Source organism: Pseudomonas fluorescens (genome assembly GCF_001902145.1).
GTDB lineage: Bacteria > Pseudomonadota > Gammaproteobacteria > Pseudomonadales > Pseudomonadaceae > Aquipseudomonas > Aquipseudomonas fluorescens_BV.
The window spans coordinates 679,970-765,301 of record NZ_MRST01000026.1 but is presented as its reverse complement, the minus strand read 5'-3'; the positions used below and the strand labels follow the sequence as shown (position 1 = coordinate 765,301).

At 60.0% G+C, this 85,332-nt stretch carries 83 protein-coding genes and 1 pseudogene (1 of these 84 running past the window's edge); 42 read left to right on the top strand and 42 right to left on the bottom strand.

Annotated elements, in window-relative coordinates:
* Positions 1–271, top strand: a 271-nt coding sequence (locus BUE92_RS28605; RefSeq protein WP_218599131.1) for a hypothetical protein, incomplete at its 5' end; no start/stop codon positions are given.
* 116 nt (positions 272–387) lie between these two features.
* Here the strand turns inward: BUE92_RS28605 and BUE92_RS23050 are convergent.
* Complete coding sequence (locus tag BUE92_RS23050; protein ID WP_073526453.1) at positions 388–1,608, bottom strand: CaiB/BaiF CoA transferase family protein; 1,221 nt, start codon at positions 1,606–1,608, stop codon at positions 388–390.
* A 13-nt stretch (positions 1,609–1,621) separates the two neighbouring features.
* Positions 1,622–2,803 (bottom strand): acyl-CoA dehydrogenase, encoded by a 1,182-nt coding sequence (locus BUE92_RS23045; protein WP_073526451.1) that lies wholly within the window; start codon positions 2,801–2,803, stop codon positions 1,622–1,624.
* Between the two features lie 157 nt (positions 2,804–2,960).
* On the opposite strand from BUE92_RS23045, the gene BUE92_RS23040 reads away from it, so the two are divergent.
* From BUE92_RS23040 to BUE92_RS22950, 19 genes are all read left to right on the top strand, one after another.
* Complete coding sequence (locus BUE92_RS23040) at positions 2,961–3,860, top strand: LysR family transcriptional regulator (protein WP_073526450.1); 900 nt, start codon at positions 2,961–2,963, stop codon at positions 3,858–3,860.
* Positions 3,861–4,312: 452 nt separating this feature from the next.
* A complete protein-coding gene (locus BUE92_RS23035) occupies positions 4,313–5,434 on the top strand; it encodes a Re/Si-specific NAD(P)(+) transhydrogenase subunit alpha (RefSeq protein ID WP_034129252.1) in 1,122 nt (373 codons plus the stop codon).
* 15 nt (positions 5,435–5,449) lie between these two features.
* Positions 5,450–5,770 (top strand): NAD(P) transhydrogenase subunit alpha, encoded by a 321-nt coding sequence (locus tag BUE92_RS23030; protein ID WP_003187417.1) that lies wholly within the window; start codon positions 5,450–5,452, stop codon positions 5,768–5,770.
* Positions 5,770–7,206 (top strand): NAD(P)(+) transhydrogenase (Re/Si-specific) subunit beta, encoded by a 1,437-nt coding sequence (locus BUE92_RS23025; protein ID WP_014716357.1) that lies wholly within the window; start codon positions 5,770–5,772, stop codon positions 7,204–7,206. Before BUE92_RS23030 ends, BUE92_RS23025 begins: the two co-directional genes overlap by 1 nt.
* A gap of 236 nt (positions 7,207–7,442) precedes the next feature.
* Entirely contained in the window at positions 7,443–8,936 is a 1,494-nt protein-coding gene (locus BUE92_RS23020) for an acetyl-CoA hydrolase/transferase family protein (protein WP_073526448.1), read from the top strand.
* A 318-nt stretch (positions 8,937–9,254) separates the two neighbouring features.
* Positions 9,255–9,470: a DUF1127 domain-containing protein gene (locus BUE92_RS23015; RefSeq protein ID WP_003187413.1), complete on the top strand. Its 216-nt coding sequence runs from the start codon at positions 9,255–9,257 to the stop codon at positions 9,468–9,470.
* A gap of 331 nt (positions 9,471–9,801) precedes the next feature.
* A complete protein-coding gene (locus tag BUE92_RS23010) occupies positions 9,802–10,122 on the top strand; it encodes a DUF2388 domain-containing protein (RefSeq protein WP_034136006.1) in 321 nt (106 codons plus the stop codon).
* A gap of 106 nt (positions 10,123–10,228) precedes the next feature.
* Positions 10,229–10,537, top strand: a complete 309-nt coding sequence (locus BUE92_RS23005) for a DUF2388 domain-containing protein (protein ID WP_073526446.1) — start codon at positions 10,229–10,231, stop codon at positions 10,535–10,537.
* Between the two features lie 39 nt (positions 10,538–10,576).
* Positions 10,577–10,897 carry a DUF2388 domain-containing protein gene (locus tag BUE92_RS23000; RefSeq protein WP_003187408.1) on the top strand — a complete coding sequence of 107 codons (321 nt, stop codon included), beginning with the start codon at positions 10,577–10,579 and terminating at the stop codon, positions 10,895–10,897.
* The gene (locus BUE92_RS22995) at positions 10,894–12,855 is read left to right on the top strand and encodes a DUF7844 domain-containing protein (protein ID WP_073526444.1); all 1,962 of its coding nucleotides are present in this window, start codon (positions 10,894–10,896) and stop codon (positions 12,853–12,855) included. Before BUE92_RS23000 ends, BUE92_RS22995 begins: the two co-directional genes overlap by 4 nt.
* Positions 12,856–13,247: 392 nt before the next feature.
* Complete coding sequence (locus tag BUE92_RS22990; protein WP_003187405.1) at positions 13,248–14,555, top strand: CitMHS family transporter; 1,308 nt, start codon at positions 13,248–13,250, stop codon at positions 14,553–14,555.
* Positions 14,556–14,622: 67 nt separating this feature from the next.
* A complete protein-coding gene (locus BUE92_RS22985; protein WP_073526443.1) occupies positions 14,623–15,390 on the top strand; it encodes a TerC family protein in 768 nt (255 codons plus the stop codon).
* Between the two features lie 212 nt (positions 15,391–15,602).
* A complete protein-coding gene (locus BUE92_RS22980; RefSeq protein ID WP_073526441.1) occupies positions 15,603–17,261 on the top strand; it encodes a Na/Pi cotransporter family protein in 1,659 nt (552 codons plus the stop codon).
* Positions 17,262–17,319: 58 nt separating this feature from the next.
* Positions 17,320–18,702, top strand: a complete 1,383-nt coding sequence (locus BUE92_RS22975) for a M16 family metallopeptidase (RefSeq protein WP_073526439.1) — start codon at positions 17,320–17,322, stop codon at positions 18,700–18,702.
* Between the two features lie 68 nt (positions 18,703–18,770).
* Positions 18,771–19,802 (top strand): DUF5924 family protein, encoded by a 1,032-nt coding sequence (locus tag BUE92_RS22970; RefSeq protein WP_003187399.1) that lies wholly within the window; start codon positions 18,771–18,773, stop codon positions 19,800–19,802.
* 54 nt (positions 19,803–19,856) lie between these two features.
* Positions 19,857–21,005, top strand: coding sequence for an ABC transporter permease (locus tag BUE92_RS22965; protein ID WP_073526436.1), 1,149 nt, complete (start codon positions 19,857–19,859; stop codon positions 21,003–21,005).
* Entirely contained in the window at positions 21,002–21,805 is an 804-nt protein-coding gene (locus tag BUE92_RS22960) for an ABC transporter ATP-binding protein (protein WP_073526434.1), read from the top strand. Before BUE92_RS22965 ends, BUE92_RS22960 begins: the two co-directional genes overlap by 4 nt.
* Before the next feature lies 1 nt (position 21,806).
* Complete coding sequence (locus BUE92_RS22955) at positions 21,807–22,745, top strand: MlaD family protein (protein WP_003187394.1); 939 nt, start codon at positions 21,807–21,809, stop codon at positions 22,743–22,745.
* Complete coding sequence (locus BUE92_RS22950; protein WP_073526432.1) at positions 22,742–23,353, top strand: ABC-type transport auxiliary lipoprotein family protein; 612 nt, start codon at positions 22,742–22,744, stop codon at positions 23,351–23,353. The genes BUE92_RS22955 and BUE92_RS22950 overlap by 4 nt, the downstream gene beginning before the upstream one ends.
* 126 nt (positions 23,354–23,479) lie before the next feature.
* Here BUE92_RS22950 and BUE92_RS22945 read toward each other — a convergent pair whose 3' ends face one another.
* The 5 genes from BUE92_RS22945 to BUE92_RS22925 all read right to left on the bottom strand — a co-directional run bounded on the left by BUE92_RS22945 (position 23,480) and on the right by BUE92_RS22925 (position 27,848).
* Complete coding sequence (locus tag BUE92_RS22945) at positions 23,480–24,709, bottom strand: nucleoside recognition domain-containing protein (RefSeq protein WP_073526430.1); 1,230 nt, start codon at positions 24,707–24,709, stop codon at positions 23,480–23,482.
* A gap of 98 nt (positions 24,710–24,807) precedes the next feature.
* Positions 24,808–26,139: a glutamate/aspartate:proton symporter GltP gene (gltP, locus tag BUE92_RS22940; RefSeq protein ID WP_073526428.1), complete on the bottom strand. Its 1,332-nt coding sequence runs from the start codon at positions 26,137–26,139 to the stop codon at positions 24,808–24,810.
* A 712-nt stretch (positions 26,140–26,851) separates the two neighbouring features.
* Positions 26,852–27,319 carry an inhibitor of vertebrate lysozyme family protein gene (locus BUE92_RS22935; RefSeq protein WP_014716348.1) on the bottom strand — a complete coding sequence of 156 codons (468 nt, stop codon included), beginning with the start codon at positions 27,317–27,319 and terminating at the stop codon, positions 26,852–26,854.
* 2 nt (positions 27,320–27,321) lie between these two features.
* Positions 27,322–27,486, bottom strand: coding sequence for a DUF1328 domain-containing protein (locus BUE92_RS22930; RefSeq protein WP_003187386.1), 165 nt, complete (start codon positions 27,484–27,486; stop codon positions 27,322–27,324).
* A gap of 77 nt (positions 27,487–27,563) precedes the next feature.
* On the bottom strand, positions 27,564–27,848 hold the full coding sequence (locus BUE92_RS22925) for a hypothetical protein (RefSeq protein WP_020301400.1): 285 nt from the start codon (positions 27,846–27,848) through the stop codon (positions 27,564–27,566).
* A 388-nt stretch (positions 27,849–28,236) separates the two neighbouring features.
* Here BUE92_RS22925 and algB point away from each other — a divergent pair, with 388 nt between their 5' ends.
* Both algB and BUE92_RS22915 read left to right on the top strand, forming a co-directional pair.
* The gene (algB, locus tag BUE92_RS22920; RefSeq protein ID WP_014716346.1) at positions 28,237–29,583 is read left to right on the top strand and encodes a sigma-54-dependent response regulator transcription factor AlgB; all 1,347 of its coding nucleotides are present in this window, start codon (positions 28,237–28,239) and stop codon (positions 29,581–29,583) included.
* A gap of 10 nt (positions 29,584–29,593) precedes the next feature.
* Positions 29,594–31,381 carry an ATP-binding protein gene (locus tag BUE92_RS22915; RefSeq protein WP_073526426.1) on the top strand — a complete coding sequence of 596 codons (1,788 nt, stop codon included), beginning with the start codon at positions 29,594–29,596 and terminating at the stop codon, positions 31,379–31,381.
* 107 nt (positions 31,382–31,488) lie between these two features.
* On the opposite strand, the gene BUE92_RS22910 is transcribed toward BUE92_RS22915, so the two are convergent.
* The 6 genes and pseudogenes from BUE92_RS22910 to BUE92_RS29065 form a co-directional block, all read right to left on the bottom strand.
* Positions 31,489–32,265: an N-acetylmuramoyl-L-alanine amidase gene (locus BUE92_RS22910; RefSeq protein WP_014716344.1), complete on the bottom strand. Its 777-nt coding sequence runs from the start codon at positions 32,263–32,265 to the stop codon at positions 31,489–31,491.
* A gap of 89 nt (positions 32,266–32,354) precedes the next feature.
* Positions 32,355–34,415 (bottom strand): diguanylate cyclase, encoded by a 2,061-nt coding sequence (locus BUE92_RS22905; RefSeq protein WP_073526424.1) that lies wholly within the window; start codon positions 34,413–34,415, stop codon positions 32,355–32,357.
* Positions 34,412–35,290 (bottom strand): endonuclease/exonuclease/phosphatase family protein, encoded by an 879-nt coding sequence (locus BUE92_RS22900; protein ID WP_003187377.1) that lies wholly within the window; start codon positions 35,288–35,290, stop codon positions 34,412–34,414. The genes BUE92_RS22905 and BUE92_RS22900 overlap by 4 nt, the downstream gene beginning before the upstream one ends.
* A 10-nt stretch (positions 35,291–35,300) precedes the next feature.
* Positions 35,301–35,936, bottom strand: a complete 636-nt coding sequence (dsbA, locus tag BUE92_RS22895) for a thiol:disulfide interchange protein DsbA (RefSeq protein ID WP_073526422.1) — start codon at positions 35,934–35,936, stop codon at positions 35,301–35,303.
* Between the two features lie 167 nt (positions 35,937–36,103).
* Entirely contained in the window at positions 36,104–36,730 is a 627-nt protein-coding gene (locus tag BUE92_RS22890) for a c-type cytochrome (RefSeq protein ID WP_073526421.1), read from the bottom strand.
* 33 nt (positions 36,731–36,763) lie between these two features.
* A pseudogene (locus BUE92_RS29065) lies at positions 36,764–36,971 on the bottom strand (cytochrome).
* A 192-nt stretch (positions 36,972–37,163) separates the two neighbouring features.
* Here BUE92_RS29065 and yihA point away from each other — a divergent pair.
* Positions 37,164–37,805 carry a ribosome biogenesis GTP-binding protein YihA/YsxC gene (gene yihA, locus BUE92_RS22880; protein WP_073526417.1) on the top strand — a complete coding sequence of 214 codons (642 nt, stop codon included), beginning with the start codon at positions 37,164–37,166 and terminating at the stop codon, positions 37,803–37,805.
* A gap of 271 nt (positions 37,806–38,076) precedes the next feature.
* Here yihA and polA read toward each other — a convergent pair whose 3' ends face one another.
* Positions 38,077–40,872, bottom strand: coding sequence for a DNA polymerase I (polA, locus tag BUE92_RS22875; RefSeq protein ID WP_073526415.1), 2,796 nt, complete (start codon positions 40,870–40,872; stop codon positions 38,077–38,079).
* Between the two features lie 74 nt (positions 40,873–40,946).
* Between polA and BUE92_RS22870 the strand changes: the two genes are divergently transcribed.
* Positions 40,947–41,237 carry a DUF2782 domain-containing protein gene (locus tag BUE92_RS22870; protein ID WP_016978788.1) on the top strand — a complete coding sequence of 97 codons (291 nt, stop codon included), beginning with the start codon at positions 40,947–40,949 and terminating at the stop codon, positions 41,235–41,237.
* A gap of 56 nt (positions 41,238–41,293) precedes the next feature.
* Positions 41,294–42,247 carry a homoserine kinase gene (locus tag BUE92_RS22865; protein WP_073526413.1) on the top strand — a complete coding sequence of 318 codons (954 nt, stop codon included), beginning with the start codon at positions 41,294–41,296 and terminating at the stop codon, positions 42,245–42,247.
* Between the two features lie 274 nt (positions 42,248–42,521).
* Here BUE92_RS22865 and BUE92_RS22860 read toward each other — a convergent pair whose 3' ends face one another.
* On the bottom strand, positions 42,522–43,451 hold the full coding sequence (locus tag BUE92_RS22860; protein WP_073526411.1) for a zinc ABC transporter substrate-binding protein: 930 nt from the start codon (positions 43,449–43,451) through the stop codon (positions 42,522–42,524).
* Between the two features lie 58 nt (positions 43,452–43,509).
* On the opposite strand from BUE92_RS22860, the gene zur reads away from it, so the two are divergent.
* From zur to BUE92_RS22840, 4 genes are read left to right on the top strand one after another with little or no spacing between them, the layout of a single operon-like run.
* Entirely contained in the window at positions 43,510–43,992 is a 483-nt protein-coding gene (zur, locus tag BUE92_RS22855) for a zinc uptake transcriptional repressor Zur (protein WP_014716336.1), read from the top strand.
* The gene (gene znuC / locus BUE92_RS22850) at positions 43,992–44,762 is read left to right on the top strand and encodes a zinc ABC transporter ATP-binding protein ZnuC (RefSeq protein ID WP_003187361.1); all 771 of its coding nucleotides are present in this window, start codon (positions 43,992–43,994) and stop codon (positions 44,760–44,762) included. The genes zur and znuC overlap by 1 nt, the downstream gene beginning before the upstream one ends.
* Positions 44,755–45,543, top strand: a complete 789-nt coding sequence (gene znuB, locus BUE92_RS22845) for a zinc ABC transporter permease subunit ZnuB (protein WP_073526409.1) — start codon at positions 44,755–44,757, stop codon at positions 45,541–45,543. Before znuC ends, znuB begins: the two co-directional genes overlap by 8 nt.
* 37 nt (positions 45,544–45,580) lie before the next feature.
* Positions 45,581–46,300, top strand: coding sequence for a PA5502 family lipoprotein (locus BUE92_RS22840; protein ID WP_014716334.1), 720 nt, complete (start codon positions 45,581–45,583; stop codon positions 46,298–46,300).
* Between the two features lie 85 nt (positions 46,301–46,385).
* Here BUE92_RS22840 and katE read toward each other — a convergent pair whose 3' ends face one another.
* The gene (gene katE, locus BUE92_RS22835; RefSeq protein ID WP_073526408.1) at positions 46,386–48,527 is read right to left on the bottom strand and encodes a catalase HPII; all 2,142 of its coding nucleotides are present in this window, start codon (positions 48,525–48,527) and stop codon (positions 46,386–46,388) included.
* Between the two features lie 265 nt (positions 48,528–48,792).
* Here katE and BUE92_RS22830 point away from each other — a divergent pair, with 265 nt between their 5' ends.
* The 3 genes from BUE92_RS22830 to BUE92_RS22820 are packed head-to-tail and all read left to right on the top strand — an operon-like array spanning position 48,793 to position 51,296.
* On the top strand, positions 48,793–49,800 hold the full coding sequence (locus BUE92_RS22830) for a methionine ABC transporter ATP-binding protein (RefSeq protein ID WP_034129230.1): 1,008 nt from the start codon (positions 48,793–48,795) through the stop codon (positions 49,798–49,800).
* On the top strand, positions 49,800–50,474 hold the full coding sequence (locus BUE92_RS22825; RefSeq protein ID WP_003187354.1) for a methionine ABC transporter permease: 675 nt from the start codon (positions 49,800–49,802) through the stop codon (positions 50,472–50,474). The genes BUE92_RS22830 and BUE92_RS22825 overlap by 1 nt, the downstream gene beginning before the upstream one ends.
* Positions 50,475–50,525: 51 nt before the next feature.
* Positions 50,526–51,296: a MetQ/NlpA family ABC transporter substrate-binding protein gene (locus BUE92_RS22820; protein WP_073526406.1), complete on the top strand. Its 771-nt coding sequence runs from the start codon at positions 50,526–50,528 to the stop codon at positions 51,294–51,296.
* Positions 51,297–51,436: 140 nt separating this feature from the next.
* Here BUE92_RS22820 and BUE92_RS22815 read toward each other — a convergent pair whose 3' ends face one another.
* From BUE92_RS22815 to BUE92_RS22795, 5 genes are read right to left on the bottom strand one after another with little or no spacing between them, the layout of a single operon-like run.
* A complete protein-coding gene (locus BUE92_RS22815) occupies positions 51,437–52,072 on the bottom strand; it encodes an SCO family protein (RefSeq protein WP_073526404.1) in 636 nt (211 codons plus the stop codon).
* Positions 52,069–52,968 carry a heme o synthase gene (gene cyoE / locus BUE92_RS22810; protein ID WP_073526402.1) on the bottom strand — a complete coding sequence of 300 codons (900 nt, stop codon included), beginning with the start codon at positions 52,966–52,968 and terminating at the stop codon, positions 52,069–52,071. Before cyoE ends, BUE92_RS22815 begins: the two co-directional genes overlap by 4 nt.
* On the bottom strand, positions 52,956–54,035 hold the full coding sequence (locus BUE92_RS22805; RefSeq protein ID WP_073526400.1) for a COX15/CtaA family protein: 1,080 nt from the start codon (positions 54,033–54,035) through the stop codon (positions 52,956–52,958). The genes cyoE and BUE92_RS22805 overlap by 13 nt, the downstream gene beginning before the upstream one ends.
* A 10-nt stretch (positions 54,036–54,045) precedes the next feature.
* Positions 54,046–54,630: a hypothetical protein gene (locus BUE92_RS22800; protein WP_073526398.1), complete on the bottom strand. Its 585-nt coding sequence runs from the start codon at positions 54,628–54,630 to the stop codon at positions 54,046–54,048.
* Positions 54,596–55,360 carry an SURF1 family protein gene (locus BUE92_RS22795; RefSeq protein WP_073526396.1) on the bottom strand — a complete coding sequence of 255 codons (765 nt, stop codon included), beginning with the start codon at positions 55,358–55,360 and terminating at the stop codon, positions 54,596–54,598. Before BUE92_RS22795 ends, BUE92_RS22800 begins: the two co-directional genes overlap by 35 nt.
* Positions 55,361–55,392: 32 nt before the next feature.
* On the opposite strand from BUE92_RS22795, the gene BUE92_RS22790 reads away from it, so the two are divergent.
* Complete coding sequence (locus BUE92_RS22790; protein ID WP_003187345.1) at positions 55,393–55,596, top strand: twin transmembrane helix small protein; 204 nt, start codon at positions 55,393–55,395, stop codon at positions 55,594–55,596.
* Between the two features lie 6 nt (positions 55,597–55,602).
* Here BUE92_RS22790 and BUE92_RS22785 read toward each other — a convergent pair whose 3' ends face one another.
* The 4 genes from BUE92_RS22785 to coxB form a co-directional block, all read right to left on the bottom strand.
* Positions 55,603–56,490, bottom strand: coding sequence for a cytochrome c oxidase subunit 3 (locus BUE92_RS22785; protein ID WP_003187344.1), 888 nt, complete (start codon positions 56,488–56,490; stop codon positions 55,603–55,605).
* A gap of 35 nt (positions 56,491–56,525) precedes the next feature.
* Positions 56,526–57,077, bottom strand: a complete 552-nt coding sequence (locus tag BUE92_RS22780; RefSeq protein ID WP_003187340.1) for a cytochrome c oxidase assembly protein — start codon at positions 57,075–57,077, stop codon at positions 56,526–56,528.
* 138 nt (positions 57,078–57,215) lie between these two features.
* Entirely contained in the window at positions 57,216–58,799 is a 1,584-nt protein-coding gene (ctaD, locus tag BUE92_RS22775; protein ID WP_073526395.1) for a cytochrome c oxidase subunit I, read from the bottom strand.
* A 58-nt stretch (positions 58,800–58,857) separates the two neighbouring features.
* Positions 58,858–59,985: a cytochrome c oxidase subunit II gene (gene coxB / locus BUE92_RS22770; protein ID WP_073526393.1), complete on the bottom strand. Its 1,128-nt coding sequence runs from the start codon at positions 59,983–59,985 to the stop codon at positions 58,858–58,860.
* 369 nt (positions 59,986–60,354) lie between these two features.
* On the opposite strand from coxB, the gene BUE92_RS22765 reads away from it, so the two are divergent.
* A complete protein-coding gene (locus BUE92_RS22765) occupies positions 60,355–61,002 on the top strand; it encodes a hypothetical protein (protein ID WP_073526391.1) in 648 nt (215 codons plus the stop codon).
* A gap of 168 nt (positions 61,003–61,170) precedes the next feature.
* Here the strand turns inward: BUE92_RS22765 and BUE92_RS22760 are convergent, their stop codons facing one another.
* From BUE92_RS22760 to prlC, 8 genes are all read right to left on the bottom strand, one after another.
* Positions 61,171–62,712 carry a SulP family inorganic anion transporter gene (locus tag BUE92_RS22760; protein WP_073526389.1) on the bottom strand — a complete coding sequence of 514 codons (1,542 nt, stop codon included), beginning with the start codon at positions 62,710–62,712 and terminating at the stop codon, positions 61,171–61,173.
* A gap of 85 nt (positions 62,713–62,797) precedes the next feature.
* Complete coding sequence (locus tag BUE92_RS22755) at positions 62,798–63,529, bottom strand: carbonic anhydrase (RefSeq protein ID WP_073526388.1); 732 nt, start codon at positions 63,527–63,529, stop codon at positions 62,798–62,800.
* Between the two features lie 228 nt (positions 63,530–63,757).
* Positions 63,758–64,816 carry a PA0069 family radical SAM protein gene (locus BUE92_RS22750; RefSeq protein WP_073526386.1) on the bottom strand — a complete coding sequence of 353 codons (1,059 nt, stop codon included), beginning with the start codon at positions 64,814–64,816 and terminating at the stop codon, positions 63,758–63,760.
* A gap of 82 nt (positions 64,817–64,898) precedes the next feature.
* A complete protein-coding gene (locus BUE92_RS22745; protein ID WP_073526385.1) occupies positions 64,899–66,197 on the bottom strand; it encodes a cytochrome c in 1,299 nt (432 codons plus the stop codon).
* 12 nt (positions 66,198–66,209) lie between these two features.
* Entirely contained in the window at positions 66,210–67,994 is a 1,785-nt protein-coding gene (locus BUE92_RS22740) for a GMC family oxidoreductase (protein WP_073526383.1), read from the bottom strand.
* Between the two features lie 2 nt (positions 67,995–67,996).
* Positions 67,997–68,749, bottom strand: coding sequence for a gluconate 2-dehydrogenase subunit 3 family protein (locus BUE92_RS22735; RefSeq protein ID WP_073526382.1), 753 nt, complete (start codon positions 68,747–68,749; stop codon positions 67,997–67,999).
* 302 nt (positions 68,750–69,051) lie between these two features.
* On the bottom strand, positions 69,052–69,327 hold the full coding sequence (locus BUE92_RS22730) for a YheV family putative zinc ribbon protein (RefSeq protein WP_073526380.1): 276 nt from the start codon (positions 69,325–69,327) through the stop codon (positions 69,052–69,054).
* Entirely contained in the window at positions 69,324–71,375 is a 2,052-nt protein-coding gene (prlC, locus tag BUE92_RS22725; protein ID WP_073526378.1) for an oligopeptidase A, read from the bottom strand. The genes BUE92_RS22730 and prlC overlap by 4 nt, the downstream gene beginning before the upstream one ends.
* Positions 71,376–71,476: 101 nt before the next feature.
* Here prlC and BUE92_RS22720 point away from each other — a divergent pair, with 101 nt between their 5' ends.
* On the top strand, positions 71,477–72,019 hold the full coding sequence (locus BUE92_RS22720) for a gamma carbonic anhydrase family protein (protein WP_003187318.1): 543 nt from the start codon (positions 71,477–71,479) through the stop codon (positions 72,017–72,019).
* A complete protein-coding gene (locus tag BUE92_RS22715) occupies positions 72,016–72,675 on the top strand; it encodes an HAD family hydrolase (protein WP_073526376.1) in 660 nt (219 codons plus the stop codon). The genes BUE92_RS22720 and BUE92_RS22715 overlap by 4 nt, the downstream gene beginning before the upstream one ends.
* A 95-nt stretch (positions 72,676–72,770) precedes the next feature.
* Here BUE92_RS22715 and BUE92_RS22710 read toward each other — a convergent pair whose 3' ends face one another.
* Positions 72,771–73,814: an aminopeptidase gene (locus BUE92_RS22710; protein ID WP_073526374.1), complete on the bottom strand. Its 1,044-nt coding sequence runs from the start codon at positions 73,812–73,814 to the stop codon at positions 72,771–72,773.
* Between the two features lie 110 nt (positions 73,815–73,924).
* On the opposite strand from BUE92_RS22710, the gene BUE92_RS22705 reads away from it, so the two are divergent.
* Complete coding sequence (locus BUE92_RS22705) at positions 73,925–74,347, top strand: PA0061/PA0062 family lipoprotein (RefSeq protein WP_073526372.1); 423 nt, start codon at positions 73,925–73,927, stop codon at positions 74,345–74,347.
* 1 nt (position 74,348) lies between these two features.
* Here the strand turns inward: BUE92_RS22705 and BUE92_RS22700 are convergent, their stop codons facing one another.
* Together BUE92_RS22700 and BUE92_RS22695 are read right to left on the bottom strand one after the other, a co-directional pair.
* Positions 74,349–74,588: a DUF1161 domain-containing protein gene (locus BUE92_RS22700; protein ID WP_016969660.1), complete on the bottom strand. Its 240-nt coding sequence runs from the start codon at positions 74,586–74,588 to the stop codon at positions 74,349–74,351.
* A gap of 212 nt (positions 74,589–74,800) precedes the next feature.
* Complete coding sequence (locus tag BUE92_RS22695; protein WP_073526370.1) at positions 74,801–75,232, bottom strand: OsmC family protein; 432 nt, start codon at positions 75,230–75,232, stop codon at positions 74,801–74,803.
* 216 nt (positions 75,233–75,448) lie between these two features.
* Here BUE92_RS22695 and BUE92_RS22690 point away from each other — a divergent pair, with 216 nt between their 5' ends.
* The gene (locus BUE92_RS22690) at positions 75,449–76,450 is read left to right on the top strand and encodes an LLM class flavin-dependent oxidoreductase (protein WP_073526369.1); all 1,002 of its coding nucleotides are present in this window, start codon (positions 75,449–75,451) and stop codon (positions 76,448–76,450) included.
* Between the two features lie 57 nt (positions 76,451–76,507).
* Here the strand turns inward: BUE92_RS22690 and BUE92_RS22685 are convergent, their stop codons facing one another.
* Positions 76,508–76,735: a DUF1161 domain-containing protein gene (locus tag BUE92_RS22685; protein WP_014716308.1), complete on the bottom strand. Its 228-nt coding sequence runs from the start codon at positions 76,733–76,735 to the stop codon at positions 76,508–76,510.
* Between the two features lie 116 nt (positions 76,736–76,851).
* Positions 76,852–77,067, bottom strand: coding sequence for a dodecin (locus BUE92_RS22680; RefSeq protein WP_005783406.1), 216 nt, complete (start codon positions 77,065–77,067; stop codon positions 76,852–76,854).
* Between the two features lie 157 nt (positions 77,068–77,224).
* On the opposite strand from BUE92_RS22680, the gene BUE92_RS22675 reads away from it, so the two are divergent.
* On the top strand, positions 77,225–77,551 hold the full coding sequence (locus tag BUE92_RS22675) for a DUF883 family protein (RefSeq protein ID WP_003187304.1): 327 nt from the start codon (positions 77,225–77,227) through the stop codon (positions 77,549–77,551).
* Positions 77,552–77,559: 8 nt separating this feature from the next.
* On the opposite strand, the gene BUE92_RS22670 is transcribed toward BUE92_RS22675, so the two are convergent.
* Entirely contained in the window at positions 77,560–78,456 is an 897-nt protein-coding gene (locus BUE92_RS22670) for a LysR family transcriptional regulator (protein WP_073526368.1), read from the bottom strand.
* A gap of 108 nt (positions 78,457–78,564) precedes the next feature.
* Between BUE92_RS22670 and trpB the strand changes: the two genes are divergently transcribed.
* The 3 genes from trpB to BUE92_RS22655 all read left to right on the top strand — a co-directional run bounded on the left by trpB (position 78,565) and on the right by BUE92_RS22655 (position 82,428).
* The gene (gene trpB, locus BUE92_RS22665; protein ID WP_073526366.1) at positions 78,565–79,791 is read left to right on the top strand and encodes a tryptophan synthase subunit beta; all 1,227 of its coding nucleotides are present in this window, start codon (positions 78,565–78,567) and stop codon (positions 79,789–79,791) included.
* The gene (trpA, locus tag BUE92_RS22660; RefSeq protein WP_073526363.1) at positions 79,792–80,601 is read left to right on the top strand and encodes a tryptophan synthase subunit alpha; all 810 of its coding nucleotides are present in this window, start codon (positions 79,792–79,794) and stop codon (positions 80,599–80,601) included.
* A 168-nt stretch (positions 80,602–80,769) separates the two neighbouring features.
* Positions 80,770–82,428 (top strand): FAD-dependent oxidoreductase, encoded by a 1,659-nt coding sequence (locus BUE92_RS22655; protein WP_073526361.1) that lies wholly within the window; start codon positions 80,770–80,772, stop codon positions 82,426–82,428.
* Positions 82,429–82,461: 33 nt separating this feature from the next.
* Here the strand turns inward: BUE92_RS22655 and BUE92_RS22650 are convergent, their stop codons facing one another.
* The 3 genes from BUE92_RS22650 to BUE92_RS22640 form a co-directional block, all read right to left on the bottom strand.
* Complete coding sequence (locus BUE92_RS22650; RefSeq protein ID WP_073526359.1) at positions 82,462–83,766, bottom strand: MFS transporter; 1,305 nt, start codon at positions 83,764–83,766, stop codon at positions 82,462–82,464.
* 182 nt (positions 83,767–83,948) lie between these two features.
* The gene (gene dgoD, locus BUE92_RS22645; RefSeq protein WP_003187297.1) at positions 83,949–85,097 is read right to left on the bottom strand and encodes a galactonate dehydratase; all 1,149 of its coding nucleotides are present in this window, start codon (positions 85,095–85,097) and stop codon (positions 83,949–83,951) included.
* A 48-nt stretch (positions 85,098–85,145) separates the two neighbouring features.
* Positions 85,146–85,332 carry the 3' portion of a 2-dehydro-3-deoxy-6-phosphogalactonate aldolase gene (locus BUE92_RS22640; RefSeq protein ID WP_057975191.1) on the bottom strand. The gene runs 434 nt beyond the window's last position, so 187 of the gene's 621 nt are visible here — the last part of the coding sequence; its start codon lies beyond the right edge, outside the window; it ends in the stop codon at positions 85,146–85,148.

The following is an 85,332-nucleotide window of genomic DNA, read 5'->3' as shown; positions in this document are numbered from 1 at the left end:
CATCGCGCATTCTACAGCAGCCTCATTTGCTGTCAAGTGGTTATTTTCAGAAGTTTTCGAAGATTTCTTCAACAACTTCAACCACTTGCGCTTGCGATCTCTCGTAAGCGGGAGGCGAATTCTACAGCGTTACACGCTGCTGTCAACACCTCTTTTTCAACTTCCTTTTGGCTTCGATGAACTGAAGCAACTTGCTGCCGAAAACTTCTTAACTCATTGTTTACCAAGGAGTTTTCCGTTTCGACTGCGCCGGAAGTGGGGCGAATTATAGACAGATATAATTCGCCGTCAACTCTTAATTCTGCTTTTCTATCAATAAGTTAGCTTCGGTTAAAAAACAACCAGCTCTCCACTGGGCTTCTATCTATCTATAACAGAAGGAAAAGCTTAAATAACACCTGCTTCCTTCAATGCAGCCACATGAGCAGCTCCCAGCCCCAGAACTCCTTGCAGTACCTGAAGCGTATGCTCGCCCAGTAGAGGAGGCGCACTCCGGTACTCTACAGGCGTCTTGGATAAGCGTATCGGGCTCGCAACCTGAGGCACCATCCCCGCCAATGCATGAGGCAACTCCACCGCCAAGCCACGCGCCTTGACCTGAGGATCGGAAAACACCTGCGCCAGATCATTGATCGGCCCACACGGCACGCCCACTCGCTCCAGCTGCGACACCCACTCAGCGGTAGTCTTGAAGACCGTCGCCTGGCGAATCAAGGGAATCAGCTCCGCGCGATTAGCCACCCGTACGCGATTGGTGGCGAAACGCACATCATCCGCCCATTGTGGCTGCCCAGCGACTTCAGCGAATTTACGGAACTGCCCGTCATTGCCTACGGTGAGAATGAAATCTCCATCGGCAGTAGGGAAATCCTGATAGGGCACAATATTAGGGTGAGCGTTGCCCAGGCGCTTCGGCGGCGTCCCGGTGGTCAGGTAATTCATCGCCTGATTCGCCAGGCAAGCCACCTGCACATCCAGCAACGCCATGTCGATATGCTGCCCACCACCATCGTGATCGCGATGAGCTAGCGCAGCCAAAATCGCCACGGTCGAATAGAGCCCGGTCAAGATATCGGTCAAGGCTACGCCAACCTTTACCGGCCCGGCGCCTTCATCCCCTTCAGGCCGCCCCGTCAGGCTCATGAGCCCACCCAAACCCTGGATCATGAAGTCGTAACCGGCGCGCATCGCATAGGGGCCCGTCTGGCCAAACCCCGTGATGGAGCAGTAAATCAGCTCCGGGTTAACCTCTTTGAGGGACTCGTAGTCCAGCCCATACGCCGCAAGGCCGCCCACCTTGAAGTTTTCGATCAGGATGTCCGACTTGGCAGCCAGGTCGCGTACCAGTTTCTGGCCTTCCGGTCGCGTAAAGTCGATGGTCACCGACTCTTTATTACGATTGGCCGACAGGTAGTACGCCGCCTCACTGGTGTTCTCGCCATCCGCATCCTTAAGGAAGGGAGGGCCCCAAGCGCGCGTGTCATCGCCGCTGCCCGGCCTTTCGACCTTGATCACCTCGGCCCCAAGGTCTGCAAGAATCTGCCCGGACCAAGGGCCCGCGAGTACTCGCGACAAATCCAGCACTCGCAGATGCGAAAGCGCGCCCATGCCCATGCTCCTATTAATAGAACGCTTGAAGACCGGTTTGCGCGCGCCCCAGGATCAAGGCATGCACGTCATGGGTCCCTTCATAGGTGTTGACCACTTCCAGGTTGACCAGGTGGCGTGCCACCCCGAACTCGTCAGAGATGCCGTTACCGCCCAGCATGTCTCGGGCCATGCGCGCGATGTCCAGTGACTTGCCACACGAGTTACGCTTCATGATCGAAGTGATCTCCACCGCCGCCGTACCCTCATCCTTCATCCGCCCCAGGCGCAGGCAACCTTGCAGGGCCAAGGTAATCTCGGTCTGCATGTCTGCCAGCTTCTTCTGGATCAGCTGAGTGGCAGCCAATGGGCGACCAAACTGCTGGCGATCGAGTGTGTACTGGCGCGCGGTATGCCAGCAGAACTCTGCAGCCCCCAGCGCCCCCCAGGAAATCCCGTACCGCGCCGAGTTGAGGCAGGTAAAAGGACCTTTCAAGCCACGTATATCCGGGAAGATATTTTCTTCCGGCACAAATACGTTATCCATGACGATTTCACCGGTAATGGAGGCCCGCAACCCCACCTTGCCGTGGATAGCCGGAGCGCTCAGACCCTTCCAGCCTTTTTCCAGGACAAAGCCACGGATATCTCCCGCATCGTCTTTGCCCCACACCACAAACACATCCGCAATCGGACTGTTGGTGATCCACATCTTCGCGCCGGTCAGGCTGTAGCCGCCATCCACTTTGCGTGCACGGGTAATCATCGCGCCCGGATCGGAACCATGGTTGGGCTCGGTCAGCCCGAAGCAACCGATCCATTCACCAGAGGCCAGTTTGGGCAAGTACTTCTGTTTTTGCGCCTCGGTACCAAACTCATTGATCGGCACCATGACCAGGGAAGACTGCACACTCATCATCGAGCGATAGCCGGAGTCGACACGCTCGACCTCACGAGCAATCAAACCGTAGCTGACGTAGTTCAACCCACTGCCGCCGTATTGCTCGGGGATCATCGCCCCCAGCAAGCCCGTCTCGCCCATCTCACGGAAAATAGCGGGGTCTGTCTTTTCATGACGAAAGGCTTCGAGCACACGAGGAGCCAGCTTGTCCTGAGCAAATTGCTCGGCGCTGTCACGCACCATGCGCTCTTCTTCGGTGAGCTGCTGGTCCAGCAGTAGTGGATCGATCCAGTTGAAGCTTGCCTTGCCAGCCATGAATAAGTCCTCGCGGAAAAAATCAGAAGTCGTGGATCCAGACTAGGCGCGGTCAGCGCAGAGGGCAAACGAGGTTTTTGCATAGGCTTGTGCTAATTTCTCACTTCGTAACACTCAAAAAGCCCAAAAAAGCGCTTTATCTGTGAGGGCAACGTACATGCGCAGAAAAATCCCCAGTACCACCGCACTCATCAGCTTTGAGGCAGCAGCCCGCCACGAGAGCTTCACCAAGGCAGCACTGGAGCTTTCCATCACCCAAGGCGCGATTTGCCGCCAAATCGCCAGTCTTGAGGAGTTTTTGAGTGTCGAGCTGTTTCGCCGCTCACGCCGCGGCGTGAAGCTGACGGAGGCAGGGCTGTCTTATAGCCGTAGGGTTGCAACACAGCTGGACGCCGTGGAGCGCGACACCTTGTCGGTAATGGGCCAGCAGGGCGCCAATGTGATCGAACTGGCGGTGGTGCCCACCTTCGGCACACAGTGGCTGATCCCACGCCTGAAGGAATTTCAACATCAGCACCCGGAAGTCACGGTGAACCTGACGAACCGCACACGCCCCTTCCTATTCGCCGATACCGAGTTCGATGCGGCGATCTACTTCGGAGATGCCGATTGGTCGGGTACGCAGTCCCACAGGTTAATGGGCGAAAACCCGGTACCGGTATGCAGCCCGCGCTTACTCGGCGACCGCACGCACTTCACCCCTCAACAGATCGCCGAGCTGCCTCTGCTGCAGCAGACCACGCGCCCCTATGCCTGGCGCCAATGGTTCAACGCCCAACAACTAAACATCCCACGCGACATGACAGGCCCTCGATACGAGCTATTCTCGATGCTGTCCCAAGCAGCCATGCATGATATGGGCATCGCACTGATTCCTCCTTTCCTCATCCAGCGGGAGTTGAAGGAGCAACAACTGGTAATCGCCAGCACCGAAGCACTGACCAGCGAAAAGGCTTATTACCTGATGATTCCTGACAAAAAGGTCGAATCCGCCTCTCTGCATGCATTCAGGGACTGGCTGCTCGACCAATCAAGACGCTACAACCCAAGTAAATGAAGGGCAAAACGCAATTGCTGACTTTGTAGTCAGATAAGTTAAGAGCCTACAGATATACGTATATGTCGCATTTAAACAGACTGTACTTGTCAACCAAAAATAAGGCTAAAAGCCATGTATTTCATGGCTCTTAGCGACTCTTACCGGCCAATGCACGACTATTCACACGGACAATGAAAAAACGGACCGAAAACGCCTGAACGCCTTTAAAGACCTGTATTTAAAGAGGTTATTTCAGCTTGTTGCGACAATCAGTCACAGGGTGACTTGTAGTTAATTTTTCGTCACCCGTCATAATCCCTTGATGGCCGTAAAGTTCGCCTGCAAAATGCCGCGCCCCGCTGTCATTTCAGCGGGATCGTGCTGATCGGCCGCCCCAGTTGCGCCACTCGCGGTGCACTGGCCTTTTTACAAAAAGATCAAAAGCAAAAAGATCATGCAGGAGATTTGACGTGCACATTGGTGTTCCTCTCGAAACCCAGACCGGTGAAACGCGGGTGGCTGCCACCCCGGAAACCATCAAGAAGCTGATCGGCCAGGGCCATAAGGTCACTGTACAAAGCGGCGCAGGCATCAATGCCAGCATCGTCGACAGTGCCTATGAAACGGCAGGCGCCACCATTGGCAGCGCCAACGACGCGTTTGGCGCCGAGCTGATTCTCAAAGTGGTTGCCCCCAGCGACAGCGAACTTGCGCTGATCAAAAGTGGCACCGTGTTGGTGGGCATGCTCAATCCGTTCAGCAACGAAACCATCGCCAAGCTCGCCGAGCGCGGCATCACCGCCTTCGCCCTGGAAGCCGCGCCGCGCACTTCACGCGCTCAAAGCCTTGATGTGCTGTCTTCGCAGGCCAACATCGCCGGTTACAAGGCCGTGTTACTGGCCGCTCATCACTACCCGCGCTTCATGCCGATGCTGATGACTGCTGCCGGCACTGTAAAAGCCGCACGCGTACTGATCCTCGGCGCCGGTGTGGCGGGCCTGCAAGCCATCGCCACGGCCAAGCGCCTGGGCGCGGTGATCGAAGCATCCGACGTACGCCCGGCGGTAAAGGAGCAGATCGAATCCCTGGGCGCCAAGTTTGTCGACGTCCCCTACGAGACCGATGAAGAGCGTGAATGCGCCGTCGGTGTCGGTGGCTACGCACGCCCGATGCCCACCAGTTGGATGCAACGCCAGGCCCTGGCCGTGCACGAACGCGCCAAACAGGCCGATATCGTCATTACCACCGCATTGATCCCGGGCCGCAAGGCTCCGACCCTGCTTAGCGCCGATACCGTGGCGCAGATGAAGCCCGGCTCGGTGGTCATCGACCTCGCCGCAGCCCAGGGTGGCAACTGCCCGCTGACCGTCGCCGACCAGGTAGTGGTGGAAAACGGCGTGATCATCTGCGGCCCGACCAACCTGGCGGGCGCTGTCGCCGCCGATGCGTCGGCCTTGTATGCGCGCAACCTGCTGGACTTCCTGAAGCTGGTCTTCACCAAGGAAGGGCAGTTTGAAATCAACCTCGAAGACGACATCGTCGCCGCGTGCCTGATGTGCCGCGACGGCCAAGTCATCCGCAAAAACGCCTAAGCAGGGATTCAGACGATGGAAGAGCTTATCTCCCCCGGTATCTACAACCTGATCATCTTTGTGCTGGCGATTTATGTCGGTTATCACGTGGTCTGGAACGTAACACCCGCGCTGCACACGCCGCTGATGGCCGTGACCAACGCCATTTCCGCGATTGTCATCGTCGGCGCCATGCTGGCTGCCGCGCTGACCGTCACCCCGTTGGGCAAGACTATGGGCACACTGGCCGTGGCCCTGGCGGCGGTGAATGTCTTCGGTGGCTTCCTGGTCACCCGCCGGATGCTTGAAATGTTCAAGAAGAAAGCCCCGAAAGTAAAAGAAGAGGCGCCCAAGTAATGAGCATGAATCTCGTGACGACGCTCTACCTGATCGCGTCGATCTGTTTCATCCAGGCCCTCAAAGGCCTCTCGCACCCGACCACTTCGCGGCGCGGCAACCTGTTCGGCATGCTCGGCATGGCGCTGGCGGTACTCACTACCGTCGGCCTCATCTATAAGCTGGGGGCTGAACTGGCGACTGCCGGTATCGGCTACGTCATCGTTGGCCTATTGGTTGGTGGTACCGCCGGCTCGATCATGGCCAAGCGTGTTGAAATGACCAAGATGCCCGAGCTGGTCGCCTTCATGCACAGCATGATCGGCCTGGCAGCGGTGTTCATCGCCATTGCCGCGGTGGTCGAGCCGCAGTCCCTGGGCATCGTCAAGCACTTGGGCGATTCGATACCGGCCGGTAACCGCCTGGAACTGTTCCTCGGTGCCGCTATCGGTGCAATCACCTTCTCCGGCTCGGTGATCGCATTCGGCAAGCTGTCGGGCAAGTACAAGTTCCGCCTGTTCCAGGGCGCACCGGTACAGTTCGGCGGCCAACACAAACTGAACCTGGTGCTCGGTCTCGCAACCCTGGGCCTGGGCCTGGCGTTCATGTTCACCGGCAATCTCAGCGCATTTGCACTGATGCTGGCCCTGGCCTTCGTGTTGGGTGTGCTGATCATCATCCCGATTGGCGGCGCCGACATGCCCGTGGTGGTGTCGATGCTCAACAGCTATTCCGGCTGGGCAGCCGCGGGCATCGGTTTCTCGCTGAACAACTCGATGCTGATCATCGCCGGTTCCCTGGTGGGCTCCAGCGGCGCGATCCTGTCGTACATCATGTGCAAGGCGATGAACCGATCCTTCTTTAATGTGCTGTTGGGCGGTTTCGGCAATGCGCCGGATGCTGGCGCTGCGGCGGGCTCCAAAGAAGCACGCCCGGTGAAGTCAGGCTCCGCTGATGACGCTACCTTCCTGCTGACCAACGCCGACACCGTGATTATCGTCCCAGGCTACGGCCTTGCGGTCGCACGGGCACAACACGCGCTCAAGGAATTGACCGAGAAACTGACCCATCACGGCGTCACCGTAAAGTACGCGATCCACCCGGTGGCGGGTCGCATGCCGGGGCACATGAACGTATTGCTGGCCGAGGCCGAGGTGCCTTACGACCAGGTGTTCGAGATGGAAGACATCAACTCCGAGTTCGGCCAGGCCGACGTGGTGCTGGTGCTGGGCGCCAACGACGTGGTCAACCCGGCCGCCAAGAACGACCCGAACTCACCCATCGCCGGCATGCCGATTCTCGAGGCGTTCAAGGCCAAGACCATCATCGTCAACAAGCGCTCGATGGCCAGCGGCTATGCGGGCCTGGACAACGAGTTGTTCTATCTGGACAAGACCATGATGGTGTTCGGTGATGCCAAGAAGGTCATCGAAGACATGGTCAAGGCCGTCGAATAACACTGCGCCAGCGCAATACCCGAAACCCTGGCCTCACGTAGGCTGGGGTTTTTTTATGGTTCCCACGCTCTGCGTGGGAACGCATCCAGGGATGCTCTGCGCCCCGCTTTGCACACACATGAAACCCGACCAAAGGCTCTAAATCGCTATCTGGCATTCGACCATGGTAGCGGGCCGAAACTTTTTGAAATCACTACACTGCCCACCTTGCTTTCCGTAGCCAGAGATAACAATTCATGTACCGTGATCGTATCCGCTTGCCTTCGTTGTTGAACAAGGTCATGAGCGCGGCAGACGCCGCTGCACTGATCGAGGACGGCATGACCGTCGGCATGAGCGGCTTCACCCGTGCCGGTGAAGCCAAGGCCGTCCCCCACGCCCTGGCCGAACGCGCCAAGACTTCGCCGCTCAAAATTACGCTGATGACCGGCGCCAGCCTGGGCAATGACCTGGACAAGCAGTTGACCGAAGCCGGCGTACTGTCACGACGCATGCCCTTTCAAGTCGACAGCACCCTGCGCAAGGCGGTCAATGCCGGCGAGGTGATGTTTATCGACCAGCACCTGTCGGAAACCGTCGAGCAACTGCGCAACAATCAGCTCAAATTGCCAGACATCGCCGTGATCGAAGCCGTCGCGATCACTGAGCAAGGGCATATAGTGCCCACCACCTCCGTAGGCAACTCGGCCAGCTTCGCGATTTTTGCCAAACAGGTGATCGTCGAGATCAACCTGGCGCACAACCCGAACCTGGAAGGGCTGCACGACATCTACATCCCGACCTATCGGCCGACGCGCACGCCGATCCCGCTGGTGAAAGTCGACGACCGTATTGGCAGCACTGCGATTCCGATCCCGCCCGAGAAAATCGTCGCCATCGTCATCACCAACCAGGCAGACTCCGCCTCCACGGTAACGCCGCCTGACAGCGACACCCAAGGCATAGCCAATCACCTGATCAACTTCCTCAAGCAAGAAGTCGATGCCGGGCGCATGACCAACAAACTCGGCCCGCTGCAAGCCGGCATCGGCAATATTGCCAACGCGGTGATGTGCGGATTGATCGAGTCGCCGTTCGAAGACCTGACCATGTACTCGGAAGTGCTGCAGGATTCGACCTTTGACCTGATCGACGCCGGCAAGCTGAGCTTCGCCTCCGGCAGTTCGATTACCTTGTCGGAGCGGCGTAATGCCGATGTGTTCGGCAACCTGGAGCACTACAAAGACAAATTGGTGCTGCGCCCGCAGGAAATTTCCAACCACCCTGAAGTGGTACGCCGCCTGGGCATCATCGGCATCAATACCGCGCTGGAGTTCGATATCTACGGCAACGTCAACTCCACCCACGTCTGCGGCACGCGGATGATGAACGGCATCGGCGGCTCCGGGGATTTCGCCCGCAATGCGCACCTGGCGATCTTCGTCACCAAGTCCATTGCCAAGGGCGGCGCGATTTCCAGCGTGGTACCGATGGTCAGCCATGTGGACCACACCGAACATGACGTGGACATTCTCGTCACCGAAGTAGGCCTTGCCGATCTGCGGGGCCTGGCGCCACGGGAGCGCGCCCGAGTCATCATCGATAACTGCGTGCATCCAGCCTACCGAGATGCCCTCAACACTTACTTCGATGCCGCCTGCGCCATCGGTGGGCATACCCCGCACATCCTGCGCGAAGCACTGAGTTGGCACATCAACCTGGAAGAAACCGGGCACATGCTCAAGGCTTGATGAATACAGATCCGGGCTGATGCAAAGACAGTTTCATCAGCTCGGTGGACTCACCCGCACTTCTGGAAAAAACTGTACTGCTGTACCGGTCATTTCCTACCGAAATATCCCACGCGTCAACCCAAAAATGCCAATTTCGCACCTTTTAAGTGCGCACAGGTACAGTTGCCCCAATTTCGTACCGTACAGCCTCGTTAAACAGTTAACTGGCCTCTCACAATACAGGTGAACTGTATCTAGAGAGTCTTGCTTCGGAAGAGGATCATTGGCATCAGTTAAACCACTACCTAATCCCGCCACAAGCGGAAGGATGTCATCATGGAACGTACACTCAGTTCCGAACTGTTCTTCGAAGAAAAAGCTGTAAACACTCAGGCTTCCCTGCCTTTGCGCGTTCTCGCCAACCTGATGTTGTGGCAGCGCCGCATCTCCAGCCGCCACCAGTTGGCTCGCCTGGATTCGCGTCTGCTGGCTGACGCCGGTATCAGCGAAGCTCAACGCTACGAAGAGCTGAGCAAGCCGTTCTGGCGCTAAGTGGCGCCCGCTGGCCCTGACCTGACGGGTCCACTGCCAGCACCCTGATTTGTCAAAGCAAAGCCCGCCCCGGGTAACCGGAGGCGGGCTTTGTTGTATCTGTGATTGCGCATTGAAATGGCTCAATCCAAGCATACAGATACAGTTTAAAATTATTAAAACATGATAGGTACAGTTTAATTACAGGCTTCCGAATAACCCGGCACACGCCTAATATCCGCTCACCACGTGGCGAACCCTGTAGAGCGTGCGTCTGATGCTCGACAGTCCCAGTCCGTTTCGCTGTGGCCGTTTCGCGCCACCTTATTTATTCGTCTACAGGAGTTACCCCATGTCCCGTCTTCGCCTGCTGTGCACTGCCGCTGTGCTGACCCTGGCTGCCAATGCCAACGCGAGCAGCCTCATCATGACTACCGACTCGATCGTCGGCGCCCTGAAGGCAACCTCCGATGCCACGTCCGATGCCACTTCATCCCTGCGCGACAACAAGGTCGTACAAGCCGCCCGTGACGACGCCGCCAGCTTTGTCGCCAGCGAAGGCGCCATCCGTGGCGTGAAACTGGAAAGCGCCCTGGCCCAGATCCGCCAACAAGCGCCGCAATTGAATACCGCTACCGATGCACAGCTGGCACAGGCCATTCTGGCTATCTGATCCACGGCAACCAGACGGGAGCGCCCGCCGCTCCCGGATGGCTCGGCGCTGGCTCTCACCCGGCCGTTGCGCTAGCCTTGGCGCTCGCTTTCAGTTGTCGAGTCCCATGGCTTTTTCATACCGTTTATTGATTGTTCCTGTACTGTTTTGCGCCTGCTGGTCACCCATGGCTTCAGCGTTGGATGTGTCCACCCAGAGCACTGTTGTCAGCGTGTATGCCACCAGCAAAGTGACCTCTGCGCCGTTCGACGATAAGTTGGTCATGGCCGCTCGGGATGATGCTGCCGCTTTCATTGCCACTGACGGCCAATGGCGGGGCGCACGCCTGGAGTCCGCGCTGGACTATCTACGCCGTACCCAGCCAAAACTTCATGCAAGCGACCTTGAACTGGCGCAGGCAATTCTCGTCCAATAATCATCGTTGTATTTCTATCTTTGTCATTGGAGTCACCCCATGCGTAGCCCGCTGATCGTCGCCGCCCTCGGCCTGCTGTTTTTGGCCGATGTCGCCCAGGCGCAAACCTTGAAGGCCACCAGTAACATCGTCGTGCGAGCCTCGGCGCGCACCATTGATTTCACCTCGGACACTACCACCTCCATCCGCGACTCCAAGATCGTGCGCGAAGCCCACGATGACGCCGCCAGTTTCGTCGCCACGAATGGCGAGATCCGTGGCGCCCAGCTGGAAGCCGCATTCGACACCCTTCGCACCCGCGTGCCAGAAGCCCGTGATGCCAGCGACCAGACCCTCGCCGAAGCTATCCTCGCTCTGTGAGGCGCATCAAAACCTGGCTCCTGGCCGGGGCCGTGCTGCTGTGCGCAACGACAGCCCAGGCCAGCCTGCAACTGCGGCTCAAGACTGAAGGTTTGAGCCCGGCCGAACAGCAGGCCAGCCAGGCATTGCTCGATGAAGCGCTGCGCTCCTTGCCGCCGCGCTTTGTCGAGCAGTTGGATCGACGTATTGATGTCGGCTGGACCGACAAGATGCCTGACAACGCCTACGGCCAGGCATCCCTGGTATCGGAACTGGACCTCAACCAGAATTTGCTCGCCAGCCTCACCGACGGCAGTGCCGCCACCCAGAAAACCAATCGCCCCCACGGTACTGTGCGCCGGGAATTGCTCGCCACGGTGCTGCATGAACTGACCCACATCTATGACCGTGCGCGCCTATGGTCCAAAGACGAGCGCACGCTCATCCAGCGCTGCAGCCGCCAGAACAACATCACCGGTTTGATCGGCTTGCCCGACCAGTGCCGCGGCCAGAACGACCGCCGCTTTACCCTCAGTGACGACCCGCGCCTGCTGGACCTCGCCGGCTGGCCACAATATGTCGGGCGCCGCGGCGAGCGTGAGCAGCACAACCATCAGGTGGTGCGCAGCCCGGACATCTACGAAACCACCAGCCCGCTGGAATTCGTAGCGGTCAACATGGAGTACTTCCTCCTGGACCCCAGCTATGCCTGTCGCCGTCCCGCGCTGTTTCGTTATTACAAGGACCACTTCGGCTGGGCGCCGCCCGCACAGGATACCTGTGCCAGCACCTACGCCTTCCTGAACGCAGGCAACGATTTCGCCAAGACACCTCTGGGCCAGATCGACCCGGAACGCGTGTATGAAATCGACTATCTGCTTGCCGAAGCCAACCAAAACCTGGTGAGCCGTTGGGGCCATAGCATGTTGCGCCTGGTGATTTGCGCCCCAGGCCGCCCGCGTGGCCCGGATTGCCGGCTGGACCTGGACCGGCATCTGGTGCTGTCTTACCGCGCCTTCGTCGGTGACGTCCAGCTGTCGAGCTGGGATGGCTTGGTGGGCAAATACCCGTCGCGGCTGTTCGTGCTACCGCTGGCCCAAGTCATTGATGAATACACCAAGACCGAATTGCGTGGCTTGGCGTCGGTGCCGCTGAAACTCAGCCGCCAGGAAATCAACGACACCGTCGAGCATGCGGCTGAGATGCACTGGAGCTATGACGGCAACTACTTCTTCATTTCCAACAACTGTGCGGTCGAAAGCCTGAAACTGCTGCGCAGCGGCAGCGCCAACCCGCAATTGACCGGCCTGGACAACATCACCCCCAACGGGTTGCTTGAGGTCCTCAGCGCCCGCGGCCTGGCCGATACCAGCGTATTGAACGACAAGCGCGAGGCACTGCGGCTGGGGTATCACTTCGACTCGTTCCGCGAGCGCTACCAGGCCATGTTCGATGTGTTGCGCAAACAGCTGCCGATCAAGCAGACCCAGGTCGAAGACTGGCTGTCCCTGGATGCGCAAGCGCGTCGCCAATGGTTCAACCAGGCCGACCTGCGTACCAGCGCCGCGCTGTTGTTGCTGGAGCAGGCCAGCTATCGCAAGCAATTGATGCTCGCCCAGGATGAGGTCAAACAACGCTACCTCAATGCCCGCGAGCTGAAAAACGGCGGTATGGAGAAAGCCAACAACACGCTGCAGCAAATTCTCGCCAACAGCGGCTTCCTCAGTCGCCCGGCCGAGTTGCTGGACAGTGGGGGTTATGGCCTGCCGCAACCTTCGGAAGCCAAGCGCCTTGAGTCAGAAAGCGCCGAACGCCAGAAGCAGTTGCAGTCGTTGACCGGCGAGCTGGATAAAGAGGTGAGGGCGCTGCTCGATCCATCCCGCGCAGCCGAGATTGCCGCGTGTGAAGCCAATCTCAAGCAGGTGGGTGAGCATCTACGAGCGCTGCATAAAGCCGCCGGTGGCCTCGAGCTGCCCTGAACACCACTGCCCCAATGTGTAGGCTGGCTTGCCCTTGTAGGAGCGAGCTTGCTCGCGAAAAACTCACAGGCGCCGCGTTTATTCAGAAAGCGCGCGTTATCGTTGACGTTTTTCGCGAGCAAGCTCGCTCCTACAAAAGCGAGAACCTGAAGAGTGGTGCCTGCCCTTCATCAGCTCTTTTCTCAGCGAAAGCTGGCTGAAAGCTTCCCCGTCTAGGATCGCCTCCACTGCCGGCAACAGACCGGCTGTTAACAACAACAATGGTGATTCCCGATGTCCGCTCGTACCCGCCTGTTCGCTCCAACTCCCCCCGTACGCCTCGTGCCTTTCGTTCTGCGCTGACCCCCACTCGGTCCGCCATTCCCTAGCCGCGCTACGCCTGGAGTATTCCTATGCTGACTTTCCTTGGCTTTGCCATGGTCATCACGTTCATGTTCCTGATCATGACCAAGCGCCTGTCTGCGCTGATCGCCTTGATCATCGTGCCGATCCTGTTCGCGCTGTTCGGCGGTTTCGCACCGAAGATCGGCCCGATGATGCTCGAAGGCATCACCAAGCTTGCGCCGACCGGCGTGATGCTGATGTTCGCCATCCTCTATTTTGCCTTGATGATCGACTCCGGCCTGTTCGACCCGGCCGTGCGCAAGATCCTCAAGATGGTCAAGGGCGACCCGCTCAAGGTGTCGGTCGGCACCGCCGTACTGGCCCTGGTGGTATCTCTGGACGGTGACGGTGCCACCACCTACATGATCTGCGTCGCGGCCATGCTGCCGCTGTACCAGCGCATCGGCATGAGCCCAAGGATCATGGCCGGCCTGATCATTCTCGCCGGTGGCGTCATGAACATGACCCCCTGGGGCGGCCCGACGGCGCGCGCCGCCAGTGCGCTGCATGTAGACCCGTCGGACATCTTCGTACCGATGATCCCAGCCATGGCCGCCGGTGTGGTGGCGATCCTGGTGATTGCCTACATGTACGGCAAGCGCGAACGTGCGCGCCTGGGTGAATTGCACCTGCAGGGCGACGAGATCGACCACAGCGAAATCAGCGTGTCGCAATTCCCCGACGCCCGTCGTCCAAAACTGATCTGGTTCAACGGCGCCCTGACCCTGGCGTTGATGTGCACCCTGATTGCCGGCCTGTTGCCGCTGCCGGTGCTGTTCATGGTGGCATTCAGTATCGCAATGATCGTCAACTACCCGTGCCTGCAGCAGCAGAAGGACCGCGTCGCGGCTCACGCCGGTAGCGTATTGGCGGTGGTGGGCTTGATCTTCGCCGCCGGTATCTTCACCGGCATCCTGTCGGGCACTGGCATGGTCGACGCCATGTCCAAGAGCTTGTTGGCGGTCATCCCCGAAGCGATGGGCCCTTACCTGGCGGTGATCACCGCGCTGGTGAGCATGCCGTTCACCTTCTTCATGTCCAACGATGCGTTCTACTACGGTGTACTGCCGGTACTGGCCGAAGCTGCCAGCCATTACGGCATCACCGCTGTGGAAATGGCGCGGGCGTCGATCGTCGGGCAACCCGTGCATTTGCTCAGCCCGCTGGTACCCTCGACTTACTTGCTGGTCGCCTTGGCGGGTATCGAGTTTGGCGACCACCAGCGCTTCACCTTGAAGTGGGCAGTGCTGGTGTGCCTGTGCATAATGTTCGCCGCATTGCTGATGGGGATTTTTCCGCTGTTCAGCACTCTATAATCGTACCGACTCATTTACCGCGCGGCGCTACAGCTTGCGCGGTTAACACTTGCTCAAAGGAATACACATGGAATGGCTGACCAATCCGGAAATCTGGATTGCCTTCTTCACCCTGACGGCCCTTGAGATCGTCCTGGGCATCGATAACATCATCATGATTTCGATCCTGGTCAGCCGCATGCCCAAGCATATGCAGGCACGCACTCGGATCTTCGGCCTGGCGTTGGCCATGGTCACGCGCATCCTGTTGCTGCTGTCGATCACCTGGGTCATGCAACTGACCGCCGACCTGTTCGTGGTGTTTGGCCAGGGAATCTCCGGACGCGACCTGATCCTGTTCTTCGGTGGCCTGTTCCTGCTGTGGAAAAGCTCCCAGGAGATGTACCACGCGCTGGAAGGTGAAGATGAAACCCACGACGAGCCCAAAGGCGCCGGTGGCAAGTTCATCTACACCATTATTCAGATCGCCATCATCGACATCGTATTCTCCCTGGACTCGGTGATTACCGCCGTCGGCATGGTTTCCCACGTGCCGGTGATGGTTGCCGCCATTATCGTTGCTGTCCTGGTGATGATGCTGGCCGCCGGCACTATCAGCGAATTCATCGACAAGCACCCGTCGCTGAAAATGCTGGCGCTGTCGTTCCTGCTGGTAGTGGGTACCGTGCTGATCGCTGAGTCCTTCGACGTACACGTGCCAAAAGGCTACGTCTACTTCGCCATGGCGTTCTCGTTGGCGGTGGAAGCGGTGAACATCAAGATGCGTACCGCCATCGCGAAAAAGAAGAAACAGCAGGATCCAGTGAAACTGCGCAAGGATTTTCCGGGTCAGTAACTTTGACCCGCTGTGGAAAAGGGGGCTTTCGAGCCCCTTTTTTTCATCCGCAAAAAATTGATTTCATGACAGTTTTGTTTCAATCCCGAGTTTAGCTATGCGATGCTGGCGCAGAGCCCATTCGCCAACTACAGCTTAGGTACAAGACGTAGAGCGGCACGCGGTAACTTTCCTTCGCTCCTGCTGGAGTGCACCCACACGGGGGGCCGAGCATGCTGACCTTGCTCAATCTGCTTTCCGCCGTGACCCTGCTTATCTGGGGCACGCATATCGTCCGAACCGGCATCCTGCGGGTCTACGGTTCCAATTTGCGCCAAGTCATCGGGCAGAACATGTCCAAGCGCTGGCTGGCATTTGTCGCCGGTATCCTGGTGACGGCCATGGTGCAAAGCAGTAACGCCACCGCGATGCTGGTGACTTCGTTTGTTGGCCAAGGGCTGATGAGCCTCACGCCGGCCTTGGCCACCATGCTTGGCGCCGACGTCGGTACGGCCTTGATGGCGCGGGTGCTGACGTTCGATTTGTCCTGGCTGTCGCCGCTGCTGATCTTCCTCGGGGTTATTTTCTTCCTGTCACGCAAGCAGACGCGGGCAGGGCAGTTGGGGCGAGTCGGGATCGGCCTGGGCCTGATCATCCTCGCGCTGCAATTGATCGTCGAAGCCGCCGGGCCCATTACCCATGCTCAAGGCGTCAAAGTCATCTTCGCTTCGCTGACCGGCGATATCTTGCTGGACGCCCTGGTCGGCGCGCTGTTCGCCATGATTTCCTACTCCAGCCTCGCTGCGGTATTGCTCACTGCCACCCTGGCCGGTGCCGGCGTGATCGGCTTGCACGTGGCCATCGGCCTGGTGATCGGCGCCAACATCGGCAGCGGCGTGCTGGCCTTTCTCAGCACCAGCATGCAAAACACTGCCGGTCGCCAAGTGGCCCTCGGCAGCCTGTTGTACAAATTGATCGGTCTGTTGCTGATCATTCCGGTGCTTGACCCACTCGTAGGCTGGATGGACGACCTGGACTACAGCGTCCAGGGCATGGTCATCACCTTCCACCTGCTCTACAACGTCAGCCGCTGCCTGATCCTGTTGCCCACCATCGGGCCCATGGCACGCCTGTGCGAATGGCTGTTGCCCGAACGCCCCGAAACCAATGGCAAGGCCAAGCCACGCCATCTGGACCTGGCCTCATTGAATACCCCAAGCCTGGCCCTGGCGAACGCCGCCCGCGAAACCCTGCGCCTGGGTGACTTGATCGACAATATGCTCACTTCGATGCAGGAAGTGCTGCGCGGCAACCAAACCGCAATCACCCAGCAAATGCGCAGCCTCAGCGATGACGTCGAGGCGCTCAACAGCGCGATCAAGCTCTACCTGGCGCAAATGCCCCGTGAAGACCTGAGTGAACAGGACAACCGCCGCTGGGCAGAGATCATCGAGCTGTCGATCAACTTGAAATTGGCGGGTGACCTGATCGAACGCATGCTGCGCAAGGTCCAGCAACAGAAGACCTCGCAGCGCCGGCAATTTTCCGAAGTGGGCCTGGAGGAACTCAGCGGCCTTCACAGCCAGTTGATCGCCAACCTGCGCCTGGGCTTGTCGGTGTTTCTAAGCGGCGACCCGGAAAGCGCCCGCCAATTACTGCGTGAAAAGCGCCGCTTCCGCGCCCAGGAACGCCGCCTGGCCCATGCCCATGTCAGCCGCCTGCAGCGCAAGATCGTACAGAGCCTGGAAACCAGTTCCCTGCACCTGGAACTGATTGCCGACATGAAACGCTTGAACTCGTTGTTCTGCAGCAGTGCTTATGTAGTGTTGGAAACGTCCGACACCGGCGCACTCTCCGCCGAAAGTATTGCCGACATCACCCATTCGCCCTGAACGTACGCCCGCGAGCGAAGTCAGTTAACAATGGACCTCATTCGCCAGGAAGCTTGTTATGCGTCGCCTGTTACTCGCCTGCCTGCTCTTGGGCTCGGTACACGCCTTTGCCTTTGACCGCCTGCAAGTCGAGGGCTACACCTTGCCCAACGGCCTGCAACTGCTGCTCAAACCGGGCACCGAGCGTGGGCATGTCGCCATTCGCCTGGTGGTTGGTGTGGGCCTGGACGATTTCAGTTGCGAAGAAAAAGAACTGCCGCATTTGTTCGAGCACTTGCTGTTCAGCGGCATCGACGGCGGCGGCGAAGGCGACCTCGAAGACCGCATGCAAGCCCTGGGCGGCGAGTGGAACGCCTACACCAGCAACGCCGACACCACCTTCGTGATCGAGGCGCCCGCGCAAAACCAACGCAAAGTACTGGACCTGCTGCTGGCAATCCTCACGCGCACGCAACTGACCGACGCCCATATCAATGCCGCCAAACAGGTGGTGGAGCGCGAAGACGGCGGCCATTACTCACACTTGCAACGCCTGCTGGATCGCCAGGACCTCGGTCACAGCGCCAGCAACCAATTGGCCGTGGAGTTGGGCCTCAAGTGCGCCGAACGCGCCGAGGTCAGCCACCTCACCCGCGGCCAGTTAGAGAAGCTGCGCAACGAATGGTACGCGCCGAACAACATGACCCTGATCGTCGTCGGCGATCTCGACAAACTGCTGCCCGCCTACCTGGAACGCACCTATGGTGAACTCGACCCAGTGGAGCCGAGCGAACATCGCCCGCTCCCGCAAATCCAGCACACCGCCGCCAGCCACCGCGACCTGATCCGCGGCTGGGTGGGCGATGGCGCCAAGCTGCACTGGCTGTTCCCCGAGCCTGTGCTGGACGACCAGCATGATGAAACCTACAACCTGCTCAAGGACTACCTCGACTGGGCGCTGTACCGGCAACTGCGCCTCAAGCACGGTTTGTCCTACGGCCCATGGGTGGAACGCGAAGTACTCGGCGGCGTTGGGTTCCTCAGCCTGAATGCCGACCTTGAGCGAGAAAACCTCCCTGAAGCCGAGCAGGTCTTGCAAGACCTCAAGGCCCAGCTTCTCAAGGACGGCCTCGACCCAACAGTATTCACACGCCTGCAGCAAGCCGCCATTGCCCGCCAGGCCTGGGCAGTGCAGGGCAACAGCGCGCTGGCCGACTATTACTGGAGTGCGGCAGGCGACTACTCCAATGGACGTTTCAGCGACCCGGTCAAACGCATCAAGGCCGTGAGCCTGGCGCAAACCAACCAGGCCATGCGCGAAGCGTTCCAGCAGCCGGGCTACTGGCGCATCGAAAAACCGCTGTTGAGTTATGACGCCTTGACCTGGATCGGTGCGGGCGTACTGGGCCTGATCATCCTTGGTTTGATCGGCCTGAGGGTTTATCGCAAACCTGTTGAGTAATGAGGCACAGAATATCGGGCCAAGGCGTTATTCTGTCTGAGATTTTTCCCACAACCAGTGAACCGCCCATGCCGAACTTACCGCCCCTCATCCAGCGCGTTATAGAACTGATCAAGCGCTACCCAGGGGTGATTGCACTCGGCGGCTTCATCTCGGGGGTGGGCAGCTTCATCCTGGTAGACCGCCAGCAGGGCATGGCCAGCTGGATCGCGGTGATCATGCTGGTGAGCTGGTTGTGGCTGATGCTGGAGAACAGCTTTACGCAACTGTTCACCAAGGTTTTCAATCGCGAGATCCCCGAGCCACTGCTGCGCTACGCCACCCAGATGATCCACCAGGAAAGTCTGTTTTTCGTCCTGCCGTTCTTTTTCGTCACCACCGCCTGGAACAGCGGCCAATCGCTGTTCACCGGCCTGCTGGGCGCGGCGGCGCTGGTGTCGATCATCGACCCGCTGTATTACAAATGGCTGGCGCCCAAGCGCTCGCTGTTCCTGGCCCTGCACACCCTGACCCTATTCGCCGCGTTGCTGACCGCACTGCCGATCATCATGCACCTGACCACCGCCCAGAGTTACAAACTGGCGTTGGGCGTGGCCATGGTCCTGTCCATTCCAAGCCTGGCTGTGAGCCTGCCGCTGCGCAGCCTCAAGGGCTGGGCGATGCTGCTGGGGGTGACGGCGGCCATCGGCTGCGCCGGCTGGTTCCTGCGCAGCTGGGTACCGCCCGCCACCCTGTGGATGACCGAAGTAGCCATCAGCACTCAACTGCAAGACCGCACGCCGGGCGACGACCTCAAGCAAGTTACCGCCGCCCAACTGCGCAGCGGTGGGCTGTATGCGTACACCGCGATCAACGCGCCACGCGGGCTGGATGAGCGGATCTACCATGTGTGGAAATTCAATGGCCAGGAAGTCGACCGCATTGCCCTGGACATCCATGGTGGGCGCAAGGAAGGCTATCGCGCCTGGACCCACAAGCAGAATTTCCCGGGTGACGCCGTGGGGCGCTGGCAGGTGCAGGTGCTCACCGAAGACGGCCAGGTCATCGGCGTTCTGCGCTTCAAGGTGATAGACACAGCACAAGCGGACAACCCAAAGTAGGCCGGATCGTGCTATTACGTAGCCATTGTGGATAGCCAAACAAGCTCGGAGCTTATGACCACTCGCACGACGGCCGGCGCGGCCCATCTTGATACGTCCAGCACCCCGCCTTCGCTACGAATTACCGGCGACTGGACGCTGGCCCACTACGCCCACCTGAAGAAGCTGTCGGCCACACTCGACGGCCAATACGACGCCGGCGCCCGCATTGACCTCAACGGCCTCGGTGCGCTGGATACCGCCGGCGCCTCGCTGCTGGTGGAGCTGCTGGGCCCTGCGCGCATCGAACACTCTGCCGAACAGACCGATTGCACCCTGGCAGCCGCCGATCGCGCACTGCTCAAGACCGTCTACCGCTCTCTGAATGACTTTTGCGTACCGATCAAAGAGCCGGAAGACGCCGCCGGCATTCAAGTGCTGGCCCGTATCGGTCGCGCAGTAGACACGGTCTGGCAAGACGCAATGAAGCTGTTGGGCTTTATCGGCCTGATCCTCGAAACCTTCGCCCGCGGCATTTGGCGGCCCAAGCGCTGGCGCCTGACGCCCATGGTCGCCCACATCGAACAGACGGGCCTGGATGCGGCGCCTATTGTCGCGCTGCTGACCTTTCTGGTGGGCGCCGTTGTGGCCTTCCTCGGCGCCACCGTGCTCAAGAGCTTCGGCGCGACGATCTTTACCGTGGACCTGGTGGCCTTTTCCTTCCTGCGCGAATTCGGCGTGTTGCTTACCGCAATCCTCATCGCCGGGCGTACCGCAAGTGCGTTCACCGCGCAAATCGGCTCCATGAAAGCCAACGAAGAAATCGACGCCATCCGTACCCTGGGCCTGGACCCCATGGAGCTGTTGGTATTGCCCCGCGTGCTGGCGCTGCTGGTGGCGCTGCCGATGCTGACCTTCCTGGCGATGCTCTCGGGGATCGTCGGCGGTGGCGTGGTGTGTGCCGTGGCCCTGGATATTTCGCCGGCGATGTTTCTTTCGCTGCTGCAATCGGACATCGGCGTGCAGCATTTTCTGGTGGGCATGGTGAAGGCGCCGATCTTCGCCTTTTTGATCGCGGCCATTGGCTGTCTGGAAGGTTTCAAAGTCAGCGGCAGTGCCGAGTCAGTCGGCGCGCACACCACATCCAGTGTGGTGCAATCGATTTTTGTGGTGATCGTGCTGGATGCGGTCGCGGCGATGTTCTTCATGGAGATGGGCTGGTGAGTCGTCTACACCGTGCGCCCACTGAGGCGGTGATTGAAGTGCGTGGCCTGTGCAATCGCTTTGGCAGCCAAAGCGTGCATGAGCACCTCGATCTGGATTTGTACAAGGGCGAAATCCTGGCGGTGGTGGGGGGCTCTGGCAGCGGTAAATCCGTGTTGTTGCGCAGCATTGTTGGCCTGCGGCGCCCCAGCGAAGGTGAAGTACGGGTGTTCGGCAAAAACCTGCCGAGCTTGCCTGAACATGAACGCTCACTGGTAGAACGCCGCTTTGGCGTACTGTTCCAGAAGGGCGCGCTGTTTTCCTCGCTGACGGTGACCGAGAACGTTGCCCTGCCATTGATCGAGCACGCCGGCCTCAGCCGCGCCGATGCCGAACACTTGGCGGCGGTCAAGCTGGCCCTGGCGGGGTTGCCGCTGTCGGCGGCCGATAAATATCCGGCCTCGTTATCCGGCGGCATGATCAAGCGCGCGGCCCTGGCCCGCGCACTGGCCTTGGACCCAGACATCTTGTTCCTGGACGAACCCACCGCCGGTCTCGATCCGATTGGCGCGGCGCAATTCGACCAACTGATCCTTACCCTGCGCGATGCGTTGGGCTTGAGTGTGTTCCTGGTCACCCACGACCTCGACACGCTGTACACCATCACCGACCGTGTGGCGGTGCTGGCGCAGAAGAAAGTGCTGGTGGCCGACGCCATCGATGTCGTTTCGGAAACGGACGACGCCTGGATACACGAATATTTCCACGGCCCCCGGGGCCGCGCGGCATTGGATGCCGCTCAATCGCTCAACGAGGTATGACATGGAAACCCGAGCCCATCATGTGATGATCGGACTGTTCAGCGTAATTGTGGTGGTCGGCGCGATGCTGTTTGGCCTGTGGCTGGCCAAGTCCAGCGTGGATACCGCCTTCCAGGATTACGAAGTGATCTTCAACGAGGCGGTCAGCGGCCTGTCCCAGGGCAGTGCGGTGCAGTACAGCGGCATCAAGGTGGGCGACGTGATCAGCCTGCGTCTGGATCCCAAAGACCCGCGCCGCGTCCTGGCTCGCATCCGCCTGGCCGGGCAAACACCGATCAAGGAAGACACTCAGGCCAAGCTGGCCCTGACCGGCATCACCGGCACCTCGATCATCCAGCTCAGTGGCGGTACCCCGCAGAGCCCGGAACTCAAGGGCAAGGACGGCAACCTGCCGGAAATCATCGCGTCGCCATCGCCTATCGCACGCCTGCTCAATAACAGCAACGACCTGATGACCAGCGTCAACCTGCTGCTGCACAACGCCAACCACCTGTTCTCGCGGGAAAACGTCGAACGCCTGAGCAACACCTTGGATAACCTGCAACAAACCACCGGCGCCATTGCCGAGCAACGGGGCGACATCAAGGTGGTGATGCAGCAATTGATGCAGGTGAGCAAACAGGCGGGCGCCGCGCTGGAGCAAACCACCGTGCTGATGCGCAGCGCCAATGGTTTGCTCAGTGAACAAGGCAAGCAAGCCTTCGGCAGCGCCGAACAGGCGATGAAATCCCTGGAGCAAAGCACCGCCACCATCAATACCTTGCTGACCAATAACCAGGACTCGGTGAACAGCGGCATGCAGGGCCTTAACGAACTGGCGCCAGCCGTGCGCGAGCTGCGTGAAACCCTCGGCTCGCTGCGCGCCATCTCTCGCCGCCTGGAAGCCAACCCCAGCGGTTACCTGCTGGGCAGTGACAAGAACAAGGAGTTCACGCCATGAAGCGTGCTTACCACATGCTCGTCCCCATGGCCCTGGCACTGGTCAGCGCGTGCTCGATCCTGCCCAAGCCGGACCCGTCAGACGTGTATCGTCTGGCGTCGGCTCAACCGGCCAACCAAGGCACGCCGGTGAATTGGTCGCTGCGCGTGACCAAGCCGCAGACCAGCGAGTTTCTCGACAGCCCGCGCATCGCCGTAGTGCCTGACGGCAACTTGATCAGCAACTACGCGAACTCACGCTGGAGCGACCCGGCGCCGGTGCTGCTGCGTAATCGCCTACTGGATGGCTTCCAGCGCGACGGGCGCGTGACATTGTTGAGCACTGACGACACCAACCTGCAAGCCGACTATGAGCTGGGCGGGCAGTTGCAGGCGTTTCAGAGCGAGTATCGGGGCACGGCGGTGGAGGTGGTGATTCGCCTCGACGCGCGATTGGTGCGTGGGCGTGACCAAAGAATTATCGCCAGCCGGCGGTTTGAAGTGAGGCAGCCAGTGAGTGACACCCAGGTGCCAGCGGTGGTGGCGGCTTTTGGCCAGGCCGGGGATCAGTTGAATAAGCAGGTGGTGGATTGGGTAGTACAACAGGGTAATACTGCGCCGAAACGATGATTCCGCCGCCCTGTAGGAGCGAGCTTGCTCGCGAAAAACCTGAGACCGCCTTGGGGAGTCTGAAGCCCCGCGTTATCGTTGACGTTTTTCGCGAGCAAGCTCGCTCCTACAGAGTGCGGCTCATGCTTAACCGAAGAACCAGTAGCACACGGAGATAGCCGCCACTACACCGGCAAACTCCGCCAGCAACGCACAACCCACGGCGTGCCGAGCCCGCTGGATACCCACCGAACCAAAGTACACCGCCAACACATAGAAAGTGGTTTCCGTACTGCCCTGGATCGTCGCCGCCACCAACGCCGCAAAGCTGTCCACACCCTGGGTCTGCATGGTCTCGATCAGCATCGCCCGCGCCGCACTGCCGGAGAACGGCTTGACCATCGCGGTCGGCAGCGCGTCGACGAAGCGCGTATCCAGGCCAGTCCAGGCCACCACATGGCGAATCCCTTCCAGGCCGAACTCCAAGGCGCCCGAGGCACGCAACACGCCCACCGCACACAGCATCGCCACCAGATAGGGCAACAGGTTCTTGGCCACGTCGAAGCCTTCCTTGGCGCCTTCGACAAAGGCCTCGTACACCTTGACCTTGCGCAACGCGCCGATCACCAGGAACAGCATGATCAGGCCAAACAGCGTGAGGTTGCCCAGGATCGACGACAAACCCGCCAGCGCCGTGGCGGACAGGGTCGCCAGCAGCGCCATGAAGCCGCCCAGTACCAGCGCGCCGGGGATCAGATAGGCCAGCACCACCGGGTCCCACAACCGCAGGCGCTGTATCACCGCCACCGACAGCAGGCCCACCAGCGTCGACGCACTGGTGGCCAGCAGAATCGGCAGGAACACCAGCGTCGGGTCCGCGGCGCCTTGCTGGGCGCGGTACATGAAAATGGTCACCGGCAACAGCGTCAGCGAGGACGCGTTGAGCACCAGGAACAGGATCTGAGCGTTAGTCGCCGTATTGGGGATGGGGTTGAGCTCTTGCAGCGCCTTCATGGCTTTAAGGCCGATGGGCGTGGCGGCGTTATCCAGGCCCAGGCCGTTGGCGGCAAAGTTGAGGGTGATCAAACCGATCGCGGGGTGCCCGGCGGGCACTTCCGGCATCAGGCGGCGAAACAGCGGGCCGAGGGCCTTGGCCAGCCAATCGACGATCCCGGCTTTTTCGGCAATCCTCAGAAAGCCCAGCCATAACGTCAGCGTACCGAACAGCAGCACCATGACTTCCACCGACAATTTGGCCATGGCGAAAATGCTTTCGACCATCGCCGCGAAGATCCCGGCGTTACCGCCCACCAGCCATTGCGTCAGCGCTGACACCATTGCCACGACAAAGAAGCCAAGCCACAGGCCATTGAGCATCAGTTAAATCCCCCTAAAGATGGGGCGAATGATAGCGGGGCTGGCAGAAACGACAAACCCCGGAATTATCCGGGGTTTGTGTCAGAGCAGTCGCACCATCAACCGCGAGTGGCCTCACCGGCTGGCAGCGCTTGCTTGCTGCGCCAGTGCGGCAGGGAATTCCAGTAGCGCTCGCCCTTGGCGTCGTCGTACATGCCTTCCCAACGGGAGATAACCAGTACGGCCAAGGCGTTGCCGATCACGTTCAGGGCGGTACGCGCCATGTCCATCACACGGTCGACACCGGCGATAAACGCCAAGCCTTCCAGCGGGATGCCCACGCTGCCCAGAGTCGCCAACAACACCACGAAGGACACGCCCGGCACGCCGGCGATACCTTTGGAGGTAACCATCAGGGTCAGTACCAGCATCAGTTGCTGGCCAATCGACAGGTCGATGCCATATAGCTGGGCAATGAAGATGGCCGCGATGCTCTGGTACAGCGTCGAACCGTCGAGGTTGAACGAATAACCGGTCGGTACCACGAAGCTGCAGATCGCTTTCGGCGCGCCGTAGGCTTCCATCTTTTCAATCACACGCGGCAGCACGGTTTCGGAGCTGGCGGTGGAGTAAGCCAGTACCAGCTCATCCTTGAAGATGCGGATCAGCTTGAGGATCGAGAAGCCAAACAGGCGTGCGATCAAACCCAGTACTGCGAAGGCGAAGAACAGGATCGCGACGTAAACCAGGATCACCAGCTTGGCCAGCGGCAGCAGCGAGGCGAAGCCGAAGTTGGCGACCGTCACCGCGATCAGTGCAAATACACCGATAGGGGCGTACTTCATGATCATGTGGGTGACTTTGAACATGCTCTCGGACACGCCCTGGAACATGGTCACCAGCGGCTCGCGCAGCTCAGGCTTGAGGCTCGACAGGCCCAGGCCGAACAACACCGAGAAGAAGATGATCGGCAGCATCTCGCCACGGGCGACAGCGGCGAAGATGTTCGAGGGGATCAGGTTGAGGATGGTCTCGATGAACGCATGTTCATGCTGCACTTCGGCGGCAGTCGCCTGGTACTTGGAGATATCGACGGTACCCAGGGTACTCATGTCGATGCCAGCCCCTGGGTGGAACAGGTTGGCGAGCAACAGGCCCACCACGATGGCGATGGTGGTGACGATTTCGAAGTAGAGGATGGTTTTGACGCCGATACGACCGAGCTTTTTCGCGTCGCCGACACCGGCAATACCGACGATCAGCGAAGAAATCACAATCGGGATCACGATCATCTTGATCAGGCGGATAAAGATATCGCCCGCCGGCTGCAACACATTGCTGATCCACCAGGCCTTTTCAGCACTGAAATGGTTGAGCACTGCACCGATTGCAATGCCCAGTACCAAACCGATGAGGATCTGCCAGGCGAGGCTTAGCTTTGCCTTCTTCATGTCATTACCCTTGCTTCAAGTGGACTTACGGCAAATGCGCCAGCTGCAACGCTCGAAAGCGAAAACGTGTGTGCATCTGCCTCCATGGAAGGTCACCGCAGCGTGGCCGAAATGGCTTACTGGCAGGCGAAAAAAGGCGCAACTATTCCCATGCAAGGGAACGACGTCTAATGCCGTAAACGCCTACCCTATGCCGAATCGGCATGGCTTTTTTTGAAAATATTTGTCCAAACGGTCAGTTCGTATCCGCCATTCGAGCGGGTGAATATGCCGTTAAGCAGCCAAATCAGGCTCGCGCAGAGATACTGGACGACTTGGATTGGCTGGCAGAAATGTCTGAGAAATCCATCACCTAGGGTCGGAAAGATCCTATAGCGCAGATGAAAATTTCTCGATAGATGGTCACGCCGACATACTCGGTAATGGTTAGCCAGAGGCAAAAAGCAAAACTGCGGCTATGGGCGGCATGAAGTGCGGGCATGAGAGTCATAAGCCCGCCGCAAGTTCAGCAAGCTTGAGGTCTTGTGAACTTGCGTCGCAGCTTTTCGCCTGACCCGGCCCTCGCGCAGGTACTCCCTGTACCCGTAGGTCACGCCGATCCTGATCGATCAGAGCAACCCGGCCCCCTGGTCATGCATCACTCAATGAGCGATGCAAACAGAAAGAAGCACAAGGGCTTCCTTCTATGGACGCCGGCTCCGTGAGACGGAACCTAGTACCAATTCGGATCTTTCTTGAGCTGCTCCATCAGCAGCTTTTGCATACCCTCGTCCGGCTTACCGAGAAAACGGTAATCGGCGTGCCGTGTCGGGGACTTGTCCGCTGGTAAACCAGCCGGGACTTCCACCAACATGGCGTAGGCATCTTCCTTGTCGAGGCTGAAGGCGACGATCAGGCGCTTGTTCAGGCAGGTGTCAGCGGTTTCGCAGAGCGGCCCGACCAAGTACTTGTCGCCATCTTCCTCAACGGCATTCATTTGCTCGGCCGTGCCCGACAGGTTCATCACCCATTCGGGCAGGCGCTCCTCTTTCTTCACCACGTCTTGCCAGGTTTCACGGTACTGCGGATCCGCGCTGAGCAATTCGTTAGCCCGGGATTGGCCGTCGTTGGCGGCCAAGGCCAGGCCGCTGCCGCCTAACAGCAGGGCGGCAGCAAGGGCTTTAAAAGGCAGGCTGACCATATTCAACCTCGGCCTTTGCGACCAAAGAAGAACGAAGCGATGAACATCACCAGGAAGACCACAAACAGGATCTTGGCGATGCCGGTGGCGGTGCCAGCGATACCACCGAAGCCCAGGACTGCAGCCACAATGGCGATGATCAGAAATGTGATTGCCCAACTCAACATGGTGATTCTCCTTATGCTTCTATAGGGGTAACAGCGGTGATGCCGTGCAGCCGCTCAACACAAGCGACGTTTTTTGCCTAGAACACCCAACGGTCATGGGCCGGCAGTTCGTCCAGGGTGGAACCCTGATCTACCAGGCTCAATTGCGGGGCAGTCACATCGGCGCTGGCGCTGCCAATGGAACGGAAATGGGTCTGAGTCATGACTGGACGTTCAAATTGCGGGGCTGGCTGCGCACGCTCCTGCCAATGCTGCAACTGCTGGCCGGCAATCAACGTGACCATCAAGGCCAGGCTGGCGAACAGGCCCTGCTGCAAGCGCAGCGGCGATACACGCAATTGGCTGAGGCTTTGGCGAGTCATGCTGCATTACTCCCGCATTCTGATTATTCGTTCATGACGCTCTTGGGGGAGATGTTGCAGAGTGCATGCCAGCTTTATTGCAAAATAAAACACAATAAAATCAAATAGTTAAACTTGATCGATAGATTCGTCGCCTAGCATCCTGCACGATGCCTCCTTGCAGGCCGTGCGAAATGCACGATGGCCAGTGGTCGGAACCAGTCACCCAGCGCAGACATCGAAGGATCGAAGGATGAAAGGAAGGAAAATGCCCTCAGACGTCGTCTGTAGGAAGGCGCACAGATAGCTGCACGAAGAAGCCTTTTATGAATCAGAATAAACCATGCAACTTGCCCGATTATTCCGGGACTAAACACCATCACATTTATAGTTAAGGGGTGCGGGACAGATGGATTCAGCCAAGGAACTTCAAGGCCGCATTCTTTTAGTGGATGACGAATCCGCGATCCTGCGCACCTTCCGCTATTGCCTGGAAGATGAGGGCTACACCGTCGCCACTGCGAACAGCGCCGCACAGGCCGATGCCCTGATGCAGCGTCAGGTGTTCGACCTGTGCTTCCTCGACCTGCGCCTGGGCGAGGACAATGGCCTGGACGTGCTGGCCCAGATGCGTGTGCAGGCACCGTGGATGCGCGTGGTGATTGTGACCGCTCATTCGGCCGTGGATACCGCCGTGGACGCCATCCAGGCTGGCGCCGCCGACTACCTGGTCAAACCTTGCAGCCCCGACCAACTGCGCCTGGCCACGGCCAAGCAACTGGAGGTGCGTCAGCTCTCTGCGCGCCTGGAAGCGCTGGAAGGCGAGGTGCGCCAGCCCAAAGATGGCCTGGACTCCCATAGCCCGGCAATGATGGTGGTGTTGGAAACCGCGCGGCAGGTGGCCGGGACGGACGCCAATATCTTGATTCTCGGCGAATCCGGCACCGGTAAAGGTGAGCTGGCCCGGGCGATCCACGGCTGGAGCAAACGCTCGAAGAAGTCCTGCGTGACCATCAACTGCCCGTCACTGACCGCCGAACTGATGGAAAGCGAACTGTTCGGCCACAGCCGCGGTGCGTTTACAGGCGCCAGTGAAAGCACCTTGGGCCGAGTGAACCAGGCGGACGGCGGTACGCTGTTTCTCGACGAGATCGGCGATTTCCCCCTCACGTTGCAACCCAAGTTGCTGCGATTTATTCAAGATAAAGAGTATGAGCGTGTGGGCGACCCGGTTACCCGCCGCGCCGACGTGCGCATCCTCGCAGCCACCAACCTGAACCTGGAAGACATGGTGCGCGATGGCCGTTTCCGTGAAGACTTGCTCTACCGCCTGAATGTCATCACCTTGCACTTGCCGCCGTTGCGCGAACGCAGTGAAGACATTCTGACCCTGGCCGACCGCTTTCTCGCCCGTTTCGTCAAGGAATACGCACGCCCTGCGCGCGGCTTCAGTGATAATGCCCGCGAAGCGCTACTCAACTATCGCTGGCCTGGCAACATCCGCGAACTGCGAAACGTGGTGGAACGCGCCAGCATCATCTGCCCCCAGGAGAAGGTGGAGATCAGCCACCTGGGGATGGCCGAGCAACCTGCCAACAATGCACCGCGTATCGGGGCGGCTTTGAGCCTGGACGAGCTGGAAAAGGCCCATATCGGCGCCGTACTTGCGACCAGCGACACGCTGGACCAGGCGGCCCGCACACTCGGCATCGATGCGTCGACGCTGTACCGCAAACGCAAGCAGTACAACCTTTGAACAGGACTTTATGAAGCTCGCGATGAAACTGCGCACCCGGTTATTCCTGAGCATCTCAGCGTTGATCACCGTGGCTTTGCTGGGGTTGATCCTGGGCTTGGTCAGCGTCATGCAAATGGCCAAGACCCAGGAATCGTTGATCCGCAGTAATTTCATCACCCTGGACCTGGGGCTCAAGTTGCGTCAGAGCCTGGGCGACCAGTTGATCATGATGCTGGAGAAGCGTCCCGACCCGGACGCCCTGCAAGCCTCCAAGCAGCATTATTTCGATCTGTTGGACCAGGGCATCGCCCATGAGCAGGTCGACGGCAAAAACCATGGTTTCAGCCAGGCACGCTCGGATTACCAGAATCTGCTCAAGGCGTTTGACCAATCCCAACAGGCATCACCGCCTGCGGGCAGCAAGGAAAAGCTCACCGAAACCTTCAACATACTGCGCAACGGCCTGATCGCCGATCACAAGCGGGCGCTGGAAAATATCAGTACCAGCGAGCATAAATCCCGCGAGCGCGCGCTGTTGATTGCCGGCCTGCTCGGGCTGGTGGGGCTCGCGGTGCTGATCATCGGTTTCGTCACGGCCCATGGCATCGCCCGGCGTTTCGGCGGCCCCATCGAGGCGCTGGCCAAGGCCGCCGACAAGATCGGGCAGGGCGATTTCGAAGTCACCCTGCCGATCTCCTCCGCAGCGGAAATGAACCTGCTGACCCGCCGCTTCGGCATCATGGCCGAAGCATTGCGTCAACATCAGGCCACTAACATCGATGAGCTGCTGGCCGGCCAACAGCGCCTGCAAGCGGTGCTCGACAGTATCGATGATGGCCTGTTGATGATTGATCGCCAAGGCTGCCTGGAGCACCTCAACCCTGTAGCGCAGCGCCAATTGGGCTGGGATGAAGAGCGGCTGGGTCAAGGCCTTGGCGAAGCCATGGGTCGCGCGGAAATGGACGAACAGCTGCAACTGGTGCTGCGCGGCGGCAACCTGGAGCGGGCTCCGGATGACCTGGAGGTGGAAGTCGAGGGTGAGTTGCGCCTGCTGACCTACAGCCTGACCCCGGTCAGCCATACACAGGGGCACATTCTCGGAGCCGTGATGGTGCTGCATGATGTGACTGAACAGCGCGCCTTCGAACGGGTGCGCAGCGAGTTCGTGTTGCGCGCCTCCCATGAGCTGCGCACGCCGGTTACCGGCATGCACATGGCCTTCGGCTTGTTCCGTGAGCGAGCCAAGTTCCCACCGGACTCCCGCGAGGCGGACCTGCTGGATACGGTCAATGAAGAAATGCAGCGCCTGATGCAGTTGATCAACGACCTGCTCAACTTCTCGCGCTACCAGAACGGCCTACAAAAACTCACCCTGGGCACGTGCGATGTCACCGACTTACTGGAGCACGCACGGGCCCGGTTTGCTGAGCCTGCGAACGCCCAGCGCATTGAGTTACTGGTAGAAGCTCAACCTGAGTTGCCACGGCTGTATGCCGACCAAGTGCAATTGGAGCGGGTGCTCGACAATCTGCTGGGCAATGCCCTGCGCCACACCGCCGAAGGCGGGCAGATTCGTCTGCAGGCACGGCGGCATGGCGAGCGGGTGATTATCAGCGTCGAGGATAACGGCGAAGGCATTGCCTACGGCCAGCAAGGGCGGATCTTCGAACCCTTTGTACAGGTGGGCCGCAAGAAAGGCGGTGCGGGCCTGGGGTTGGCACTGTGCAAGGAAATCGTGCAATTGCACGGCGGCCGCATGGGTGTGTACTCACGGCCAGGGCAGGGTACGCAGTTCTATATGGCATTACCCCTGTAGGAGCGAGCTTGCTCGCGAAGAACGTCAACGATAACGCTGTGCTGTCAGGCAGCCCGCGTCGTCTATGCGTTCTTCGCGAGCAAGCTCGCTCCTACATTTTTACACCATCAGCGGTGATTCAAGGCCCTCAGGATCGCGGCACTTTCAGCATCTGGGGTGCCGTCAAACAATGACGGGCGAAAGCGCATCTGGAACGCAGCGATGACGTGCCGCGTGGCCACATCCAGCTCACCGGTCTGCGGCGTCTGGTAGCCCAGGCGCGCCAGCTCCTCCTGGAACCAGGTAATGCTTGGCAACTGCGCGGCGTACTGCACCTGGAACCGGGCCACCGCCTGGGCATCCGGCCACACGGCCAGGCCTTCTGCCGCCAGGCGCTTCCAGGGGAACAACGGCCCCGGGTCCAGCTTGCGCAGCGGGGCAATGTCGCTGTGCCCGATGATGTTCTTGGGGTCGATGCCATTGCGCTTGCTGATGTCCTTGAGCAGCACGATCAGCGACTGTACCTGCGCTTCGGAATACGGGTACCACACACGCCCCGTCGGGGTATCGCTGAACCCTGGGTTGACGATCTCGATGCCGATGGAGCTGGAATTGAGCCACGTGCGCCCCATCCACTCGCTTTCCCCGGCGTGCCAGGCGCGCTGGCTTTCATCCACCAGCTTGTAGATGGTGCCGGAGGCGTCGTCGCCGATCAGGTAATGGCTGCTGACCTGGCCATGGGTCAACAGCGCCAGGGAACGTTCAAGGTTGGTCGAGGTGTAATGCACCACAACGAACTGCACACGGTTGTCGTGGTTGACCGAGGGATGGCTGGTGTTCAGGCGCGGGCCGCTGGCGCAGCCGGCGAGCAGAAGAAACGCTAAAGCGATATACAAGGATTTCATGGCGAGAGGCATTACACTGAAAGACGATAATGCAACAGTGTAACGTAAGGCTCACGACCAGGCGGTCAAATTACAAAACAGAACATCTTTTATGCCGCCTGCACCTGATTACGTCCCGCAGCCTTTGCCCTGTAGAGCGCCTCGTCGGCACGCTTGAGCGCCAGGTCACTGCGCTCGCCGGCCTGAAACTGCGCCACGCCCATGGACACCGTGATCGTTACCGGCTCACCCTTGAAGTGGAACGGGCACGCTGCAATAGCCTCACGCAATACTTCACCTACGGCCAAGGCATCTGCCAAGGCCGAGTCGGGCATTAGCAGCACAAACTCTTCACCGCCAAAACGCGCGATGAAGTCAGTCGGTCGCAGGCGTTTTCTCAGCACATTGGCGATGATCTTCAAGACTTTGTCCCCCGCCAAGTGCCCGTAGCCGTCGTTGATGCGCTTGAAGTGGTCCAGATCGAGCATGGCCAGCGACAGGCTGTTGCCCCGCTGATGCCAGGCGTTGACTTCGTAATCGAGGCGTTCGCTCCACGCCGCGCGGTTGGGCAGGCCGGTGAGCGGATCGATCAGGGCCTTCTGGCGCTGCACCTCCAGATGCTCGCGGTAGCCCTGGGCTTCCTGCTCCATATTGGCCACGCGTTCAGCCAGGCCTTTAAGGCGTGCGGCCACTTCCTGTTCGCGCAGGTCACGCTGTTGCTGGTGTTCATCCATGGTGCCGAGCAAGCCCTCAAGGTGGCTTTCGAGCACCTGCTTGAGGCTGTCCAGGTCGGCGGCGTCCTGCACGCTGCTTTGCAGGCCGTCGACCTGCTCACGAATCTGTGTGTCCAGCTCCCGTGCGGCCAGGCTGCTGTCGGCGTGGCCCTCGCTAGCGACCTGCAGATGACCCTGGAATGCCTCGAGACGCTCGTTGAGCTGCTTGAGGTAAGCCTCGAACTCATGCTGGCCACTGTCGGTGACCGCCAGCATCAGCACGGCCAGGTCGTCGAGGATCGGCAGCAGTTCGTACCAATTCAAACCATGGGCGAGACGCTCACGCATTGCCTCGGCCTGGGGCTGGTGACGTTCGGGCAGGGAAAGATCTTCCAGCAGGCCAAGCAAAGTGCCTTCAATGTGCTTGGCCACCGAACTGTAGGACGGTTCAGGCGAATCGGGCAGGGCGTAGGTGCCGTCCGGTTGCAGTTCGTCAGGCTCGGGGCTTTCCAGCACAGGGGGCAGCGACAGGCTGCCGATGGTGGTCTCATCCGGCGTTTCGACTGGAGCCGGCGGCGGTTCGATAAAGGCGGCGAGTGCGCTTTCGTGAGCAGGCTCCGCAACCGGTGGCGCCTGCACGTCGGGTTCAGATAATTGCTCAGGCACCGCAATCGACGGCAGCTCTGGAGCGTCGAATACCGGCGTTTCGCTGGCGACCTCTGGCCCTTCGGCCGCTGCAACAGGCGCAGGCTTCAAGGCCACGGGTGTGGGTGACAGCGGCGCAAAGGCACGCAAGGCTTGGGTCAATTCTTCCGATTGCGCAGGTTCTTCCGGTTCGGGCGCGGGTGTGGGCGCTACAGGCTTTGGCGGTGCCAATTGCGCTGCCGGCAGTGGCTCAGCGTCAACCGGGAGCGCTTCACTGGCGGCCTCTTTACTACCGAACAGGCGTTGCAACAGGCCCGGGCCTGGGCGTGCGGATTCGCCTTCAGGCTCCAGATTATTCAGCGCCTGCCCCTGCAGGCTGCTCAGCTCACTGAGTAGCAGGGGTATCTCCCGCGCTTGTGCCACGCGACCATCAAGCTGCTTGGCGAAGGTTTTCAGCGGGCGAGCCACCTCGCGGGGCAGCGGCAGCTTTTGCAATTGGGTGACCAAGGCGGTGAGCGCAGTGCTGATCTGATCGACGCGGGTTTCGCGGCGCTGCTCCGAATCCAGCACGGCCTTTTCCAGGCGCGGCAGTAAAGCGGCGAGGGCAGCATCCATGTCGTCCGTGCGCACGACATCGCGCATTTCTTTCATGCATTGATCGACGGCGCGGTCGGTGCCTTCGGCGGCCAGCGTGCTGCGCACCAGCCCGCGGCGCAGCAAATCGAGGCGGGCAGCCCAGCGGCGTTCGAGTTTGTCTTGTTGCTCGATACTCTGGAGGTATTTCTCTTTCCAGCGCTGGGCGTCGTCGCTCATGCAAGGGGTCCGCGAGGGCCTGGGCTCAACGCGGGTAATGCATCAGCCGTGAGCGAACCCGGCAGACGAATCTCTACCGCGACCGGCAGGTGATCGGAAATGGGCTGCGCTAGCACCTGCACACTTTCCAGTGTGAGGCTTGGGCTGAGCAGGATATGGTCCAGACAGCGCTGCGGGCGCCAGCTGGGAAACGTGGCTTCGACTTGCGGCGCCAATAACCCAAGGTCGCGCAGCGGAGAATTCTGCAGCAGGTCGTTGGCATGGGTGTTCATGTCACCCATGAGCACCTGGTGCTTGTAGTTACCAATCAATTCACGCACGTAGGCCAGTTGCAGGTTGCGCGTACGCCCCCCGAGGGCCAAGTGCATCATCACCACCACCAAGGCTTCCGGGCCTTCGCCAAAACGCACAAGGATCGCCCCGCGCCCTTTGGGGCCTGGCAAGGGGTGATCTTCAATAGCCGTGGGTTTGAGGCGGCTGAGTACGCCGTTGCTGTGCTGCGCCAGGCGCCCCAGGTTGCGGTTGAGTTGCTGATACCAGTACGGGAAGGCCCCTAGCTGAGCAAGGTGCTCCACCTGGTTGATATAGCCGGAGCGCAGGCTGCCGCCGTCGGCTTCCTGCAGGGCGACCAAGTCGAAGTCGCTGAGCAGGTCGCCAATTTTCTGCAGGTTACCGGTACGCCCCTTGTGGGGCAGCAGGTGCTGCCAGCCACGCGTGAGGTAGTGGCGATACTTCTCGGTACTGTTGCCCACCTGGATATTGAAGCTGAGCAGGCGCAAGCGGCTGTCTGCCGGCAGGCCTGTGGACTCCAGGTGATGCTCGTTGACCTGCGGTTCATGCAGGCCAACGACACGCTCGGTACCCCAGCGGCGCATGGCGAGCCCCTTACTTGGCAGCGCGTTCTTTGGCAATCAGTTGGTCAGCAACGTTCAGGGTCGCTTCAGGACCACCGGTAGTGCCCAGGTCGAAACGGTATTTGCCGTTGACGATCAGGGTTGGAACGCCTTGCACGCCGTACTTCTGCGCAAGTTCCTTGGCCTGCTTGATCTGGCCCTGGATAGCGAAGGAGTTGAAGGTCGCCAGGAACTTGTCCTTGTCGACACCTTGAGTGGCAACGAAGTCAGCCATTTCTTCCGGCTTGGTCAGGCGCTTGCCTTCTTTCTGAATCGCGTTGAATACCGCGTTATGGACCTTGTGCTCCACGCCCATGGCTTCCAGGGTCAGGAACAGTTGGCCGTGGGCGTCCCATGGGCCACCGAACATGGCAGGAATGCGACGGAAGTTAACGTCCTTGGGCAGCTTTTCAGCCCATGGGTTGATAGTCGGCTCGAAGGCGTAGCAATGCGGGCAGCCGTACCAGAACAGCTCCACCACTTCGATCTTGCCGGGTACCGCAACCGGAACCGGGTTAGCCAGTTCTACATAGGTTTTACCGGCTTCAAGCGGCACATCGGCAGCTTGTGCGGTCATGCCGAAGAGGCTGGCAGTGACGAGAGCGGCGCTGAGGATCAGATTACGCATGCTTTACTCCTGGACAAATAAAGTCGCCTCACGCGACCTTTGTTGTGACAGGTCTACGCGGACATGAGTTCGTTAGTGTAACGGCAGCGGCCACAAAAAAGGGCGGCCTAAGCCACCCTTTTTATGCTTGCATCGCGGGATTAATCGAGCGTTAACGCCCAGCCCCGTCAGTGCAGGCCCTGGATATAACTGGAGAGGGCTGCGATGTCTTCGTCGCTCAGCTTGCGAGCGATGGTACGCATGGTCATGGCGTCGCCATCGTTGGCCCGGCCGGCTTCTTCTTTGCGGAAGTCGGTCAACTGCTTGGCGATGTAGGTGGCGTGCTGGCCGCTCAGGTGCGGGAAGCCTGCGGCAGCGTTACCTGCGCCATTGGGCGAGTGGCAACCGGTGCAGGCGGGCAAGCCTTTTTCCAGGTTACCGCCACGGAACAACTGCTCTCCTCGGGCGACCAATTTAGGATCGGCAGCTCCCACGCTGCCCTTCTGGCTGGCAAAATATGCCGCAAGGTCCGCAAGGTCCTGATCGCTGAGATTGGTCAACATGCCGGTCATTTCCAGCACCGTGCGCTTGCCGCTCTTGATGTCGTGCATCTGCTTGCTCAGGTAACGTTCACCCTGGCCGGCCAGTTTGGGGAAGTTCGGTGCCGGGCTGTTACCATCCGGCCCGTGGCAGGCACCACATACGGCGGCCTTCGCTTGACCGGCAGTGGCATCACCTTTGAGGGGGCCCTCTGCAGCGACGGCAGCGCCTGTGATGCCCAAGGTCAACAGCAGACTCACGATCAGTTTGTTCATCAGCTAATCCAACTACGGCTAAGGGTTTAAGAGTTATCTACCGGGTTTACTCACCATCACATCAATGACGGCCTGGTAATCCTCAGTACTGCAGTCCATGCACAAACCACGCGGCGGCATTGCCTTGAAACCCTGGGTCACGTGCTGCGTCAGCCTGACCATGCAAACTCGGTTGATCCTGTGTAGCCTGAGCGCCGTAGAGCGCAATCAGGGCAGCAGAAGCGAGCAACCGTCGGTCCATACATCGACCTTTTCAGGGTTTGAGAGCGTTTTGCGTTCTAATGCGCAATAAAGGTCTTTCGCTCCCGTGAGCCTCACCCTTCGCTGGGACAAAGCACACACAAAATCTGCGGCATTATATACTGGCGCTACTGAAACGGAAACGACACCGCTTGCCGCACCCTTTCTCGGCACCGCCCACATCGGAAATCTCATGCAACTCAAGAACCCCATCCTCGGCCTGTGCCAACAGTCCACCTTCATGCTCAGCGCCGCCAAAGTGGACCAATGCCCCGATGACGAGGGCTTTGAAGTCGCCTTTGCCGGCCGTTCCAACGCCGGTAAATCCAGCGCACTGAACACCCTGACCCACGCCAGCCTGGCGCGCACCTCGAAAACCCCGGGCCGCACGCAACTACTCAACTTCTTCAAGCTAGACGATGATCGGCGTCTGGTCGACCTGCCGGGCTACGGTTATGCAAAAGTACCTATCCCGCTGAAGCTGCACTGGCAGCGTCACCTTGAGGCATACCTGGGTGGTCGCGAGAGTTTGAAGGGTTTGATCCTGATGATGGACATCCGCCATCCAATGACCGACTTCGACTTGCTGATGCTCGACTGGGCTGTCGCCAGCGGCATGCCGATGCACATTTTGCTGACCAAGGCCGACAAGCTTACCTACGGCGCAGCCAAGAACACCCTGCTCAAAGTGCAGTCCGAAATCCGTAAGGGCTGGGGCGATACCATCACGATTCAGCTGTTCTCCGCCCCCAAGCGCATGGGCCTGGAAGAAGCCTACACCGTACTGGCCGGCTGGATGGAATTGGCGGACAAGGGCACAGAAATCGCCGAATAACTTTTCTGCGGGCAAAAAAAACCCCGGACTTCTTTTGGGGAGGGGAAGTTCGGGGTTCAAGTTCCGGACCGCTAGGGCGGGGCCCAGAATTATCTGCCAACACTTAACACAACATAGGAGCATTGAAGGGCTTCACCACCCATTCAGTAACTCTGAGTGGCAGTTCACAGGTTAAGTTCCGACAGGCTCAAAAAACTATTGGAAATAACTGACGAAGGTTTCCGATCTAAACCGCTTCGCCACCACTCATGGTGATGGCAAAGCCGCAGAATCAGTGCGCCTCGTCCCAGTTATCGCCTACGCCTACGTCCACCACCAAAGGCACGTCCAACTGCGCCGCAGCGCTCATATGCTCGCGAATTTTCTCGCTGACCTGCGCGACCAGGTCTTCACGCACCTCCAGCACCAATTCGTCGTGCACCTGAAGGATGACCTTGGCATCCAGGCCCGACTCGGTCAGCCAGTTATCCACCTGCACCATGGCTTTCTTGATGATGTCCGCCGCCGTGCCCTGCATCGGCGCGTTGATCGCGGTGCGCTCTGCCGCCGCGCGCTCCTGGGGCTTGTTGGAGTTGATGTCCGGCAAGTACAGGCGCCGCCCGAAGAAGGTTTCGACATACCCCTGATCCGCCGCCTGGGCGCGGGTGCGCTCCATGTATTCGCGAACCCCTGGGTAGCGGGCGAAGTACACGTCGATGTAAGCCTTGGCGGTCTTGGTATCGACACCGATATCCTTGCCGAGCTTCTGGGCACCCATGCCGTAGATCAGGCCGAAGTTGATCGCCTTGGCGCTGCGGCGCTGGTTGGACGTGACCTCATTCAACTCGACCTTGAACACTTCGGCCGCCGTGGCCGTGTGCACGTCTAGGTCATTGCGGAAGGCGTTCATCAAGCCTTCGTCCTTGGACAAATGCGCCATGATCCGCAGCTCGATCTGCGAATAGTCCGCCGCCAGCAGCTTGTAGCCCTTGGGCGCGACAAACGCCTGGCGAATGCGCCGCCCCTCGGCGGTGCGCACCGGGATGTTCTGCAGGTTCGGATCGCTGGAGGACAAGCGCCCGGTCGCCGCGACGGCCTGATGGTAAGACGTATGAATACGCCCGGTGCGCGGGTTGATCTGTTCCGGCAAGCGGTCGGTATAGGTACTTTTGAGCTTGCTCATGCTGCGGTACTGCATCAGTACCTTGGGCAGCGGAAAATCATCTTCGGCCAGTTTGGCCAACACTTCCTCAGCCGTGGATGCCTGGCCCTTGCCGGTTTTTTTCAGCACCGGCATGCCGAGCTTCTCGTACAGAATCGCCCCGAGCTGCTTGGGCGACCCCAGGTTGAATTCTTCGCCGGCGATCTCGTACGCCTGGCGCTCCAGCTCAACCATCTTGTTACCCAGCTCGATGCTCTGGATGCCGAGCAGGTCCTTGTCCACCAGTGCGCCCTGGCGCTCGATGCGTGCCAGCACCGGCACCAGCGGGATCTCAATGTCCGTCAGCACACTGGCCAGGCTCGGGATCGCCGTCAGCTGCGCGTACAGGTGCTGGTGCAGGCGCAACGTCACATCGGCATCTTCGGCCGCGTAAGGGCCGGCTTGCTCAAGGGCGATCTGGTCGAACGTGAGTTGCTTGGCACCTTTGCCGGCGATGTCTTGGAAACTGACCGTGTCGTGGTCCAGGTACTTCTTCGCCAGGCTGTCCATATCGTGCCGCGTCGCGGTGGAATTGAGCACGTAGGATTCGAGCATGGTGTCGAAGGCGATGCCGCGCACGGTAATGCCCTGCGCAGGGTCGCCGCCAATGGCGCAGTTAGCCAGGATGTTCATGTCGAACTTGGCGTGCTGGCCCACCTTGAGCTTGGTCGGGTCTTCCAGCAGCGGTTTCAGGGCCAGCAGCACGGTGTCGCGGTCCAGCTGTTGCGGTGCACCGATGTAGGCGTGCGTCAGCGGAACATACGCCGCCTCATGGGGCTGCACCGCGAACGAAACCCCGACCAATTGCGCCTGCTGGGCGTCGATCCCGGTGGTTTCGGTATCGAACGCAAACAGCTTCGCGTCGTTGAGCTTCTTCAGCCACAGATCGAACGTGGCCTGGTCAAGGATGGTGGTGTAAACCGCCTCCACGGGCACCGATACCAGCGCTTCCATGGGTACATCCGCAACAGGCGCGACTTCATTGGCCGTCTTGAGTTCGACACGCTTGGTATCACGCTGGATTTCGTCGTACCAGCTCTTGAACTCAAGCAATGCGTACAGCTCAAGCAGCTTTTCGCGATCCGGTTCGATCAGATGCAGGTCATCCAGCCCGATATCCAGCGGCACATCGATCTTGATCGTCGCCAACTGATAGGACAGGAATGCCATCTCCTTATGCTCCTCCAGCTTGGCCGGCAGGGTCTTGGCCCCACGGATAGGCAGGGTCGGCACAATATCCAGCTGCTCATAAAGCTCTTTGAGGCCGCCATTGACTCCCACCAGCAAGCCGGAGGCGGTCTTGGGGCCAATGCCCGGAACGCCGGGAATGTTGTCAGACGAATCCCCCATCAACGCCAGATAGTCGATGATCTGCTCCGGAGCGACGCCGAATTTCTCCTTAACGCCCTCGATGTCCATCGAGCTACCGGTCATGGTGTTGACCAGGGTAATGTGGCCATCCACCAGTTGCGCCATGTCTTTGTCACCGGTCGAGATCACCACCGGGCGGCTGGCGGCCGCGCTGCTGCGGGCCAGGGTGCCGATCACGTCATCGGCCTCGACGCCCTCGACGCACAGCAACGGGAAGCCAAGAGCGATCACGCTTTGATGCAGCGGCTCGATCTGCAGGCGCATGTCATCGGGCATGCTCGGGCGGTTGGCCTTGTATTCGGCGTACATTTCATCGCGAAACGTCCCACCCTTGGCATCGAAGACCACCGCAAATGGGCTGTCCGGGTACTGCTTGCGCAGGCTTTTGAGCATGTTCAACACGCCCTTGACCGCACCGGTGGGCAGGCCTTTGGAGGTGGTCAGCGGTGGCAGCGCGTGGAAGGCGCGGTACAGATAAGAAGAACCGTCCACCAGGACGAGGGGCGCTTGGCTCATGAGCAGGATCAACCTTTTCGGCGGGTCAGGCGCTAGAATAGCCGGACCAATGAAAACAAAGGGACAAGGTTATCATGCGTACATTCAATCGCCTGCTGTTGACCGGTTTGATTGCACTCGCTCCGATGGCTGCCATGGCGGCAGACAGTGCCCCTGGAGGTGATCCGGAAGTTACCATTCGCACGGAAGGCGACAAAACCATCCAGGAATACCGCCAAAACGGCTTTCTGTACGCAATCAAAGTCACCCCGAAGGGCGCACCACCGTACTTTCTGGTACGTGCGGACGGCACCGACGCGAACTTCATCCGCTCTGACCAGCCGGATATGCTGATCCCGTCATGGAAGATCTTCGAATGGAAATGATTTCTTAATTTTAACCGGCGCTGCCCACCGCAGCGCCCGTAACGGCAGTTTTAACCATGTCTGTGTTCACCCCCCTGGCTCGGCCTGAGCTGGAAACCTTTCTCGCCCCTTATGGGCTCGGCCGCCTGCTTGATTTCCAGGGGATTGCCGCCGGCAGCGAAAACACCAATTTCTTTATCAGCCTGGAGCAGGGCGAGTTCGTCCTGACCCTGGTTGAGCGTGGCCCGGTGGCAGAAATGCCGTTCTTCATCGAACTGCTCGACGTGCTCCACGACGCCGACCTGCCTGTGCCGTACGCCCTGCGTACCACCGACGGCATCGCTTTGCGCGAACTCAAGGGCAAACCGGCCTTGCTGCAACCGCGTCTGGCGGGCAAGCACATCAAGGAGGCCAATGCGCAGCATTGTGCCCAGGTTGGCGAACTGCTCGGCCACCTGCACCTGGCAACCCAAGGCGAAAAGGTACTTGAACGCAAGACCGACCGTGGCCTGGATTGGATGCTCTGCGAGGGCGCGCAGCTTATTTCGCACCTCAACGAGGCCCAGCAACGCCTGTTGCGCGATGCGCTGGCCGAGATCGACGCCCACAAGGCCGACATCCTCGGCCTGCCACGGGCGAATGTGCACGCCGATCTGTTTCGCGATAATGCGATGTTTGAAGGCACGCACCTGACAGGCCTGATCGACTTCTACAACGCTTGTTCGGGGCCGATGCTCTACGACGTGGCAATCGCCTTGAATGACTGGTGCTCGGATGCCGATGGCGTGATTGACGGTCACCGTGCCCGGGCGCTGCTGGGCGCTTACGCGGGGCTACGGGGGTTTACCGCGAAGGAAGCCGAGCTATGGCCGACCATGCTGCGCGTGGCGTGCGTACGGTTCTGGCTGTCCCGGCTGATCGCGGCCGAGTCATTTGCCGGGCAGGATGTGTTGATTCATGACCCGGCTGAGTTCGAGCACCGCTTGGCGCAGCGTCAGCAGGTCAACGTCCAGCTGCCGTTCGCCCTCTAAAAGCCCGACTCGGTCAATGTGGGAGCTGGCTTGCCTGCGATAGCGGTATCGACTGAGCCAACGCTATCGCGGGCAAGCCCTAATGCCGTTCAGTTAAGGCTTTTTGTAGGAGCGAGCTTGCTCGCGAAAAACTCACAGGCGCCGCGTTCAATCAGGAAACACGCGTTATCGTTGACGTTTTTCGCGAGCAAGCTCGCTCCTACAGAGGGCGATATACGCTTAACTGAACGGCATTAGGGGCAAGCCCGCTCCCACAGGGGTTTTGTGTTGCCTGTTAGAGCGACTCCAGGCAACCGGCCAGGTCATTGCCAAGTTTTTCCAGCACCTGCTCATAACCCAGCGCGGTAGCCGGCGTATAACCACCCAACGCATCCAATTCCGCCAACTTCACCGGCAACCCGGCCACCAGGGTTTCCGCCAACCTCGGTCGCAATGGCGGCTCGCTGAACACGCAAGTCTTGCCCACTTCCTGCAAACGCGCACGCATCGCCGCTACGTGTTGGGCGCCCGGCTGCACTTCGGCGGCCACGCTGAACACGCCGGCATGCTTCAAGCCGTACGCCTCTTCAAAGTAATCAAAGGCTTCGTGGAACACGAAGTAAGGTTTGCCATCAACGCCCGCCAAACGCTGCTTCAGGCGCGCATCCAGCGCGTCGAGGCGCTCTTGGAAAGCCTTCGCATTGCTCTGATAACGCTGGGCATTAGTCGGGTCGGCGGCGCTCAGATCGGCCGCCATCCGCGCGGCGATCACACGTGCATTGATAGTCGACAGCCACAGGTGCGCATCGACACTGCCTGTGCGGTGATCGTGGTCATGTTCGTCGGCTTCGTCGGTATGAGAATGGCTATCTTCGCCGAAAACGCGCAGTTTCATGCCCGGCAGATCCTGCACGGCCACCGTTGGCGCCGTACGGCCTTTGAGTACACGCGGCAAAAACGTTTCCATGTCCGGCCCGATCCAGTACAGCAGGTCCACCGACTGCACACGCCGTACGTCGGATGGGCGCAAAGCGAAGTTGTGCGGCGAGGCCCCCGGCGGCAGCAGCACCTCTGGAACGGCCACGCCGTCCTGCACGGCAGCCGCAATCAGCTGCAACGGCTTGATGCTCGTCAGCACCTTGACCTCGGCCTGAGCGGCACCGGCAACGAACAAACTGGCGACAAATACGATAAAAACGGGAAAAAGTCGGGACACGATGACCACTCGATGGCGTAGGAACGGGTAACATAATAACGTCTCTATCAAATATCTGTCGCCGCTCATGCCTAAAACACCGCTTGCCAGCCGTCCTCACGACCACTCTCACTGCGTGCACACCGCATTGTCAGAGGCCGACACCCTGTGCGCGAAGAAAGGCTTGCGCCTGACCGCCTTGCGTCGCCGGGTGCTGGAGCTGGTGTGGCAGAGCCACAAGCCTTTGGGCGCGTACGACATTCTTGGCGTACTCAGCGAGCAGGACGGCCGCCGCGCCGCGCCGCCTACCGTTTACCGTGCGCTGGATTTCCTGCTGGAAAACGGCCTGGTGCACCGTATCGCCTCGCTCAACGCCTTTGTCGGTTGCAACCACCCGGAGCACGCGCATCAGGGCCAGTTCCTGATCTGCCGCGAGTGCCATGCCGCCATCGAGCTTGAACAAAAAAGCATCAGCGACGCCATTATCAAAAGCTCTGCCGACGTCGGTTTCAAAGTCGAGGGGCAAACGGTCGAAGTGGTCGGCCTGTGCGCAGGCTGCCAGGGGGTTTGATGAGCAATGCGCTAATCCGCCTGGAGCAGGTCGGCGTCACGTTCGCCGGGCAAAACGTGCTGGAAAACATCGCACTGAGCGTGGAGCCAGGCCAAATCGTCACCTTGATCGGCCCCAACGGCGCCGGCAAGACCACCCTGGTGCGCGCCGTACTCGGGCTGCTCAAACCCCATAGCGGTACGGTTTGGCGCAAGCCCAAGCTGCGCGTGGGCTATATGCCGCAAAAACTGCATGTGGACCCGACATTGCCGCTCTCTGTATTGCGCTTCCTACGCCTGGTGCCAGGCGTAGACCGCGCCCGCGCCCAGGCCGCGCTTAAGGAAGTCGGCGCCGAACACGTCATCGACAACCCGGTGCAAAGTATCTCCGGCGGCGAAATGCAGCGCGTGCTGCTGGCCCGCGCCTTGCTGCGCGAGCCCGAGCTGCTGGTACTCGATGAGCCCGTGCAAGGCGTCGATGTCGCCGGCCAGGCCGAGCTGTACAGCCTGATCACCCGCCTGCGCGACCGCCATGGTTGCGGCGTGCTGATGGTTTCCCACGACTTGCACCTAGTCATGAGCACCACCGACCAAGTGGTCTGCCTCAATCGCCACGTGTGCTGCTCCGGCCACCCGGAACAGGTCAGTGGCGACCCTGCGTTTGTGGAGCTGTTCGGCAAGAACGCCCAGAGCCTGGCGATCTACCATCACCACCATGACCACGCCCATGACCTGCATGGCGCCGTCGTCGATACCCCCCACGTTCATGGAGATAGCTGCAAGCATGGCTGATTTTCTGCTCTACGCCCTGCTGGCAGGCTTGGCTTTGGCACTGGTGGCGGGCCCATTGGGCTCGTTTGTGGTCTGGCGACGCATGGCCTATTTCGGTGACACCTTGTCCCATGCCGCCTTGCTGGGCGTGTCCATGGGCTTTCTGCTGGATGTAAGCCCTGCCATCGCCGTGACCGTCGGCTGCCTGCTGCTGGCGGTGCTGCTAGTGACCCTGCAGCAACGCCAGCCACTGGCCTCCGACACACTACTGGGCATCCTCGCGCCCAGTACCTTGTCCCTGGGCCTGGTGGTGCTGAGCTTCATGCATGAAGTGCGCATCGACCTGATGGCCTACCTGTTCGGCGACCTGCTGGCGATCAGCCCGACCGACCTGGCCTGGATCCTCGGCGGCAGCGCTGCGGTGCTGGTGTTGCTGGTCACCCTGTGGCGCCCGTTGCTGGCGATCACCGTGCATGAAGAACTGGCCAAGGTAGAAGGCTTGCCCGTCGCAGGCCTGCGTATGGCCTTGATGTTGCTCATCGCCGTGGTGATTGCTGTCGCGATGAAGATTGTCGGCGTATTGTTGATCACGTCGCTGCTGATCATTCCAGCCGCCGCCGCCCAGCGCCACGCTCGCTCTCCGGAGCAGATGGCGATTGGCGCCAGCCTCCTGGGGATGCTTGCAGTGTGTGGTGGCCTGGCGCTGTCCTGGTTCAAGGACACACCGGCCGGGCCGTCGATTGTGGTTACGGCGGCCGCCCTGTTTCTGCTGAGTTTTGTCCTGCCCCGTCGAGGGGTGTAGACTTGCTCGCTTTTTGCGCAAATAGAGAGTCGCAGGAATGAAGCCGTTCACCTCCCGTTATCTGCTCCTTGCCGCATTTTCACTGCTGCTGGGCGCCTGCCAAAGTACGCCGCCCGCTGCCCCTCAGGCTCCGGATCCGCGGGCTGCGGCCATCGCGCAGCTGGAACAAAACCTGGCCAGCAGCGAATTGGCCACCGCCGAAGACCAATTGGCCGCACTGCAGGCCCAATCGCCCAACGACCCGGCACTTGAGGCCTACCAGCGTCAATTGGCCGAAGCCTACCTGCAGCGCAGCCAGATCGTGCTGCAAAAAGGCGACGTCAACGCGGCCGCCACGGCCCTGAGCCGTGCCCGCGCCTTGATGCCCAAGGCTCCTGCGCTGACCGGTGGCGTCAACAGCGCCATCAGCCATGCGCGCAAAGCCGAGCTGGATCAGGCAGAGGCTGCATTGAAAGCCGCAGAAGCCAAGCCTGCCGCCAAGGTCATAGACCCCGCGGCGCCGAGCACCACCGTGGCGCTGAACCTCGCGGATGTCGAAGACATGCGCCATCAGTTGGACGCCATCGCCACCGATGTGGTGAATTACCAGTGCGATGTCAGCATCCAGGTGCCACGCACCCAGGATTACCCGTGGCTGGCCACGTTACTGACCAAGCGGGTCAAGCGAATTGATTCGGGGTATGACCTGAAGATTCACCGGCAAATCCTGAAGCATATTCCAGCGCAGGTTGTGCTGATTCCGCGCAAGGCGGACTAAAAGCATCGCAGGCAAGCAGCTCCCACATTTGAACGGTGTGGGAGCTGGCTTGCCTGCGATGACGATCTAACAAACAACCGATAATTTAAGCCGGAATCGCCTTGGATTTCGGCTCACGCTCCCACACCCGATGCTGGGCAATCGCCGCAAAGAAGGCCTTGAACGCCTTGGCATCCGCGCCCACGATCAACCCTGCATCCGCCTCCAGTTTCAGCTGATCCAGCAAGGGTTTCACATCACTGGCTACCGCAATCGCCTTCAGGTGTTTGTAGGCTTCCAGTACGTAATGCAACGCCACACCATCACCGCTCAGCGCCTTCACCGACTCTTTGCCGCCCGGGATAAACACTGCGTCGAAGGCAATGGACGGCATGCCTTCCATCGAGGCGTCGACCGGCAGCGTCTTGCCCTGCGCGGTGGTCACAGGCGCCGAAGTAGGCCCCAGCAACCTGGCATGGGCGCCTTCAACTTCCAGCGCTACTTTTAGCGCGTCAATGGCCGCACCATCAACGCCGTTGGCTGCCAGAATCGCCACTTTGCGCGTTTTGATATCGCCCGATAGCAAATTCACCTGGCTCAAGGCTGGCGATTCTTTCAACGACGTTTCACGGGCAGGCACCGTGCCCTTGGCCGGCGCCGGCAAGCCCAGATTCTGCGCAACGCGCTTGGCCAGCTCCAGGTCGATATTGGCCAGGATCTCGTTGACCTGGCGCGCACGGATGAACTCGCGCTCCACCTTGCCCAGCTCAAAGCTGTAGGCCGCGATAATGTGCTCTTTCTCGTGGTGGCTCATGCTGTGGTAGAACAGCGTCGCCTGGGAGAAATGGTCACCGAAGGATTCGCTACGCTCACGCACCTTGTTGGCATCGACGCGCTCGTAGTAGGACTCAAAACCACCATCGGTAGGACCAGCAGGGGTTTCCTTCGGCCAACCACCATCAATGGAGTTTGGCTCGTAGGACGCACGCCCCTTATCAATCACGGTGCGATGCTGAGCGTCGCGCTGGCCGTTATGGAAAGGCACGACAGGCCGGTTGATTGGAATCTCATGAAAGTTCGGCCCGCCCAGTCGGCTGATCTGGGTATCGGTGTAGGAAAACAGACGGCCCTGCAGCAATGGGTCGTTGGTGAAGTCGATGCCCGGCACGATGTGACCCGGGCAGAACGCAACCTGCTCGACCTCAGCGAAGAAGTTGTCGGGGTTACGGTTGAGCACCATTTTGCCCAGCGGCGTGATCGGTACCAGTTCTTCGGGAATGATCTTGGTCGGGTCGAGCAAGTCAAAGTCAAACGTGTGCTCGTCTTCTTCGGCCACAATCTGTACGCCCAACTCCCACTCGGGGTAATCGCCGCTTTCAATCGCTTCCCACAGGTCACGACGGTGGTAGTCCGTATCCTTGCCGGCCAGCTTTTGCGCTTCGTCCCATACCAGGGAGCAGGTGCCGACTTTTGGACGCCAGTGGAATTTCACGAAGCTGGACTTACCTTCGGTATTGATCAACCGGAAGGTGTGCACCCCAAAGCCCTGCATGGCCCGCAGGCTTTTGGGAATGGCGCGGTCGGACATGGCCCAGATCACCATGTGCGCGGATTCCGGTTGCAGCGAGACAAAGTCCCAGAACGTATCGTGGGCCGAACCGCCGGTAGGAATCTCGTTATGAGGCTCGGGCTTCACCGCGTGGACGAAGTCAGGAAATTTGATCGCATCCTGGATGAAGAACACCGGCATGTTGTTGCCCACCAGGTCGAAGTTGCCTTCGTCGGTGAAGAACTTCACGGCAAAACCACGCACGTCACGCACAGTGTCGCCGGAACCACGCGGGCCCTGCACCGTGGAAAAACGCGCAAATACCGGGGTTTTATGCTCAGGCGTGCGCAGGAAACCTGCCTTGGTCAGCCCCGAATGGTCGCCATAACTCTGGAAATAGCCATGGGCGCCCGTACCACGCGCATGCACGATGCGCTCCGGGATGCGCTCATGGTCGAAGTGCGTGATCTTTTCACGCATGATGAAGTCTTCCAGCAGCGAAGGGCCGCGGGCGCCGACTTTCAGGCTGTTCTGGTTATCGGAAATCTTCACGCCCTGGTTGGTGCGCAGGGCCTGCCCGGTCGCATCCGAACGGGACTCTTCCAACGCCTGCAGTTTGGCGTTGGTGTTGCCTCGGTCCAGAGTATCGGTACCCGCGAGTTCACTCTTGGGCGGGGTGGCTGGCTTCTTGGTACTCATCAGTCAAAACTCCTTAGTCAAAGTGGCCAGAGCGGTCCCCGGCTCATTTGAGCGAAACCCCAGGCACGGCACCCGGGACCTCGAATTGCCTAAGTAGTGACTGACAGGGTTTTGGGCCGTTCCTTTTTTATGACCTTTGGTCTCGTTATTGCCAAATCGCTGGATGGATACGAAATAAATGCTAAGAAACACTAGATGGACAGGCTAAAATGCGCGCCCGGCTAACCGCTGATCCCTTTTCAATGCGCCCCACAAGGTTCGCTACGTGATCGAGTTTCAAAACGTCCATAAAACCTACCGCGTCGCCGGTAAGGATATCCCCGCCCTGCACCCCACCAGCCTGCGCGTCGAGAACGGCCAGGTGTTTGGCCTGATTGGCCACTCGGGTGCCGGTAAAAGCACCCTGTTGCGCCTGATCAACCGCCTGGAAGAGCCCAGTGGCGGCCAGATCAAGGTGGATGGCGAAGAAGTCACTGCCCTGGACGCCAACGGCCTGCGGCGCTTCCGTCAGCAAGTCGGCATGATCTTCCAGCACTTCAACCTGCTGGCGTCCAAGACCGTGGCAGACAACGTCGCTCTGCCGCTGACGCTCGCCGGCGAACTGTCGCGCAAGGAAATCGACCAGCGTGTAGCAGAGCTGCTCGCCCGCGTCGGCTTGTCGGACCATGCCAAGAAGTACCCGGCGCAGTTGTCCGGCGGCCAGAAACAACGTGTGGGCATCGCCCGCGCCCTGGCGACCAAGCCAAAGATCCTGCTGTGCGACGAAGCCACCAGCGCCCTCGACCCGCAAACCACGGCGTCGGTCCTGCAACTGCTGGCCGAGATCAACCGCGAGCTGAACCTGACCATCGTGTTGATCACCCATGAAATGGACGTGATCCGCCGCGTATGCGACCAGGTCGCCGTGATGGACGCCGGCGTGATTGTCGAGCAAGGCTCGGTGGCCGACGTGTTCCTGCACCCCAAGCATCCGACCACCAAACGCTTCGTACAAGAAGCCGAACAGGTGGACGAAGGCGAGCAGCGCGACGACTTTGCCCATGTGCCAGGCCGTATCGTGCGCCTGACATTCCAAGGGGACGCGACCTACGCGCCATTGCTGGGTACCGTCGCCCGTGAAACGGGGGTGGACTACAGCATCCTTGCCGGTCGTATCGACCGCATCAAAGACATCCCTTACGGGCAACTGACCCTCGCCGTCACCGGCGGTGACATGGAAGCCGCGTTTGCACGCTTCACCGCCGCCGACGTTCACATGGAGGTCCTGCGCTGATGGACGTTTTCCTGAGTTTCTTCGCCAATATCGACTGGTCTGAAATCTGGCTCGCCACCGGCGACACCATGACTATGCTGTTCGGCTCGCTGTTCTTCACCGTGCTGCTGGGCCTGCCTCTGGGCGTGCTGTTGTTCCTGACCAGCCCGCGCCAGCTGTTCGAACAAAAAGGCCTGTACGCGCTGTTGTCGCTGATCGTGAATATCTTGCGCTCGCTGCCGTTCATCATCCTGCTGATCGTGATGATTCCGTTCACGGTACTGATCACCGGCACGTCGCTGGGTGTCGCCGGTGCGATCCCACCGCTGGTCGTCGGTGCCACGCCATTCTTTGCGCGCCTGGTGGAAACCGCCCTGCGCGAAGTGGACCGTGGCATCATCGAAGCCACCCAGGCCATGGGCGCCACCACTCGCCAGATCATCACCAATGCCCTGTTGCCCGAAGCCCGCCCTGGCATCTTCGCGGCGATTACGGTGACGGCGATTACACTGGTTTCCTACACCGCGATGGCTGGTGTGGTCGGTGCTGGCGGCCTGGGCGACCTGGCAATCCGTTTTGGCTACCAGCGCTTCCAGACCGATGTGATGGTGGTCACTGTGGTGATGCTGTTGATCCTGGTGCAAATTCTGCAAACCGTCGGCGACCGGCTGGTGGTGCATTTTTCTCGTAAATAACGGCCATTGCCGGCACATAGCCGGCAGATGCCCGAACAAGGAGCTTGCTGGATGAAAAAACTACTGGTTGCTTTCGCCGCCGTGGCTGCGTTTTCCGCCCACGCCGAGACCATTACGGTCGCTGCTTCGCCGGTGCCTCACGCCGAAATCCTCGAATTCGTGAAGCCTGCCCTGGCCAAAGAAGGCGTGGATCTGAAGGTCAAAGTCTTCACCGACTACGTGCAGCCGAACGTACAGGTGGCTGAAAAGCGCCTGGATGCCAACTTCTTCCAGCACCAGCCGTACCTGGATGAATTCAACAAGGCCAAAGGCACTCACCTGGTGAGCGTCGGCGCTGTGCATCTGGAGCCCCTGGGCGCTTACTCCAGCAAGTACAAGAAGCTCGAAGACCTGCCAAGCGGCGCCAACGTGGTGATCCCGAACGACGCCACCAACGGCGGCCGTGCGCTGTTGCTGCTGGCCAAGAACGGCCTGATCACCCTGAAGGACCCGACCAACATCCTGTCGACCATCAAGGACATCACCGGCAACGATAAAAACCTGAAATTCCGCGAACTGGAAGCCGCCACCCTGCCGCGCGTGCTGACCCAGGTCGACCTGGCGCTGATCAACACCAACTACGCCCTGGAAGCCAAGCTGGATCCATCCAAGGATGCCCTGGTGATCGAAGGCAGCGACTCGCCTTACGTGAACATCCTGGTAACCCGCGAAGACAACAAGGATGCGGACGCGGTGAAGAAGCTGGTTGCAGCCTTGCACACGCCTGAAGTGAAGAAGTTCATCGAAGATAAGTACAAAGGCGCGATCAAGCCGGCGTTCTGATCCGCCTCAGTCTCCAAACACTGAAGATCAAAATGTGGGAGGGGGCTTGCCCCCGATAGCGGTGGGTCAGTCAACATCTTCATCGATTGACACCCTGCTATCGGGGGCAAGCCCCCTCCCACATTTGCTTTGTGTTGTCTTTATTCGCGCTGTAGCAAGGCTGGCAACTGCGCCACCAGCTTCTGGTTGTTCAACGGCGCACGAATAAACCCACGCTGGGTACCATCCGGGCCGATCAGTGCCAGGTTGCCGCTGTGGTCGACGGTGTAGTTCGGCTTGCTGGTATCCGCCGGAATGAAGGGAATGCTCACCGCATTCGAGACCTTTTGCACATCCTCCACGTTCGCGCCAGTCAGGCCTTGGAACTGTGGGTCGAAGTAACCCAGGTACTGCTTGAGCTGCGCCGGGGTATCGCGGTGCGGATCGACGCTGACCAGGATCACCTGCAACTTATCCACAGCCTCTTTGGGCAGCTCGCTCTTGATCTGGCGAAGCTGGGCGAGGGTGGTCGGGCAGATATCCGGGCAGAAGGTGTAACCAAAGAACAGCAGGCTCCACTTGCCCTTCAACTCATTGACCACCACCGGCTGGCCTTCCTGGTCGGTCATGGTCACCGCTGGCAACTGGCGGCTTTGCGGCAGCAGAATGATGCCGGCGTCGATCAGCGCAGTGGGATCGCCCTGGCCTTTGCCCGAGAGCACTTTGTTGACGGTCAGGCCCATGATCAACGCCACCAGGGCCACGAGGATGAAGACGGTTTTTTGAGTTCGAGTCATAGGTTCAACAATAAGTAGTGGTCTACGAGCAGGGCGATAAACAGCAGCAGCAAGTACCAGATAGAGTACTTGAACGTGTTGATCGCCGCGTGCGGCTGGCTGCCACGGTACAACACCCAGGCCCATTGCAGAAAGCGCGCACCCAATACCAGCGCACAGCCCAGGTAGAGCAGCCCGCTCATGTGGATAACGTAGGGCATCAGGCTCACCGCCAGCAGGGCGAAGGTGTACAGCAGGATATGCACCTTGGTGTAGTGCTCGCCATGGGTGACCGGCAGCATCGGGATGTCGGCCTTGGCGTATTCCTCTTTGCGGTGAATGGCCAGGGCCCAGAAATGTGGCGGGGTCCAGGCGAAGATGATCAGCACCAGCAGCAAGGGTTCGGCACTCACATGCCCAGTGACAGCCACCCAGCCCAGCAGCGGCGGCGCCGCACCGGCCAGACCGCCGATGACGATATTCTGCGGCGTCGCTCGCTTGAGAAAGCCGGTGTATATCACCGCATAACCCAGCAGCGAAGCCAAGGTCAGCCAGGCCGCCAGCGGGTTGGTGAACGCCAGCAGCAGGGCCAATCCTGCAATAGCCAGGAACAACGCAAACGCTAACGCCGCCATCGGCGAGACACGCCCCTCAGCCATCGGCCGCTTGTGAGTGCGCGCCATCACGGCATCAATCCGTCGATCGACCACATGATTGACCGCGGCCGCGCCGCCGGCACACAGGGCAATGCCGAGGTTGCCGAACACCAGCACTGCCCAGGGCACCCCGGCGCGGGTGGCAAGGAACATGCCCACCAGCGAAGTGATCAGCATCAACACCACCACTTTGGGCTTGGTCAGCTCTAAATAGTCACGCCAGATCGCCCGGTCGTGACGTGCGCCGATCACGGTCGCCATGGCAGTTCTCCTTTAAGGGTGATGAGGCCCGACACCTGTTTGCGCGGGATAAAACGCCAGCCGAACAGGCGCGGGTGACGCACCCGAACCAGGCTGGTGCGCGCGTGATAATTGACCAGCACCAGCGTCATCAACAACGTTGCCCCGCCAGCGTTGTGCGCGACCGCCACCGACAGCGGCAGGCCGAACGCCACATTGCTCACCCCCAGGCAGATCTGCGCGGCCAGGGCGATCAACAGCAGGCCGGCCAGGCGCGTCATCCCCACTGCCCGCAGTTGCCAGGCCAAACCGAGCAGCACCAGCGTGACCAGCACGGCACCGATGCGATGCGTCAGGTGGATGGCAGTGCGCGCTTCGCTGTCGAGCTGGCCCCCCAGATAATTGGGGCCGATGTGCTGGGTCAGGTGAAAGCCATTGGCGAAGTCCGCTGCCGGCCACCATTGGCCATGGCAGGTGGGCAAATCGACGCAGGCCACCGCCGCGTAGTTGGAACTGACCCAGCCGCCCAGGGCGATCTGCCCGATCACCAGCACCAGCCCCGCCGTCGCCCAATATTGCAGGCGCTTGGGCACGACCAGCGCCGGTAGTACGCCGGACAGCCGCAGGGTCAGCAGAAACAGCAGGCTCAAGGTCGCAAAGCCGCCCAAAAGGTGCCCGGTGACCACTTGCGGCCAGAGCTTCAAGGTCACAGTCCACATGCCAAACGCCGCTTGGGCGAGCACCACCGCCAGCAGGAACAACGGCAGCTTCACCGGCTGGCCCGGATCACGCCGATGACGCCACGAACGCGCCGCCAGCAGCGCGATCAACAGTCCCAGGCTGCCCGCGAAGTAGCGATGGGTCATCTCGGCCCAGCCTTTGTCGGCCTCCACCGGCGTGTCGGGAAAGTGCAACTCGGCATGGGCCAGTTGGGCTTCGCTTTGCGGCACGCTGATAAAGCCATAGCAGCCCGGCCAGTCCGGGCAGCCAAGGCCGGCGTGGGTCAGGCGGGTATAGGCGCCGAGCAGCACGACAAACAACGCCAGTAGCGTGGCAAACAGCGCGAGGCGAAATCCAGGCTTGGCCATGATGGTGCCCTTATCCGATGTTCGACAGTTTCAGCAGCAAGCGCAGATCATTGAGCAAGTCCTTGCCCTTGACCTTGGCGTCGTAGCGCAGCACCAGATTGCCGTGGGGATCGACGATCCACAGTTGTGCCTCGCCGGGCGCGGCAGCGTTCCTGGCAAAGGTCGACACATCCAGCGGGTAGCGCTGCAGCTGTGGATATTCGGCCTTGAGCTTGGCCTCGTATTCGCTGCTCAACGGCTGCGCGCCGGCCAGGGCATGGCTGGCACGGGATGCATCACGGCCAAGGCTGATCTGCAGCTGGCGCGCCAGGTACACCAGTTGCTGGCAATCGGCAGCGCAGGCGGTGGGGGCGGTGACCAGCAGTTGCCAGCGCTGTTCATCGGCCTGCACGCCGATGTCGGCGCGGGTCTGGCCGTTGCCGATCAGTTCGCCGTGATAGCTGCGGCTGTCCGGCACCCAGAACTGCAATTTGTACATGAAGGTGGCCAGCACCATCGGGCCGATCACCATCATCAGGATCAAAATCAGCTGCCAGCGCCCCTTGCGCCGATCAGGCGTGTCAGGTGTGCTGGGTGGATTCATGGCCGCTCCCATGGGGCTTCTCCTTTTTGTTATGCCATCCGAGGTAGAGGTAAAGCGCCAGCAACGCCACGGCCATGGCGAACCATTGCACAGCGTAGGCCAGGTGTTTTTCCGGGCCCATGGCGACGATGGGCCAGCGGGTTTCGTAGGTACCGGGGCCCGCTTCGGCGCGCAGTTCATAGGCAAAACCGCTGCGCCCCAGTTCGTCCCACAGCGCGGCGGGGTGCAGTGCGGTAAGCAGGCGCGGCCATTGCGTGCTGGCCGGGTCGGCATGCAGTTGGAAGATCTCGCCGGGGGCGACGTACACCCAGGCGTCGAGGTTCAGCGTCTGTTCAGGGGTAGTAAAGGCGGGTGCGACACGCCGGTCCGGCCAAGGCAGCCAGCCGCGATTGAGCAACAGCCACAGGCCGCTGGCCTGGTCATGAAAGGGTTGCAGCAACTCGACACCGGCCTTGCCGTCACGCATGCGGTTATCCAGCAATATGCTGTGTTCACCATCCAGTTGCCCGCGAAGGTGAACGCGACGGAAGGCTGGATCAGCCATGTCATTGAGCTGCGCACTGCTGGCCGGTTCGGTGGCGCGGCGCTCGGTATAACGGTCTACCAACAGTTGCTTTTCGTGCCCACGGGACAATTGCCAAAACCCCAGGCCCACCATCAATGGCAGCAACACCAGTACCACCAGCGTCGGCGCGATGCCCGGACGAAAGCGTTGCATGGCACTGGCTATACTCGATCTCATCGCCCCTCCCCCAATTAGCCCGGAGCCAGACCATGCTCAAAGCCGCCATTGCCCTGATGCTGATCGCGACCGTCGTGAGCCTGTTCAGTGGCTTGTTCTTCCTGGTCAAGGACGAGGGCAACTCCAACCGCCTCGTCACTGCCTTGACCGTGCGTGTCACGCTGGCCGTGATCACCGTGGGCTTGATCGCCTGGGGCTTTTTCAGCGGCCAATTGGTCTCTCATGCGCCGTGGTAAGCGGCGTCACAGCACATAGACAAAGAAAAACAGCCCGATCCACACCACGTCCACAAAGTGCCAATACCAACTGGCCGCCTCAAAACCGAACTGGTGCTCGGCGTTGAAATGCCCGCGCAGGATGCGCATCAGCATCACAAACAGAATGATGGTGCCGATGGTCACGTGGGCGCCGTGAAAGCCCGTGAGCATGAAGAACGTCGCGCCGTACACGCCTGAACCCAGGGTGAGTCCCAGCTCTTTGTAGGCGTGGATGTATTCCTCGGCCTGGAACCCGAGAAACGCCAAACCCAGCAGCACGGTGATCGCCAGCCAGAGTTTCAGTGCACCACGATGGCCTTTGCGCAGGGCATGGTGGGCGATGGTGATGGTCACGCTGGAACTCACCAGCAGGATGGTGTTGACCAAGGGCAGGCCCCAGGGGCTGATGGTGCCTTTGGGCGCAGGGTAGAGCTTGGGGTCGGGGTTGTTCAGCAGGGGCCAGGCAAACTCAAAGTTCGGCCACAGCATGTGGGCAATGCCCTTGGGCCCCTCGCCAGCCAACCAAGGCCCAGCCCAGACGCGCACGTAGAACAGTGCACCAAAAAAGGCGATGAAGAACATCACCTCCGAAAAGATGAACCACGTCATGCCCCAGCGGAACGAGCGGTCCATCTGCGCGCTGTACAGCCCGGCACGACTTTCCTTGATCACCGCGCCAAACCAGCCAAACAGCATGTAGGCCAGCAACAAACCGCCAACGAAAAAGATCCACGGCCCGTGGGATTCTGGCCGCGCGGCCTTCAAGTCGTTGAACCACACGGCCAGGCCATACACGGTGACCAGCAGGCCAATCGTGGCAATTATTGGCCATTTGCTTTGCGCTGGTACGTAGTACGTATCATGAGTCGACATGTATTCGCTCTCCTGATTGAGGGGGCAAACAGTAGCTAGCCCCCGGTCCTGACGGCCACGGGCGGCTGGCGCGCAGTGATATCGAACAGCGTGTACGCCAGGGTCAAATGCTTCACATCCTTGGGCATCGCGCGGTCGACAATGAAACGTACGGGCATCTCAATGCGCTCACCGGGCTGCAACACTTGCTGGGTGAAGCAAAAGCATTCGGTCTTGTGGAAGTACATCGCCGCTTCGGCCGGGGAAATACTGGGTATCGCCTGGGCGGTCATCGGCTTATCGGTGGGGTTGTAGGCCACGAACAGCATCTCGTTGACCGCACCGGGGTTGACCACAATCTCATCGGCCTTGGAATGAAATTCCCAGACCATGTCGATGGCGTTGGTGGACAGGAACTGCACCCGCACCTGGCGCGAAGGATCGACCATTTGCTCACCCTCGTACTGCCCGGCGGTCTTGCCGTTGATGCCAAATGCCTTGCACATCACGTCGTAGATCGGCACCAGGGCGAAACCGAAGGCGAACATCGCCAGCACCAGGATCAGCAGGCGGGTGACCAGGCGCTTGAGCGGTACGGAGTCAGCCATGACGAACACCCAAACCGAACTCGGTCAGTGTGGGAGCGGGCTTGCTCGCGAATGCGGTAAGCCAGGCGCCATTTGCGGCGACTGAAACACCGCCTTCGCGAGCAAGCCCGCTCCCACAGGGCAATTGCGCAGGCCGGTTCATTTGACCTCCGGCGGCGTGGTGAAGGTGTGGTACGGCGCAGGCGAAGGCACGCTCCATTCCAGGCCTTCGGCGCCATCCCAGGGCTTGGCCGGCGCTGCTGGGCCGCCACGGATGCACTTGATGACAATGAACAGGAAGAAGATCTGCGTGGCGCCGAACATGAAGGCACCGATGGACGAGACCATGTTGAAGTCAGCGAACTGCAGGTTGTAGTCCGGCACCCGGCGCGGCATACCGGCCAGCCCCACGAAGTGCATGGGGAAGAACGCCATGTTCATGCCCACGAAAGACAACCAGAAGTGCAGCTTGCCCAAGGTTTCGTCATACATGTGGCCGGTCCATTTCGGCAGCCAGTAGTAGGCCGAGGCGAAGATCCCGAAGATCGCGCCGGGCACCAGTACGTAATGGAAATGCGCCACCACAAAGTAGGTGTCGTGGTACTGAAAGTCCGCCGGAGCAATCGCCAGCATCAGCCCGGAGAAGCCGCCGATGGTGAACAGGATCACAAAGGCCACCGCAAACAACATCGGCGTCTCGAACGTCAGTGAGCCTTGCCACATGGTGCTGACCCAGTTGAACACCTTCACGCCCGTAGGCACGGCGATCAGCAGGGTGGCGTACATGAAGAACAACTCACCCACCAGCGGAATGCCCACCACGAACATGTGGTGTGCCCACACGATGAACGACAGGAACGCGATGCTCGCGGTGGCGTAGACCATCGAGGTGTAACCGAACAGCGGCTTGCGCGAGAAGGTCGGGATGATCGAGCTGACCGCGCCAAAGGCCGGCAGGATCATGATGTACACCTCGGGATGGCCGAAGAACCAGAACACATGCTGGAACAGCACGGGATCGCCGCCACCGGCCGCACTGAAGAAGCTGGTGCCGAAGTGGATATCCATCAGCATCATGGTCACGCAGCCCGCCAGTACCGGCATCACCGCGATCAACAGGAACGCGGTGATCAGCCAGGTCCACACGAACAGCGGCATTTTCATCAGGGTCATGCCCGGCGCGCGCAGGTTGAGGATGGTGGCCACCACGTTGATCGCGCCCATGATCGAACTAATGCCCATCAGGTGGATGGCAAAAATGAAGAACGTCACGCTTTCCGGCGCATAGGTGGTGGAGAGCGGGGCGTAGAAGGTCCAGCCGAAATTCGGCCCGCCGCCGGGGCTGAACAAGGTGGACACCAGCAGCAGGAACGCCGCCGGCAGCAGCCAGAAGCTGAAGTTGTTCATGCGCGGCAGGGCCATGTCCGGCGCGCCGATCATCAGCGGGATCATCCAGTTGGCCAGGCCGACGAACGCCGGCATTACCGCGCCGAACACCATGATCAGGCCGTGCATGGTGGTCATCTGGTTGAAGAACGCCGGCTGCACAATCTGCAGGCCAGGCTGGAACAGCTCGGCACGGATCACCATGGCGAACGAGCCGCCGAGCAGGAACATGGCGAAGGCGAACCACAGGTACATCGTGCCGATGTCTTTGTGGTTGGTGGTCAGCACCCAGCGCATCAGCCCCTTGGCTGGGCCGTGGGCGTGGTCGGCATGACCATGGTCGATCACAGTGCTCATGGCCGTTCTCCTGCAAGCGAGTGGGCGGGACGATTCAGGGCATTGGCAATGAAAGTCGTCATTTGCTTTGGGCCTGTTTCAGAGCCAGCACGTCTTTGGGTGTGACCATGTCGCCTTTGTTATTGCCCCAGGCGTTACGCTCATAAGTCACCACGGCGGCGATATCTACTTCCGAGAGTTGTTTGCCGAAGGCTGCCATCGCCGTGCCGGGCTTGCCGTGATAGACGATGCCCAGGTGCTCGGCGGCAGGCCCGGTGGCGATTTTCGAACCCTTGAGCGCCGGGAACATCGGCGGCAAACCCTGGCCCTCGGCCTGGTGACAGGCCACGCAGGTGGTGTGGTAGACCTTGTCGCCACGAGCCACCAGTTCGTCCAGCGTCCACTCTTTGGAAGTCAGCTCCTTGAGCTTGGCCGCTTCTTCCTTGCGCTCGCCCAGCCAGGTGTCGTAGTCGGCCTTGGACTTGACCTCAACCACGATGGGCATGAAGCCGTGGTCCTTGCCACACAGTTCGGCGCACTGGCCACGGTAGATGCCCGGCTTCTCCACGCGGGTCCAGGCCTCGTTGACGAAACCGGGGATGGCATCGCGCTTGACCGCAAAGGCCGGCACCCACCAGGAGTGGATCACGTCGGCGGCGGTTACGAGAAAGCGCACCTTGGCGCCCACCGGCAACACCAGCGGCTGGTCGACTTCCAACAGGTAGTGTTCGCCCTTGGTGGCCTGGTTATTGATCTGCTCGGCGGGCGTGGCCAGGTTGCTGAAGAACTCCACATCCTGGCCCAGGTATTTGTAGTGCCACTTCCACTGATAGCCGGTGACCTGGATATCGATATCCGACTCACTGCTGTCGTAGATATTGATCAGGGTCTTGGTGGCCGGAATGGCCATGGCCACCAGGATCAGCAAGGGCACCACGGTCCAGAGGATTTCCACGGTGGTACTTTCGTGGAACTTGGCCGCTACCTGGCCCGTGGACCGGCGGTGCAGGATCATCGACCAGAACATCGCGCCAAACACGACGATGCCGATCACCACACAGATCCAGAAAATGGTCATGTGCAGGTCAAACACAGCGTGGCTGACTTCAGTCGCCCCTGGCGCCATATTCGTGGTCCAGGCGGCGTGCGCCTGACCGAATACTGACCACAACAGAAGGCCCATCCAAACGTGTGGATGTCGCGTCATTGCGGGTTCCCCTTTATGTTTCTTGTTATCCCGCCGGTTTGCACCTGCGGCGAAGGGAGCGGCTTCCATACTGCTTACAACCGCCAAGCCTTGCCTGCGCCATGCAGTTGGGCGTCATCAGCTAATTGCGTACAAAATCGAGTATAGACAGCCGTAGCAACCCCGCAATGTGTGGGGGCAAATGAATAGAAACAGACAGACGGAGCCCGTAAAATGGGCGGCAGAATCGTTTATCCGACGAACGATGGCATTTCGATATAACCCCTGCCTATAACCATGAAATAATTATGACAAATGCGTCTTAGGCGCTCGTATAAACGAACTACCTTATCCTCTCCCTTTTCCTACGCCTGCTTCACTGGAGCCTTCATGAACACCGCCGCATTGCGCGAGCAGATTTCCCGTGCCCATCAACACGAAGCCAGCACCGGCCAGCTCGTCAGCCAGCTGAAAAAACAAATGCCGCACCTGCATTCGTCCATCGCCCTGGCTGACGGTGATCGCAACATGGTCATGACCCGTTTTGTGACCGCTTACATCGACCTGGTTCCTGATTTGCTCGACGCCGCCAATGACGTGGCCCGTGAGGCCGGGATTGAAAGCCAGATCAAACCGGTACTGAAAATCGCTGAACATTTCTTCCTGCAGCCGCCAGCGATTCTGGCCGGCCACGACGGCCTTGATGGCCTGCTGGATGAGGCCTACCTGGCGCATCGCCTGGTCGAAGAAGTGAACGATCTGTATATCAAGCATTTTGGCCAGCCGTTGATTCCAGCAGATACCACCGTGGCCAACGTGATCGCCCATCAACTGATCGGTGAAGACTTCGCCAACCAATTGGATGAAGCCGTGCACCTGGCGGTGGATGAGATGCTTAACGAGGACAGCTTTGCGCTGGAGTCGGTCGAGGCCTATCGCGAACAGCTCAAGAGCCCGCAGACCGAAGCGTCCTGGAAGCGCTGGCCATGCCTGTCGCGCCAGCTTGGGGTTGAGCTGTCGCTGGATCAGCCGGCATAAATCGCAGATCCAACAGGGGAGCTGGACAAGCTTTTTGTAGGAGCGAGCTTGCTCGCGAAAAACTCACAGACGCCGCGTTTATTCAGCAAGCACGCGTTATCGTTAGCGTTTCTCGCGAGCAAGCTCGCTCCTACAAAGAACAGTGTCACCCACAGTTTGGGGGGGTGTTCAGGCAGGCGCTGAGCCGATCCCCACTGTCGTTCTCACCCGACCTTCCAGCCGACGCTTCAAACCGCGCGCCTCGATCACCAACGTCGAGCCTTTGGCCGCATTGGCCCGGCCCCATTCTTCCAGCAACTCAAGGCAAGAGTGGTCGATGTAGCTCAAGTTATTCAGCGGCACATGCAGGGTGGTCCCCGCTGGTACCGCTGACAACACCTGAGTCAACGCCGGCACCTTCAGAAAGGTCGCCGCCCCCGTCAAACGCAGCTCCATCTCACCTTCCCGGGGCAGGTCGATCAGGCTGACTTTAAGGCGCGACGCCTTGAAAGCCAGCTTCACCAATGTGAGCCCAAAGCCCACCAGCACGCCGGTCAGCAAATCGGTGAAGATGATTGCCAGTGCCGTGGCCGCATAGGTGAACATCGGCATCCGCCCGTAGCGCCCCAGCGCCTTGAACGCCTTGACGTCTACCAACTTGATCCCGGTGTACACCAACACCCCCGCCAGGCTCGCAACCGGGATGCTTTGCAGCACGCTCGACAGCAGGAGCACGAAACCCAGCAGCCACAGGCCATGGAACATCGCCGACAGGCGCGTGGTAGCACCCGCCTGGACGTTAGCCGAGCTGCGTACGATCACGCCGGTCATTGGCAATGCACCCACCAGGCCACAGAGCATGTTGCCCACCCCTTGGGCCGACAGTTCCTTATCGAAGTCGGAACGTTGACCACTGTGCATCCGGTCCACCGCGGCGGCAGACAGCAAAGTTTCGGCACTGGCAATAAACGCCACGGCGAACGCCGCGATCAACAGCTGTGGATCAGCCAGGTTAAGCAGGTCGCTAGGGCGCAACCAGTCGATAGCGTCCGCCAGGTTTTCCGGGACTTCCACGCGCTTGACCTGCAACGCCAGCACCAGGCTGGCAACGGTCGCCAGGCCCACGCCAAGCAATGCGCCAGGCACAAACCGTAGCTGTTGCGGGCGGAATTTGTCCCACAGGTACATAACCAACATCGTCGACAGGCCAAGGACGCCAGCCTGCCAGCCGAGCCCACCGCCGAAGGTCGGTATTGCTTCAGCCAGCGCTGCCGGGAAGCCTGCCAGGTTATCCAGCCCTGACGGCTTGGGCGCGCCGTCGAGCATCACATGGATCTGCGACAGCACGATCAACACGCCAATCCCGGCCAACATGCCGTAGACCACCGCCGGCGCGGTGACGCGAAACCAGCAGCCCAGGCGCAAACGCCCGGCAACCAGCTGCAGGAAGCCGGCCAGCAACAGGATCGGCCCCAACATCAGCATGCCGTGCTGGCGCACCAGTTCGAACACCAGCACCGCCAGACCCGCCGCCGGGCCGCTGACTTGCAACGGCGAGCCGGCCAACCAGCCCACCACCAGGCCACCGATGATGCCAGTGATCAGTCCCTTGGCCGGCGGCATGCCGGACGCGATTGCAATGCCCATGCACAGTGGCAAGGCGACCAGAAAAACAACCACCGAGGCAAGCAACTCCCGTGGCAATACAGCTTTCAATTGAGCAGCACGCATGATGACTCTCCCGAGGCATTCGCCGGGCGCGGTAAAGCCTGGCTGCATCCATGGCAGCCACCGCATTACCCGGCAGGGAAGTGTTTTAGAAGCGCGCTTTAGGCGTCGCTGAAGGGATCGGCTCGGTGCCGTTCAGCGGTCGGAACGCCGCTTTGTCCGCATCGTAGGCCCGAATTTCGCTGGTCTCGATGTTGTAGATCCAACCATGGATGAACAAATGACCATTGGCCATGCGCGAAGCCACGGAAGGGTGGGTGCGCAAATGTTGCAGTTGGGCGATGACGTTTTCTTCGGTCAGCACCGCCATGCTCTCGCCTTCGTTGGCGCAGTCGCAGTTGTCATGGACCATGGTCTTGGCGACCTCGGCGTGACGCAGCCAGGCCTTGACCGTCGGCATCTTTTCCAGGCTGTCGGGGTTGAGCACGGCACGCATGGCGCCGCAGTCCGAATGCCCGCATACGATGATGTGCTGTACGCCAAGGGCGAGCACGGCGTATTCGATAGCCGTGGAAACACCGCCGTTCATCTGGCCGTAAGGCGGCACCACGTTACCGACGTTACGGGTCACGAACAGGTCGCCTGGGGAGCTCTGGGTGATCAGCTCGGGCACGATGCGCGAGTCGGCGCAGGTGATGAACATTGCCCGTGGGCTCTGGGCGGTGGCGAGTTTCTTGAAGAGTTCTTCCTGTTGGGGGAAGACGTCGTGATGGAAATGCAAAAAGCCGTCAACGATATGCTGCAGCGCTGCATCGGCGGATTCCGCCACCTCAGGGGCTGAAGCCGACGCAGCCAACGGCTGTTTATCCTTGTCACTCATGATTCATCCTCTTGATCAATGCAGGGGAGGGTTCAGGTCAGTTCGACGCCATGGCGGGGAAATAGTTGTAAAACAAGCACCGGCCAGGCCGCCGACTCATCAGTCACTCGCTGAACAAGGTAACCGTCGAAACTTAACTCAAACTGAATGAACCGCTCTAGAACGCGGGTTTCAGTGATGTCAAAACGCGACTATTCCTACAGCAAAGGTGCACGTCTCTCCATCAGTCTACAACAAAGCCATCTGCCTGCCCGGTGGGCAAAACGCTGTGCAATCGAGGTTGAACCCTTCCCGCCGATTCAGCCCCAGGCGCTTGATCGCCTTGCTGAAACGCTGCGCCAGCAAATCGGCAAACGGTCCTTCACCGCGCATACGCACGCCAAACCGGCTGTCATACACCTCACCCCCGCGTACCTGGCGCACCAGGCTCATCACATGGGCCGCTCGCTGGGGGTAATGGGCCGCCAGCCACTCCTGGAACAACGGCGCCACCTCCAACGGCAGGCGCAGCATCATATACGCCGCGCTTTGTGCGCCGGCCGCGTGAGCTTCGGTGAGCAGGCTCTCCAGCTCGCTGTCGTTGATCATCGGGATCATTGGCGAGCAAAGCACGCCCACCGGGATACCCGCGTCGCGCATTACCCTAATCGCCCGCAGCCGTGCCTTGGGGGCCGCCGTGCGCGGTTCCAGGATGCGCTTGAGCTCGTCGTCCAGGCTGGTGAGGCTGATCATCACCGCCACCAGGCGCTGGCGAGCCAACTCGGTCAGCAGGTCGAGGTCACGCAGGATCAGCGAGCCCTTGGTGATGATAGTCACCGGGTGCCGGTAGCGCAGCAGTACTTCAAGGGTTTGCCGGGTAATCCGGTATTCGCGCTCGATAGGCTGGTACGGATCGGTATTGGAGCCCAGGTTGATCGGCGCGCACACGTAGCCCGGCTTCGACAGCTGCTGTTCCAGCACATCGGCCGCATTGCTCTTGGCAATCAACTTGGTTTCAAAGTCCAGCCCGGGCGACATGTCCCAATAGGCATGGCTGGGCCGCGCATAGCAGTAGATGCAACCATGTTCACAACCGCGATACGGATTGATGGACCGATCAAACGGCAAGTCCGGCGAGTTGTTGCGGGTGATGATGGTCTTGGCCGTTTCGATACGCACTTCGGTGCCTTGGGTCGGCGGCACTTCCTGGTACCAACCGTCGTCCTCGGCCACGCTGACGGTGGGTGCAAACCGATTATGCAGGTTGGTGGCCGTGCCTCGGCCACGGGGCGGCAGCGGAGTAGACATGAAAACGCCTCGATACTGTTTTTATATACAGTACCGAGGCGCGAGGTTTCTGACCAGTGCCGTTTGGCGGCCAGCGAACCTATCAGTGCTTTTGCGTCACCTGCCCCAGGTCATCGCCCGAGGTGGTGTGCAGATCATCTGTGCGCAGATCCGCCACATCGCTCGCCTTGACCGGCGCGCCCTGGTTGCCCCAGCTGCCGCGGATAAAACTGACCACATCCGCCACTTCCTGGTCCGACAGACGCCAGGCGAACGCCGGCATGGTGAAGGTTGACGGCGCTGCATGAGTGGCCGGCAAGGTGCCGCCGTTCAACACAATGTTGATCAACGACGTGGCATCTGCCGTCTGCAACACCGGGTTGCCCGCCAGCGCCGGGAACACGCGCGTATAGCCATGGCCGTCGGTACGGTGGCAGGCCGCGCAGTTGTCGATATACACCGACGCCCCCGGCTTGCTGTCATCCCCCTTCCAAAGCGCTTGCGCGACCTGCTTGTCGTACTGGTGCGGCTGGTCCTTGGGGTCGACCGCCGGCAGGCTTTTGAGGTAACGGGCGATAGCGGTCAGGTCCTCTTGGGACATGTACTGCATGCTGTGTACGACCACATCACTCATGCCGCCGAACACCGCACTGCGGTCGCTGCGACCGGTCTTGAGGAACTGCACCAGTTGCTCCTCGCTCCAACTGCCGAGGCCGTCCTTGTGGTCGCCGCGCAGGCTTTTGGCAATCCAGCCTTCCAACGGCGCACTGCCAGAGAGGAAGGCGTTGCCGTCCGTGGCACTCAGGGCTTTTTCCTGCATAGTCAGGGCACGCGGCGTATGGCAGGCGCCGCAATGTCCGAGACCTTCCACCAGGTAGGCACCGCGATCGATCACCGGGTCGGCAGCGGCTTGCGGCTGATGCGCCTCGACCGCCGGGGCAAACATCCAGCGCCAGGCCGCCAGCGGCCAACGCATGCTCAAGGGCCAGGGAATATCGCTGGCCTTGTTTTCCTGGGCAACCGGTTCGACGCCCTTCATGAAATACGCATACAACGCTTGCATATCGCTGTCGCTGACGCGTGCGTAGGACGGATAGGGCATCGCCGGGTAAAGCGTACTACCGTTCTTGGCGACGCCATGGCGCACGGCCTTGTCGAAATCCTCGAAGCTGTAGTCGCCCAGGCCGGTTTTGTCCGGGGTGATGTTGGTGGAATAGATCACGCCAATGGGCGTTTCCATCGGCAAGCCGCCAGCGAAGGGCTTGCCACCCTTGGCGGTATGGCAGGCGACACAGTCCCCGGCACGCGCCAGGTATTCGCCCTGCTTGATCAAGTCGGCTTCGGCGGCGCTGATCGAGCAGCTGCTGAACAGCGCCAAAGAGGCGATAACGAGTGCTTTCATGGTCATCGCTCCTTATGCCTGAACCAGTGGGCCGGGGTTTTTGAGGTACTGCTCGCGAATCGCGCGAGCCGACCAGTAGGTCAACGCTGCCACCAGGCCGGTCGGGTTGTAGCCCAAGCCTTGTGGGAAAGCGGAAGCACCCGGGACAAAGACGTTGTGCACATCCCAGCTCTGCAAGTAGCGGTTCAACGCACTGGTTTTCGGGTCGGTGCCCATGATCGCGCCGCCGTTGAGGTGGGTGGTCTGGTAGGAGGCGGTATTGAAGTGCTCACCGACCTTTTTACCCAGCACGGCGATGGCCTTCGGGTTCATGGCCTGGGCCACTTTGCCCATTTTTTCCATCATGAAACGGTTCATCTTGATGTCGTTTTCTTGCCAGTCGAAGGTCATGCGCAGCAGCGGCAGGCCGTAGGCATCGCGGTAAACAGGGTCCAGATCCAGGTAGTTACTCCGGTAGGACTGATGGGCACCGTGGGAATCCATTGAGACCTGATGGGTGTAGTAATCGGCGGTGGCGCGCTTCCAGGCGCTGCCCCAGGCCGGCGTGCCCGGCGGGTTGGACGTACCCGCAATCGGCCGGCTGCCCGCCTGGTTGACCCACATCGGCGAACCACCCACGAAGCCGTGGGAGCCATGGTCAAAGTTGTCGGCGTTGAAGTCGTCGATGGCCACGCCATTGCCGCCCGCGCCGATAAAGTTGTTGGTGTGGGTGTCCTTGTCGAAGAACGCCTTGATGGTGCCCATGTTCTGGTAGGCGAAGTTGCGACCTACCACACCCTCGTTGGTAATCGGGTCGTAGGGTTTGCCGATGCCGGACAGCAGCATCAGGCGCACGTTATGGAATTGGAATGCGCCAAGAATCACCAGGTCGGCCGGTTGTTCACACTCGCGGCCCTGGGCGTCGATGTAAGTCACGCCGGTGGCTTTCTTCTTGGTGCTGTCGAGGTTGACCTTGAGCACGTGGGAATTGGGACGCAGCTCGAAGTTAGGCACCTGGCGCAAGGCCGGCAGGATGTTCACGTTCGGCGAAGCCTTGGAGTACATGTAGCACACGTAGCCACTGCAAAAACCGCAGAAGTTGCACGGGCCCATCTGCGCACCGTAGGGGTTGGTGTACGGCCCCGACGTGTTGGCCGAAGGCAGGTTGTAAGGTTTGTAACCTACGTCGGTCGCCGCTTTCTGAAACAGCTGGGCGGAGACAGTATTTTTCTGCGCCTCCAGCGGGAACGGGTTGGAGCGATCCGGCGCGTAGGGGTTGCCGCCACGGCCTTCGCCGACCAGTTGGCCCTTGACCGTCCAGGCTTGCCCGGAGGTGCCAAAGACTTTTTCCGCATAGTCGAAAAACGGCTCCAGCTCTTCATAGCTGACGCCGAAGTCCTGGATGGTCATGTCCTTGGGAATAAAGTTCTTCCCGTAGCGCTCTTCGTAATGGCTGCGCATGCGCAGTTCGATGGGATCAACGCGAAAATGCACGCCCGACCAGTGCAGCCCCGCACCACCAACGCCATTACCCGGCAAGAACGCGCCCAACTGACGATTGGGCAGGGCAACATCATTCACGCTGTGGCGAATGGTCACCGTTTCTTTGGAGATGTCCTGGAACAGCTTCTTACGCACGCTGTAGGTCAATTCGTCGATGACCTGGGGATAGTTGCCGTCTGGGTAAGTGTCCTGCATCGGGCCGCGCTCCAGCGCTACCACGTTGAGGCCCGCTTCTGTCAGCTCTTTGGCCATGATCGCGCCAGTCCAGCCGAAGCCCACAATCACTGCATCCACTTTCTTCATGATGGTCGCCACGTTTACGCCCTCTCGCCGCGAATGGAAACAGCCGGGAAGGGGTATTGCTCGTTGCGTTCCACCCAATCCATGAAATCGGCGCGGGCGCCGGGGAAGCCGATCATGGTCCAGCCGACCATGCCTTTATTACCGCCGTGGATAGGGTCGCAGAAGAAGCCTTCCTTGGTGTTTTGCAGCAAAAGGTTAAAGAACATCTTGGGCGGCACGGCGTCGAAATGCGCCGCCACTTCGCTGCCGCCAGCCTCCAGGCGTCGCAGCATATCGTCTCGGGTAGCGCTGTCTTGCGCAGCAAAAGTTTTACCGTTGAACGCTTTCGACCACGCATCCGTGGCAGCAATGCCGAGGCGATAGATCTCCTTGGGTACCAATTTGCTTTGCCAGCCCATCTCCGGCGCCGCATCGGCGTTGAACGGGCCTTGCATGAACCACAGGGCGCCACTGGCGTAAGGGGTGTTCATCTGGCGGTCGATGTATTCCGGCGCGCCAGCCTCCAAGGCACCGGGGCCTTGGGCGTCAGCGGGAATCAAGCGCTCGACGGCGGCGTTGATAAACGCCCATTCCTCGGCCGTGAAATAGCTTGGCTCATAGGCTTTATCGCTGACCGCGGGCTTGGCCGGCTCGGCCTGGGCAGGCTCTGGCGTGGCCATCAGCATTGAACCGCCAAGGCCGGTGCTGGCAACCGTGACCACCGGGATCAAGGTCAAGGATTTGCGTAAAAAGTCACGCCGGGGGTTGTCTTGATCTTGATCAGACATGGGTACACCTCATCATGTGGTCACGGGTTTGGCAGCCGCTTCTGGAGAGTGGCTTGTCTTTTTGAGCTGGCGCATTGGATCCAACCGATACAAAGGATAGCTTGCAGCGGCAATCAACAGTTACAAATGATAGCAGGCTAATCATTCCCAGAAACAATTGTGCTGGGATATGAGGCAAAACGCGGCCAAAAAAGTGGGAGCGGACTTGCTCGCGAAGGCGGTGGGTCAGGCAATCATTCCATGACTGACATACCGCCTTCGCGAGCAAGCCCGCTCCCACATTTTTAGATTGCTTGCGAGCGCTAGACTTTCTTGAGCTTGGGATTCGGGAAGAACTGCACCGCTTGCACCTTAGGATCGGCCGGCGCTTTCAACGCGGAGGTATTGACCCTAGTGCCCAATTCCCTGGGCACCGACAGGCCTTGATCATTCAGCGTATCGGTATACCCGCAGGCCACGCATTCGCGGTGCGGCACGCTGTCTTCGGTCCACATCTTCAACTTGTCCGGCTCGCTGCACGCCGGACAGACAGCCCCGGCGATAAATTGCTTTTTGGTAATCACAGGCCCTTCACTCATGCTGCTGCGTCCTCACTCAGGCCGCTGTGGCGCAAGAGTGCGTCAATCGACGGCGCGCGTCCGCGGAAGTCGACGAACAGCACCATCGGCGCCTGGGAGCCGCCACGGGCCAGGATGGCTTCACGGAAGGCACGCCCGGTCTGGGGGTTGAGCACGCCGTCTTCCTCAAACTTGGAGAACGCGTCCGCTGAGAGCACTTCCGCCCATTTGTAACTGTAGTAACCCGCCGCATAACCGCCGGCGAAGATGTGAGCGAAGCTGTTGGGGAAGCGGTTGTAGGCCGGTGGGCGCATCACCGAGACTTCATCGCGCACGCCTTCAAGTACCTGGGCCACGCTGCGACCATCGCCATGGGTGGCGTGCAGTTCAAAGTCGAACAGCGAGAACTCCAGCTGACGCACCATCATCAAGCCGGACTGGAAGTTTTTCGCCGCGAGCATTTTTTCCAGCAGGTCCTGGGGCAGGGGCTCGCCGGTTTCGTAGTGGCCGGAGATCAGCGCCAGGCCTTCAGGCTCCCAGCACCAGTTCTCCATGAATTGGCTCGGCAGTTCCACCGCGTCCCACGCCACACCGTTGATACCGGATACGCCGGCGTGTTCCACGCGGGTGAGCAGGTGATGCAGGCCGTGGCCGAATTCGTGGAACAGGGTGGTGACTTCATCGTGGGTCAGCAGGGCAGGCTTGCCACTGTCGGCCGGGGTGAAGTTGCACACCAGGTTGGCGACGGGGCTTTGCAGCACGCCATCAAGGGTACGGCGGCGGTCACGGGCACCGTCCATCCAGGCACCGCCACGCTTGTTGGCGCGGGCATACAGGTCGAAAAAGAAACGCCCGACGTGCTCGCCGTTTTCCTTGATTTCGAACAAGCGAACATCCGGGTGCCAGGTATCAAAGCCTTTAAGCTCAGCGATCTCGATGCCGTACAGGCGCTGCACAATGGCAAACAGGCCGCCCAATACTTTGTCGATCGGGAAGTAGGCGCGCAGCGCTTCCTGGGACACGCTGTAGCGCTGCTCACGCAGTTTTTCGCCGTAGAAACCGCTGTCCCAGCTTTGCAGATCGGCGCAGCCTTGCTCGGCGGCGTAGGCCTTGAGTTGCTGCAGGTCCTGGGCGGCAAACGGCTTGCTGCGCTTGGCCAGGTCGCGCAGGAAGCTCAGCACCTGGTCGCTGGATTCGGCCATCTTGGTGGCCAGGCTCAGCTCGGAGAACGACGCATAACCCAACAATTGGGCCAGGTCCTGACGCAGGTCGAGGATCTGCTCCATCACCGGGCCGTTATCGTTCTGGCCGGCATTCGGGCCTTGGTCCGACGCACGGGTGCAGTAGGCGGCGTACACCTCTTCACGCAGGGCACGGTCCTGGGCGTAGGTCATGACGGCGTAGTAGCTGGGGAACTCCAACGTGATCAGCCAGCCGTCGAGGCCCTTGGCCTGGGCGGCGGCAGCCATTTGCGCCTTGGCCGAATCGGTCAGGCCGGCAAGGGTGGCTTCATCAGTAACGTGCTTGGTCCAGGCCTGGGTGGCGTCCAGCAACTGGTTGGAGAATTTGCTGCCCAACTCGGACAGCTTGCTCTGCACCTCGGCGTAGCGTTTTTGCTGCTCCGGCGGCAAGTCGATACCCGACAGGCGGAAATCACGCAGAGAGTGTTCCAGAATGGTTTTTTGCGCCACATCGAAACCGGCAGCTTCCGGGCTGTTGGCCAGGGCTTCGAAGGCCTGGAACAGCTCACGGTTCTGGCCCATTTCGGTGGAGTAGGCGCTCAATGCCGGCAGGCACGCCTCGTAGGCTTCGCGCAGTTCGGCGCTGTTGCACACGGCATTGAGGTGGCTGACCGGGCTCCAGGCCGCGCCAAGGCGATCATTGAGTTCATCCATGGCGAGGACCAGGCCGGCCCACGTCGGGTTTTTACCCTGGCTTTGCAGGATCTCTGCGATTGCCACGCGGTTGTCGGCGAGGATCTGTTCGATGGCCGGCTGCACGTGCTCGGCACGGATCGCCGAGAACGGCGGCAGGTCGTAGGACTGCAAAAGAGGGTTGTTCGCGCTCACGGTGGGTACCTTGGCTGAAGAAACATGTAGAACAAAGATGGGGCCATCTTAATTACAATCAACACCCACCGCAGCTATCAGCAGAAGAGAGAGAGGCTATCGTGACCCTTCGCACCTATCAGAACCACACGCCAACCCTCGGCGCCGGGGCGTTTGTCGATATTTCGGCGGTGGTGATCGGCGATGTCGAAATCGGCACTGACAGCTCGGTTTGGCCGCTGACCGTGATTCGCGGCGATATGCACCGCATCCGCATCGGTGCGCGCACCAGCGTGCAAGACGGCTGCGTGCTGCACATCACCCATGCCGGGCCGTTCAATCCGCAGGGTTACCCGTTGCTGATCGGCGACGACGTGACCATCGCCCACAAAGTCATGCTGCATGGCTGCACCGTAGGTAGCCGCGTCCTGATCGGCATGGGCAGTATCGTGATGGACGGTGCCGTGGTCGAAGACGACGTGATCATCGGCGCCGGCAGCCTGGTGCCGCCAGGCAAGAAACTCGACAGTGGTTTTTTGTATGTGGGCAGCCCGGTCAAACAGGTTCGCGCATTGACCGACAAAGAGCGCGCCTTTTTCACCTACAGCGCCGCGAACTACGTGAAGCTCAAAGACCTGCACCTGGCTGAAGGATTCGATCAATGACCCTGCATCACCCCACCGTCCTGTTCGACCTGGATGGCACCCTCACCGACCCACACGAGGGCATTACCCGTTCGATCCAGTACGCCCTGGCCAAACTGGGCATTGATGAGCCCGACCTGACCAAACTCGAACACTTCATCGGCCCGCCCTTGTTGCAGGCGTTCATGCAGTTTTACGCCTTCGACGAGGCCAAGGCATGGGAGGCGGTGAATTTCTACCGTGAGCGCTTCAAGGTTACCGGCCTGTATGAAAACCGCGTGTTCGACGGCGTCATGCCGTTATTGGAAGAGCTGAACAGCCAAGGGCGCCAGCTGTACGTCGCCACCTCCAAACCGTGGGAATTTGCCCGCGAGATTGCGCGGCATTTCGACTTTGCCAAGTACTTCAAGGTGATCTATGGCAGCGAACTGGACGGTACGCGCACCAACAAAGTCGAATTGATTGCCCATTTGGTCCGTGAAGAAGGGCTGGACCCAGCCACCACCTTGATGATCGGTGATCGCAAGCATGACCTCATCGGAGCACGCAGCAATGGGCTGGATTCGGCCGCCGTGGGGTATGGGTTTGGTAGTTTTGAAGAGCTGAATGCCGAGGCACCGACCTGGCATTTCGAGACGTTGGCGCAGATGCATCAGGCGTTTTTGCAGCAACCTTGAGACCGCTATCGCAGGCAAGCCAGCTCCCACAATTGACCGATTTTCAACATGAGAATGCGGTCAATTGTGGGAGCTGGCTTGCCTGCGAAGAGGCCCTAGCGGCCAACCGTTTCCAACTGCCGCAACGCCGCCTTGCGCTGCTCCACCGGCAACCCACCCAACCGCTCCACCGCCGCATAAAACCTCACCCAATCCCCACCTTCCCGCGCAAACAACGCCGCAAACGCCGGCACCCATTGGTCATACAACCCAAACGGCAACAGTCGGGCATTGTTCATGGGCTGGTTGATCCAGGCGTCATAACGCTTGTCACCACCCCATTGGCTATCACGCAGTTGCCGGTATTCGCTGCGCAACTGCTCGAATTGTGCCGCTTTGGCCCGGCGCATCGCATCCGCTGCCAATGGCTGCGCGTACAACGCCTCCAGACGTTTACGGGTATCGAGAATCAGCCGGATAAATTGGTCACGCTGCTTCAACGCCGCATTGCCGACAGGCGCCAGGCCCCGTGCCGCACGCCATTGGCGCGTGCCTTCCTGCTCGACAAAACTGGCATAGGACTCATTGAACTCGGTGTCATCCTTCACGTAAAAGCGCTGGTGCGCCAACTCATGGAAGATCAGCGTGGCGAGGCGCTCATCGCCCCAGCTCATCATCGAACTCATGATCGGGTCGTTGAACCAGCCCAGGGTGGAATAGGCCTCCACGCCACCGATCGACACATCCATGCCCTGCTGCCGCAACAGCGCCGCCTCGCCCCGCGCCGCGCCTTGGTTGTAGTAGCCGCGATACGCGACGCAACCGGCGATGGGAAAACAATGGTTTTCCGCAGACAGCGAAAACTCCTGCGTGGCGAAGACATTCCAGACCACATAGGGTCGGCCGATATCGGCATAGAGCCGGTAACTTTGATTGTCAGGCAGATGCAGGTGTTCACTGGCAAAGGTTCGGGCTTTCTGCGATTGAGCCAGATGCTCGCGCAGCACTGGCGGGCGAGCAGGGTCGGCGATGACCTCGGCAACCGGCTCCCGGGCCTGCAACAGGTGCCACTGGCCGCTCGCCAACTGGCCGTAATAACTGACACTGGAGCAGCCGCTGAGCAGCACAACCATCAGCCCTGGAAGAAAACGCCTGATCATGCACTGACTGCTCCTGGGTGATGGGTTCGCCAGACTATCGCGCTTGCAGGGGATTTTTCCACGGCGTGGCGTGTTTATACTCAAGCCTCTCCTCGCGTTGAGTACCTGCCATGCGCCAGTTTTTGCTTTCCGTCGCCGCTTTGTTCCTCAGCGCTTGCGCCTCGACCCCCATCCCACCCGTGGACCCGCAACAGGCCTGGGTGGATTTCACCACGCCGACGCCGGGCTCAAAATTGGTCATGGCTCAGCGCCTGGACGGAAAAAACCTCGACGACGGGCGCTTTTTTCAAATGCATCCCGGCCCTCACGAGCTGATGGTGCGCTTTGACTTTGAAGTGCCCGCCGGCGGCGGTTTGGGTGGCCTTAGCCAGATGATGTATCGGACCTGCTTCATGACCCTGCAGTACGACCACTTCCAGGCCGGCCAACGCTATGTGCTCGAAGGTCGCTCGCTGGCGTTCACGCCCAATATCCGGCTATATGACGCAGCGCGCCAGTTGCTGGCCGAAGAACGCAGCGTGAACTGCATCTGAGTCAGTCGTTGTTTTTTTGATAGATGATGCGCTTGGTACCGTTTTCGCAGGAACCGACAATCATGGCACTGTCATGGTTCTTGGCTTCTTCGGCAGTGATGATTTCCAGGGTGTAGGACGGAATCGCCTTGGCCTGGATCTTCACTTCAATTTCCTTCCTGAGCTCTTCACAATCTTTTGGCGCGGCCACAGCCGAAGTGGCCAAAACACCGCAGATGATTGCCAAGGCAAAACGTTTCATGTGTGTAGCTCCCTGAATGCGCTGCGCACGAGTGTGCGCCTAGGCTGCATGGGCTATTCGACCACATTTTGCAAACACGAGTTCTGATTTAACGCAGAACTAAAATGTGGGAGCGGGCTTGCTCGCGAATACGAAGTGTCAGCCGCCGAAGATATCGGCTGATCCACCGCATTCGCGAGCAAGCCCGCTCCCACAATAAGATTACTGCTGTGTCAGTTGAGCAGCGTGGCATCCAAGGTAATGGTCGCATTCAGCACCTTGGACACCGGGCACCCTTCCTTGGCCTTTTTGCTCAGCTCATCGAACTGCGCCTGGCTTGCGCCTGGGATTTTGGCCTTCAGGATCAGATGCACTGCTGTAATCGCAAAGCCGCCCTCGACCTGGTCCAGGCTCACTTCGGCCTGGGTGTCGATGCTGTCAGCCTTGAGCCCGGCGTCGCCGAGAATCATGGAAAACGCCATGGAGAAACAGCCGGCATGAGCCGCGCCGATCAATTCTTCAGGGTTGGTACCCTTGCCGCCCTCGAAGCGGGCCTTGAAGCCGTAGGGCGCTTCGCGCAGCACGCCGGTTTCCGTGGAAATGGAGCCCAGGCCAGTCTTCAGGTCGCCTTCCCAATGCGCGGATGCCTTTTTAACGATACTCATAGCTTTCTCCTCGTACGGTGGTTTTGCGTCAGTAAGGTTCTGAGGATAGACGTCAAACCAAAGTTCATTCGTAAGAGAAACCTAGCAATCCAGTAGGAAATTTCAGAGCCACCTATTGAATCTCGGGTATATGCCCTCATTGCATAGAGCATGCACATGAAGCGGCAGGTTTTGGTTCGTCTAGAAAGCCTGCGCCCCCATTGGAGAAGCAGGCTTATGAAATCGTTGTCCGACGTAAAGTTCTCGACCCTCGACCTGGTGCCCGTACGCGCCAACGGCAGCCCGGCGCAGTCGCTGCGCAATTCCCTGGACCTGGCCCAGCATGTGGAGAAGTTCGGCTACCACCGTTTCTGGGTAGCTGAGCACCACAATATGGACGGCATCGCCAGTTCGGCCACTTCGGTGCTGCTCGGTTACCTGGCGGGCGGCACCTCGACCATTCGCGTGGGTTCCGGCGGGGTGATGTTGCCAAACCACGCGCCACTGGTGATCGCCGAGCAGTTCGGCACCCTGGAAAGCCTCTACCCCGGTCGTATTGACCTGGGCCTGGGGCGCGCGCCCGGTTCCGACCAGATGACCGCCCGCGCCCTGCGCCGTGAGCGCTCCGGCAGTGCCGATGACTTCCCCGAAGATGTGGCCGAGCTGATGGCCTACCTGGGCCCGCGTACGCCCGACCAACGGGTTATCGCGGTACCGGGCACCGGCACCAATGTGCCGGTGTGGCTGCTGGGTTCAAGCCTGTTCAGCGCGCAATTGGCTGGTGAGCGTGGCTTGCCTTACGCCTTCGCCTCCCATTTCGCGCCGCGCCTGATGCACGAAGCAATTCGCGTGTACCGCAATCACTTCAAGCCTTCGGCGGTGCTGGATAAGCCCTACGTGATGCTCGGCATTCCGCTGGTCGCAGCCGACACCGATGAGCAGGCCGATTACCTGGCCACCTCGGTGTACCAACGTATTCTCGCGCTGATGCGCGGCCAGAGCCTGGTGCAGCGCCCACCGGTAAAAACCATGGACGGCCTGTGGCTGCCCCATGAAAAAGACGCGGTCGGTAGCTTCCTGGGTTTGGCCATGGTGGGCAGCCCGGCGAAGATTCGCGGCAAGCTGGAGGTGTTGATCGAGCAGACCGGTGCCGATGAGCTGATTTTTACCAGTGACCTGTATGAGCACGCCGACCGGATTCATTCCTATGAGCTGCTTGCACACGTGATGAAGGGCTGAAATCCAAGCGAAAAAAACCGACGCACTTGCGTCGGTTTTTATGTCCACAACACGAGATTAACCGCGCTTGTAGGCAATTTCCTTGGTGCCACCTTCGCAGGTGCCAACTACTGTGTGGTCACTTGGCGTAGCACCTTTATCCACCACTTCCAGCGAATACCCCGAAGCACCCTTGGCGTCGATTTTCGCTGCGATTTCGCTTTTCAGCTCTTCACAAGGCTTGCCCGCCGCCATAGCGGTACCCGCAATGCTCAACAACCCTACCGCCAACAGAAACTTCTTCATCCGTTACTTTCCTTGCGCTGATCAAAAAGAGCGTGCCGACGCTCATCGCGTCGGCATCCGTTGTTTGTAGCGCAGGTTATGGCAATCGGCCAGCGGGCAAAGTTCAACTCTGCCGATCAACTACTGGCAATGCGGAATCCCACTTTGAGCGTGACCTGGAAGTGCGCAGCCTTGCCATCCTTGATGTGACCACGGGTTTCGGTCACCTCAAACCACTCCAGATGCTTGATGCTTTTGTTGGCTTCAGCCAGGGCATTGTTGATCGCGTCTTCGATGCTGGTGGTGGAAGAGCCTACCAGTTCGACTTTCTTGTACGTGTGATGATCACTCATGGCGTTTCTCCTTTAGATCGTCAATCAAGACTAGCAGCGAATGTGCGTACTGCTTCAGGCGACCGCTGGGAGGCGAAAGTTCAGAATTACTGCACTTTCTGAAACCGGCGCAGTCGGTATCTACACACGTCACTCAATCACTTCAGGAGATGTCCACATGGCCAACACTTCTTTACGCAAAGCGTCGCTGGAAAGCATGGAAGCCGAGATTTCGAGCCTGCTCAAATCTCTGGAGAGCCTCAAGGACGACGCGTCCGATGAGTCGCGCAAAACGCTGAAGGCCTTGAAAAGCAATGCCGAGAACGCCCTCAAGCACTCTCGCCACCTGATCAGCGACGCCTACGAAGAAAGCAAAGTCAAAATCCGCGAAACCAGCGCTGCCACCCGTGACTACGCACAAGAGCACCCATGGACGACCGCCGGCGTCGCCGTTGGCGCGCTGGGCCTGTTGGCGGCTTATCTGTTGTGCAAACGCGGTGACTGATTGACCGGTTACACCGGTTGACGCAACAGCTCAGCCTTGAGCCATTGCGCCAACTGCCCTGCGCGCCCGTCTGCGGCGCGCTTGGGTAGCCACAACGCCAGGTGCGCCCGGGTTTCACTGAACCCCCATGGCGCCACCAGGCGACCCGCTCGCAGGTCCTCTGCCACCAGCGGTTCTGGCGCAATTGCCACTCCCAACCCGGCAACCGCCGCTTCCAGCAAATAATACAAATGCTCAAACCCCTGGCCGAGTTTCAGCGCGCCGGGCTCTAGGCCGTGTTGCCGTGCCCAACTGGGCCAGGCTTGCGGACGTGAGGTGGTGTGAAGCAAGGGTTGCTCCAGCAGATCCGACGCTGGGGCCTCACGCAGTTGTTCAAAACCGGCAAAGCGTGGGCTCAAGACCGGGCCGATGCGCTCGCTGCCCAGCTCATACACCTGCATATCCGCCGGCCACGGCGGCTCAGCGAACACCAGCAGGGCATCCAGCCCAGGGCGGCGCGGGTCCAGATCGCCTTCGCCCGCCGACAGGTGCAGGCGCAAATCCGGCAGATCGGCATTCAACCGCCCCAAGCGTGGGATAAACCAACGCGCCAGCAAACTGCCCGAACACCCCAGCACGAAGGGCGCGTCGGCGCCGCGTTGGGTCAGTTCGGCGCACACGTCGCGCAAACGCTCAAAAGCCTCGCTGCTGGCATCTCGTAGCCTGACCCCGGCATCTGTGAGTTTAAGGCCGCGCCCGTCCTTGACGAACAGGCTCACGCCCAAGTGCTCCTCCAGCACTTTCAACTGGCGGCTGACCGCGCCATGAGTCACGTGCAATAGCTCCGCAGCCTGGCTGACGCTGTTAAGGCGAGCGGTGGCTTCAAAAGCGCGCAGGGCATTGAGGGGAGGGAGGTCGCGGCTCATCTGTGAGTTTTCCTGACAGGTTACGGCGATCTTATCGGTTTTCAGGCCAAGGCGTCACGAGTAGAGTGACCGTCATTGCCTTTAAACACATTTTTCCTGGAGCGTCCCATGACTCAGTCCCAGACCGATCTACGCAACGGCCCTGACGCCAACGGCCTGTTTGGTGCGTTCGGCGGCCGCTACGTCGCTGAAACCCTGATGCCGTTGATCCTCGACCTGGCCCGTGAATACGAAGCGGCGAAGGTAGATCCGGCGTTTAACGAAGAATTGGCCTACTTCCAGCGCGATTATGTCGGACGCCCAAGCCCGCTGTACTTTGCCGAACGCCTGACCGAGTTCTGCGGCGGCGCCAAGATCTACCTCAAGCGCGAAGAGCTCAACCACACCGGCGCGCACAAGATCAACAATTGCATCGGCCAGATCCTGCTGGCGCGACGCATGGGCAAAAAACGCATCATCGCCGAGACCGGCGCCGGCATGCACGGCGTGGCCACCGCCACCGTGGCAGCGCGCTTTGGCCTGCAATGCGTGATCTACATGGGCACCACCGACATCGAGCGCCAGCAGGCCAACGTATTTCGCATGAAGCTGCTGGGCGCCGAAGTCATCCCCGTGGTCGCGGGCACCGGCACCCTCAAAGACGCCATGAACGAAGCCCTGCGTGACTGGGTAACCAACGTCGACAGCACCTTCTACCTGATCGGCACCGTGGCCGGCCCACACCCGTACCCGGCGATGGTGCGCGACTTCCAGGCCGTGATTGGCAAGGAAACCCGCACCCAGCTGCAAGCCCAGGAAGGCCGCCTGCCGGACAGCCTGGTGGCGTGCATCGGCGGCGGTTCCAACGCCATGGGCCTGTTCCACCCATTTCTGGATGACACCAGCGTCGAGATCATCGGCGTTGAAGCCGCAGGCCATGGCATTGAAACCGGCAAGCACGCTGCCAGCCTCAACGGCGGCGTACCGGGCGTGCTGCACGGCAACCGCACCTTCTTGCTGCAGGACGACGACGGCCAGATCATCGACGCCCACTCGATTTCCGCAGGCCTGGACTACCCCGGCATCGGCCCGGAACACGCCTGGTTGCATGACATCGGCCGCGTCCAATACACCTCGGTGACTGACGATGAAGCCCTGGATGCCTTCCACAAATGCTGCCGCCTGGAAGGGATTATTCCGGCACTGGAAAGCGCCCACGCCTTGGCTGAAGTGTTCAAGCGCGCGCCGACCCTGCCCAAGGATCACCTGATGGTGGTCAATCTCTCGGGCCGTGGCGACAAAGATATGCAGACCGTGATGCATCACATGGAACAGTCTCAGCAGGAGAAACACTAAATGAGCCGCCTGCAAACCCGCTTTGCGCAACTCAAAGAACAAAACCGCGCCGCCCTGGTGACCTTCGTCACCGCTGGCGACCCCGGCTATGACACCTCGCTGGCGATCCTCAAGGGCTTGCCGGCCGCCGGCGCCGACGTGATCGAGCTGGGCATGCCTTTCACCGACCCGATGGCCGACGGCCCGGCCATTCAATTGGCCAATATTCGCGCGCTGGCCGCCAAGCAGAACCTGTTGAAAACCCTGCAGATGGTTCGCGAGTTCCGCCAGGACAACAACGACACGCCGCTGGTGTTGATGGGCTATTTCAACCCGATCCACAAATACGGCGTGTCGCAGTTCATTGCCGATGCCAAGGCAGCTGGCGTCGATGGCCTGATCGTGGTGGATATGCCGCCTGAGCACAACGGTGAGCTATGCGACCCGGCCCAGGCCGCAGGTATCGACTTTATCCGCCTGACCACGCCGACCACCGATGACGTGCGCCTGCCGACAGTGCTCAACGGCAGCTCCGGGTTTGTGTATTACGTGTCGGTAGCGGGCGTAACCGGTGCCGGCGCTGCCACGCTGGAACACGTCGAAGAAGCGGTCACGCGCCTTCGTCGCCACACCGATCTACCGATCAGTATCGGTTTCGGTATCCGTACACCGGAACAAGCAGCGGCCATTGCACGCCTGGCCGATGGCGTGGTGGTAGGTTCGGCACTGATCGACCACATCGCCAATGCCAGCAGCGACCAGCAAGCGATCGATGGCGTGCTGAGTCATTGTGCGGCGCTGTCGGCAGGTGTGCGTAACGCTCGTAAGTAAACCCACCCGTTTTGATACGTGCGCTACGCTTGGGGGTGACCTTACGTCACCCCCAACGCACTTCCATGCCTATTGCCGTCTAACGTCCCCGCAAGCCTGCGCACTACTTGCTTGCCGGTCGTTAAGTTAGCTGCATCAGAAGTCATCTCTGGCTCTCAGGAGTACATCATGACCTTTGATCTCGTTACCTCTTCCGACCCCCGTCACTCAACATTGCAAAAGGGCTTCAACCTGCGCTGGCCACTGGGTAATGTGCAGGGCCAATCTTCGCCAGATGGCGCCAACCTGATCTACCTCTGCCGAAGCTCGCAAGACATCGTTGACGCCGCCGCGCAAGCATTGGGCCTTGCCAATGGGCGCATCACCGTACGCAGTGGTGGCCATTGCTACGAAGGTTTCGTCGCCAACAAGATGCCCGGTAACTCACAGGAGGTGCTGTCGATTCTGGATATCAGCGCGCTTAACCGAGTGGTCTACGACGCCAACGGGCAAATCGGCTCCGAGCTGGACCCCAGCGCAACTGAACGCTATCGCTTTCGCCTGGAAGCCGGCGGCCAGAACTGGGATGCCTATGTCGCGTTATACAAGCTGGCCAACAAAACCCTGCCCGGTGGCTCATGTTATTCAGTGGGGTTGGGCGGGCATATCTGTGGCGGTGGATATGGCTTGCTGTCGCGAAAATATGGGTTGGTGTGTGACTGGCTGAGCGGTGTGGATATCCTGGTGCCCGATAGCCAAGGCAAAGGCCTCGAACCGCGTCATGTATCCAGGCTCAGCACCGACCAGGACGAACTGGACCTGTTCGCCGCGTGCTGCGGTGCGGGTGGCGGCCAGTTCGGCATCATCACCAGCTATTACTTTGAGAACTTGCCACCAGCCCCCAAAGAAGTGCTGTGGCTGGTGCTGGAATGGGACTGGTCAGTACTGACCCAGCCAGCACTCGAGAACCTATTGGTGGCCTACCAATCATGGTTTGCCAGCAATCAAGACAACCGCGACACCTGGGGGCTGGCGACCAAGCTGGAGATGCGCCATCGGCACACAGGCAATGTGACCCTGGGTATTCACTATGTGGACAAAAACGGAGAGCTGAACGACCGCGCGCCCTTCGACGACTTTGTCGACAAGATGCTCACAGCCATTGGGTTGCCTGCTACCGAGTCCCTGGTACCGTTTTACGTCATCCATCAGCCGCAAAGTAGCAGCACCGGGCGTGCCATCCATTCATTGGCCAGCGCTCGGGCAGTCACCCAACGCCTGGATTGGCTGGTCTGCCAACAAACATTGAATGGCTCGGGAGACAACCAGCGCGGGCGCTATAAATCGGCCTACCAGAAAGGCGAGTTCAGCTCTCAAGTACTACAGGCCATCTGGACCACACTGACCTGGCCAGACCCTGACAATCACCTGACACAAAGCCTGATCCAGATTCAGTCCTTCGGTGGCCAGATCAATGCCCCCAGTGCGCCAGTGCGCAGGGAGTCATCAGCCGCCCAGCGTTCGTCCGTGCTCAAGTGGCAACCACAATGTTACTGGCGCGGCGACAGCGCCGCCTCGGATCAAGCTCATGCCGACTGGATCCGAGGGCTGTACTTCAACGCGTTTGCCGGTGATCAAGGCGTACCGATCAACGATGCGTTCGAAGGCTGCTACATCAATTATCCCGACCTCGACATGACCTACGTGGGCGGCAACCCGGCCAACGGCAAAAACCTCGAGTGGTACAAGATCTTCTTCCCCGACCCGATGATAGAAAACCGCTTGCGGCGTACCAAGCAACGCTGGGACCCGAGCAATATTTTTCACAACGAAATGTCGGTGCCGTAAATCAAAAAAGGGGCGACCCTGGGGTCGCCCCGTTTACAACTCGATCCGCTCGACTTTGCCTACCAACAATATGTAGGAAAGCGCGCCGAGCAACGCCAGTACCGCGATGTAGGTAATCGCTGGCGCAAACGACGAACCACTGGCCAGAAAGCCAATCACGATAGGTGTGGCGATCGCCGACAGGTTACCGATGAAATTGAACACGCCGCCGGTCAGCCCCAGCAGACGGGCAGGCGCCAAGGTCGACACCAACGACCAGGTGATCGACGCCAAGCCATTGCCGAAAAACGCCACCGCCAGAAACGCGATAACCCAGCCCGTCGAGTTCACATAGTTGGCCCCGATGATCGCCGTGGAAATCAGCAGCCCGCTGATGATCGGCAACTTGCGCGCAAAGCCCACCGACGCCCCACGGCGAATCAGCCAATCGGAAAACACCCCCGAACACAGCACGCCCACAAACGCGGCCAGGAACGGCAAGGATGCGAGCAAGCCAGACTGGATAAAGTCCATGCCGCGATATTTCACCAGGTACGTCGGGAACCAAGTCAGGAAGAACCACAGCGTGGAGTTCAGGCAAAACTGGCCCAGGTAGATGCCCCACAGCTTGCGTTTGCTCAGCACGATGCCGAGGTCGGTCCAGCTGAAGGGTGCCTTGACGGTTTTCGCCTGCATGTCCACCAGCCCGCCTCCGTCGCGGATCAGTTGGATTTCGGCTTCGTTGGCGCCTTTGAAATCCTTGGGCTCGCGATACACCGCGTACCAGATCACGGCCCACAGGATGCCGACGCCACCAGTCACCACAAACACCATGTGCCAGCCGTACTGGTGCTGCAGCCACGCCAGTACCGGGGTGAGGAAGGCCAGGCCGACGAATTGCCCGGAGGTATAGACACCGATAGCCGTGGCGCGCTCGCGCTCGGGAAACCAGGTGGTGACTACACGGCTGTTGATGGGGTAGGCCGGTGCCTCCAACGCGCCCACGGCCATGCGCAGCACGAACAGCGCGATAAAGCTGGCGGCGAAACCGAGCATCACCGTGGCAATCGACCACAGCAGCAGGGCGGCCGTGTAGAGAATGCGCGGCGGCACCCGGTCTACCAGCCAGCCACCGGGGATTTGCATGGCGGCGTAGGTCCAGCCGAAGGCAGAGAAAATCAGCCCGACTTGCACCGGATCGATCCCCAGCTCGCTGGTCAGCGCGGGCGCGGCAATCGACAGGTTGCTACGGTCGAGGTAGTTGATGACCACGGTGATGAACAACAGCACCATGATGAAAAAGCGCTTTCTGCTAGGCGTGACTAAGGGAGCCTGCCCGGTAAGGGATTCAGGGTGCATGGGGTGCCTCTTTTTATGTTTGTTGAGGTCTGAAAATGAGCTGGCTGAAGAAACCGGATCAAAAATGTGGGAGCGGGCTTGCTCGCGAATGCGGTGGTTCAGCCCCAGATGTGTTGAATGACACACAGCATTCGCGAGCAAGCCCGCTCCCACATGTTTTACCGCGCTCCGTCAGTCAGGCATCACCACTCGGCAAAACTGCCATCGGCATGGCGCCAGATCGGGTTGCGCCAGCGATGGCCGATGGCCGCGCGCTCAACCACATACTCCTCGTTGATCTCAATGCCCAGGCCCGGGCCGTTGGGGATCTTCACAAAGCCTTGGTCATAGTCGAATACGCCTGGATCACGCACATAGTCGAGCAGATCGTTGCTTTCGTTGTAGTGAATACCCAGGCTCTGCTCCTGGATAAACGCGTTGTAGCAAACCGCATCCAGTTGCAGGCATGCCGCCAAGGCAATCGGGCCCAGCGGGCAGTGCAGGGCCAAGGCCACGTCGTAGGCTTCGGCCATGTTGGCGATCTTGCGGGTTTCGGTGATACCTCCCGCGTGGGAGGCGTCCGGCTGGATGATGTCGACGTAGCCTTCGCTGAGCACCCGCTTGAAATCCCAGCGCGAGAACAGGCGCTCGCCCAGGGCGATCGGCGTACTGGTCAACGGTGCCAATTCCTTCAGCGCTTCGTAGTTTTCGCTGAGCACCGGCTCTTCAATGAACATCAGTTTGTACGGGTCGAGCTCTTTCATCAGCACCTTGGCCATCGGCTTGTGCACCCGGCCATGGAAGTCGACGCCGATACCCACGTTAGGGCCGACCGCATCGCGCACAGCAGCGACGTTGGCCAGTGCCAGGTCGACTTTTTCGAAGCTGTCGACAAACTGCAATTCTTCGGTGCCATTCATTTTCACGGCTGTGAAGCCACGGGCCACCGCCTCTTTGGCGGCACGGGCAGTGTCGGCGGGGCGGTCGCCGCCGATCCATGAGTACACACGGATCTTGTCACGCACCTGGCCGCCCAGCAGATCGCTGACCGACACACCGAGGGCCTTGCCCTTGATGTCCCACAACGCCTGGTCGATGCCGGCGAGGGCGCTCATGTGCACCGCACCGCCTCGGTAGAAGCCGCCGCGATAGAGCACGGTCCAGATATCTTCGATATTGCGAGGGTCTTTGCCGATCAGGTAGTCGGACAGTTCTTCGACGGCGGCGGCCACCGTGTGAGCGCGGCCCTCGACCACAGGCTCACCCCAGCCGGTTACACCCTGGTCGGTTTCGACCTTGAGGAAGCACCAGCGCGGCGGAACGATAAAGGTCGTCAGTTTGGTGATTTTCATCTCTTGTCTCTCTTATAGATGCAGCGCCTGTGGGCGCGGAATATGCTTTCAGCTCAGGGCTTTCCAGGCGGCGACATAAGCCTGGGCACGGCTCGCAACCTGATCCACTGTCATGCCCGGCTTGAACAGCCCGGAACCCAGTCCGAAGCCCTTGGCGCCGGCGTCGGTAAACACCTGCATGTTGTCCGGGGTGATGCCGCCCACCGGCAGCAGTAACGTGCCCGCCGGCAATACC

Coding starts and splice junctions, on each gene's coding strand:
- katE (WP_073526408.1), bottom strand. CDS start 48,527: ATGAGTACCAAGAAGCCAGCCACCCCGCCCAAGAGTGAACTCGCGGGT.
- BUE92_RS23000 (WP_003187408.1), top strand. CDS start 10,577: ATGCGTAGCCCGCTGATCGTCGCCGCCCTCGGCCTGCTGTTTTTGGCC.
- BUE92_RS23010 (WP_034136006.1), top strand. CDS start 9,802: ATGTCCCGTCTTCGCCTGCTGTGCACTGCCGCTGTGCTGACCCTGGCT.
- BUE92_RS22930 (WP_003187386.1), bottom strand. CDS start 27,486: ATGTTGAGTTGGGCAATCACATTTCTGATCATCGCCATTGTGGCTGCA.
- BUE92_RS22695 (WP_073526370.1), bottom strand. CDS start 75,232: ATGAGTATCGTTAAAAAGGCATCCGCGCATTGGGAAGGCGACCTGAAG.
- BUE92_RS22795 (WP_073526396.1), bottom strand. CDS start 55,360: ATGAGATCGAGTATAGCCAGTGCCATGCAACGCTTTCGTCCGGGCATC.
- znuB (WP_073526409.1), top strand. CDS start 44,755: ATGGCTGATTTTCTGCTCTACGCCCTGCTGGCAGGCTTGGCTTTGGCA.
- BUE92_RS22655 (WP_073526361.1), top strand. CDS start 80,770: ATGACCTTTGATCTCGTTACCTCTTCCGACCCCCGTCACTCAACATTG.
- BUE92_RS22900 (WP_003187377.1), bottom strand. CDS start 35,290: ATGCGCCGCTGGGGTACCGAGCGTGTCGTTGGCCTGCATGAACCGCAG.
- BUE92_RS22765 (WP_073526391.1), top strand. CDS start 60,355: ATGAACACCGCCGCATTGCGCGAGCAGATTTCCCGTGCCCATCAACAC.
- BUE92_RS22780 (WP_003187340.1), bottom strand. CDS start 57,077: ATGGCTGACTCCGTACCGCTCAAGCGCCTGGTCACCCGCCTGCTGATC.
- BUE92_RS22730 (WP_073526380.1), bottom strand. CDS start 69,327: ATGAGTGAAGGGCCTGTGATTACCAAAAAGCAATTTATCGCCGGGGCT.
- trpB (WP_073526366.1), top strand. CDS start 78,565: ATGACTCAGTCCCAGACCGATCTACGCAACGGCCCTGACGCCAACGGC.
- BUE92_RS22905 (WP_073526424.1), bottom strand. CDS start 34,415: ATGAGCGACGACGCCCAGCGCTGGAAAGAGAAATACCTCCAGAGTATC.
- BUE92_RS22690 (WP_073526369.1), top strand. CDS start 75,449: ATGAAATCGTTGTCCGACGTAAAGTTCTCGACCCTCGACCTGGTGCCC.
- BUE92_RS22710 (WP_073526374.1), bottom strand. CDS start 73,814: ATGATCAGGCGTTTTCTTCCAGGGCTGATGGTTGTGCTGCTCAGCGGC.
- gltP (WP_073526428.1), bottom strand. CDS start 26,139: ATGAAGAAGGCAAAGCTAAGCCTCGCCTGGCAGATCCTCATCGGTTTG.
- BUE92_RS22865 (WP_073526413.1), top strand. CDS start 41,294: ATGTCTGTGTTCACCCCCCTGGCTCGGCCTGAGCTGGAAACCTTTCTC.
- BUE92_RS22975 (WP_073526439.1), top strand. CDS start 17,320: ATGCGTCGCCTGTTACTCGCCTGCCTGCTCTTGGGCTCGGTACACGCC.
- BUE92_RS22870 (WP_016978788.1), top strand. CDS start 40,947: ATGCGTACATTCAATCGCCTGCTGTTGACCGGTTTGATTGCACTCGCT.
- BUE92_RS22915 (WP_073526426.1), top strand. CDS start 29,594: ATGAAGCTCGCGATGAAACTGCGCACCCGGTTATTCCTGAGCATCTCA.
- BUE92_RS22680 (WP_005783406.1), bottom strand. CDS start 77,067: ATGAGTGATCATCACACGTACAAGAAAGTCGAACTGGTAGGCTCTTCC.
- BUE92_RS22685 (WP_014716308.1), bottom strand. CDS start 76,735: ATGAAGAAGTTTCTGTTGGCGGTAGGGTTGTTGAGCATTGCGGGTACC.
- BUE92_RS22825 (WP_003187354.1), top strand. CDS start 49,800: ATGGACGTTTTCCTGAGTTTCTTCGCCAATATCGACTGGTCTGAAATC.
- BUE92_RS22820 (WP_073526406.1), top strand. CDS start 50,526: ATGAAAAAACTACTGGTTGCTTTCGCCGCCGTGGCTGCGTTTTCCGCC.
- BUE92_RS23050 (WP_073526453.1), bottom strand. CDS start 1,608: ATGGGCGCGCTTTCGCATCTGCGAGTGCTGGATTTGTCGCGAGTACTC.
- trpA (WP_073526363.1), top strand. CDS start 79,792: ATGAGCCGCCTGCAAACCCGCTTTGCGCAACTCAAAGAACAAAACCGC.
- BUE92_RS23015 (WP_003187413.1), top strand. CDS start 9,255: ATGGAACGTACACTCAGTTCCGAACTGTTCTTCGAAGAAAAAGCTGTA.
- BUE92_RS22925 (WP_020301400.1), bottom strand. CDS start 27,848: ATGACTCGCCAAAGCCTCAGCCAATTGCGTGTATCGCCGCTGCGCTTG.
- BUE92_RS22675 (WP_003187304.1), top strand. CDS start 77,225: ATGGCCAACACTTCTTTACGCAAAGCGTCGCTGGAAAGCATGGAAGCC.
- BUE92_RS22985 (WP_073526443.1), top strand. CDS start 14,623: ATGGAATGGCTGACCAATCCGGAAATCTGGATTGCCTTCTTCACCCTG.
- BUE92_RS22755 (WP_073526388.1), bottom strand. CDS start 63,529: ATGAGTGACAAGGATAAACAGCCGTTGGCTGCGTCGGCTTCAGCCCCT.
- BUE92_RS22990 (WP_003187405.1), top strand. CDS start 13,248: ATGCTGACTTTCCTTGGCTTTGCCATGGTCATCACGTTCATGTTCCTG.
- BUE92_RS22965 (WP_073526436.1), top strand. CDS start 19,857: ATGACCACTCGCACGACGGCCGGCGCGGCCCATCTTGATACGTCCAGC.
- yihA (WP_073526417.1), top strand. CDS start 37,164: ATGCAACTCAAGAACCCCATCCTCGGCCTGTGCCAACAGTCCACCTTC.
- cyoE (WP_073526402.1), bottom strand. CDS start 52,968: ATGGCGACCGTGATCGGCGCACGTCACGACCGGGCGATCTGGCGTGAC.
- BUE92_RS22945 (WP_073526430.1), bottom strand. CDS start 24,709: ATGCTCAATGGCCTGTGGCTTGGCTTCTTTGTCGTGGCAATGGTGTCA.
- dsbA (WP_073526422.1), bottom strand. CDS start 35,936: ATGCGTAATCTGATCCTCAGCGCCGCTCTCGTCACTGCCAGCCTCTTC.
- BUE92_RS22760 (WP_073526389.1), bottom strand. CDS start 62,712: ATGCGTGCTGCTCAATTGAAAGCTGTATTGCCACGGGAGTTGCTTGCC.
- BUE92_RS22670 (WP_073526368.1), bottom strand. CDS start 78,456: ATGAGCCGCGACCTCCCTCCCCTCAATGCCCTGCGCGCTTTTGAAGCC.
- znuC (WP_003187361.1), top strand. CDS start 43,992: ATGAGCAATGCGCTAATCCGCCTGGAGCAGGTCGGCGTCACGTTCGCC.
- polA (WP_073526415.1), bottom strand. CDS start 40,872: ATGAGCCAAGCGCCCCTCGTCCTGGTGGACGGTTCTTCTTATCTGTAC.
- algB (WP_014716346.1), top strand. CDS start 28,237: ATGGATTCAGCCAAGGAACTTCAAGGCCGCATTCTTTTAGTGGATGAC.
- BUE92_RS23030 (WP_003187417.1), top strand. CDS start 5,450: ATGGAAGAGCTTATCTCCCCCGGTATCTACAACCTGATCATCTTTGTG.
- BUE92_RS22910 (WP_014716344.1), bottom strand. CDS start 32,265: ATGAAATCCTTGTATATCGCTTTAGCGTTTCTTCTGCTCGCCGGCTGC.
- BUE92_RS22805 (WP_073526400.1), bottom strand. CDS start 54,035: ATGGCCAAGCCTGGATTTCGCCTCGCGCTGTTTGCCACGCTACTGGCG.
- BUE92_RS22970 (WP_003187399.1), top strand. CDS start 18,771: ATGCCGAACTTACCGCCCCTCATCCAGCGCGTTATAGAACTGATCAAG.
- BUE92_RS22745 (WP_073526385.1), bottom strand. CDS start 66,197: ATGAAAGCACTCGTTATCGCCTCTTTGGCGCTGTTCAGCAGCTGCTCG.
- BUE92_RS22815 (WP_073526404.1), bottom strand. CDS start 52,072: ATGACTCGAACTCAAAAAACCGTCTTCATCCTCGTGGCCCTGGTGGCG.
- BUE92_RS23025 (WP_014716357.1), top strand. CDS start 5,770: ATGAGCATGAATCTCGTGACGACGCTCTACCTGATCGCGTCGATCTGT.
- ctaD (WP_073526395.1), bottom strand. CDS start 58,799: ATGAGCACTGTGATCGACCATGGTCATGCCGACCACGCCCACGGCCCA.
- BUE92_RS22705 (WP_073526372.1), top strand. CDS start 73,925: ATGCGCCAGTTTTTGCTTTCCGTCGCCGCTTTGTTCCTCAGCGCTTGC.
- BUE92_RS22785 (WP_003187344.1), bottom strand. CDS start 56,490: ATGTCGACTCATGATACGTACTACGTACCAGCGCAAAGCAAATGGCCA.
- BUE92_RS22955 (WP_003187394.1), top strand. CDS start 21,807: ATGGAAACCCGAGCCCATCATGTGATGATCGGACTGTTCAGCGTAATT.
- BUE92_RS22890 (WP_073526421.1), bottom strand. CDS start 36,730: ATGAACAAACTGATCGTGAGTCTGCTGTTGACCTTGGGCATCACAGGC.
- BUE92_RS23005 (WP_073526446.1), top strand. CDS start 10,229: ATGGCTTTTTCATACCGTTTATTGATTGTTCCTGTACTGTTTTGCGCC.
- dgoD (WP_003187297.1), bottom strand. CDS start 85,097: ATGAAAATCACCAAACTGACGACCTTTATCGTTCCGCCGCGCTGGTGC.
- BUE92_RS22800 (WP_073526398.1), bottom strand. CDS start 54,630: ATGGGAGCGGCCATGAATCCACCCAGCACACCTGACACGCCTGATCGG.
- BUE92_RS22935 (WP_014716348.1), bottom strand. CDS start 27,319: ATGGTCAGCCTGCCTTTTAAAGCCCTTGCTGCCGCCCTGCTGTTAGGC.
- BUE92_RS23020 (WP_073526448.1), top strand. CDS start 7,443: ATGTACCGTGATCGTATCCGCTTGCCTTCGTTGTTGAACAAGGTCATG.
- BUE92_RS22790 (WP_003187345.1), top strand. CDS start 55,393: ATGCTCAAAGCCGCCATTGCCCTGATGCTGATCGCGACCGTCGTGAGC.
- BUE92_RS22715 (WP_073526376.1), top strand. CDS start 72,016: ATGACCCTGCATCACCCCACCGTCCTGTTCGACCTGGATGGCACCCTC.
- BUE92_RS22735 (WP_073526382.1), bottom strand. CDS start 68,749: ATGTCTGATCAAGATCAAGACAACCCCCGGCGTGACTTTTTACGCAAA.
- BUE92_RS23045 (WP_073526451.1), bottom strand. CDS start 2,803: ATGGCTGGCAAGGCAAGCTTCAACTGGATCGATCCACTACTGCTGGAC.
- BUE92_RS23040 (WP_073526450.1), top strand. CDS start 2,961: ATGCGCAGAAAAATCCCCAGTACCACCGCACTCATCAGCTTTGAGGCA.
- BUE92_RS22650 (WP_073526359.1), bottom strand. CDS start 83,766: ATGCACCCTGAATCCCTTACCGGGCAGGCTCCCTTAGTCACGCCTAGC.
- BUE92_RS22950 (WP_073526432.1), top strand. CDS start 22,742: ATGAAGCGTGCTTACCACATGCTCGTCCCCATGGCCCTGGCACTGGTC.
- BUE92_RS22700 (WP_016969660.1), bottom strand. CDS start 74,588: ATGAAACGTTTTGCCTTGGCAATCATCTGCGGTGTTTTGGCCACTTCG.
- zur (WP_014716336.1), top strand. CDS start 43,510: ATGCCTAAAACACCGCTTGCCAGCCGTCCTCACGACCACTCTCACTGC.
- BUE92_RS22840 (WP_014716334.1), top strand. CDS start 45,581: ATGAAGCCGTTCACCTCCCGTTATCTGCTCCTTGCCGCATTTTCACTG.
- BUE92_RS22750 (WP_073526386.1), bottom strand. CDS start 64,816: ATGTCTACTCCGCTGCCGCCCCGTGGCCGAGGCACGGCCACCAACCTG.
- coxB (WP_073526393.1), bottom strand. CDS start 59,985: ATGACGCGACATCCACACGTTTGGATGGGCCTTCTGTTGTGGTCAGTA.
- BUE92_RS22980 (WP_073526441.1), top strand. CDS start 15,603: ATGCTGACCTTGCTCAATCTGCTTTCCGCCGTGACCCTGCTTATCTGG.